The organism is Micromonospora sp. LZ34 (assembly GCF_052981855.1).
In genome coordinates this window covers 57672-166784 of the sequence record NZ_JBRIQN010000014.1, presented here as the reverse complement: position 1 = coordinate 166784, position 109113 = coordinate 57672, and the positions used below count along the sequence as shown (strand labels likewise).

Annotated in this window: 85 protein-coding genes and 1 pseudogene (1 of these 86 cut by a window edge); 39 read left to right on the top strand and 47 right to left on the bottom strand. The window is 73.5% G+C overall.

The genetic code is table 11. The features are described from left to right. Window positions 1–401 precede the first annotated feature (401 nt). Window positions 402–737, bottom strand: coding sequence for a hypothetical protein (locus tag ACVCAH_RS17570; RefSeq protein WP_447137226.1), 336 nt, complete (start codon window positions 735–737; stop codon window positions 402–404). Window positions 738–987: 250 nt separating this feature from the next. Between ACVCAH_RS17570 and ACVCAH_RS17565 the strand changes: the two genes are divergently transcribed. Then, window positions 988–1731, top strand: a complete 744-nt coding sequence (locus ACVCAH_RS17565) for an N-acetyltransferase (RefSeq protein ID WP_447137225.1) — start codon at window positions 988–990, stop codon at window positions 1729–1731. A 33-nt stretch (window positions 1732–1764) separates the two neighbouring features. On the opposite strand, the gene ACVCAH_RS17560 is transcribed toward ACVCAH_RS17565, so the two are convergent. Then, window positions 1765–3267, bottom strand: a complete 1503-nt coding sequence (locus tag ACVCAH_RS17560) for a pyridoxal phosphate-dependent decarboxylase family protein (protein ID WP_447137224.1) — start codon at window positions 3265–3267, stop codon at window positions 1765–1767. 67 nt (window positions 3268–3334) lie between these two features. Between ACVCAH_RS17560 and ACVCAH_RS17555 the strand changes: the two genes are divergently transcribed. Further along, complete coding sequence (locus ACVCAH_RS17555) at window positions 3335–3712, top strand: nucleotide pyrophosphohydrolase (protein WP_447137223.1); 378 nt, start codon at window positions 3335–3337, stop codon at window positions 3710–3712. A gap of 52 nt (window positions 3713–3764) precedes the next feature. On the opposite strand, the gene ACVCAH_RS17550 is transcribed toward ACVCAH_RS17555, so the two are convergent. Next, complete coding sequence (locus ACVCAH_RS17550; protein WP_447137222.1) at window positions 3765–4097, bottom strand: nuclear transport factor 2 family protein; 333 nt, start codon at window positions 4095–4097, stop codon at window positions 3765–3767. Between the two features lie 216 nt (window positions 4098–4313). Here ACVCAH_RS17550 and ACVCAH_RS17545 point away from each other — a divergent pair, with 216 nt between their 5' ends. Next, on the top strand, window positions 4314–5048 hold the full coding sequence (locus ACVCAH_RS17545; protein ID WP_447137221.1) for a hypothetical protein: 735 nt from the start codon (window positions 4314–4316) through the stop codon (window positions 5046–5048). A gap of 45 nt (window positions 5049–5093) precedes the next feature. Here the strand turns inward: ACVCAH_RS17545 and ACVCAH_RS17540 are convergent, their stop codons facing one another. The 3 genes from ACVCAH_RS17540 to ACVCAH_RS17530 form a co-directional block, all read right to left on the bottom strand. Next, the gene (locus tag ACVCAH_RS17540; protein ID WP_447137220.1) at window positions 5094–5714 is read right to left on the bottom strand and encodes an L-threonylcarbamoyladenylate synthase; all 621 of its coding nucleotides are present in this window, start codon (window positions 5712–5714) and stop codon (window positions 5094–5096) included. 62 nt (window positions 5715–5776) lie between these two features. Next, entirely contained in the window at window positions 5777–7117 is a 1341-nt protein-coding gene (locus ACVCAH_RS17535; protein WP_447137219.1) for a nicotinate phosphoribosyltransferase, read from the bottom strand. Window positions 7118–7202: 85 nt separating this feature from the next. After that, window positions 7203–7916, bottom strand: coding sequence for an alpha/beta fold hydrolase (locus ACVCAH_RS17530; protein ID WP_447137218.1), 714 nt, complete (start codon window positions 7914–7916; stop codon window positions 7203–7205). Window positions 7917–7998: 82 nt separating this feature from the next. Here ACVCAH_RS17530 and ACVCAH_RS17525 point away from each other — a divergent pair, with 82 nt between their 5' ends. Both ACVCAH_RS17525 and ACVCAH_RS17520 read left to right on the top strand, forming a co-directional pair. Further along, window positions 7999–8550, top strand: a complete 552-nt coding sequence (locus tag ACVCAH_RS17525) for a TetR/AcrR family transcriptional regulator (protein ID WP_447137217.1) — start codon at window positions 7999–8001, stop codon at window positions 8548–8550. Between the two features lie 134 nt (window positions 8551–8684). Further along, the gene (locus tag ACVCAH_RS17520) at window positions 8685–10346 is read left to right on the top strand and encodes a hypothetical protein (protein ID WP_447137216.1); all 1662 of its coding nucleotides are present in this window, start codon (window positions 8685–8687) and stop codon (window positions 10344–10346) included. Window positions 10347–10395: 49 nt separating this feature from the next. Here the strand turns inward: ACVCAH_RS17520 and ACVCAH_RS17515 are convergent, their stop codons facing one another. Both ACVCAH_RS17515 and folE read right to left on the bottom strand, forming a co-directional pair. Continuing rightward, window positions 10396–11631, bottom strand: coding sequence for an NAD(P)/FAD-dependent oxidoreductase (locus tag ACVCAH_RS17515; protein WP_447137215.1), 1236 nt, complete (start codon window positions 11629–11631; stop codon window positions 10396–10398). Window positions 11632–11646: 15 nt separating this feature from the next. After that, complete coding sequence (gene folE, locus ACVCAH_RS17510) at window positions 11647–12306, bottom strand: GTP cyclohydrolase I FolE (RefSeq protein ID WP_447137214.1); 660 nt, start codon at window positions 12304–12306, stop codon at window positions 11647–11649. A gap of 101 nt (window positions 12307–12407) precedes the next feature. Between folE and ACVCAH_RS17505 the strand changes: the two genes are divergently transcribed. Beyond that, complete coding sequence (locus ACVCAH_RS17505; protein WP_447137213.1) at window positions 12408–13070, top strand: helix-turn-helix transcriptional regulator; 663 nt, start codon at window positions 12408–12410, stop codon at window positions 13068–13070. Here the strand turns inward: ACVCAH_RS17505 and ACVCAH_RS17500 are convergent. The 5 genes from ACVCAH_RS17500 to ACVCAH_RS17480 all read right to left on the bottom strand — a co-directional run bounded on the left by ACVCAH_RS17500 (window position 13056) and on the right by ACVCAH_RS17480 (window position 20190). Continuing rightward, window positions 13056–14660, bottom strand: a complete 1605-nt coding sequence (locus tag ACVCAH_RS17500; protein ID WP_447137212.1) for a Na+/H+ antiporter — start codon at window positions 14658–14660, stop codon at window positions 13056–13058. The two genes, ACVCAH_RS17505 and ACVCAH_RS17500, sit on opposite strands and share 15 nt — an antisense overlap. Before the next feature lie 286 nt (window positions 14661–14946). After that, window positions 14947–16278: a protein kinase domain-containing protein gene (locus tag ACVCAH_RS17495; protein ID WP_447137211.1), complete on the bottom strand. Its 1332-nt coding sequence runs from the start codon at window positions 16276–16278 to the stop codon at window positions 14947–14949. 78 nt (window positions 16279–16356) lie between these two features. Continuing rightward, the gene (locus ACVCAH_RS17490; protein ID WP_447137210.1) at window positions 16357–16821 is read right to left on the bottom strand and encodes a hypothetical protein; all 465 of its coding nucleotides are present in this window, start codon (window positions 16819–16821) and stop codon (window positions 16357–16359) included. Window positions 16822–16887: 66 nt separating this feature from the next. Continuing rightward, complete coding sequence (locus tag ACVCAH_RS17485; RefSeq protein WP_447137209.1) at window positions 16888–17367, bottom strand: hypothetical protein; 480 nt, start codon at window positions 17365–17367, stop codon at window positions 16888–16890. A gap of 135 nt (window positions 17368–17502) precedes the next feature. Then, window positions 17503–20190, bottom strand: a complete 2688-nt coding sequence (locus ACVCAH_RS17480) for an AAA family ATPase (RefSeq protein ID WP_447137208.1) — start codon at window positions 20188–20190, stop codon at window positions 17503–17505. Between the two features lie 99 nt (window positions 20191–20289). Here ACVCAH_RS17480 and ACVCAH_RS17475 point away from each other — a divergent pair, with 99 nt between their 5' ends. Beyond that, the gene (locus ACVCAH_RS17475) at window positions 20290–20700 is read left to right on the top strand and encodes a hypothetical protein (RefSeq protein WP_447137207.1); all 411 of its coding nucleotides are present in this window, start codon (window positions 20290–20292) and stop codon (window positions 20698–20700) included. Window positions 20701–20755: 55 nt separating this feature from the next. Here the strand turns inward: ACVCAH_RS17475 and ACVCAH_RS17470 are convergent, their stop codons facing one another. The 6 genes from ACVCAH_RS17470 to ACVCAH_RS17445 all read right to left on the bottom strand — a co-directional run bounded on the left by ACVCAH_RS17470 (window position 20756) and on the right by ACVCAH_RS17445 (window position 29531). Beyond that, window positions 20756–22390, bottom strand: coding sequence for a BCCT family transporter (locus tag ACVCAH_RS17470; RefSeq protein ID WP_447137206.1), 1635 nt, complete (start codon window positions 22388–22390; stop codon window positions 20756–20758). A gap of 265 nt (window positions 22391–22655) precedes the next feature. Continuing rightward, on the bottom strand, window positions 22656–23513 hold the full coding sequence (locus ACVCAH_RS17465) for an SMP-30/gluconolactonase/LRE family protein (protein WP_447137205.1): 858 nt from the start codon (window positions 23511–23513) through the stop codon (window positions 22656–22658). Then, window positions 23504–24226 carry an SDR family NAD(P)-dependent oxidoreductase gene (locus ACVCAH_RS17460; protein ID WP_447137204.1) on the bottom strand — a complete coding sequence of 241 codons (723 nt, stop codon included), beginning with the start codon at window positions 24224–24226 and terminating at the stop codon, window positions 23504–23506. Before ACVCAH_RS17460 ends, ACVCAH_RS17465 begins: the two co-directional genes overlap by 10 nt. Further along, entirely contained in the window at window positions 24223–25119 is an 897-nt protein-coding gene (locus tag ACVCAH_RS17455; RefSeq protein WP_447137203.1) for a dihydrodipicolinate synthase family protein, read from the bottom strand. Before ACVCAH_RS17455 ends, ACVCAH_RS17460 begins: the two co-directional genes overlap by 4 nt. Continuing rightward, entirely contained in the window at window positions 25120–26280 is a 1161-nt protein-coding gene (locus ACVCAH_RS17450) for a mandelate racemase/muconate lactonizing enzyme family protein (RefSeq protein ID WP_447137202.1), read from the bottom strand. It abuts the gene before it with no gap. Then, a complete protein-coding gene (locus ACVCAH_RS17445; protein WP_447137201.1) occupies window positions 26280–29531 on the bottom strand; it encodes a hypothetical protein in 3252 nt (1083 codons plus the stop codon). Before ACVCAH_RS17445 ends, ACVCAH_RS17450 begins: the two co-directional genes overlap by 1 nt. A 113-nt stretch (window positions 29532–29644) precedes the next feature. On the opposite strand from ACVCAH_RS17445, the gene ACVCAH_RS17440 reads away from it, so the two are divergent. From ACVCAH_RS17440 to ACVCAH_RS17410, 7 genes are all read left to right on the top strand, one after another. Continuing rightward, entirely contained in the window at window positions 29645–30451 is an 807-nt protein-coding gene (locus ACVCAH_RS17440; RefSeq protein ID WP_447137200.1) for an IclR family transcriptional regulator, read from the top strand. Further along, complete coding sequence (locus ACVCAH_RS17435) at window positions 30448–31392, top strand: carbohydrate ABC transporter permease (protein WP_447137199.1); 945 nt, start codon at window positions 30448–30450, stop codon at window positions 31390–31392. Before ACVCAH_RS17440 ends, ACVCAH_RS17435 begins: the two co-directional genes overlap by 4 nt. Next, window positions 31389–32234, top strand: a complete 846-nt coding sequence (locus tag ACVCAH_RS17430; RefSeq protein WP_447137198.1) for a carbohydrate ABC transporter permease — start codon at window positions 31389–31391, stop codon at window positions 32232–32234. Before ACVCAH_RS17435 ends, ACVCAH_RS17430 begins: the two co-directional genes overlap by 4 nt. Window positions 32235–32261: 27 nt before the next feature. Next, complete coding sequence (locus tag ACVCAH_RS17425) at window positions 32262–33545, top strand: extracellular solute-binding protein (protein WP_447137197.1); 1284 nt, start codon at window positions 32262–32264, stop codon at window positions 33543–33545. Then, window positions 33542–34507 (top strand): glycoside hydrolase family 88 protein, encoded by a 966-nt coding sequence (locus tag ACVCAH_RS17420; RefSeq protein WP_447137196.1) that lies wholly within the window; start codon window positions 33542–33544, stop codon window positions 34505–34507. Before ACVCAH_RS17425 ends, ACVCAH_RS17420 begins: the two co-directional genes overlap by 4 nt. Then, on the top strand, window positions 34504–35697 hold the full coding sequence (locus tag ACVCAH_RS17415) for a mandelate racemase/muconate lactonizing enzyme family protein (RefSeq protein ID WP_447137195.1): 1194 nt from the start codon (window positions 34504–34506) through the stop codon (window positions 35695–35697). The genes ACVCAH_RS17420 and ACVCAH_RS17415 overlap by 4 nt, the downstream gene beginning before the upstream one ends. 257 nt (window positions 35698–35954) lie before the next feature. Continuing rightward, the gene (locus tag ACVCAH_RS17410; RefSeq protein ID WP_447137194.1) at window positions 35955–36884 is read left to right on the top strand and encodes a 2-dehydropantoate 2-reductase; all 930 of its coding nucleotides are present in this window, start codon (window positions 35955–35957) and stop codon (window positions 36882–36884) included. A 60-nt stretch (window positions 36885–36944) separates the two neighbouring features. On the opposite strand, the gene ACVCAH_RS17405 is transcribed toward ACVCAH_RS17410, so the two are convergent. Next, window positions 36945–37793: an alpha/beta fold hydrolase gene (locus ACVCAH_RS17405; protein WP_447137193.1), complete on the bottom strand. Its 849-nt coding sequence runs from the start codon at window positions 37791–37793 to the stop codon at window positions 36945–36947. 130 nt (window positions 37794–37923) lie between these two features. On the opposite strand from ACVCAH_RS17405, the gene ACVCAH_RS17400 reads away from it, so the two are divergent. Beyond that, complete coding sequence (locus ACVCAH_RS17400) at window positions 37924–38760, top strand: S1 family peptidase (protein ID WP_447137192.1); 837 nt, start codon at window positions 37924–37926, stop codon at window positions 38758–38760. A gap of 22 nt (window positions 38761–38782) precedes the next feature. Here the strand turns inward: ACVCAH_RS17400 and ACVCAH_RS17395 are convergent, their stop codons facing one another. The 4 genes from ACVCAH_RS17395 to ACVCAH_RS17380 all read right to left on the bottom strand — a co-directional run bounded on the left by ACVCAH_RS17395 (window position 38783) and on the right by ACVCAH_RS17380 (window position 45617). Continuing rightward, window positions 38783–39595, bottom strand: coding sequence for an IclR family transcriptional regulator (locus tag ACVCAH_RS17395; protein ID WP_447137191.1), 813 nt, complete (start codon window positions 39593–39595; stop codon window positions 38783–38785). Between the two features lie 150 nt (window positions 39596–39745). Further along, on the bottom strand, window positions 39746–42841 hold the full coding sequence (locus tag ACVCAH_RS17390) for a TIM-barrel domain-containing protein (protein ID WP_447137190.1): 3096 nt from the start codon (window positions 42839–42841) through the stop codon (window positions 39746–39748). Between the two features lie 285 nt (window positions 42842–43126). Then, window positions 43127–43984 carry a discoidin domain-containing protein gene (locus ACVCAH_RS17385; protein ID WP_447137189.1) on the bottom strand — a complete coding sequence of 286 codons (858 nt, stop codon included), beginning with the start codon at window positions 43982–43984 and terminating at the stop codon, window positions 43127–43129. Between the two features lie 10 nt (window positions 43985–43994). Next, window positions 43995–45617, bottom strand: a complete 1623-nt coding sequence (locus ACVCAH_RS17380) for an alkaline phosphatase D family protein (RefSeq protein ID WP_447137188.1) — start codon at window positions 45615–45617, stop codon at window positions 43995–43997. Window positions 45618–46053: 436 nt separating this feature from the next. Here ACVCAH_RS17380 and ACVCAH_RS17375 point away from each other — a divergent pair. From ACVCAH_RS17375 to ACVCAH_RS17360, 4 genes and pseudogenes are all read left to right on the top strand, one after another. Further along, window positions 46054–46355: pseudogene (locus tag ACVCAH_RS17375) on the top strand (S1 family peptidase); the annotation flags it as partial. 126 nt (window positions 46356–46481) lie between these two features. Then, window positions 46482–47366 carry an ATP-binding cassette domain-containing protein gene (locus tag ACVCAH_RS17370; RefSeq protein WP_447137187.1) on the top strand — a complete coding sequence of 295 codons (885 nt, stop codon included), beginning with the start codon at window positions 46482–46484 and terminating at the stop codon, window positions 47364–47366. Next, complete coding sequence (locus ACVCAH_RS17365) at window positions 47363–48982, top strand: hypothetical protein (RefSeq protein ID WP_447137186.1); 1620 nt, start codon at window positions 47363–47365, stop codon at window positions 48980–48982. Before ACVCAH_RS17370 ends, ACVCAH_RS17365 begins: the two co-directional genes overlap by 4 nt. A 327-nt stretch (window positions 48983–49309) precedes the next feature. After that, a complete protein-coding gene (locus tag ACVCAH_RS17360; RefSeq protein WP_447137185.1) occupies window positions 49310–49612 on the top strand; it encodes a DUF3592 domain-containing protein in 303 nt (100 codons plus the stop codon). A 39-nt stretch (window positions 49613–49651) separates the two neighbouring features. On the opposite strand, the gene nhaA is transcribed toward ACVCAH_RS17360, so the two are convergent. Next, window positions 49652–50971 (bottom strand): Na+/H+ antiporter NhaA, encoded by a 1320-nt coding sequence (gene nhaA, locus ACVCAH_RS17355; protein WP_447137184.1) that lies wholly within the window; start codon window positions 50969–50971, stop codon window positions 49652–49654. 118 nt (window positions 50972–51089) lie between these two features. Then, the gene (locus ACVCAH_RS17350; RefSeq protein ID WP_447137183.1) at window positions 51090–52157 is read right to left on the bottom strand and encodes an FUSC family protein; all 1068 of its coding nucleotides are present in this window, start codon (window positions 52155–52157) and stop codon (window positions 51090–51092) included. Window positions 52158–52485: 328 nt separating this feature from the next. On the opposite strand from ACVCAH_RS17350, the gene ACVCAH_RS17345 reads away from it, so the two are divergent. Next, on the top strand, window positions 52486–53112 hold the full coding sequence (locus tag ACVCAH_RS17345; protein WP_447137182.1) for a universal stress protein: 627 nt from the start codon (window positions 52486–52488) through the stop codon (window positions 53110–53112). A gap of 264 nt (window positions 53113–53376) precedes the next feature. On the opposite strand, the gene ACVCAH_RS17340 is transcribed toward ACVCAH_RS17345, so the two are convergent. From ACVCAH_RS17340 to ACVCAH_RS17315, 6 genes are all read right to left on the bottom strand, one after another. Next, window positions 53377–54624, bottom strand: coding sequence for a low temperature requirement protein A (locus ACVCAH_RS17340; protein WP_447137181.1), 1248 nt, complete (start codon window positions 54622–54624; stop codon window positions 53377–53379). Between the two features lie 151 nt (window positions 54625–54775). Further along, window positions 54776–57670, bottom strand: a complete 2895-nt coding sequence (locus ACVCAH_RS17335; protein ID WP_447137180.1) for a hypothetical protein — start codon at window positions 57668–57670, stop codon at window positions 54776–54778. Window positions 57671–57990: 320 nt separating this feature from the next. Continuing rightward, the gene (locus tag ACVCAH_RS17330; RefSeq protein ID WP_447137179.1) at window positions 57991–60417 is read right to left on the bottom strand and encodes a M14 family metallopeptidase; all 2427 of its coding nucleotides are present in this window, start codon (window positions 60415–60417) and stop codon (window positions 57991–57993) included. A 291-nt stretch (window positions 60418–60708) separates the two neighbouring features. Continuing rightward, window positions 60709–61350 (bottom strand): LysE family translocator, encoded by a 642-nt coding sequence (locus ACVCAH_RS17325; protein WP_447137178.1) that lies wholly within the window; start codon window positions 61348–61350, stop codon window positions 60709–60711. Window positions 61351–61353: 3 nt separating this feature from the next. Further along, window positions 61354–61620: a hypothetical protein gene (locus tag ACVCAH_RS17320; protein WP_447137177.1), complete on the bottom strand. Its 267-nt coding sequence runs from the start codon at window positions 61618–61620 to the stop codon at window positions 61354–61356. Continuing rightward, window positions 61523–62095: a metallophosphoesterase gene (locus ACVCAH_RS17315; protein WP_447137176.1), complete on the bottom strand. Its 573-nt coding sequence runs from the start codon at window positions 62093–62095 to the stop codon at window positions 61523–61525. The genes ACVCAH_RS17320 and ACVCAH_RS17315 overlap by 98 nt, the downstream gene beginning before the upstream one ends. A 94-nt stretch (window positions 62096–62189) precedes the next feature. On the opposite strand from ACVCAH_RS17315, the gene ACVCAH_RS17310 reads away from it, so the two are divergent. Then, window positions 62190–62795, top strand: coding sequence for a CGNR zinc finger domain-containing protein (locus ACVCAH_RS17310; protein ID WP_447137175.1), 606 nt, complete (start codon window positions 62190–62192; stop codon window positions 62793–62795). Window positions 62796–62802: 7 nt separating this feature from the next. On the opposite strand, the gene ACVCAH_RS17305 is transcribed toward ACVCAH_RS17310, so the two are convergent. The 3 genes from ACVCAH_RS17305 to ACVCAH_RS17295 form a co-directional block, all read right to left on the bottom strand. Continuing rightward, window positions 62803–63984, bottom strand: coding sequence for an NAD(P)/FAD-dependent oxidoreductase (locus tag ACVCAH_RS17305; RefSeq protein WP_447137174.1), 1182 nt, complete (start codon window positions 63982–63984; stop codon window positions 62803–62805). Between the two features lie 49 nt (window positions 63985–64033). Further along, window positions 64034–64894, bottom strand: coding sequence for an RNA polymerase sigma factor SigJ (sigJ, locus tag ACVCAH_RS17300; RefSeq protein ID WP_447137173.1), 861 nt, complete (start codon window positions 64892–64894; stop codon window positions 64034–64036). A 226-nt stretch (window positions 64895–65120) separates the two neighbouring features. Further along, window positions 65121–65273, bottom strand: a complete 153-nt coding sequence (locus ACVCAH_RS17295; RefSeq protein WP_447137172.1) for a hypothetical protein — start codon at window positions 65271–65273, stop codon at window positions 65121–65123. A 237-nt stretch (window positions 65274–65510) separates the two neighbouring features. On the opposite strand from ACVCAH_RS17295, the gene ACVCAH_RS17290 reads away from it, so the two are divergent. Continuing rightward, a complete protein-coding gene (locus tag ACVCAH_RS17290; protein ID WP_447137171.1) occupies window positions 65511–66074 on the top strand; it encodes a dihydrofolate reductase family protein in 564 nt (187 codons plus the stop codon). A gap of 223 nt (window positions 66075–66297) precedes the next feature. Continuing rightward, window positions 66298–66501, top strand: a complete 204-nt coding sequence (locus ACVCAH_RS17285) for a hypothetical protein (RefSeq protein ID WP_447137170.1) — start codon at window positions 66298–66300, stop codon at window positions 66499–66501. Window positions 66502–66509: 8 nt separating this feature from the next. Here the strand turns inward: ACVCAH_RS17285 and ACVCAH_RS17280 are convergent, their stop codons facing one another. Beyond that, on the bottom strand, window positions 66510–67481 hold the full coding sequence (locus tag ACVCAH_RS17280) for an SDR family oxidoreductase (RefSeq protein ID WP_447137169.1): 972 nt from the start codon (window positions 67479–67481) through the stop codon (window positions 66510–66512). Between the two features lie 108 nt (window positions 67482–67589). Then, window positions 67590–68327: an alpha/beta fold hydrolase gene (locus tag ACVCAH_RS17275; protein ID WP_447137168.1), complete on the bottom strand. Its 738-nt coding sequence runs from the start codon at window positions 68325–68327 to the stop codon at window positions 67590–67592. A 123-nt stretch (window positions 68328–68450) separates the two neighbouring features. On the opposite strand from ACVCAH_RS17275, the gene ACVCAH_RS17270 reads away from it, so the two are divergent. Beyond that, complete coding sequence (locus ACVCAH_RS17270; protein ID WP_447137167.1) at window positions 68451–69848, top strand: hypothetical protein; 1398 nt, start codon at window positions 68451–68453, stop codon at window positions 69846–69848. Window positions 69849–69875: 27 nt separating this feature from the next. Here the strand turns inward: ACVCAH_RS17270 and ACVCAH_RS17265 are convergent, their stop codons facing one another. The 5 genes from ACVCAH_RS17265 to iolC form a co-directional block, all read right to left on the bottom strand. Then, window positions 69876–70235, bottom strand: a complete 360-nt coding sequence (locus ACVCAH_RS17265; RefSeq protein WP_447137166.1) for a VOC family protein — start codon at window positions 70233–70235, stop codon at window positions 69876–69878. Between the two features lie 146 nt (window positions 70236–70381). After that, a complete protein-coding gene (iolD, locus tag ACVCAH_RS17260; RefSeq protein WP_447137165.1) occupies window positions 70382–72226 on the bottom strand; it encodes a 3D-(3,5/4)-trihydroxycyclohexane-1,2-dione acylhydrolase (decyclizing) in 1845 nt (614 codons plus the stop codon). Further along, window positions 72226–73122 (bottom strand): 5-deoxy-glucuronate isomerase, encoded by an 897-nt coding sequence (gene iolB / locus ACVCAH_RS17255; protein ID WP_447137164.1) that lies wholly within the window; start codon window positions 73120–73122, stop codon window positions 72226–72228. Before iolB ends, iolD begins: the two co-directional genes overlap by 1 nt. After that, entirely contained in the window at window positions 73119–74006 is an 888-nt protein-coding gene (locus ACVCAH_RS17250) for a Cgl0159 family (beta/alpha)8-fold protein (protein ID WP_447137163.1), read from the bottom strand. Before ACVCAH_RS17250 ends, iolB begins: the two co-directional genes overlap by 4 nt. Beyond that, window positions 74003–74986 (bottom strand): 5-dehydro-2-deoxygluconokinase, encoded by a 984-nt coding sequence (iolC, locus tag ACVCAH_RS17245; protein WP_447137162.1) that lies wholly within the window; start codon window positions 74984–74986, stop codon window positions 74003–74005. Before iolC ends, ACVCAH_RS17250 begins: the two co-directional genes overlap by 4 nt. A gap of 190 nt (window positions 74987–75176) precedes the next feature. Between iolC and ACVCAH_RS17240 the strand changes: the two genes are divergently transcribed. From ACVCAH_RS17240 to ACVCAH_RS17185, 12 genes are all read left to right on the top strand, one after another. Next, window positions 75177–75914, top strand: a complete 738-nt coding sequence (locus ACVCAH_RS17240; RefSeq protein WP_447137161.1) for a GntR family transcriptional regulator — start codon at window positions 75177–75179, stop codon at window positions 75912–75914. Window positions 75915–76066: 152 nt separating this feature from the next. Further along, window positions 76067–77464, top strand: a complete 1398-nt coding sequence (locus ACVCAH_RS17235; protein ID WP_447137160.1) for an extracellular solute-binding protein — start codon at window positions 76067–76069, stop codon at window positions 77462–77464. Then, the gene (locus ACVCAH_RS17230; RefSeq protein ID WP_447137159.1) at window positions 77439–78386 is read left to right on the top strand and encodes a carbohydrate ABC transporter permease; all 948 of its coding nucleotides are present in this window, start codon (window positions 77439–77441) and stop codon (window positions 78384–78386) included. Before ACVCAH_RS17235 ends, ACVCAH_RS17230 begins: the two co-directional genes overlap by 26 nt. Continuing rightward, window positions 78383–79264 (top strand): carbohydrate ABC transporter permease, encoded by an 882-nt coding sequence (locus ACVCAH_RS17225; protein WP_447137158.1) that lies wholly within the window; start codon window positions 78383–78385, stop codon window positions 79262–79264. Before ACVCAH_RS17230 ends, ACVCAH_RS17225 begins: the two co-directional genes overlap by 4 nt. Further along, complete coding sequence (locus tag ACVCAH_RS17220) at window positions 79264–80442, top strand: ABC transporter ATP-binding protein (RefSeq protein ID WP_447137157.1); 1179 nt, start codon at window positions 79264–79266, stop codon at window positions 80440–80442. Before ACVCAH_RS17225 ends, ACVCAH_RS17220 begins: the two co-directional genes overlap by 1 nt. A gap of 2 nt (window positions 80443–80444) precedes the next feature. Next, the gene (locus tag ACVCAH_RS17215) at window positions 80445–81653 is read left to right on the top strand and encodes a CehA/McbA family metallohydrolase (RefSeq protein ID WP_447137156.1); all 1209 of its coding nucleotides are present in this window, start codon (window positions 80445–80447) and stop codon (window positions 81651–81653) included. Further along, window positions 81644–82555 carry a sugar phosphate isomerase/epimerase family protein gene (locus ACVCAH_RS17210; RefSeq protein WP_447137155.1) on the top strand — a complete coding sequence of 304 codons (912 nt, stop codon included), beginning with the start codon at window positions 81644–81646 and terminating at the stop codon, window positions 82553–82555. Before ACVCAH_RS17215 ends, ACVCAH_RS17210 begins: the two co-directional genes overlap by 10 nt. After that, complete coding sequence (locus ACVCAH_RS17205) at window positions 82552–83700, top strand: Gfo/Idh/MocA family protein (protein WP_447137154.1); 1149 nt, start codon at window positions 82552–82554, stop codon at window positions 83698–83700. The genes ACVCAH_RS17210 and ACVCAH_RS17205 overlap by 4 nt, the downstream gene beginning before the upstream one ends. Beyond that, the gene (locus tag ACVCAH_RS17200) at window positions 83697–86444 is read left to right on the top strand and encodes a glycoside hydrolase family 38 N-terminal domain-containing protein (protein WP_447137153.1); all 2748 of its coding nucleotides are present in this window, start codon (window positions 83697–83699) and stop codon (window positions 86442–86444) included. The genes ACVCAH_RS17205 and ACVCAH_RS17200 overlap by 4 nt, the downstream gene beginning before the upstream one ends. Window positions 86445–86752: 308 nt before the next feature. Continuing rightward, window positions 86753–87070, top strand: coding sequence for a hypothetical protein (locus ACVCAH_RS17195; RefSeq protein ID WP_447137152.1), 318 nt, complete (start codon window positions 86753–86755; stop codon window positions 87068–87070). Window positions 87071–87192: 122 nt separating this feature from the next. Next, window positions 87193–87696, top strand: a complete 504-nt coding sequence (locus tag ACVCAH_RS17190; protein WP_447137151.1) for a winged helix-turn-helix transcriptional regulator — start codon at window positions 87193–87195, stop codon at window positions 87694–87696. Between the two features lie 54 nt (window positions 87697–87750). Next, a complete protein-coding gene (locus ACVCAH_RS17185) occupies window positions 87751–88449 on the top strand; it encodes an SDR family oxidoreductase (protein ID WP_447137150.1) in 699 nt (232 codons plus the stop codon). Window positions 88450–88494: 45 nt separating this feature from the next. On the opposite strand, the gene ACVCAH_RS17180 is transcribed toward ACVCAH_RS17185, so the two are convergent. From ACVCAH_RS17180 to ACVCAH_RS17160, 5 genes are all read right to left on the bottom strand, one after another. After that, the gene (locus tag ACVCAH_RS17180) at window positions 88495–91914 is read right to left on the bottom strand and encodes a DUF3892 domain-containing protein (RefSeq protein WP_447137149.1); all 3420 of its coding nucleotides are present in this window, start codon (window positions 91912–91914) and stop codon (window positions 88495–88497) included. A gap of 67 nt (window positions 91915–91981) precedes the next feature. Next, window positions 91982–93019, bottom strand: coding sequence for a hypothetical protein (locus ACVCAH_RS17175; protein ID WP_447137148.1), 1038 nt, complete (start codon window positions 93017–93019; stop codon window positions 91982–91984). After that, window positions 93016–94356 carry a hypothetical protein gene (locus ACVCAH_RS17170; protein ID WP_447137147.1) on the bottom strand — a complete coding sequence of 447 codons (1341 nt, stop codon included), beginning with the start codon at window positions 94354–94356 and terminating at the stop codon, window positions 93016–93018. The genes ACVCAH_RS17175 and ACVCAH_RS17170 overlap by 4 nt, the downstream gene beginning before the upstream one ends. Beyond that, window positions 94356–103943 (bottom strand): DUF6603 domain-containing protein, encoded by a 9588-nt coding sequence (locus ACVCAH_RS17165; protein WP_447137146.1) that lies wholly within the window; start codon window positions 103941–103943, stop codon window positions 94356–94358. The genes ACVCAH_RS17170 and ACVCAH_RS17165 overlap by 1 nt, the downstream gene beginning before the upstream one ends. After that, a complete protein-coding gene (locus tag ACVCAH_RS17160; RefSeq protein WP_447137145.1) occupies window positions 103940–106114 on the bottom strand; it encodes a hypothetical protein in 2175 nt (724 codons plus the stop codon). The genes ACVCAH_RS17165 and ACVCAH_RS17160 overlap by 4 nt, the downstream gene beginning before the upstream one ends. Window positions 106115–106644: 530 nt before the next feature. On the opposite strand from ACVCAH_RS17160, the gene ACVCAH_RS17155 reads away from it, so the two are divergent. From ACVCAH_RS17155 to ACVCAH_RS17145, 3 genes are all read left to right on the top strand, one after another. After that, window positions 106645–106770 (top strand): hypothetical protein, encoded by a 126-nt coding sequence (locus ACVCAH_RS17155; RefSeq protein ID WP_447137144.1) that lies wholly within the window; start codon window positions 106645–106647, stop codon window positions 106768–106770. Window positions 106771–106772: 2 nt separating this feature from the next. Next, window positions 106773–107636, top strand: a complete 864-nt coding sequence (locus ACVCAH_RS17150) for a peptidoglycan-binding domain-containing protein (protein ID WP_447137143.1) — start codon at window positions 106773–106775, stop codon at window positions 107634–107636. Between the two features lie 134 nt (window positions 107637–107770). Continuing rightward, window positions 107771–109113 carry the beginning of a hypothetical protein gene (locus ACVCAH_RS17145; RefSeq protein WP_447137142.1) on the top strand. The gene runs 1894 nt beyond the window's last position, so 1343 of the gene's 3237 nt are visible here — the first part of the coding sequence; the start codon lies at window positions 107771–107773; its stop codon lies off the right edge, out of view.

The following is a 109113-nucleotide window of genomic DNA, read 5'->3' as shown; positions in this document are numbered from 1 at the left end:
ATGATCACCGATGAGCTGCGAGCCCTTCACGCTCGGGTCGGCTCCAACCACGTAACCCCGCTCAACTTCGAAGAGCCCCCGTAGCTGCCTGGTCTTTGCCTTCGGCGGGCTTCCGTCCGGCGGCCGCCTCACGACCCCGACCGCCCGATCCCTTGGAAGTTGATCGTTTAACTCCCCCGGCCGCTGTCATCCCGTTCGCCCCTCGACCCGCCGAACGGGGTGCAGACCCGCTTGTTGCGGCGGATCTCCTCGTCGGTCAGTCGGAGACCGGCCAGCATTCCTGGGCTGGAGGATTGGTAGCCCTTGGATGCGGACCACCCACCTGTCGGGCACCATCGTCAGCCGACGGGTTGCCTACGTAGTCGCCCGGGGATGCCGGTAGGGCGGAAGAGCTGGCGGGCTCACTGCGCCGATACCGGCGACGGCGTGCCGTTCACGCAGCTCTCGATGAACAACCCCTCGCCTTCTTTCAGCAAGTCGGCTCTTTCTTCGTCGTTCTCGACGTGGGGCGCGTCGTGGCCGTGGGGTCCATCGTAGAGATGCTCGTAGGCGGCATCGCACTCTTCCCGGTCGCCAGCGGATCCCTGGCTCTTCTTCACGGCATGCAGTTCGGCCCCGCGCTGAGCCATCGTGCGCAGGTACTCCATCTGCTCTTCATGCGTCGCACTGCTGGTACACGCGGTGAGAAGTGCCGCAAGGGACAGGGACAGGGCCACTGCCGCGTAGCGCTTCTCCATGGGCGCGAAGCGTATCAACCGCCCTTGATACCCGAAGGGAAGCACCTGTGTTCGCGGCGCGGATGCGGACTATTTGGGGACCCCGCCCTGAAGCTGCGCGTCGCCACCGAGATGCTGTCCCGCGAGCGGGCCACCGGTGGGACCAGGTCACGCCGCTGGGGCTGGCGGCGAGGCTGAGTGGAGCTGCCGCGCGCCGACCGCACCGGGTAATTGACGTGCGCGTGCCGGCCCGGCGCTCTACGGTTCGGCCGTGGCTTTGGAGATCGCGACCCTGGCGGACCGCCCGGACCTGGCACCGCTGCTCGACGAGGACTTCGAGGGGGCGTGGCCGCCGTTCATGCTCTGGGATCCGATGGGCCCGGTGTACTACGGCGTCGCCCACGACCTGTACCCGGGGTTCGTGTTCGCCGCCGTCGACCCCGCCGAGCCCGGCCGGGCCGTCGCCAAGGCGTACGCCGTGCCGCTGCGCTGGACGGAGCCGGAACTGCCCGACGGCGGCTGGGACCGGGTGATCCAGCGGGCCGCCATCAACCGCCTGGCCGGCGCCACCCCCAACATCGTCTCGGCGCTGGAGATCTGCATCCGCCCCGACCGGCGCGGCGCCGGTCTGTCCGCGCTGATGCTCGGCGCCATGCGGCAGACCGTGGCGAAACTGGGCTACGACACGCTGGTCGCGCCGGTGCGGCCCAACGGCAAGCACACCCGGCCCGACCTGCCGATGACCGAGTACGCGGCACAGGTGCGGGAGGACGGCCTGCCGGTCGACCCGTGGCTGCGGGTGCACGTGCGCGCGGGCGGGCGCATCGAACGCGTCGCGCCCCGGTCGATGATGATCAGCGGGACGCTCGCCGACTGGCGCCGCTGGACCGGCCTGCCGTTCGACACCAGCGGGCCGGTGCACGTGCCGGGCGCCCTGGTGCCCGTGCACTGCGACGTGACGCACGACCACGCCGTGTACGTCGAGCCCAACGTCTGGGTCCGCCACCAGCTCTGAAGTCTCCCCGCCCGGCAGGACGGCCGTCTTCGCCTACTCGCCGCCCGACCCCTCAGCGGCGCGGCGGACGTCGTCGAGCAGGATCTCCATGTCGCGGCGGGTGGTGCGGTAGTTGAGCACGCAGCCGCGCAGCGCGAAGCGGCCGTCGACGGTCGCGTTCGACAGGTACGAACTGCCGGCCTGTTGCAGCGACACCATGATGCGCTCGTTGAGGCGGTCGAGCTTCTGCTCGTCGGCTTCGGATCGTGACCCCGTCCGGGCCGCCGGAGGCAGGTAGCGGAAGCAGAAGATGGAGAGCCCGACCGGGGCGAGCAGCTCGAAGTCGTCGCTGGCCTCGACGAGTTCCCCGAGGTAGCGGGCACAGTCGAGGTTGCCCTCGATCGCGTCGCCGATCGCCCGGGAACCGGCGTGCGCCAGCAGCATCCAGACCTTGAGCGCGCGAAAGCGCCGGGAGAGCTCCGGGCCGTGGTCCCAGAACGCGAACGCCTCGGCGGGCTCGGTCTGCGTGACCCGGGTGTAGTCGGCGTCCAGGCGGAAGGCGGCGCGCGCCGCGGCGGGGTCGCGGTAGATGAGACAGCCGCAGTCGGCGGGCAGGTAGAGCCACTTGTGCGGGTCGAGCGCGATCGAGTCAGCCTCCGCCAGGCCGTCGAAGAGCGGGCGGGCGGAGGGGGCCAGTCGGGCGAATCCGCCGTAACACGCGTCGACGTGCAGCCACAGCCCGTACCGGCGCGCGATCGCCGCGATCTCCGGCAGCGGGTCGACCGCGCCGGTGACCACCGTGCCCGCGCTCGCGACTACGCAGAACGGTTCCGCGCCCGCGGCCCGGTCCTGCTCGATGGCGCGGACGAGGTCGTCGACATCCATCCGGAAGCGGGCGTCGACCGCGACCTCACGGACGTTCGCGCGACCGATGCCGAGCAGCGCGGCGGCCTTGTGGATCGAGTGGTGGGCCTGGGTGGAGGTGTAGACGCGCAGCGGAGCGGGATGGGCGCTCGCGCCACGGGTGGCGACCGCGTCACCGCAGTGCCGGTGTCGGGCGGCGGCGAGCGCGGTGAGGTTGGCCATCGAACCGCCGCTGGTGAAGAGGCCGCCGGCGCTCGGGTCGCAGCCGAGCGCCTCCTTGATCCAGTCGATGGTGACGTGCTCCACCTCGGTGGGAGCGGGTGCCGACCGCCACGCGGGCAGGTTCGCGTTCAGCGTCGAGGCGAGCAGGTCCGCCACCGACGCGACCGCCGTGCCCGGCGCCGAGACGTACCCGAAGAAGCGCGGATGCCCGTTGTGCCGGCTGCCGGGCACGATCACGTCGCGGAAGACCGCGAGCAGGTCGGCGAAGTCGCGGCCCTCGACGGGCAGCGGCTCGGCGAGCAGTTCCTTCAGCGCGGCGGCGGTGGTGCGCGGCGCGATGGGCAGGTCGTGCAGCGAGTCGTGGTAGGCGGCGACCCACTCGACGGCCTGGCCGGCCATGTCGCGGATCGTCTCGGCCGAGGGGTCCAGCGCGGAGTCGACGCCGCGCCGACCGGGTGGGGTCGAAGTCATGGCGGGGAGAGTAGTTCGACCGGCCGACAGCCCGCCTCCGGTGGCCGGGCACGTATCCTCGGCGACCATGACGGCCGAACCCGCGGAACCCGGGCCTGGACGCTCCGGCCACCCGCTTCTGCGCCACCGTGTCCGGGCCTTCGCCGAGGAGCGCGACTGGCAGCCGTTCCACACGCCGAAGAACCTGGCCATGGCGCTCGCCGGTGAGGCCGGTGAACTGCTCGCCGAGTTCCAGTGGCTCACTCCCGAGCAGTCCGCCGAGGTGATGTCCGATCCGGCTGCCGGCGCCCGGGTCCGGGCCGAGGTCGGCGACGTGATGATCTACCTGACCCGCCTCGCCGACGTGCTCGACATCGACCTGGTCGAGGCCGCCCTGGCCAAGCTCGACGAGGCGGCCCGCCGCTACCCGGTCGAGCAGGCGAAGGGCTCCGCCGCCAAGCGGTGAGCGCGGTGTCGTGCGCTGAGCGGCGGCGCCGCCCAGGCAACCGCCGAGGGTGCTACTGCCGGATGTCCAGGGCGCCGATCAGACCGTCGCGCAGCGTGAAGCGGTGGCGCAGCCGGACCGGGCTGCCCGGGAAGGTACCCGAGACGAGGGCGGTCACCACCACGTTGCCGCCGGCCTCCTCCGCCACGGCCTCCGGCTCGGCCGTGTGGTCGTACTCGGTCTTGGTCCGCTCGTACCAGGCCCGGATCGCCGCCGGGCCCTCGTGGGTCCGGTTCTCGTCGGCGACGATGGCGTTGTCGGTGAAGCACGCGACGAGCGCGCCGGCGTCGCGTCCGTTGCTGGCCCGGTAGTAACGGGAGATCACGTCAGGGACGGTGACTGTCACGGGTGCGCTCCTCCATGTCCCAGTCGTGGCCGTTGGCGCGTGCGCCCGCACTCGCGGTCCCGCCGCTCGTCCGCAGCCTATCGGCGGCCCGACCGGGGCAGGAGGCCTTTGGGTTGATTGGCCCGTTGCCCGCTGACCTGCCGCAGCCGCATTGACACGCAACGTCGTGCGGCTTCAACTGGTGGTGCCGACCCCGACCACACCCGGGAGGGACCCATGGACTCCTCGCCCGTCAAGCCGCCGCAGGACGCCCAGACGGTACGCCGGCTGCGCCTCGGCATCGGGGTGGTCGGGATGGCGCTGCCGTTCGTGCTGACCGTCGGCCACGCGCTGGTCACCGGCACGCTGACCCTGCTGCACTCGATCAGTGCCTTCTACTACACCGAGATGCGGGACGTCTTCGTCGGCAGCATGTGTGCGATCGGTGTCTTCCTCATTTCCTACCGCCAGCGCAGGGTCGACGACCTGCTCGGCACGATCGCCGGTGTGCTGGCGATCGCGGTCGCGCTGTTCCCGGCAGCGACGCACGATCCGGGCGGCACGATCACGTCCGCCGACGTCACGGTCGGGCGGGTGCACCAGATCTCGGCCGCCGCGCTGTTCGTGATCCTCGCGGTCTTCTGCATCGTCCTGTTTCCCCGGGCCGATCCCCGCATCCGTGAGTCGCGAACCCGGGTCCGCAACGGCCTCTACCACGCCTGTGGCGGCATCATCCTCGCCGCCATCGCCCTCGCGGTGGCGAGCAACGCGCTTCCGGAGTCCACCCGGGACACGCTCAAGCCGTTGTTCTGGTGCGAGGCGGTCGCGGTGCTCGCCTTCGGTGTGGCGTGGTTCGCCAAGGGCGAAGCGATGTTCCGGCATTCGCAGGAGTCCGGCCGGCCGGAGCGCGACGGCCCGGTCCGGGCCCCGGACCCGGGTTCGTCGTCGAGCCCGACGCCCATCGGGCCGTAGCGACGCTCGACATCCCAGGCGCCGGCCGCGGTGACGCGCTCGCCGTCACTCGAAGCGGGACGGGTCGCCGGCGCCCCGGCGCAGGATCTCCGGCTCGGATTGCGACAGGTCGACCACGGTCGTCGGCTCCTTCCCGCAGTCGCCGGCGTCGATCACGGCGTCGAGGAGATGGTCGAGCCGTTCCTTGATCTCCCAGCCCTGGGTCATCGGCTCGTCCTCGCCGGGCAGGACCAGGGTGCTCGACAGCAACGGCTCACCGAGCTCGGCCAGCAGCGCCTGGGCCACCGTATGGTCGGGCACCCGCACGCCGACGGTGCGCTTCTTCGGGTGCAGCAGCCGCCGCGGCACCTCCCGGGTGGCCGGCAGGATGAAGGTGTAGCTGCCCGGGGTGGACGCCTTCACCAGCCGGAAGACCGCGTTGCTGACCTTGACGAACTGGCCGAGCTGGGCGAAGTCCCGGCACACCAGGGTGAAGTGGTGCCGCTCGTCCAGGTGCCGGATCGCCCGAATCCGGTCCAGCCCGTCACGGTTGCCGAGCTGGCACCCCAACGCGTAGCAGGAGTCCGTGGGGTAGGCGACCAGCCCGCCGTCCCGGATCAGGTCGACGACCTGCCGCAGGGCCCGGGGCTGCGGGTTGTCCGGGTGCACGTCGTAGTACCTCGCCATCCACCGAGCCTAGGCGCTCCCCGGTCAGGTCGGCACCAGCGGGGCCGTGGTCGGGCCGACCGTCAGTACCGGCCACCGCGGCCGAACTGCCCGGCCACCCGGTCGTGCAGCGCGGTGAGCGCGGGGCTGACCGAGGCGGTGAGCGGCGTCGGGTCCGCCAGCCGCCGCGCCGCCTCCGGCAGCCAGGCGAGGTCCGCGTCGAACCGGCCGCGGGCCGCGCGTACCTCGCCGGCCGGGTCGGCCGGGTAGAGGCGGCGGCCGTCGCGCATCACCGGGACGAGCAGCGGCTCACGGTTGCCCGGCGGCGGCTCGTCGCGCAGCCCGACGACGTCGCCGGTGTCGCCGGTGGGATCGCGGAAGACCTGCTTGGGGCTGGGCAGGGTGGCCTTGCCCGGGGAGAGCTTGAGCACCGGCCGGTCGCCGACGGCGACCAGCTTGTACGCGCTGTCCAGCGACGGCGCGTCGTAGGAGACGCCCATCCGGGTGCCGACACCGTACGCGTCGATCGGCGCGCCGGTGGCGACCAGCGCGGCGATGAGGTCCTCATCGAGGCTGCCGCTGGCCACGATCTGCGCCCGGGTGAGCCCGGCGCCGTCGAGGATCGCGCGGGTCTGCCCGGCCAGCGCGGCCAGGTCGCCGGAGTCCAGCCGGACGCCGAGCGGTCCGGTCAGGCCGAGTTCGGCGATGACGTCGACGGCGGCCCGCACTCCGGCCGGGGTGTCGTAGGTGTCGACAAGGAAGATCGGGTTCGTGGGGAAGTCTGTGGCGAACGCCCGGAACGCGGCCCGCTCGTCGGGGAACGCCTCGACGTACGAGTGGGCCATCGTGCCGGAGGGCTTGAGTCCGTAGCGCTTGGCGGCCTCGACGTGGCTGGTCGCGGCGAAGCCGGCGATGGCCGACGCGCGGGCCACCCCCGCGCCGGCGTCGATTCCGTGCGTACGCCGGAACGCGAAGTCGATCAACTGGGCGCCGCCGGCGGCGAGCCGGCAGCGGGCGGCCTTGGTGGCGATCGTGGTCTGGAAGGTGATCAGGTTCAGCAGGCCGGTCTCCACCAGCTGCGCCTCGGCGAGCGGCGCGGTGACCTCCAGCAGCGGTTCGTCGGCGAAGACCACCCGCCCCTCGGGTACCGCCCAGACGTCGCCGGTGAACCGGATCCCGGCCAGCGCGGCCAGGGTCTGCTGGTCGAATCCGCCGACGTCGCGCAGGTAGCCGAGGTCGTCGTCGTCGAACGCGAAGCCCTCCAGGAAGGCCAGCGCCTCGGCCAGGCCGGCGGCCACCAGGAAGCCGCGCCGCGGGGGCAGGCGGCGGGCGAACAGGCTGAACGTGGCGGGTTCGACCATGCCGCGGCGCAGGTAGCTGGCCGCCATCCGCAGCTCGTACAGGTCGGTCCGCAATCCGGTCATGCCGCCTCCTCGACCACGCCACCACTGTGGTCGAGGAGGTGGCGGCATGTACGGCGAACGGGAGAACGGGCGGGCCGGGTCGGACTCAGCACTGGGCGGGACGGCGCTGCTCGACCTGGGACGCCGCGTCGTCGAGCAGCCTCGCGAGCCGGACCGGGTCGGCCAGGGTGGTCACGTGGCCGGTGCGGGGCAGCCGGATCAGGTGGCCGTCGCGGCAGGCGTCGAGGAACGCTCGTTCGTCGCCGCGGAACGGGTCACGGTCGCCGTTGACGAGCCAGACCGGGCCGGGGTAGGCGGCCAGGGCGGCGAGGTGGTTATGCGCGGTGAGCGCCGCGACGACCGCCGGCAGCGCCTCGCAGGAGAAGCCGCCCGCGACCACGGCGTCCGCCGCCGGCCGGGGCAGGGCGCGGCGGAACGCGTACGCGCTGAACCGGTTGGCCTGCTCGGGAAAGCGGGCGGCGAGGGCGGCGGCCGTACGGTAGAGCCGGGCGAGGTGCGTCGACCGCGAGGTGCAGCCCATCGCGACCAGCCCCGCCACCCGGTCGGGGAAGCGGGCGGCGGCGGTGATGCCGACGTAGCCGCCGAGTGACAGGCCGGCGAGCAGCGCCCGCCCGCCGACGCGGTCGACGGCCGCGGCGACGGTCTGGGTCGCGGCGGCCAGGGTGAACGCGTCGCCGCGGCGCGTGCCGTGGCCGGGCAGGTCGACCGCGAGCGCGGGCCGGTCGAGTGCGGTGACGACCGGGTCCCACATGGTGCGGCTGACGCGGATGCCGTGGACGAGGACGACGGGCAGGGTCATGCGTTCTCCCTCGATCGCAACGCAACGGTGCGTTGTGTTTTAGTAGAACACAACGCACCGTTGCGTTGCTATCCTCCTCGGTGTGGCACCCCGCAGACAGCAGGAGATCTTCGAGAGCACGCTGACCCTCCTGGCCGAGAAGGGCTACGACCGCCTCACCATCGAGGCGGTGGCCGAGCGCGCCGGCGTGAACAAGACGACGATCTACCGGTGGTGGCCGTCCAAGGCCGCGCTGCTGGCCGATGCGCTCGTCGAAGCGCCGATGCTCGACCTGCCCACCCCGGACACCGGAAGCCTGCGGGGCGACCTGGAGGTGGTGGCGGGCGGCATCGTCGCGCTCCTCACCACGCCGCCCGCGGCCGACGTGGCCGTCGCCGCGCTCGCCGCCTCCGCCCACCGGGCCGAGCTGGCGGCGAGCACGCAGCGGTTCTTCGCCGACCGGCTGACCCGGGAGCGCCCGATCTTCGAGCGGGCCGTCCGCCGGGGTGAACTGGCCGCCGATGCGGACCCCATGACGATCATGGACGCGCTCGCCGGAGCGATCTGGTTCCGCGCGGTCTTCCGGGGGCGGCCCGTCGACGACGCCTTCGTCGGCCAGACCGTCTCGATGGTCCTGCACGGCGTGACCGGCTGACCCGGGCGGCCGTGCCACGGCAGCCACCTGGGCAGATCTGGCAGATGGCGCAGCAAGAAGGCCGGTAACCGGGGTAAGCAGCCCCGCGCGGGATCCCGCGACGCGAGACCGGTTGCCGGTAGGAGCTGCTTGACGTGCGCCATGACGAGTCAGAAGGAGCCGCCGGGGCTCCGCCGCGCCGGAGAACCGTCGCGCTGCTCACGCTGGCCGCCGTCCCGCCGGCGGTGGAAGCCGCCGTGTTGGCCGTCTTCAGCTTCTACTCCGCCCGGGGGCTGGCGCCCCAGGCCAGCGCCGTCTGGCCGTACGACTCCTACCACGACCTGCGGTGGCTGCTGGTCTACCACGACTCCTGGTCGGCGTTCCTGCTCGGCCTGCTCGCCGTGACCGCGGTCCGCGGTCTGCTCTCGGCGGGACTCACCGGCCTGGCGTGGCCCGCGCACACCCCACGCCCGTCGTACCGCTGGCTGATCCGGCGCAACATCGAGGTGGCGGCCCTCGCCACGGTGATCATCTCGCCCTGGGCCGCGCTCGCCGTGGCCTACTCGGCGGTGGCGCTGTCGTGGTACCTGCTGGCGTCGCTGCTGCCCATGCTCGTGCTGGCGCCGTTCCTGGTGCGCGGCGGCGTCGTCGGCAAGTGGTGGCGGGGCCTGCCCTCGGCGGCCCTGTTCGGCTGGTCGCTGCTCACCTTCGTCGTCCTCACCGTCGCCGGTGCGCTCATCTCGGTCGTACCGCTGTGGTGGGGCGTCCCGGTCGCCGCCGTCGCCGGGGTGGCGAACGGGCTGCTCTGGCGGCGGACCGTCACCGCCGCGGCGCTGCCCCCACCGGTGCGGCTGCGACGGGTGCCGGTGGCGCCGCTGGCGATCGTCGTCATCATGGCCTCGGCGGTGTTCGCCGAGGCCGGGCTCGGGATCATGGCCGGCGGGCAGGGCGACTGGCGCGTTCCGGTGCTCTCGGAGCGCCTGCCGGAGCGGGTCCCGTACGCCGTGATCGCCATCGCCGGGCACGACTCCAGCTACGACGGCCGGCCCGCGGTGGACCCCCGGGTGGAGCGGTTCTCCTACCGAGGGCTCGATGAACAAAAGCGCCCGCTGCCGTACCAACCGCTGGACACGCACCGATCGGTAGGCTCCAGCGCCGCGCTGCTCTCCGAGCACGTCGACGCCCTGCGACAGCGGACCGGCCGTCCCGTGGCGCTGCTCGGCGAGAGCGAGGGCGCCATGGTGGCCCGGATGTACCTGGAACGGTGGCCGCAGTCGCCGGTGGAGGCGGTCCTCATGTTCAGCCCGCTGAGCCGCCCGGGTCGGGTCTACTACCCACCCGAGGGTTACTCCGGCTGGGGCTTGGTCGCGGGGTGGGAACTGCGCCAGATCGCGCGGCTGTCCAACCTCACGAAGGAGATCGACAGCGACCCCGATGAGCCGTTCGTCCGGTCCGTGATCGCAGATGCGGCATTCTTCCGCAACCGCACGCTCTGCCCGGTCGCCGGAGTGCGGATGATCGCCTTCCTGCCGACCGTCTCCGCCGTGGAGGCACCACCGGGCGAGTACTCCCGGATCCCCACCGTCGAGGTGCCCGGACTGCACGCGTTCCCGCTCGACCAGGAGCTGGTGCGGCGGGCGGTGACGGAGTTCCTCGCCAACGAGCCGGTCCAGCAGATCCGGCCGGAGTACCAGCTCATCCAGCAGCTGGGCGCGGCCTGGCAGGCGCCGCCCCTCGCCCTGGGGCTCAACCCGATCTGGTCGGCCAGCAGGGAGGCCGACCCGGCGTTCAGCGGTCGCATCTGCGAAGCCCGGTGACGCGGCACCGGCCCGGAGCCAGGGGTGACCGGGCCGGTGGCTGCGCAGATTAGCGAGTCTTCAACAGATCGTCGAGGGCGACGTCGGCATCGGCCAGCCGGTCGAGGTCGACCGGCTGGCGGGAGCGGATCAGCTCCTTGATCGGGTCGGTCACGTCCCAGACGTTGACGTTCATTCCCGCCAGCACCCGCCCCCGCAGGGTCCAGAACGCGATGAACGCACCGCCGGCCAGGTCGCCACGGACGACGACCCGGTCGTACGAGCCGGGCGGGGCGTGCCCGGTGTACTCCATGCCCAGCTCGTACTGGTCGGTGTAGAAGTAGGGCAGCCGGTCGTAGCTGACCGGGCGGCCGAGCATGCCGCGGGCGGCGGCCGGCCCGGAGTGCAGCGCGTTCGCCCAGTGCTCGACCCGCACCCGGGTGCCCAGCAGCGGGTGCTGGGCGTTGGCCAGGTCGCCGGCGGCCCAGACGTGCGGGTCGCTGGTCTGCAGGGTGTGGTCGACGAGGACGCCGTCGTCGACGGCGAGGCCGGCCTGCTCGGCGAGGTCGGTGTCGGGCTGAACGCCGACCCCGACGACGACGAGGTCGGCGGGCAGGACCGTGCCGTCGGCCAGCAGGACGCCGCTGACCTGGCCGGTCCCCTGGAACTCCTGGACCTGGGCGCCGAAGCGGAAGCTCACCCCGTGGGCGCGGTGCAGGTCGGCGAAGACGGTGGCGAGCCGGTCGCCGAGCACCCGCTGCAGGGGCAGGTCGGCGACCTCCACGACGGTGACGCTGGCGCCCCGGCTACGCGCCGCGGCCGCCACCTCCAGGCCGATCCAACCGGCGCCGACGACGACCACGTCCGCCCCGTCGACGAGGGCGTCGGAGATCCGGTCGCTGTCGGCGAGGGTACGCAGCCGCAGCACACCGTCGAGGTCCGCGCCCGGGACCGGCAGGGTCCGGGCCCGCGCCCCGGTCGCCAGCAGCAGCCGGTCGTACCGGAAGCGCTCCCCGTCCGCCGTGGTGGCCTGCCGGGACTGCCGGTCGAGGCTGGTGACCCGGGCGCCGGTCCGCAGGTCGACGTCGTGGGCCTGGTACCAGCCGGCGTCGTGCACGTAGACGCTGTCCCGCTCGCTGGTGCCCAGCAGCAGGCCCTTGGAGAGCGCCGGCCGCTCGTACGGGCGCTCCGCTTCCGCGCCGAGCAGGACGAGTTCGCCGTCGAACCCCTCCTCGCGCAGGGTCTGCGCGGCTCTGGCCCCGGCCAGGCCGGCCCCGACGATCACGAACGGGCGTTGCTCGGTCACGGTGTCTCCTAGTGGTCAGGCGCGCGCGCCAACTCCGGTGAGGGTGAAGAACTCGGCGCGCGAGCGCGAGTCGTCGCGCAGCGTGCCGAGCAGCGTGGAGGTGATGGTGGTGGCGCCGACCGCCTGCACCCCGCGCAGGGTCATGCACAGGTGCTCCGCCTCGACGACCACCCCGACGCCCTTCGGACGCAGGTGGGCGGTGAGCCAGTCGCCGATCTGCTTGGTCAGCCGCTCCTGCACCTGCGGGCCGTGGGCGAAGAGTTCCACCACCCGGGCGAGCTTGGACAGCCCGAGGATCCGCTCGCCGGGCAGGTAGCCGACGTGGGCGACGCCGATGAACGGCAGGAAGTGGTGTTCGCACACCGAGTGGATCGGGATGGCCCGGGCGACGACGAGTTCGTCGTAGCCCTCGTCGTTGTCGAACGTGGTCAGCCGGAACTCGCGCGGGGTGAGCAGGTCGGCGTAGGCGCGGGCCATCCGGCCCGGCGTGTCGGCCAGCCCGTCGGCGTCGAGGTCCACGCCGAGTGCCGCCAGGAACGCGGCGGCGGCCTGCTCGGCGGCGGCCAGGTCCCGGCCGGGCCGGCGCCGCAGCACCTGCAGCGGGCCGCCGACCCCGGCCTCCTCCTCGGCGGAGGACGGACCGTCGGTCGTGGACGCTCTGGCCATCAGGTCCATGTCGACCACCCATCTGTTTTCACCAACCAGCGTTGTCGTTATTCATGCTGGACCCGGCGCGGCAGAATTTCAATAGCGGACGCTGGTGATAATCTCGTGACGTGCCGGACCGGTGGACAGCCGTGGCCGCGCTCGCCGACCCGTCCCGGCGGGCGCTGTACGACCACGTCCGTCACCAGGACCACCCGGTCACCCGCGAGGAGGCCGCCGACGCCACCGGGATCACCCGCGGCCTCGCCGCGTTCCACCTCGACAAGCTCGTCGACGCCGGCCTACTGCGCGCCCGCTACCAGGCTCCGCCCGAGCAGCCCCGCGGCCGGGGCCGCAGCCCCAAGGTGTACGAGCCGGCCGGCGACGGTCTCGCGGTCACCATCCCGGAACGCCGCTACGAACTGATCGCCGAGATCCTGGCCGACGCGGTGGCCGAGGATCCGGGCCACGCCGACGACGCCGCGCACCGCCTGGCCGGGCAGCGCGGCCGCGAGATCGGCGCCGGCCTGGCCGCGGACGGATGCGGGCTCCTGTCGGCGCTGGACGGCCTCGGATTCGAGCCGCGGGCCGACGCGCAGCGCCGGGTGCTGCTGCACAACTGCCCGTTCTACGCCCTGGCCGCCCGGCACACCGCCCTGGTCTGCGGCCTGAACCACGCCTTCCTCACCGGGCTGCTCGACGGGCTCGGCGCGGCCGACGTCGAGGCCCGGCTGGCGCCGCGCCCGGGTGCCTGCTGCGTGGAGGTGAATCCCCCGCACTCACGCCGGGGGTAGCGGCGGCAGGACGCTCTCCGCGTGGTCCAGCTCCCGTTCCAGGATCCGCATGTCGGCGTCGGCGAGGCGGCCCGCGTCCCGCCAGGCGAGCAGTTCCTCCCGCTCGGCCGCGATCATCTCCCGCCGGGCGTGCAGCGCCGCCAGGTACCGCTCGTCGGTCGGCAGCACCTGGTCCTCCACCGCGGACAGCAGCTCGACCCGGTCGAGGTAGCGCTGGTGGCGGGCCTCGGCGGCCCGGCGCAGCGGCACGACGGCCTCCCGGACGGCGGGGTCGGCCTCGGCGAGCGCCGCCAGCCGCTGCAGGGCGGCCTCCACCGCGGCGGCACGGGCCTGGTTGCGGGTCAGCGCCCGGCTGACGTCCGTGCCCGGCAGCCGCAGCCGCCGCAGCAGCGGGGCGAAGGTCAGCCCCTGGCCGATCAGGGTGACCAGCACCACCAGGTACGCGCAGAACAGCAGCAGGTCCCGGGCGGGGGTGCCGGCGGGCAGCGTGAACGCCGCCGCCAGGGTGATCACGCCGCGGGTCCCGGCCCAGCTCAGTGCGAGCAGTTCCCGCCCCGACAGCGGCGGGTTGTCCGGCCGCGGATCGCCACCGAGCCGGGCGTGCATCTTCGCCGGCAGGTGCGCCGCGACCAGCAGCCACAACGGGCGGACCAGCAGCACCGCGCCGACCGTGACGGCCGCCGCCGTGACCACCGTGCTGACGTCGTACGCGCGCAGGCCGCGCAGGACGGCGGGCAACTGCTGGCCGATGAGCACGAACACGTAGCCCTCGAGCAGGAACTCCACCAGGTGCCAGACCGCGCGGGTCTGCAGGCGCGCCCGGCTGGACTGCAGCGATGCGCTGCGGTGGCCGATCCACAGACCGGCCACGACCACGGCGAGGACCCCGGAGACGTGCAGCTTCTCGGCCACCAGGTAGGTGGCGAACGGGGTGCCCAGGGACAGGGCGCTGTCGATCAGCGGTTCGGCGACCCTTTTCCGGATCTGAGCGATGACCGCGGCCATGATCATGCCGACGGCCAGCCCGCCGGCCGCCACGACCAGGAACTCACCGACGGCGTGGCCGAAGGAGAACGCCCCGCCGACCGCCGCCGCCAGGGCGACCTGCAGGATCGTCAGGGCGGTCGCGTCGTTGAGCAGCCCCTCCCCCTCGACCAGCGTGATCAGGCGAGGAGGCAGCCCGGCGCGCCGGCCGATCGACAGCGCCGCCACCGGGTCCGGCGGCGAGACCGCCGCGCCCACCGCGATGGCGACGCTCAACGGAACGGCGGCCACGGCCGCGCTGAGCCCGAGCCCCACGGCGAGCGCGGTGATCAGCACCAGCACCACCGACAGGCCGACCACGGTACGGGCGTTGTTGCGCAGCGCGGTCAGGCTCGACTGCAACGCGGCGGCGTAGAGCAGCGGCGGGATGACCAGGTAGAGCACGACCTCGGGATCGAGGGTCAGGTTCGGACCGGGCAGGTAGCCGTAGCCGATGCCGGCGAGGACCAGCAGCACCGACGCCGGCAGGCCGCTGCGGTGGGCGACCGCGTTGGCGACCATGACCACGACCAGGCCGCCGAGGACCAGCGCCAACACCGCGATCATCCGAGCCGATCCCTCCTGTCGAGCCGCCCCCGGCGCTGTCTGTCAGCGGCCGGGCATTAGCCAACGCTCGCACGGGCGCGGGTCCGGGCCCGGCCGAAGGCCGTGACAGGTGCGCGGGCGGGGGCGAGGCCGATCGACGCCGATGAGGACGGGCTCCGCTCGGCAAACCGCACCCCGACGGTCACCAACCGTACATGATCATCGCTGATGCCGATCGGACTGCGAGGCGGAGGGGTCACTGCTGGGACGGTGCGACGGGGCGACCGTCGGGCGGGGTAGCGACAGGTCAGTTGGTTGCCTGCGGTAACGGTGGGGCGGACCGGGTAGGTGGTTCGTCGGTCGGCTCCACCGTGGGTTCGGCCGTCGACCCGCTGGACTCGTCGGGGGTGCCCGACGTCGTGGCGCGGGGGGCACCGGGGCCGGTGGTGCTCGGCCGTGCGGAGCCCGCGGGCACGGGTTCGGAGGCTCGGGTACCGGGCGTGGTGACGTCCGGGTCAGGCGCCCCGGTCCGGGATCCGCCCGGAGTGTACGCCGGATCGCCACCGACGGAATCCGGCTGTGACCGGCCGACGGAGGGCGATGGCACATCGGCGGGGCCGGGCGCCCAGCCGGTTCCGTCAGCGAGCACCACGGCGGCTGCCGCGGTGGCCAGGAACACGAGCACGGCAGCGGCGAGCGCACGTCGCCGGCCCCGGCCGGGCGGGCCGGCGGCGGCGGGTGCCGCCTGAGCTGCCGGAGCGGTGGCTCGCGGTGCGGCCGGAGCCACCGCCACGGGCGCGACGGCCGTTCCCGCGGCGGACGAGCCGGCGACGGCGTCCGCGGCGGCGGCCATGGCCGCGGCGGTCGGGAAGCGGTGATCAGGATTCCTGGCCATCGCGGTGGCGACCAGGTCGCGGGCCGCCGCCGGGACGTCGTCAGGCTGCGGGGGCGGTTCCTCGTCGAGGCGGCGCACCGCCACGGCGACGGGATTGTCACCGGGGTACGGCGGACGGCCGGCGAGGCAGTGGTACGCCACGGCACCCAGCGCGTAGACGTCCACGGCTGACGTGACTCCCGTTCGGGACAGCTGCTCCGGCGCCATGTAGAGGGCCGTGCCCACCACCTGGTTCGCCGCCGTCAACTCGGTCGCCTCCGAGGAGAGCGCGATACCGAAGTCGACGAGGACGACGTGCCCGTCCGGCTCGATGATCAGGTTGCCGGGCTTCACGTCCCGATGAACCAGGCCGACATCGTGCGCGGCCTGCAACGCGCGGGCGGTCTGCGCGACGATGGACATCGTCTCGGTGGTGCTCAGCCGACCAGTCTCCGCGATCCGCGCCGACAAGGGCTGACCCTGCACGTAGGCCATCACGATGTAGGCCAGACCGGACGGGCCGGGCTGCGACACCTCGCCGTAGTCGTAGACCTCCGCGACACCGGGATGCCGCAACGCGGCCATGGCCCGTGCCTCCCGCCGGAAACGCTCACCGGCGCTCGGCTCCACCACGAACCGGGTGTGCAGCACCTTGACGGCCACGGTCCGGTTCAGTGTCTCGTCGACAGCGCGCCACACCTCGCCCATGCCGCCGGCGGCGATCCGATCGGTCAGGCGATAACGGCCGCCGATGAGATCCCCCACGTCCTGCATCCGTCCCCCGTACCCCGGGTGCTTGTTTCCTACGCCCGTCGGCCATCAACCGACCGCCCGCTGACGAGGTCAGAGGTGGGCGACGACCTGGCGGACCGGGTGGCCGAGCAGTTCCGCCACCACCTGCTGTTCCGCCGGCGTGAACTCGTAGTGGGCACGGGTCGGGTTGAGCACGGCGATCTCGAAGCGCGCGAACCCGCACGGCCAGTGGTACCGCAGGGTGTCGAGGCCGATCACAGCGCCGCAGCAGGGAACGACGGTGTCCAGGCTGTCGAAGGCGCCCTCCGCCTCCTCCAGGAGGTCGCCGTACCAGTCGAGCGGCACGTCGCCGCCGCAGCGGGGGCACGCGATCCGTTCCAGGTTCTCGCCCGCGTCGATCGCGGTGATCTGATCGTGGAACTCCACCGACACCTCCAGCATGCCGTCGGGGTCGGCGAAGGCGCGCCGAACGAAGGCCGCCGCGTCGGCCGCCGCCGCGGTGTCCGGCTGCCAGCGCGGGTCGTTCGGAATCAGCGAGATGATGAAGTCACTCACGCGGGCATTCTGTCGCCGCCGCGGGCCGGTGCCCGTGGCCGCCCGCCGTCGCGGCCGGCTCCCCGCCTACTGGATGCCGTTGGTGTAGGTCAGCGGGACGTCGACCGTGGCGTCGCTGCCGACCGTCACCCGCCGCTCCGGGGTGAACCGGTAGCCCTCGATCGGCTCCCCCCGCACGAGGTACGTGTCGGCCGCCACCGGGACGGTGGCCCGACCGTCCGGGCCGGAGCGTCCCCTCGCCACGAAGTCCCTGGTCGTGGAGCGGATCTCGAAGCCGGTGCCGGATCGGGGTTCTGGGTCGCAGCGCGGGTCGGGGGTGGCCGGAATGTGCGGGCACTGCTCGCCGAGCTGAGTGGTGATCCGCACCTCCCCCTGGCCGGCCCGGCCGGGCGCCGCGGTGATCGTCGCGCCGCCGCCCGGGGCGGTGGTCGTCGCGCTGGCGCCAGGGGTGGTCGTCCCGTCCGGGGTGGCGTCATCCGGCGCGTCGCACCCCGCCGCCAGCACGACGGCGGCCACGGCGGCGATGACGCCCGGACGGATCGCCATACCGCGACTCTACCGGCCTCGATCGGTGCGGACAGCGCGAGTGCCCTGGCCGTGTCGTCGACAATGCGGATCGGGGGCGAATCGGCCGGCAGCCAACCGGACGGTGTCCCAACCGAACGCGCCGGGGGACACCGGTCAGCCGGGCACCGACGACGACCGGGCGATGGCGGCCAGTTGGGCTCGGGAGGTGATACCCAGCTTGGGAAACGCCTTGTAGAGGTGGTAGCCGACGGTCCGTGGGCTGAGGAAGAGCTGGGCGGCGATGTCGCGATTGGTGGCGCCCTCGGCCGCCAGCCGCACGACCTGGCGTTCCTGGGGGGTGAGCACGCTGAGCGGGTCGCCGGCCGTGCGCGGCGCGGCCGGCACGTCCCCGGTCGCGCGCAGCTCGACCCGGGCCCGCTCGGCCCACAGCTCCGACCCGAGCTCGTCGAATGTCGCCAGCGCACGGCGCAGTTGGGCCCGGGCGTCCGCCCGCCGCCGCGCCCGCCGCAGCCACTCGCCGTAGGCGAGCTGCGTCCTCGCCTGCTCGTACGGCTGGTCACTTTGCTCGTGCAGGCGTACCGCGTGCACGAAGTGCGCCTCGTCCTCCTCGACGAGGGCGCGGCAGCGCAGGGCGATCGCGTCCGACGACGGCTGCCGGACGTGCCCCGCCCAGTCCAGGTAGCGGGCGAGCGGCTCCCTGGCCCGCTCCGGCCGGCCGGCACGGACGGCTGCCTCGACCTGGTCCGCGGCGGAGAGGGCGGCGATGCCCGCGAGCGGGATGGCCGCCAGCTCCCGCAGCGCCGCGTCCGGCCGGCCCAGCCCGAGTTCCAGCAGGCCGAGCGCCCACCGCCCGACGGCCGCCGCCGGCGCCAGCCCTCGCTCGTCGGCTCGCGCCACGCCCTGTTCCGCCTTCGCCCGACACTCCTCCGGCTCCCCCTGGTGTGCGAGAAGCCAGGCGAGCGAGCACGTGAGGTGGCTGACCCGGTGCTCGTGACCCAGATCCATGGCCAGCCGCAGCCCCGCGTTCAAGCTCGCCCTGGCCTCGCCGTACCGGCAGAGCCATCCCTGCACGAGCCCATGGTCCTGCAGCGCGAAGGCGAGCCAGCCGATCATCCCGCTCTGCTGGCACTCCGTCACGACGGATGCGGTGATCTCCTCGGCGAGGTCGGCCCGGCCGAGCGGAAGACAGAGATCGGCGGCGAAGGTCCGTCCCGGCACTCCCAGCCCGGCGAGGGCCGGCGCGGTCACCGCCTCGCCCATGAGCCGGATCCCACCGGCGGTGTCACCGGTCAACAGGCGGGCCAACCCGAGCGCTCCGCTGACCAGGGGCGAGCCGACCACCGGGAGCGCGCGCAGGGCCGCGCCGGCCTGCTCCGCCAACCCCGGGTCACCGGCGTACCAGGCGCAGCGGATGGCCTCCACCAGCAGCCAGGTGGCCTGCTCGGCGGAGCGGGCGGCCACCCGGGGGACGTTGTCCATGATGATCCGGCCCGCGGCGAGCGGTGTGCCCAGCTCGAACTCGCGATGGGCGCGTACCTGGGTCAGCGCGGTGACCATGTCGGGATCGTCCACCTCGGGCGTGGCGCTGTCGGCGAGCGCGGCGGCCCGGCCCATCAGGCCGGCGTCACTGGCGGCCAGCGCGGCGGCGGCCAGCCGCCCGGATCGGTGTACCGGATCGGCGGTGAGCTCGGCGGCCCGCTCGTAGGCCGCCGCGATCGCGGCGTGACCGCCACGGGTCCGTGCCCGTTCCGCCGTCTCCTCCAACGCCTGTGCGACGTCCTCGTCGGGACCGAGCGCCGCGGCGGCCAGGTGCCAGGTCCTCCGGTCGGCCGCGTCCGCGGCCGCCGAGTGGGTGAGGGCGTCGGCAAGGGCCCGATGCACGGCGAGGCGTTGGCTGACCGGCGCGCTCTGGTAGGCGGCCGCCCTGATCAGGGGATGGCGGAAAGCGACCGTCGTTCCCCTGATCTCGATCAACCGGCGCCGCTCGGCCGCCTCCAGACCAGGCAGGGCGGCACCTGCGGCGACCAGCGTCTCCAGCTCACCGGAGCCGTCCGCCGCCGCGATCAGCAACGCGGCCTGCGCGGGCTCGGGAAGCGCGGCGATCTGTGCCTGGAACGCCTCCTGGACCCGATCCGCGACGGGCATGGCGCCCACCGGTGACAGTCGGCCCGCCCGCTGTTCGGCGCTGAGCGCGGCGGGCAGTTCGAGCAGCGCGAGGGGGTTGCCGTCCGACTCTGCGATGAGGCGCTCCCGTACCTGCGGTGGCAGGTCGGCGGGGAGCAGAGCCGCGGCGGCCGTACCGTCCAGGCCGCCCAGCCGGAGCTCGGGCAGCCCGGCGGGCGCGAAGCCGTCGCGTCCCGCGAAGATCATGACGACGCCGTCCGCTTCGAGCCGGCGGGCGGCGAACACCAGCGCGTCCAGGGACGCCTGGTCGAACCACTGTGCGTCGTCGATGAGGCAGAGCAGCCCGCCCTCGCCCGCCAGCTCGGAGAGGAGGCTCAACGTCGCCAAGCCGACCAGGAACCGGCTCTCCGGGACGATGTCGCCCAGCCCCAGGGCGCCGTTGAGCGCGGCGGCCTGCGCGTCGGGCAGCGCGTGGATCCGGTCGATCCCGGGGCGGAGAAGCAGGTGGAGCGCGGCGAAGGGCAACGTGGCCTCGGACTCGATACCGACTCCACGAACCACCCGCATGCCCGCGGCTCGCTCCGCGGCCTGGTCCAGCAGCGCCGACTTGCCGATCCCGGCCGGGCCTCGGATGACCAGGGCGCCGCTGCGACCGGCCCGGGCCTCCGCCAGGAGACGGTCGATCGCGGCCTGTTCCCGCGCGCGTCCGTGCAACACGGTCAGCAACCTACCGTCACGACGACTGATTCGACCTGGCGCGGATCTCCGTAGCTTCGTGATCACACGCACGTCAGCACGACGAAAGGACCTCCCGAGATGACCACCATCGCCAGCACCGTCCAGACCGCCGCCGACGCCCGGCTGCTCCGCTTCGCTCTCAAGCAGGACGCGATGGGCTCGGGCGCCAACGGAGTCGTCTACGTCGCCGTCGCGGCGATCTTCGGCGAGCTCTTCGGCCTTCCCGCCGCCTTCCTCTACCCGGTCGGTGTGTTCCTGGTCGCCTTCGCGGCCGGGCTCTTCCTCCTCGCGTCGCGGCCGAGGGTGAGCAGGGCCGCCGTGGGCGTCGTAATGGCGGTCAACGTCGCCTGGGTGGCCGCGAGCGTGGAGTTGCTCGTCGCCGGTTGGTTCCCGCTGACCGGCCTCGGTACCGCCCTGGTGATCGCGCAGGCGATTGTGGTCGCCGGCTTCACCGGTATGCAGTTCGCCGGTCTTCGCAAGGTTGCGTGAAACCGAGTGCGCCGCGGGCCGCCCCACAGGGGCCTGCCCGCGGCAGCACGCCGGGTCAGGACGCGTCGGCGTTCGCCGGTGCCGGCTCGGCGGCGACGGCCAGGGCACGGATTTCCGGGGCCATCGTCGCGCTGGCGGGTTCACGGCGCAGCTCGCGGAGCAGCCCGGCGACCATGCCGACCATCACGAACAGGAACGGCAGGGCGGCGAGGATGGTCAGCGACTGCAGGGCGGACAGCCCGCCGGCGAGCAGCAGCACGGCGGCCACCAAGCCAGTCAGCACGCCCCACATGGCGACCAGCCAGTTCCTCGGCTCGATGTCGCCACGGGAGGAGAGCGTGCCCATCACCACCGAGGCGGCGTCGGCTCCGCTGACGAAGAAGAGCGCCACCAGCACCATCACCAGGATCGCGGTGACGGTGAAGAAGGGGAACTCCTGAAGGACCGCGAAGAGGGCCGCTTCCGGGCTCTCCGACACGGCGGCCGACAGGTCGGTGCCGCCGAGTTGCAGGTCGATGGCGGTGCCGCCGAACACCGAGAACCAGACGACGCTGACCAGGCTCGGGATGGCCACCACACCGAGGACGAACTGGCGGATGGTGCGGCCCCTGGAGATCCGGGCGATGAAGGCGCCGACGAACGGCGTCCAGGAGATCCACCAGGCCCAGTAGAAGATCGTCCAGCCCGCCATCCACTGCTCGCCGCCGAAGGCGCCGGTGCGGAAGCTCATCGGGATGAGGTCATAGAGGTAGCCGCCGGTCGACGCGGTGAGCGTGTTGAGGATGAAGACCGTGGGCCCGACCACGAGCAGGAAGAACAACAGCGCCACCGCGAGCACCATGTTGGTGTTCGACAGGAACTGGATACCGCGCTTGACGCCGGTGACGGCGGACACCACGAACGCCACGGTGAGCACCGCGATGATGCCGATCGCCAACGGAGTGGACTTCGGCACGTCCCAGAGGTTCGTCAGGCCGCTGTTGATCTGAAGGGCGCCCAGACCGAGGGAGACCGCCGAGCCGAACAGCGTCGCGAGGATGGCGAAGACGTCGATGGCCTTGCCGGGGCCGCGGTCGGCGCGCTTCCCGATGAGCGGGAAGAAAGCGCTGCTGATCAGGCCACGCCGGCCCTTGCGGAAGGTGAAGTAGGCCAGCGACAGACCGACCACGGCGTAGATCGCCCACGGGTGCAGCGCCCAGTGGAAGAACGAGTACTCCATGGCCACCCGGGCGGCCTGCTGGGAGTTCGGTTCGGTGAGACCTCGCGGTGGGGTACCCAGGTGGGACAGCGGCTCGGCGGCACCCCAGAACATCAGGCCGATGCCCATGCCGGCGCTGAACATCATCGCCACCCAGGAGACGGTGGAGAATTCGGGCTGCTCGTCGTCGCGGCCGAGCTTGATCCGGCCGTACCGGCTCAGCGCCAGCCAGATCGACAGCACCACGAAGCCGGCGCTGGCCAGCACGAAGATCCAGCCGAACGCTGTGACCACCCAGTCGAGCGCCGCGCCGGTGACCGATGCCAGGTTGTCGGTCGCCGCGACGCCCCACAGGACGAAGAGCACGGACACCGCGGCGGCCACGCCCAGCACGGTGCGGTCGATGTCCCGTTTGCCGTGGTCCGTCCCGACGGGCGCGCCGCCCGGCAGATTGCTGTCCTCGGTTGCCGCCGGTGTGGCAGACACGGTCATGGTCTGTGGACCCTCCGTGGTCTCGCGGGACGCAGGCCACATCTGCGGGCGCGACGCGCCCGTTGCCCGCATCCCTGTGTTGGTCCCGACCGCCAGGGGCAGGCCCGGGAACTCGGAAGCTGTCGCACCCGAGGAGTTCGCTGAAGCGCGATTCCCCCGACATCGGCGACTGCCTGGCCACCACTTTCGAAGTCAATCTTGGAGGTGACCCTGCGGTTTCATGACAGTTGCGTGACAAGACCGGTGCGTGACTGTCACAGACGACTCAGGCTGGCCTTCCGTGGCCGATGCCGGCATGACGGGCGAACCGGGCCGGGGGAAGTCCGCGTCCGCCGACGTCGGCCGTGAACACCGCACCCGTCTGCGCCACGCCCGAGGTCCGGGCCGTCGTGACGAACATGGTGCGCAGGTCCGCCCCGCCGAACGCCACGTTGGTGACCAGTGGCGCCGGTACCCGCAGCACGCGATCCAGCACGAGGTCGGCGGTGTAACGGTGAACCAGGCCGGATCCCCACAGCGCCACCCACACCCCGCCCTCGGCGTCGACCACGACGCCGTCCGGCCGATCGACGCCGACGGAGGCCACCGGGCGCCGGTCCGGCCCGTACGCCGTGACGGTGCCGGCGAACGTGTCGGCGTGGTAGAGGATCGTGCCGTCCGGGCTGGTGTCCAGGCCGTTCGAGGCGCCCAGCCCGTCGGCCACGACCCGGTGACTCAGGTCCGCCCCGACCCCGTGGAGGGCGGCCCGGCCGGCGCGGCCCCGGTCGATCGACCCGACGTACAGCATCCCGTCGCGTCCGCACACCGCGTCGTTGAACGCCAGGTCGGCCGGCCCGGGCAGGCTGAGCATCGTCCGGAAGGTCCCGTCGTACGGGTCGACGGCGCCGAGGTCACGGCCGGAGACGCCCAGCCACCCGCCGCCGGCCGTGGGCACCAGGGCGGTAAGGCGCCGTGCGCAGGTCACACCGTGCGCCGCGCCGGTGCCGGCGTCGACGGTCCAGACCGTGTGGCTGGTGACGTCCACCAGGTGCAGCCGGCTGGCGTGCCAGACCGGGCTCTCCCCCAGCTCGCAGCGCAGTTCTCCCAGCACGGACCAGTCGACGTCCTCGCCGGTCACAACCATCGGGCGCGCAGGTCGGGTCGCAGCCACGCGGCGGGTGAGGCGATGGACAGGCCGCCGTCCACCGGGAGCACCGTGCCGGTGATGAAGTCCGCCGCCGGGGAGGCGAGGAACGCCACCGCGGCGGCGACGTCCTCGGGGCGGCCGACCTTGCGCAGCGGGTAGCCCTCGGTCACGGCCGGCAGCTCGGCGCTGCCGATCATGCCGGGCGCGACCGCGTTGACCCGGATCCCGGCCGGCCCGTACTCCAGGGCGAGCTGGCGGGCGAGTCCTTCGACGCCGGCCTTCGCGGCGGCGTAGCCGGGCAGGCCGGGAGCGGCGAGGGTGGCGTTGACGGAGCTGACCGCGACGATCGCGCCACCGCGCGGCAGCAGCGGCAGCGCGGCCCGCACGACATAGAACGTCGAGTCGAGGGTGGCCTCGAGCGCGATCCGCCACTGCGCGTCGGTGGTCTGCGCGGCCGGAGCGACCGGCATGACGGCGGCGGCGGGCACCACCACGTCGAGCCGGCCGAGCGTCTGGTGCGCCGTGGCGACTGCGCCGGCCGCGGCGTCCGGGTCGGCGCAGTCGGCGACCAGTTCGGCGGCGAACGCCGGGTCGGCGTGCTCGTCGAGGCTGACGCCGACGACGCGGTCCCCGGCGGCGGTGAACGCCCGGGCGATGGCGGTGCCGATCGGCGAGGACGCGCCGACGACGAGGACGCCGCGGCCGCTCACCGGTCCAGTCCCAGGTCGTCGAGGATGGTGGTCAGCGACGTCCGGCCGGCCGCGTCGAGCGGGCGGGCCGGGGAGCGCACGGTGGCGTCGGCGATCAGGCCGCGCCGCACGAGCACCTCCTTGTGTACCGCCCAGGCGATGCCCTGCTGCAGGCCGAACAGGATCAGCGGCAGCAGCCGGGTGAACCCGGCCCGCGCCTCGGCCCGCCGGCCGGCCTCCCAGTCGGCGAGGACCGGGCCGAGCAGGTCGGGGAACTCGCAGGCGGGCATGGTGCCGATCGCGCCGCGAGCGTACTCCTCCAGGCAGAACTGGGCGTTCTGGCCGCCGAGGACGGCGAAGCTGTCGTCGGCGCGGGCGGCGACCACGGCCGCGACCTTCGGCACGGTCGGCGGCGTCTCCACCTTCACCGAGGTGACGCCGTCGAGCTTGCCCAGTTCGGCGATGAGCGCGGGTGCCATGGTGACGCCGGTGGCGCCGGGCGCGTCCTGGACCATCACCTCGACGCCGGCGGCCGCCGCGACGTCGCCGTAGAAGGCGAGCAGCTGGTCGGGCGTGGGTTTGACCATGAACGGGGGCAGCACCATCAGCGCCGTGGCGCCGCCGGCCACCGCGGCGTCGGCCTGTTCGATCGCAGTGACCGTCGAGGTGCCGTTGACGCCGGCGACGACCGGGACGGCGCCGGCGACGACGTCGGTGACCGTGGCGAGGATGCGGACACGCTCCTCGGTGGTGAGGGCGAAACCCTCGCTGGCCATGCCGAACACCGCGACGCCGGCCACGCCGCTGTCGAGTTGGAACTCGGTGAGCCGGCGCAGGCTGGGCAGGTCCAGGGCGCCGTCGGGCCCGAACGGGGTGGCGAGGATCGGCACGAGGCCGTGAACGGTGTGGGGCACTCAGGACTCCTTGGCCAGGGCGCGAACCGTGTCGGCGTCGACGTCGACGCCGAGTCCGGGTCCCGCGGGCAGGTCGAACGCGGCCGGGTGCAGGGGCACCGGCCCGGTGAGGATGCGGGCGCCGACCTCGGTGGAGGTCGGTTGGTATTCGAACGCGGCGAGGTCGGCGACCGCCGCGGCGACGTGCAGCCCGGCGGCGAGCGAGACGCCCATGCCGACGGAGTGGTGCGGGGCGACGGGCACGTGCCGGGCGGCGCACAGCTCGGCGATCGCCATCGCCTCGGTGATCCCGGTGCGGGCCACGTCCGGCTGGGCGATGCGCAGGGCCCGGGCGTCGAGCCACTGGGCGAACTCGTACCGGTTGCGCAGCGCCTCGCCGACCGCGACCGGGACGGTCGAGCGGGCGGCGAGTTCGGCGTGCCCGGCGACGTCCTCCGGGGCCAGGGGTGCCTCCAGGAACCAGGCGCCCCGCTCGGCGAGGCCGCGGGCCAGCGCGACGGCCTCGTCCACCCCGTAGGCCCAGTGCCCGTCGACGGCGACCCGCAGGTCCGGGGCGGCCGCGCGGACCGCGTCGACGGTGGCGAGGTCGGCCGCGACGCCGTGCCCGAGGTGCAGCTTGACCGCGGTCGCGCCCCGGTCGGCCCAGTCCCGGGCCAGCTCGGCCCGTTCCGGGTCGGTGGGGCGGGGCAGCCCGGAGACGTATGTGGGCAGGCGGGTGCGGAACGCGCCGCCGAGCAGGTGGGCGACGCCGAGCCCGGTGAGCCGGCCGGCGAGGTCCCACAGCGCAATGTCGACGGCGGCGAGCGCGTCAGCCTGGTGGCCGACCAGGTGGCCGCGTTCCCGCATCAGGTCGCGCAGCCGGTACCAGGACGGGCGGGGGGCGGTGGCGTCCATGCCGACCAGCACCGGCGCGAGCAGCAGGTCGACGATCGCGGCGGGCACCTCGGGCGCCACCGGCGCGAGCGCCTCGCCCCAGCCGGTGGTGCCGTCGTCGGCGACCACCTCGACCAGCAGCGTCTCGTAGCGGGAGGAGTAGAGGCTGCGCCACGGCTCGCGCACCTCGTAGCCGCCGCCGATGCTGCTCCCGTCCCGCTTCGGCCCCAGGTACGCCTCCTCGGCGCGCACCTTGAGCACGTGGGTGTGCACCTCGCGGATCCGCATCACACCTCCTGCCCGCAGGCCAGCCGCACCGGCTCGGTGCGCCGGTCGCCGACCTGCACGATGTAGGTGAACGTGGCGGTCAGGTCGTCCACCGGCACGGTCCACTCGTTCGGATAGGTGTTCACCTGCCGCTGCTGCCAGCTGGCGCCGTCGTCGAGCGACCAGTGCAACGTGGCCGGTTCCCGGGCCGCGGCCTGCACGTAGGCGTGGTAGCGGCTGCCGTCCGGCTTGGGGATCAGGATGCCCCGCACCGCCCCCACCGGGCCGTCGTCGAACCGGTGCGCGCCGACCGGCGCGGCGTCCGCGCGGTGCAGCGGTACGTCGAGCGCGACGCCGTGCACGACGATCGCGGTGATGCCGTGCCCGGACACGTCGACGGTGAGCCGGTGATCGACGACTCGGGTCTCCTCCGGTTCGTCGCCGTCGCGGATCACGGTCGCCCGGTACGCCACGCCCGGCGTCATCGGCACCCGCGCCGGATCCAGCGTGACGGTCACCGTGGTGTCGGTGACGGCGGCGTTGGTGAGGCTGACGCAGAGCCGGTCCCCGCCCTCGGCGGCGATCCAGTTGACCTGATCGCTGTCCAGCCGAACCAGGCCCTTCGGCAGCCACAGCCACACCCCGTCCTCGCCGTGGAAGCGGCCGGGGGCGTGGCCGTGGACGCGGAAGGCGAACCACACGTAGTTCTGCTCGAACTCCCCCGGGAACGAGATCGCCCCGCCGGAGCGGGTCTCGTGCTCGGCGACCAGGTAGTCGACGGCCATGCCGAGCTGGGCGGGCGCGTGGTGGTGGTAGATGGTGGTGTTGCCGAACGGCCCGGTCCACGGGAAGTCGGGGCGCAGGTGGTGCACGGTCAGCTGCCGGTAGTAGTAGCCGGGGTAGTTGGTGAACCGGCCCACCAACGCGTTGTGCGCGACGTCGCGCAGCAGGTCGTCGCCGGTGTGCGCGGCGAGCCGCAGCAGGAACGGCGCCCAACCGGGGTTGAGGGTGAACCCGTTGAACCGGTAGGTGTTCAACGCCTCGATGCTCAACCCGGTGGGTGAGACCTGCCAGGCCGGCACCTGCTCGTCGGGCACGTCGGTGGCCGGGTAGTCGTACAGGTCGTCCGGGTTCCACCAGCCGGTGAGCTCGATCTGCCGGTCGACGAAGAGCGGCCGCTGCGGCACGGTCACCGTGGTGTCGGGCACCGGGCGGGCGAAGACCATGGTGACGAAGCGCTTCGCCTCGGCGTACGCGGCGTCGAGGTAGCGGCGCCGGCCGGTCTCGGCGTACATCTCCAGCAGCTCGATCCAGGCCCGGCAGTAGTAGATGGCGAAGTCGTGCGGATCGGCCTCGCCGCCGTACGGCTGGTCGAGTTCCTCGGCGACGTACCGCTCGGCGGCCTCCTCGGCCTGCCGCAGCAGCTTCGGGTCGCGGCTCATCCGGTACGCCGCCAGGGGCTCGCTCATCGGGGTGCGCTTGAGCCAGTAGTCCTGGGCGTCCAGGCAGGACAGGGCCAGCTCACGGGCGGCGGTGAGGGTGCCCCGGGTCAGCGTGTGCAGCGGGGCGAGCGCGGGCGCGCCGAACGGGGTGCCGCAAAGCGCGTTCTTCGTCGGGTCGCCGTAGACGGTGGCGTCCTCGCGCGGCGTCCAGCCGTAGCCGTTGCGGGACAGGTGGAACTCGATCGTGGGCAACGCCCGGGTCTCGTACAGCTCGTCGTCGCCGGTGAGCTGGTAGGCGCCGAGCAGCACCGACGTGGTGGTCGCCCGGACGGCCTGGTCGTTCTCGATGTCGATGAACCCCTTGGCCCGGCTCCACCAGCCGCTCGGCGAGCCCTGGTAGTCGACCTGGTCGTCGCTGCCCGGGCCGGCCTTCATCAGGTCGATCAGGTTGTGCACCGTGTCGGTCAGCGAGCAGCCGGCGACGTTGCGTCGGTAGGCGGTGTAGCCGTACTCGCCGCGCAGCAGGGCGCGGTAGGCGTGGTACAGCTCGGCGCGGCCGGCGTACACCCCGACGGTGAACCGGTACTCCTCGCCGGCCCGCAGGTCGGCGCGGCGGCCGTACTGCGGGGCGTAGAGGATGGGCCCCACCCGGCCGTCGGGCGTGCGCAGGCCCATGCCGAAGGGCTGGTCGTCGTCGCCGCGGGCCGACTCGTACTCGAACGGCAGCTCGCCGGCGGGGGCGAACAGGCCGGCGGTGACCGGCCCGCGTTGCACCAGGCACATCGGCGCGAACAGCTCGTCGCGGCCGACGGACGCCGGCCCGCCGACCATCCGGGCGTGCCGCAGCGGCCCGCACAGCACCTCGTCGACCTCGTCCACGGCAGCGGCGGCGAACGGCAGGTAGGCGACCACGAAGCGGCCGTCGACCCGCGGGGTGAGGGCGATGTCGACGTACGGGTGGTCCCCACCCAGCCGCCAGGTGACGGTGAGCGAGAACAGGTCCGGGTGGTCGCCGCGCAGCCGGACGGTGTCGGCGCCGCGCACCTCGACCTCGGCGAAGGTGACCGGGTGCCGGTCGAGGGTGCCCTGCGGGTCACGGCGGCTACCGGTTTCGCCGTGCAGCACCAGCCACCGCTCGCCGAACCGTTCCCCGCCCACCCGTTCCCAGCCGTCGCCGCAGCGCATGGACAGCTCGGCGGCGTACCCGGACCCACCGTCCCAGCGCAGCGCGGCGACGTCCAGCCGGTACCGGTCGCCCTCGGCCGCCGCCGCGGGCTCGACGGCCGCGGTGGCGAGGTCGGGGTCGGCGATCTGGGCGCGGGCGTTCGTCGTACGGGGGCCGAGGGCGACCACCTCGACCGGGGCGAAGCTCGCCGTGGTGGCGGTGGCGCCGAGCCCGACGCCGCCCCCGTCGAGCGGGTGGCGGTCGGTGACGCTCACCGCGGTCCCTCCGTCGACGGTGACGGTGATCCGGCCGTCGACGACGGTCACCTCGACGGGCAGCCACCGCCCGAAGTCGTAGGCCAGGATGTCGTCGGCGAGCAGCTCGGCGCGTCCCTCGGCGTGCCGGGTCACGGTCAGGTAGCGCACGCCGGTGCGCACCCGCAGCCCGACGGCGTACCACCGGTCGGCGCCGGCGTGGACGAGCAGCTCGGCGGTGCTGACACCGGTGCCGTGCCGCGGTTCCGGCACGCGTACGGCGGTACGGACGGCGACGTTGCCCGCCATCGCGGGCAGTGGCGCGCTGAGCACGCGCCGCCCGTCCGGCCCGGCGTGGCCGTCGATCTCGGTGGGCTGGTCGAAGGGCGGAACTTCACGCTCAGTTTTCACGGGAGCACCTCGAAACCGCATTTCTGCAACTCGTATGCAACCGGCGGTTGACACGATGCAACATGAGCGCCACTCTGACACAGCAATGGATGGGACGTCCAGAAGGAGACTTCGTGGCGAGTGATCAGGGCACCAACCAGAGCGTGGAGAAGGCGGCCGCCGTGCTGAACGCGTTCCTCGCCGGCCAGCCCGCGCTGCGCGTGTCCGACGTCGCCCGCCATGCCGGACTCGGGCAGTCGACCGCCTCCCGGCTACTGGCCACACTGGAGGCCTGCGACCTGGTGCGCCGCGACCAGGTCAGCGGCCTCTACCAACTCGGCCCCGCGCTGATCACCATGGCCGGCGTCGCCCTGAACAACCACCCGGTGCACCGCGAGGCCCGCCAGCGCGCCCAGAACCTCGCCGCGGAACTCGGTCTCGGCGCCAACGTCGCCGTCCGCACCGGCGCGTCGCTGTTCTACCTGTGCAACTTCGAGGGCACCCTCGCCCCGCGGTCGTTCGTGCTGATCGGCCAGCACAACCCGCTGCACGCCACCGGCATCGGCAAGTGCCTGCTGATCGGCACCGACGCCGAGCAGCGTCGGGCGTTGCTGCCCGACCTGCCGGCGTACACCCCGGCCACCATCACCGACCACGCCGCTCTCGACGCCGCCGTCGAGCAGGCGGCGCAGCGCCGCTACGCCACCGAGGTCGAGGAACTCGCCCGCGGGCGGGCCTGCGTCGCCTCCCCGATCCTCGACCACACCGGCGCCGTCTGCGCCGCCCTGTCGGTCTCCGGCCCGCTGTCCGCGATCGCCCTCGACACCCGGGAGGCGGAATTGTCCCGCATGGTCATCGAAGCCGCCGACGCGATCAGCACCGGCCTGGGTTACCTCGGCCCCGCCGACCGCATCCCCGCGCGCATGCAGGCCGCCCGATGAGCACCGACACCCGCCCCGACACCACCCGCGGCAAACCCACCCCGAAATCGGGCGGTGACCGTCCGCCCCGGGGGCTCGGCGACGGCGCGTTCGCCGCGCTGCTCATGCTGCCCGCCCTGGCGATGCTCGCCGCGATCGTCGTCTACCCGCTGGTCGCCTCCCTGGTCACCGCGTTCTTCGAGCAGAGCCTCGTCGAACCCGGGCGCACCTTCGTCGGGCTGGCCAACATCACCGACCTGCTCGGCGGGGACTTCTGGCGGCTGCTGCGCCAGACGCTGGTCTTCACCGTCGGCGCCACGGTCGCGCCGTTCCTGGTCGGCCTCGCGCTGGCGCTGGCGTTGAACACCCGCATCCGGGGCCGCGCCACCCTGCGCGGGTTGCTGCTCATCCCCTGGCTGGTGCCGAGCGTCGTGGTGTCGTTCCTCTGGATGTGGATCTTCAACGCCAACTACGGGCTGGCCAACGGCGCGCTGGAGGCCGTCGGGCTGATCGACGAACCGCAGGCCTGGCTGGCCGGCTCCGGCACCGCGATGACCGCCGTCATCGTCGCCAAGACCTGGGCCAGCTTCCCCTGGATCATGGTGATGCTCCTGGCCGGCCTGCAGACCGTTCCGGCCGAGTTGCACGAGGCGGCCGAGACCGACGGCGCCGGCCCGGTGCAGCGGTTCTTCGCCGTCACCCTGCCGCACCTGCGCGGCATCATCGGCATCGTCCTGCTGCTGGAACTGATCTGGAACTTCCAGCACTTCGACCTGATCTACGTGATGACCGGCGGCGGCCCGGCCGGCGCCACCGAGACGTTCGCCACCGCCGTCTACGAGACCGCCTTCCAGGGCTTCGACCTCGGCCGCGCCGGCGCCCTCGGCCTGCTGTGGATGCTGCTGCTGCTCGGCATGGTCGCCATCTACGTCCGCCGGTCCGAGCGGGAGGGACAACTGTGAGCAAGCGCTCCGCGAGGGACAGCCGCGGCTCCCGCGCCGCGGCCTGGATCGCCGTGGCGGTCCTCGGCGGGTTCGGGCTGCTGCCCGTCTACTGGATGCTCGTCACCGCGTTCACCCCGGCGCAGCACACCTTCCGCTACCCGCCGTCGTTCATCCCCGCCGAACTGACCCTGGACAACTTCGCCAACCTCGCCAACGAGCCCGCGCTCGCCCGCTACCTGGGCAACAGCCTCGTCGTCTCGGTCATCACCGCGGTGCTCAGCGTCATCGTCTCGGCCTACATGGGCTACGCCTTCTCCAAGTTCCGCTTCCGCGGCCGGCGCAGCCTGATGTACTTCGTGCTCTCGTCCCAGATGTTCCCGCAAGCGCTGCTGCTGGTCACCCTCTACGCCCTGTTCAGCGCCTACCAACTGCTCGACACCTACACCGCGCTGGTGCTGTCGTTCACCACCTTCACGCTGCCGCTCTGCGTCTGGATGCTCAAGGGCTTCTTCGACACCATCCCCGACTCCCTCGTCGAGGCCGCCCGCGTCGACGGCGCGTCCCGGCTGCGCACCATCCACTCGGTCATCCTGCCGCTGTCGGCGCCCGGCCTGATCGCCGCCGGACTGTTCGCGTTCGTCCGCGGCTGGAACGACTTCATCTTCGCCCTCACGCTCGCCGGACGCGAGAAGACCACCCTGCCCCCCGGCCTCGTCAACGCCTACCTCGGCGAGGCCACCGCGCAATGGGCCGAGCTGATGGCCGCGTCACTGCTGGCGTCCCTGCCGGTCGTGGTCGCGTTCATCGCGCTCCAACGATTCCTGGTCGGCGGCATCACCGCCGGCGCCATCAAGGGATAACACCACCCCCGTCCCGGAGGTCCAACCATGAGTAGCAACCTTTCGCGCAGGGACATGCTCCGCCTCGTCGGGCTCGGCGCCGGCGCCCTCGGGCTGGGCGGCATGGCCGCCTGCGCGCCGAGCGCCGACGGCCCCGAGGAGGACACCGCCAAGTCCGCCACCAACTTCTCCTTCGCCTCCTGGAGCCTGGCCGACAACGCCTCCAAGGCCAAGATCGAAGAACTGATGCGCGGCTACGGCAGCAAGGCCGGCATCACCGTCAACGGCGTGCCGCTGGCCTACAACAACTACCTCAACCAACTCACCCTGCAGGTGCGCGGCGGGCAGTTCACCGGCGCCGCGCAGATGGACATCGCCTGGCTCGCCGGCCTCGCCGCCCTCGGCAAGCTTCGCGACCTCGGCGACGTCGCCAAGGGCGCCGGATACACCGAGGCCGCGCTCAGCTCCGGCCAGGTCGACGGCAAGCAGGTCGGCCTGCCCTGGACCACCGCCGCGATCGGACTGATCGCCAACCGCGAACTGCTGCAGAAGGCGGGCGTCACCACAGCACCCGCCACCATCGCCGACTTCGAGTCCGCGCTGCGGGCGCTCAAGGGCACCGGCGTCATCCCGTACGCGGCCTCCACCAAGGTCGCCCAGCTCAAGGACATCCTCATCTGGATGCAGACCTTCGGCAGCCCACTGCTTGACGGCGACAAGGTCACCGTCGGCGACGACGCGAGCGTCGAGGCGGTCGCCTGGTACAAGAAGCTCTACGACGAGAAGCTCATCGCCCCCGACGTGGAACGGGTCGACGCCCGGACCCTGTTCGCCCAGGGCAAGGCCGCCATCTACGACGACGCCATCGTCGGGCGGGACTTCGTCGTCAAGGGCTCCCCCGACAAGTCCATCGCCGACAAGCTGGACCCGATCGCCCGCCCGGTCAAGAACTCCGGCGACAAGCCCCGGGCGGTGCAGTGGGGCCACGCCGTCGTGGTCGTCGAGGGCGAGGGCGCCAACACCGCCACCGACTTCGCCAAGTGGCTCACCAGCGACGAGCAGACCGTCCTCGGCTACTTCAAGGACCTGTCGCTGCCGCCCACCACCACCACGGCGCTCGCCTCGGAGCAGGTGAAGACCGACGCCTTCACCTCGCGGTTCAGTGAGCGGATCACCGCCACCGCCACCCCGAACCCGTTCTGGAAGTACCCGCAGTACGCCCAGATGGAGACGGCCATCTCAGAGCAGGTGCAGGCCGTACTCGTGGGCAAGGCCAGCCCCGCCGACGCGATGCGCGAGGCCGGCCGGGCGGTGCAGGCCCTGATCAAGTGACCGTGCTCGACACCCGGCTGGTGGCGGTGGTCGCCGAGGCGACCACCGCCACCACCCCGCGGATCTGGGGCTTCGGCGTCGGCGGCACGCTGACCGCGCTACTACGCGCCGGCGACGCACTGCGCCGCCCCGACCTGACCCAGCGGGTGGTCGACCTGGTGACGCCGTCGCTGACCGCCCCACCGGACCCCACCGACCACCTCATCGCCGTCGACGCGCTGCTCGCCCTTGCCGCCCGCCGGCCCGACGTCGACGTCACCGACGCCTGCCGGCGGTGGACCGCCGCCGTGCTCGACGCCCGGCCGACAACGCCGGGCGGGCCACGCCTGCACCGGCCCGACCTGGCGCCCTGGGCGTCGACCGTCTGGGTCGACTGCATGCACACCGACGGCCCCGGCCTGGCCGCGCTCGGCCACCTCGACGAGGCGGTCACCTACGCCCGCGAGTACGCCACCGCGCTGCAACTGCCCAACGGGCTGTTCCAGCACGGCTACGACACGACGACCCGACGCGGCAACGGCGTGGCCTGGGGCCGCGGGCAGGCCTGGGCACTGCTCGGCCTCACCGACACCCTCACCCGGGCCGCCGACGCGGGACTCGCCGCCCGGCTGACCCGCCTCGTCGACGCGCTCGCCACGTACGAACAGGACGGGCAGTGGCGCACCGTGGTCGACGACCCGCACGCCCCGATCGAGGCCAGCGTCGCCGCGTACCTCGCCTGGGCCGTGCCGCACGCGATCGACGCCGGTCTGGTCGACCCCGCCCACCGGGCGATGGCCGACCGGGCCTGGGCGGCGACCCTGCGCCGGCTCACCCCCGGCGGAGCGCTCGCCGTGTCCGAGGCGACCCCGATCGGCGCCGCTCACGACTACCACCACCGCGCGCTGGGCGTCTTCCCCTGGGGGCAGGCCCCCGTGCTGCACGCGGCCCTGGACCGCATCACCGGCAAGGAGAACCGATGAAGGTCGTCGACGTCCGCAGCTACGCGGTGCACGCCAAGCCGGCGGAGACCTACTGGGGCGCCCGGGCGTGGAGCGCCGACCACGGCAGCGCCCTGGTCGACTACCCGCCGATGGAACGCCGCCGCTACGTCTACAGCGACACCATCGACGCGGTCCTCGTCCGGGTGGAGACCGCCGACGGCGTGGTCGGCTGGGGCGAGGCCAAGGCACCCGTCGGGGCCCGCGCCACCGCCGCCATCCTCGACGACCTGATCGCTCCCCTCGCGATCGGCTCCCGCCTGGACGAGATCGGCCGCACCTGGGACCGCGTCTACACCGGCATGCGGGTCCGCGGCCACGACAGCGGGTTCTGGCTGGAGGCCCTCGCCGGCCTGGACATCGCCCTCTGGGACGCCTGGGCGCGCACCCTCGACCAACCCCTGCACGCCCTGCTCGGCGGCCGCTACCGGGACACCCTGCGGCTGTACGCCTCCGGCGTACCCGCCGCCCCCGCCGGGTCCGGCGCGCAGGGCCAGCAGGCGGTGCGCCGGGAGGCCGAACGGCTGCGTGACCTCGGCTACGACGCGGTGAAGGTGGCCATCGGCGCCCGACCCGAGGACGACATCGCCTCCGTGCAGACCGTCCGGGAGGTCTTCGGCGACCAGGCGTCCGTCTACGCCGACGCCGCCGGCCAGTACGATCTGCCGCAGGCGCTGCGGGTCGGCCGCGCCCTGCAGGAGGCCGGCGTCGGGTTCTTCGAGATGCCGCTGCCGCCGGAGGACCTCGACGGGTACGCCACCCTCGCCGCCCGCCTGGACATCCCGCTCGCCCTGGACTCGCTGGCCACCCGGCACCGGGCGCTGGAGTTCCTGCGCGCGGGCGCGCTGCGGGTGCTGCAACCCGACGTGTGCCGGGCCGGCGGGATCACCGAGACCATGCGCATCGCCGCGCTCGCCGACGCGTTCGGCGCGCAGGCCACCCCGCACGTCAGCATCGGCTCGGCCGTGCACTGGTACGCCAGCGTGCAGTGCGCCGCGGCGATGCCCAACTTCGCGGTGCTCGAACACTGGATCGGCACCAACCCGCTCACCGCGGTCGCCCCGGACGCGAGCGCCCCGGAAGGCGGTCGCTGCACGGTGCCGCGCGGCGCCGGCCTCGGCATCACCATCGACGAGCAGGTGGTACGGACGCTGGCGGGCGGCGAACGGTAGGGACCGACCACGGGCGTGACGCGGCCTCCTGGCGGCGGGGGTGAGCAGGTGGTGTGACGAACCGGGCACCCGCGCAGGGCAGCCGGCCGAGCGTCGCCTGCCTAGGGTCAAGGCATGCGGAATGTTGTTGAGGCGCGGGCATGGCTACGCCAGCACGACGCCAGGTCGATCGCGCACCCCGCCGGTTCCGACAGCGTCGACCGCACGCTGCTCGCCGGAACCAACCGCGCAAGGTCGGCCGGTCAGCGGGGTGCGTCATGAGAATCGCGGTTGTGGGTGCCGGCGGCATCGGCGGCTACTTCGGCGGGCGCCTGGCGGCAGCCGGTCACGACGTCGGTTTCCTGGCCCGCGGCCCGCATCTGGCGGCGCTGCGGGAACACGGCCTCAGGGTGCACAGCGTCATGGGCGACTTCGTGGTCTCCGACGTGCGGGCCTCCGACGACCCCGGCGCCCTCGGTGAGGCCGAGTTCGTACTCCTCGCCGTGAAGACGTGGCAGCTCGACGCTGTCGTCGACGCGCTTGGTCCGCTCATTGGCCCGCGCACGGCGATCGTGACCACGCAGAACGGCGTCGACGCGCCGGAGCGGGTCGCCGGGTCGTTCGGCCGGGGGGCGGTGTTGCCAGGGACCGCGAAGATCTTCGCGCACCTCGAGGCGCCGGGGCATCTGCGGCATGTCGGCGGGCCGGGCCTGTTGACGTACGGCGAGTGGGACAACCGGGTGACCCCGAGGGTCGAACGGCTGCGCCGCGCTCTCGACGAGGCGGGCGTGGCGAACACCGTGCCGGCGGACGTCTGGCTGGAGCTGTGGTCGAAGTTCCTGTTCGTGGCGCCGTTCGGGGGCCTCGGCGCGGCAACGGACGCCACGATCGGCGTCCTGCGTTCACGCCCCGGCACCCGGAACCTGCTCACCACGCTGATGCGGGAGATCCGTGACGTGGCGCTGGCCCGCGGGATCCGCCTGCCGGAAGACGTCGTGAAGACCACGTTGGCGTTCATCGACCAGCAGCCGGAGAGCGGCCGCTCGTCGCTGCAGCGCGACATCCTGTCCGGCCGCCCGTCCGAGCTTGAGGCGTGGACCGGGGCGGTGGTGCGGCTGGGCGTCGCCACCGGGACGCCGACCCCGGCGCACGACATCCTGTACGAGCTGCTGGCCGCACGGGTGGCGCAGTCGGTCGGTCCCACCTGATGTCGTTGCTCCCGGAATGCCGGCGTCGCCGGGTGCCGCCGCCCTGACGCTGGCCCGCGGTCAGGGCTCGTTCGCCAGGAACCCGACCATCGCCTGCACGAACCACTCGGGATCGTCGAGCCAGGAATAGTGCCCGCCGCCCGGCTGCACGGCCAACTCGGCTCGCGGAAACAGGCCGGCGTACTCGGCGACGCGCTTCGGGGGGAGCGAGACGTCGTACTCGCCGGCGATCAGCAGGACCGGGGCCTGGAGTCGGGCAAGGGCGGATCTGACCGCCTCCGGGTCGACGGCGCCGGGTGAGTAGTAGGCGGCCGCCGCCTCCGCGTTCCGCTGGCTCGCCTCATCGGCGACGTGCGCCTGGCTGGCCGCGTCCCACCGGCCCCAGAGGAACGGGGCGATGGCCGCCCAGTCAGCGGCCGTGGCCTGGCCCAACCAGATCCGCTCGAACGCGGCGAAGGCGGCCGGGAACCAGGGCTCCCCCCGGCGCAGTTCGGCGACCTGCCGGCGATCCAGGTCGGTGACCTCCAGGCCGACCGCCCGTGGGCTGGGAGTGACCAGCGCGAGGCGACCGACGCGGTCGGGATGCCGGGCCGCGTACAGCAGGGCGAGGGTGGCGCCCGCGGAGTGTGCGGCCAGGTCGAGCCGGTCCAGCCCGAGGTGTACGCGCAGTGCCTCGACGTCCGCGACCTGCCGGTCGCACCGGTAGCTCCCAGGGTCCGCCGGGACGGCGGATTCCCCGGTTCCGCGCAGGTCCAGCAGGACCAGCGAGCGGTGTGCGGACAGCCCGCCCAGATCACCGAGGTAGGCCGCGGCCTGCATGGGCCCGCCGGGAAGGCAGATCAGCGGGTGGCCCGCACCGGTGCGGTGGTAGGCGAGCCGCGTGCCGTCGGAGCTGTCGAAGGTGGCCATCGGGAGATCCTATGCGCCGAGATCGACTCCCGACCGCCTCAGCCTGCCGGTTGCCCGACAGCGCGGTTGAAAGTGCCACGCCGGCGCGGGATGCTGAGCGCATCCACGTCTACCTATACCGGAGGGTCGGATGCGCCGCCTGCCGATCGTCGCCCTCGTCCTGGCCACCCTGCTGCTCGGCGGGCAACCCGCCGCCCACGCCGCCCCCGCCGCCGCGGCGGCGCTGACCCAGATCCGCACCCCCGGCACCGCCTGGGGCGTCGACCCGGCCACCGGCCGGCCGACCGTCACCGTCGACGACACCGTCACCGGTGCCGACCTCGCGGCGGTGCGCGCGACCGCCGCCCGGGCCGGCGCCGCGCTGCGCCACCAGCCGGGTCAGCTGCGCATCCTGATCGCCGGCGGGCAGGCCATCTACGGCAGCGGTGGCGGTCGCTGCTCGCTCGGCGCTAACGTGCACAGCGGCAGCACCTACTACTTCGTCACCGCCGGGCACTGCACCGCGGCCGCCGCGACGTGGTACGCCGACAGCGCGCACACCACCACCATCGGCTCGCGCACCGGCAGCAGCTTCCCGACCAACGACTACGGCCTGGTTCGCTACACCGGCCGGATCGCCCACCCCAGCGCGGTCTACACCCATCCCGGCCTGCTCACCATCTACGGCGCCGGCACCGCGTACGTCGGTCAGGCGGTGTGCCGCAGCGGCGCCACCACCGGCGTGCGGTGCGGCCTGGTGACCGCCCTCAACCAGACCGTGAACTACGCCCAGGGCAGCGTGTCCGGGCTGATCCGCACCAACATCTGCGCCGAGCCCGGCGACAGCGGCGGTCCGCTGTACGTGGCAGCCACCGGCACGATCATCGGCATCCTCTCCGGCGGCAGCGGGAACTGCACCACCGGCGGCACCACCTACTACCAGCCGATCACCGAGGTCCTCGCCGCCTACGGCGTGACCATCCCCTGACCCGGCGTCGGCCGAGGGCTCGTCAGGCCACCACCTCGCCGACCGGCGGCGCGACGTGCGCCGGGCCGACGTAGCCCAGGCCGATGCTGATCGAGTCGGCCGCCTCGATCACCGCGCGGGCGAGTGCGTCCTCCCGGGCCGGCAGATCGATCGCGGACAGCGGCCCGGACACCGACAGCGCGGCGGCGACCGCGCCGGAGCCGTCCCGGATGGGCGCGGCGACGCAGGCCCGACCCAGGGCGAGTTCCTCGATCTCGGTGGCGTAGCCGCGGGCGAGGGTGCGGGCGATCTCCTCGTCGAGCCGGTCATGGTCGGTGACGGTGCGGTGGGTGTACGCGTGCAGCACGGCGGCGGGCAGCAGGTCGCGCCGCTCGTCGCCGGCCAGCCCGGACAGCAGCGCCTTACCCAGCCCGGTGGCGTGCAGCGGGTTGTACTGTCCGGCCAGGACGAACGGGCGGGGCGCCTGCCGGCCCTCGAAGTTGAGCAGGTAGAACAGCCGGTCGCCGCGGCGTACCGCCACGTTGACGCCGAGGCCCAGGTCGGCGGCGAGGTCCTGCGCGGTCTGTCGCGCCTCGCGGTGCACCGGATGGCTGTTGAGCACCGCCCCGCCGAAGGAGATCATGTCGAGGCCGAGCCGGTAGAGGCCGCTGACCGGGTCGCGGTCGACGAAGCCCATTCCCTCCAGGGTGGACAGCAACCGGGACGTAGTGGACAGACCGAGCCCGGTGGCCTTGGCCACGTCGGAGACCCGCAGTTCGGTCCGGCCGCCGGACAGCGCCCGCAGCACGGTCAGCGCCCGCTCCACACTCTGGTTACTGCCCGGCTCGGCACCCATCCCGTCCCTTTCTGGAAGTCGAAGCGGCATGTGACAACTATCCTGCACGGCGCACACGCCCGACATCAGTAGGGTGGGGCCGAGGCCGTGCCGGACGTCGCCGTCAGACCAACGGTCGCCATCAGGATCGACGCCGGAGCCGCTCGCGTGTCAGGTGACCTTCAGGTTGACATGCGCCAGCCGACGCCCGTCCGCCGCCTTCACCACGACGACGTAGGTTCCCGCGACGCCGGCCTGCGTCTTCAGAACGGCGTGGACCCGATTCTGGTCGTCGGTCTCGAACTCCAGTTGCCGTTCGGTGCCATCCGGTGCCGTCTGCACGACCTCGGTGACGAGGCGGCTGGCGGGGGAACCGGTCTGATCCACCAGTCCGAACTGCACGGGCAGCGCCCGGTCGGTAACAACCGGGCCGGCCGGCCGGATGTCGATGACCTTGAGGCCCCACTCGGGAGAATCAGCGTCCGAGACCACGTAGTCCAGCCCCGCCTCGACGGCGAACTCGATCGCCCCGGTGACCGGGTTCCTGTTGAAGGCGATGTCGGCGCCCGACGAGTCCCGGACAACGATGTCCTCTGCCGACCATGAGGTGTTCTTCGCGCTGATCCGGCTTCGGGCGTGTCCGTCGCTGCTGATGTAGGTGAAGGTGGCGCCGGGTGTGACGACGGGGTAGACGCTCGCCCGCACATCCCCGGCGGCGACGGCGTCGCCCGGATCTCGCGCCCCGGGGTCGTGGACGAGGATGCCGGTGCCGCCGACGAAGGCGGGAATCTTGCCGAACGGCTGCAGGTAGGCGGTGAGCGTGGTGGGGCCGGAAAACCGCTCACCAGTCTCGATGTCCATCCACTCGCCGGCCGGAAGATAGACGTCACGGGACATCGCCGTGTCGGTGTCGCCGCCGTACAGCGGTGCGACCAGCAGTGACGGCCCGAGCATCCACTCGTACTGTTTCTTGGCTGCGGACGCCAGATCGCGGACCTGGGGGTCGTCGGGGAACGCCACCGGAAGCGGTGTCGCCGTCGAGGGGAAGCCCGTGTCGTACGCGGTGACGGCCGCCGAGTAGATGTAGGGCTGATGTTCGGCGTGCCACTGTGCGGCCTTCCGGGTCGCCGCCACCAGGGCGGGATCGTTCATCCGCCATGGCTCGTTGCCGAAGGACATCGCCGGCGACATGGCGGCCATCATGGCGTTCCGGGTCAGGTACCGCTGCTTTGAGGTGTTGGTTTCCAGGTCGCCGATGATCCGTCCGCCGACGATGTCCGGATAGAAGTTGGGCTGACCGCTGGCCGCGTAGGCGAGCCCGTTGACGACCGTGCGGTCGCGGTCCCCCGGCCCGTGGTTGTAGTCGGTGTCGTTGATCCGCAGGATGGAGCCCGCCACCGAGAAGGCGCTGTTGCGCACCATCATGAGCTTGCCGTCGTCGTTGAGGCCCTCGTTGACCGGGTTCACCAGCGCGTTGTTGACGTACCGGTTCACGGTGCCGTCGAACATGTGGTCTTCCTTGTACCCGTCCGCTCCCCACTCCTGGCTACGGGCCACGAACCACCGGACAGCCTCCTCGTTGTCCGGATCGATCAGGTACATCGCGGTGTTGGGGAACGACACCGGCCTGAACACCCGTGGCTTACCGTTCGCGTCCTTGATGAAGTAGCCCCGTTCGATGCCCACGGCGGTGCCGTCACCGTCGAGAGCGGGATCGTACGTGCCGCCGTCGGCCGGCAGCGCCCGGAAGGACTGCCGAGCTCCGAGAAGCAGCTTGATCCCGTTGTCGTGCAGGAACTTCTTGTACCCGTCGGGATCCGGATACTTCGCGCCCCACAGGCCGAAGCTGGAGGTCGTGCCCTGGGCGCTCCCCGAACCGTACGGCCAGAACCCCGAGCCGGTCACCACCCAGCTGAGGGGGAATCCCTTGTCCAGGTACTTCGTCACCGAGTCGGTGATGGTCTGCTGGTTGGTGCTGTAGCCGAGCGCGCCGTAGGACTCGTAGCCGACGCCGAAGAGCGTGTAGTCCGGCTTCGCGTCGACGTAGCCCGCGCTCCGTCGGACCTCGGCGTAGCGCTGGTAGATCGTCGGCATGTCCCCGAAGAAGTAGTGCAGTCCGGACATCTGCGGGCCGTTGACACCGAGCAGGGTCGCGGCACTGTCGACCTGCACGGCCAGGCTCTCGTTCGAGAGCACGACCTGGGCGAGCTTCCGGCCGGGGAAGACGGTGAACGTCGAGACGAAGCGTTGGTTCGTCGTGCCAGCGCTGTTCTGGGCGTAGTAGTCGAGGTTGCGGATGCCGTAGACGTTCAGGTCGGTCCGGAATCCGCCCAGGTCACCAAGCCCGTACGCGGGGTTCATGCCCCCGGCGACCTGCGCCCGCACGGTGCCGGTGTTCGAGTCGGCGGCCGCGATCCGCAGATTCATGGAATGCTCCGCGGGCACGAGGGTGACATCCGCCCGGCGGCCGTTGGAGAAGGTTACGGAGAACCGCGCGCTCGACGCGTCCGCCGCGGTGAGCCTCGCGGCGACGGCGTCGCACGGCGCATGATCCGGGACGGCCAGTTGCAACCCGGCTGTCGGGTGGGGCGCTGCGGCTGGCGCGCCGTCGACCTCGAGTCCGTAACGGAAGCCTCGACGATCGATTGACATGGTCCAGCCGTCGCCGGCCAGCGAGACCATGGTGCCGTGCTGCGACAGCCGGTAGGAGGGAAAGCGCTGTTCCGGCGCGTCGACGATCGGTGCCGCCGTGTCGTCCGTACCGCAGTCGGCGACCGGCTCGTCGTCACCGGCCACCTCGAGCAACCGCACCGCGTTGGCCCGGGTGATGACGTTCAGGCTGGGAGTGGTCACCGCCGGACCCGCGGTGGCGGTGACCGTCAGGGTGAAGGTTTGCCCCTTGTCCAGGTAGGTGGAGCCAATCTGGCGCCAGGCGTTGCCGCCGACGGCCTGGTTGACCACCGTCGGGGTGTCCGGCCCTCCGGTCCAGGCGTACCCCACCTTCGCGTTGTCGACACTCGCCGTGTAGTAGACGGCAAGGTCATACCTGGCGGAGGCGGGTGCCACGACGGTCCAGGTGGCCGTGGAACCGGGGGCCCGGCTGTACCGCGAGGGAGAGCCGTCGAAACCGGGGTCCCGGGCGTTCGCCCAGGTTCCGGTCTCGGTGTAGGCGCCGGGAGTGGAGGGAGTGATGACCATTGTCTCGGCGGCCGCCGCCGGGGAGGACGGGACAGCGACTGCGAACGGCACCAGAAGCGCCGTGATCATCGCGAGAAGGACGCGAAGTGGTGGACGACCGGACATCTGCTTACTCCATCCTCGGGCGATGGGCTGCTGCCAGGCGCGCCGCTGCCATCTCAGGGCGACAATGAGACCGACTTGCGCGATACGAAAAGGTATCCCGTATGTTGCATGTGGTCAATCAAACTGGAGGGTCATCAGCGCTGCGAGCGCTGACGCCCTGCGTGCCCTGAGTCGAGGAGCGCTCGTCGCCCCGACCCATGGTGCTGGCCCCGAGCGGGTTCGAGCTCGGGGCCAGCATTCAGGTGGGCATCAGTCGAGGAACGCCTCCACTTCGGCTATTCGGGCATAGTCGGCGTTGTTGGAAGCCAGGACGGCGATGCGGACACCGGTGGTCCGGACCGGGAGGAAGCTGGACGTACTCTTCACCACCGTGTTGCCGCGGACCTGCGCCACCGTCTGCCACTCGCCACCGGCGCCCAGAACCTGTACGTCGTAGTCCCGCACGCCGTGGGTGTGCGGCTTGGCCGCGGCGGAGTTCGCCGTGTAGAGGTCGATCCGAGTCATCGTCTCCGGCTCGGGCAGGGTGATGGTGTAGTAGACCGGGAACTGGCCACTGCCGGCGGATTGCCATCCGGTCGACTGGGTCCAACGACGGTCGCCGTCGCTGCCGCCACACGGGTTGAACTCCGTCGAAGAGGTTACGTAGGTCGAGGTGCCGTTGGCCTCAGCTCCGCGCAACAGGTTGTCTCCTGGTTGCCGGGGTGGCGGCGCCGACACGTGCACCGGCACGCTGAGCCGGTGTCGGCCCGACGTCAGGCCGAGAGTGTATTCGCCGGGAGCTGTCCCATGCGGAGCGCGGACCACGAGTGGCGCCGTCACCGTCTGCCCGCCAGGCAGGTAGCTGGAGAACATTCCACGGGAGAGGGTGAGCCGAGCATCTGCCGTCAGCCTGGTGTCGCCGAAGATGGGTTCGGCAACGGTGTTCGTCATGCCGAGTGTGAGCTTCGGCGCGGGCAGGCAGGGCAGGCCGGCGACGATGTCCAGCCGCTGCGGGCTGACCGAGAGGGCGACCAGGGCGGTGGGACGACCGTCGTCGGTGGTAGCGGAGACCGCCGGCGGAACGGCCAGTGCCCCTCCGAGCGCCGCAACCATGACGACGCGACGCATCCTCGATCCCTTACGCGAACTCGACACCGGGCACTCCATCCTGCGCGACGAGTCTGGTCCGGGTTGTCGTGGTGCCCCCCGGGCGGGTGATGAAGTCGACCACCCGGTAGTCGGTCTCCCACAAATCGTGGGTGAGCGTGCAGCGCTGGTAGCCACGCTGGACGTTGACGAACTTGACGTGACTGTTCTCGGCGAGCGTGACGCGGGCGGCAGCGTCGATGTCCACGCCGTCACCGCCGGACGCGATCGAGGTGCCGCCGAACTCCACCCCGACTGTCGGCGAGGATGGATTTTCGAAGTCGAGCTTCAGGTCGGACACGATGCTGCGATGCACGTCGCCACCGATCGAGACGAGGTTGCGCACACCGCGCTCGTACGCGCCGGTGAGGATCCGATCCCGAGAGGCAGGATATCCGTCCCACCGGTCCATCCCGTACCGCTCGCCGGTCCCGGCCAGGCTGTCGAGCCTGGACATGGTGTTCTGCTGGGCGATGATGTTCCATCGCCGGGTTGTGCTGGCCATGCCGTCGAGCAGCCAGGCCTCCTGCCCGGAACCCAGGATGGTGCGGTTGGCGTCACGCCATGTCGGGTCGTCCTGCGCGACGCGGGCCGACCGGTACTGCCGGCTGTCCAGGATGTTGAACTCGGCCAGGTTGCCGTACGAGTAGCGACGATAGATCTGCATGTCGGGGCCGCTCGGCATCATCGGCCGGCGCACCGGCATGTGCTCCCAGTGGGCGCGGAACGCGTTGGCCCGGCGGACGAGGAACACCTCCTCCCACGGGTCGTCGTTCTCCGACACCTGCCCCGCCCAGTCGTTCTCGACCTCGTGATCGTCGATGGTGACGATCCACGGCGCGGCGGCATGAGCGGCCTGCAGGTCGGGATCGGCCTTGAACAACGCGTACTGGTCGCGGTACTGGTCCAGGGTCACGGTCTCGGACAGCCCCGGATACATGAGGTGCGGCGGCAACGGGCTCTGCCGCGCCACCTCGGGCCGGGCACCGTACTCGTAGATGTAGTCACCCAGGTGCACCACCACGTCGTGATGCCGGCTCGCCATATCGGCGTAGGCGGTGTAGTAGCCGGACGTCCAGGATTGGCAGGATGCGAAGGCAAAGACCATGCCGTTCACGGAGGCGCCAGGTGACGGAGCGGTCTTGGTGCGGCCGATCGGGCTGAGGTACGGGCCGGCGCGGAACCGGTAGAAATACTCCCGCCACGGCTGGAGGCCACGCACGTCCACGTGCACGGCGTGCGCCGATTCCGGTCTGGCCACGACCGCGCCGGCGCGAACGACGGTGCTGAACCGTTCGTCGGTGGCGACCTGCCACTCGACCGGGAACCGCTGGTACTCCATCCCACCGAAAGACGCGAGCGGGTCGATGACCAGGCGGGTCCAGATAATGACGGAGTCCGGCAACGGGTCACCGGAGGCGATGCCCAGCCGGAACGGGTACTCGCGTAACCGCGGTGGGGCTGAACTCGCCGGTTGGCTCGCCGTGATGCCGAGCAGTCCGGCACTGAGCGCCACCGCACCAGCCGCGCCACCAGCGGTCAGGAACCGCCTCCTGGTCGCGGCGAGCGCCAGCAGCCGACGCTGGTCGAGAGCGCCGGACGGGTTGGTTGCCATGCTTGCGTTGCCCTCCTGATGATCAGAGACGTGCAGGACGGTTGCATGAGCTGTGCGCATACCGCAACGCACATGCATGTTTACGGCGGTGGCGCAGGTATTCCGCAGCGACCTTGCCATAGAGAGCGATAGGAATCCAGATGTTGCAATATGTAAGTACGGCTGGGGTCCGCCCTACACCCGCCCACGAGCGGCCCGCTCGGGCTCGACGCCTGCGAGCTCGCCACACTGCTGCTGCGCCGGTCACCGGGTCGCGCTCGACGCAGCAGCGTCGGTGGCGAGAGCGGATGAAGCTCGTCGACGTCCTCAGCCATGCAGTCCACGCTGCTCGAGCGGGGAAGGTCCACCGTGAGTCGCGGGCCACCGCCCGGGAGCAGGTCTGGCGTCCTGGTCGGATCCCCGCCGGGGAGCCGGCCATCCCCGCCTGCTCACCATCCAGGGCGCCGGCACCGCGTACGCGGTCAGGCGGTGTGCCGCAGCGGCGCCACCACCGTCCGGTGCGGCCTGGTGACCGGCCTCAACCAGACCGTGAACTACGCCCAGGGCAGCGTGTCCGGGCTGATCCGCACCAACATCTGCGCCGAGCACGGCGACAGCGGCGGTCCGCTGTACGTGGCCGCCACCGCCACGATCATCGGCATCCTCTCCAGCGGCAGCGGGAACTGCACCACCGGCGGCACCACCTACTACCAGTCGATCACCGAGGTCCTCGCCGCCTACGGCCTGACCATTCCCTGAGGCTCGCGGCCCCTACGCCGTCCCCAATCGGCTCTTCCCCGGCGTGACGGCGGGTAGTACGGTGGCCCGTGGTGCGCCGGGAAGCCTGGTCGGCAGTCGTGACACGTCGTCGACCGGAGGCGCCACATGGCCACACCCGCCGTCCGCACCGAACACCTGACCAAGCGCTACGGCTCGCTGCTCGCCCTCGACGGGCTGGACCTCACCGTGCCGGCCGGCGAGGTGTTCGGCTTCCTCGGTCCGAACGGCGCCGGGAAATCCACCACCATCCGGTTGCTGCTCGGACTGGCCCGGCCCACCGCTGGCCGGGCATGGATCTTCGACACCGATGCCGCGAACGTCGCCGCCCACCGCATGCTGGCCTACGTGCCCGCCGACGTCGCGCTGTGGCCGCAGCTCACCGGTGCGGAAACCCTCGAGCTCCTCGCCGCCACCGGTCCCGGTCTCGACCGCGCCTACCGCGACGAACTGGTCGACCGGTTCGCCCTCGACCTGTCCAAACCCGGCCGGGCATACTCCACCGGCAACCGGCAGAAGGTCGCCCTGGTCGCCGCGTTCGCCACCCGGGCGCCGCTGCTGGTCCTGGATGAACCGACCAGCGGCCTCGACCCACTGATGGAGCGGGAGTTCCGCCGAGCCGTCGCCCACGCCCGCGACCGCGGGCAGACCGTCTTCCTCTGCTCCCACCAGCTCGCCGAAGTCGAAGCGGTCTGCGACCGGGTCGCCATCCTGCGCGCCGGCCGGCTGGTCGACGTCGCCAGCGTTCCCGAGCTGCGCCGGCTGCACCGCACCGAGGTGACCGCCCGCTTCACCGGCACCGCCCCCGACGTGCGCGGCCTGGCCGGCGTCGACGTCCTCGCCCAGGACTCCGACCTGCTGCGACTCACCCTGACCGGTTCGCCCGCACCGGCCCTGCGCGCCCTCGCGGCTGCCGAGGTCACCGCGCTCACGGTTCGGGAGCCGAGCCTGGAGGAGATCTTCCTCGACTACTACGGCGAGGCGGACCGGTGACCGCCACCGCGCACCCCGGCACGGCGCGTACCGCGGCCAGCCGCGCCGCCGCCCGACTCGCCGTACGCCAGATCCGCCGGGCTGCGTTCGTGGTGCTGGCCGTAACGGTGGGCATGTCCACGCTGGTTGCCGCCACCTACGCCAGCACGGTCGGCGACGGGCTCGACGCCGGTGCGCTCGCCGCGCTGGCCCGCAACCCCGCGATCCGCACGCTGTTCGGCGAACCCGTCGCCCTCGACACCGCCGGCGGCTTCACCGTCTGGCGCACCGGCACCGTGCTCGCCGTCCTGGTGTCGGTGTGGGGGCTGCTCGCCACCACCCGGATCACCCGCGGCGAGGAGGAGGCCGGCCGCTGGGACCTCCTCCTCGCCGGCCGGTTGACCCCGGCGGCGGTGCTCGGCCGGCACCTCGCGGTGCTGACGGCCGCGATGACCCTGGCCGGGATCGCGCTCGCCGCGGCGCTGACCGCCGTCGGCACGCCGGCCGGCGGTGCGGTCCTGCACGCCGCCGGGCTGGCGCTGGTCGGCATGTACGCCGTCGCGGCGGCGGCCCTCGCCGCCCAGGTCTTCCCCACCCGGGCCGGAGCCACCGCAGGCACCCTGGCACTGCTGGGCGTTGCCCTGCTGGCGCGGATGGTCGGCGACGGCGTCGCCGCGCTCGGCTGGCTACGCTGGCTGCCCCCGTACGGGCCGCTGGCCCTCAGCCGCCCCTACCACGACGACCGTTGGGCGCCCCTGGTCGTGGTCGCCGGCACCACCATCGCGCTGGCCGCCGCCGCCCTGTCCCTCGCGGGACGACGGGACGTCCGCGACGGACTGCTCCGCGTCGCGGCGGGTCGACCGCCCCGCCGGTGGCTGCTGGGCTCGGTCGAGGCCTTCGCCGTCCGGCGGGTGTTGCGGCCGCTGGCCGGCTGGTCGGCGGGGATCGGCGCGTACTTCCTGCTGATCGGGCTGCTCGCCGACTCGATGACCGCCTTCCTCGCCGAGAACCCCCGCTTCGCGGACCTGGCCGCCCAGGCGGGCTTCGCCGGCCTGGGCACCGTCCGCGGGTACGCCGCCACCCTGTTCGCCCTGCTCGCCGTTCCCGTCGGCGCCTTCGCCGCGGTCCGGCTCGCCGCGTTCGCCGCCGCGGAGACCGGCGGACGGCTGACCCTGCTGCAGGCCGGGCCGACCACCCGGGCCCGGCTGCTCGCCGCCGAGGTGGTGACCACGACCGCCGGGGTGCTCGTCCTCGTCACCGTCGCGGCGGTGGCGACCTGGCTCGGCGCCGCCACAGTCGGCGCGGACCTGCCGCTGTCCGCGGCGCTCGCCGGCACGTGGAACGTCATCCCGGTGGCGCTGCTCAGTCTCGGGGCGGCGACCCTCACCCTCGGCGGGACGCCGTATGCGGTGACGGGCCTGGGCATGGTGCCGACAGCCGGCGGGTTCCTGCTCAAGGTCATCGCGGACAGCGTGGAGGCGCCGGGCTGGGTGGGCCGGCTGTCACCGTACGCCCATCTCACGGCCGTGCCGGACACGGCGCCGAACTGGCCGGCGGTGGCCGTCATGTTCATCCTGACCGGCGCGGCCCTGGTGGCCGGCGCCTGGGGCTACCGCCGCCGTGACCTGCGTCCGTAGCGCCGTGACCACGAACGTCCGCCCGTTCCGGGTGGCCGGGCTCGATGGACGGATCGGGGGGTGGGTGTTCTCGAGATCGATCCGCATACTGAGGCCGTAGCAGGTCGGCGGGAGCGGCGTCGGCGCCGGTGGGCGTCCGGGAGGCAGCTGGAGATTCTCAGCCGGCCAGCGCTGCGCGGGCCGAAGCCGGGACGCCGGACGCGGGGCCCCGGCTTCGGCCGGCCGAGCTGGATCGCGGTCCTGGTCGGGGTTGCCCTGGGCGGTGCGCTGCTCGCCATCGGCATCGATGCCTGGCGCGATCACCATGTGTTGCAGGTCCGCGGTGTCGTGACGAGCGGTCAGATCGTGGAGGTCCGCGGCGGTAGGACCACGCACCTGACGGTGCGCTTCACGACGGCTACCGGCGAGGAGGTCACGGCCGAGGTCAGTGACCCCTCCACGAGGACGAAGCAGCAGGTGGGCGCGCCGATCACGTTGCGCTACGACCCGGGCGATCCGGCCGGACGGGTGGCCGACGCCAACGACGAGACGGCCGTCGTCACGCGATGGCTGCTCGTGGTCGGCGGTGGGGCGATGCTGACGGCGATCGGGTGGGTGATGTGGCGACGTCCATTGCGCCCGGGTCGGTGAGGGGTTCGCGCGTGCCGCGGCGGCCTGGCAGTCCTCAACTCAGCGGATGTCGGGCCGGTCGGGTTCCGGGTCATAGACGTCCGGCACCCCGTCCTGGTCGCGGTCGACGGCCTCGGCCTCGCACACCTGGCGGTGCACGCGGCTGCGGACGCGCAGGACCACCGAGGCGAGCAGCGCCGAGAGTAGAGAGCCGGTGAGCACGCCGACCTTCACGTGGTCGTCCCGCTCGCTGCCCAGGCCGAAGGCCAACTCGCCGACGAGCAGGGAGACGGTGAAGCCGATGCCACCGAGCAGCGCGAGACCGAACGCGTCGAGCCAGTTCAGGCCCTCCTCGGGGTTGGCGCGGGTGAGCCGGGAGACCAGCCAGGTCGCGCCCAGGATGCCGATCGGCTTGCCGACGACCAGCCCGACGACGATGCCGATCGCGACGCGGTCGGTCACTGCGGTGGTCAGGCCGGTCAGGCCGCCCACCGCGACCCCGGCGGAGAAGAAGGCGAAGATCGGCACCGCAACGCCGGCGGAGATCGGCCGGAACCGGTGCTCGAAGTGCTCGGCCAGCCCCGGGCCGGCACCCGGTCCCCCGGCGGCCTCGCTGCGCACGACCGGGACGGTGAAGGCCAGCAGCACGCCCGCCACGGTGGCGTGCACCCCGGACTCGTGCATCAGCACCCAGGTCACGCCGGCCAGCGGCAGCAGCAGCCACCAGGACCGGACCCGGCGCTGCACCAGCAGGCCGAAGATCGCCAGTGGGACCAGGGCGCCGAACAGGGGCAGGACCGACAGGTCGGTGGTGTAGAAGACGGCGATGATCACGATGGCGATCAGGTCGTCGACGACCGCGAGGGTGAGCAGGAAGGTCCGCAGCGCCGGCGGCAGGAACCGGCCGACCACGGCGAGTACCGCCAGGGCGAAGGCGATGTCGGTCGCCGTCGGGATCGCCCAGCCCCTGGCCGCGTCGCCGCCGGCGATCAGGTAGTAGAGCAGGGCCGGCACCAGCACCCCGCCGAACGCCGCCGCCACCGGCACCGCCGCGCGGCGCGGATCCCGCAGGTCACCGGCGACGAACTCGCGCTTGAGTTCCAGTCCGGCGACGAAGAAGAAGATCGCCAGCAGACCGTCGGCCGCCCAGGCGGCCAGGCTGAGGTCGAGGTGCAGGGCGGCCGGGCCGACCCGGAAGTCCCGGACTGCCTCGTAGTGGTCCGTCCAGGGCGAGTTCGACCAGATGAGGGCCAGCAGCGCCCCGACCAGCAGCAGCGCTCCGCCCACCGTCTCCCGCCGAAGGATCTCGGCGATGCGGCTGGTCTCGGTCCATGAGCGGCGGGCGAACAGGCTGCTACGGCGCCGGGTGGCGTCGGTCACGGAATCTCCTCGTCGGCAGGGGTCGCTTCATCCATCGCCGACCAGACTTCCCGGCACACCGGAGCCAACGTTATCCGCCACCGCGACGAACCGCCTGTCCGGGCGACGCCGAACACGCCTAGTACCCGGCGGCGGCCCGCCGGACCAGCCGCCGGGCCTCGTCCGGTGGCACGCCGGTGGCACGCAGCATGTCGGTGGCGACGGTACGTAGCTGCGACACGACGATAGTGCCGGAGAAGCCCATCTCCTGCCGGCACGCCTCGCCGACCTCCCGCACCGCGTGCAGCACCCGCTCCCGGGTCCGCGCGGGTTCCCGGGCGGTGAGGAACTCGCGGTGCAGCATCCGTGCGGCCTCGCCGACCCGTTCGACGGCGGCGGGCAGAGCGGCCGGTACCGGTTCCGCGTCACGCAGGGTGGTGCCGATGCGCCGCACCATGGCCCGGCTGTTGCGGAACGCCCGGTCCATGTGCTCGACGCCCCGCCCGTACGCGGCCAGCGTCCGTCGGCGGTGCCACCGCAGCGGGGACAACCGGACGACCTCCTCGGCGGCGGTCACCGCCTCGGCGAGCTGCTTCAGTTGCGGCTCGGCAGCGCGCATCCGGTCCAGGACACCGTCGGCGGCGCGGGCGTCGGTACGGGCCAGGGCTTCCGCCGAGGCGGTCAGCTGACGGGCGAAGGTGTCCAGCGCGGGATCCGCGACCCGGCGGACGGTGCGCAGTGGATTGAGCGGGGCGAGCACGAGCGCCACCAGCAGGCCTATCACTCCCCCGACCAGCGCGTTGACGGTCCGGGGCATTTCCAGATCCGGCGAGGTGGGGGTGAGCGTGGCGATCAGCACGGCGGTACCGCCGGCCTGGGTCATCAACGCGCCGGTGCCCCTGACCAACGCGGCCGCCGAGATGGCCAGGAAGACGATGGCCCCGGTCTGCCACGGCCCGGTGCCGAACAGCCGGATCAGCAGGTCGCCCACGGTGATGCCGAGCACCACGCCGATGATCAGCTCCCCGGTGCGGCGGGCCCGGTTGCCCAGGGCGGCGACGATCACAGCGACCGCCGCCGCCGGGGCGAAGGTCGGATCCGGGTTGCGCAGCACCTCACGCGCCACCAGCCAGGCCAGTGCCGCGGCGAGCCCGGCCAGCACCGCGAGGATGAGGTACGTCCGCAGCCGTCGGCAGCTCGACCGCACGGCGTCACCGAGTCGACTGCGCAGCGCCGTCCCTGCCCCTCCGTCCGCCGTCAAGCGCATCACCGGGCATACCCGGCCGCTCGGGGGCGGAACCTGCCGGCCGTCAGCCGGGGTGCGCCACCGAGCCGGTCAGTGCGGGGAATCGGCCCGCCGGATTGGATCCTGCACCCGCCGCGCAGTCCAGGCCGGTTCCTCGGACGCCCAGTCGGTCTGGTTCATCACCGGGACCTGCGTCTGGTCACTGCGCGGGCGTTGGCTTACCCGCCGCCACCCGGGGTAGTCACCGGTATGACCGGCCCGCCCGCACCGCCCGCGCCGCGGAGCCGCCGTGGCTGAGCTGGGTTGGGGCCTCCTGGCGATCGCAGTCTGGCTGGCGGCCGGGCTCGTCACCGCGGCGCTCTTCGTCACCCGCGGCGGGCACCGCAATCTGCTGTGGTACCTCGTCGGCGGGCTGCTCGGCCCGCTGTTCATCCCGATCGCCGTCGAGCGTGGCCGGGCCGCCCCACAGCGGATCGACGTCCGCTCCCGCGCACCGGCCCCGACCGGCGCCGGCCTGCGCGTGCTGGTCGGTCTGGACGGCTCACCCGACTCCGACCGGGCGCTGCGCGCCGTCGCCCACGCGCTGACCGGCACCACCAGCGAGCTGGTCCTCGTCACGGTGACCGACCCGGACCTGGCCGACCTCGATGCGGACGCCGAGCACCGGCGGGCGCGGCGGATGTTGGACGAGATCGCACGCACGCTGCCGGACGAGCTGCCCGCGGCGAGCACCGAGATCGTGGCCGGTCACCCGGCCGACGCCATCCTGGCCGTCGCCGACGCCCGCGACGTGGACCTGTTGGTGGTCGGGCGGCGCGGGCACGGGCTCGACGAGAAGTTGCTCGGCAATGTCGCGGAGGACCTGGCGCACCGCAGTACCCGCGCGGTGCTGCTCGGCAGCCTGCCCGGTCGCTGATCGCGCCATTTCCTCGTCCTGAGCCCGGGTAAGCCCGGTCACCGCACCGGCGGCGTGCGGCGGGAAACCACCTGGCGGCCATCGGCTTCCACGCCTCGCACGAACAGTTCCCGCCGAGCGCCCTGCCTCGCGGCCGGTAACCGGGACGCGCTGCACGCGATGCTGACCGAGTCGGCCGCCTCGATCACCGCGCGGGCAAGCCCGGTCTCCCGGGCCGGCAGGTCGATCGGGCGCCAGGCGGGTGACGGAGGACCGCGCGGGGCGTCAGCGGCCTGCCGCGGCCTGCCGCGCCGCCCGGTGGGCATCCGCACGGGTCACCACCTCGACCGCGACCAGCCCCACCGTAAGCGCCGTGACGACGGCGAGGCCTGCCAGCGCGGACAGCAGGCCGGCCACCGGGATCGTCACCGCGATCAGCACCGCCGTCGCGAGCCGCGACCAGCCGATGGTGCGTACCGACCGCCACTGGAACGCGGCGATGGCCAGCAGGTAGACGATCACGCCGAGACACAGCACGTACCAGCTCAGGCCGTGCCAGTGGCCAGCCACGCCCTCCGTGCCGGCGACCTCGAGCACCTCTTCCAGGCCGGCGGCGATCAGGATGATGCCGACGACCATCGGCAGGTGCAGGTACGTGTAGAGCCGCAGGGCGAGCACCACCCGTTCCGCTTCGGCGGCGCGGCGCAGCCGCTGTTCGGCGACGATCGAGGTGATGTCGAAGTAGATCCACCACAGCGCGGCGGTGACCAGCACACCCAGCGCGGCGCCCGTGACGACCGGCCAGGAGATCGGGTGGTCGGCCGCGCCGACGCCGAGCGCGACGAGCGATTCCCCCAACGCCACGATGATGATCAGCCGGTGTCGCTCGGCCCAGTACTCGGCCGAGAACAGCTGCCAGCCGCCAACTCCGGCGAGGAGCACCCCGCCGTATTCCGCCAGGAACGCTATCGCCCACAGCCCGGTGCGGGCGGCGATGACGTCGCCGGGATCGTCGAAGATCCGCTGGGGTACCAGCGCCGCGGTGAAGAGAAGGAACACACCGACGAACAGCGCCGCACCGAACCGGCGCTGCTGGTGGCGCCGCTCGACGTTCCCCGCGGCGAGGTGCAGGGACGCCACCAGGTGGGCCGCCCGTACCGCCGAATAGCAGGCCGCGAAGACGACCGGGCCCGACAGTCCGCCCGACAGGTCCACGAACGCCTCGGGAATGGTCAACGCCAGAACGAACATCACCGCGCTGACGGTGAGCAGCACCGTGCGCGTGAATCTCTCGTCGGACCGGCTCGCATTGCCCAGCCAGGTGTACGGAGCCCAGCACCACCAGAGCACGGCGAGCACAAGCAGGCCACGAAGCAGTCCCGGCCAGCTGAGGTCCTGCGTGATCAGGTCGGCGGCCTGGATGAAGGCGAACACGAAGACCAGGTCGAAGAAGAGCTCCGACGCAGTCACCCGGGCCCCGGCGACGCTCCCCTGCGGGCTCGGCGCTCCGGACGACCCGCCGCTGATCGCCATCCGGCCAGTTTGGCAGCCGTCGACCGGCCAGGTGGGTCAAACACCGTCCCCTGGGGACGACCTCGCACCGGGCCGGTGCCAGGACGACTGTCGCGAAATCCCGAGAGGTAGGGGCGCGGTGCCGGGCAGGATGGGCCCGGCACCGCCCGCCTCACGCCTGTGGGCCGGCCTGGTCGACCAGGTCTTCACCGCCGCCGCCGACAATCACGTCGGTGTCGGTGCCGCCGTCGATCCGGTCGACGCCCGGGCCGCCGGCAACGACGTCCGGGCCCGGGCCACCGAGCAGCACGTCGTCGCCGGGCCCCCCGACCAGCCGGTCCGCGCCGTCGCCGCCGCAGACCACGTCGTTGCCGCCGCGCCCGACCAGCACGTCCGCGCCGCCCCGGCCGGCGATGACGTCGTCGCCGGCCGTGCCGACCAGCCGGTCGGCGGCGTCGGTGCCGACGATCGTCGCCGGCCGGCCGTGGCACAGCGGCGCGCTGACGGTCACCGTGGTCTCGTGGGCGAAGTAGCCGAGGCCGTACGAGACGGTGACCGTGTCGCCCAGGGTCGCGCCGAGGGCGGCCAGGTCCAGCTCGACGGTGTACGTGGTGGCGTTCGGCCCGTCCTGCACCGCGACCAGGCGCTGCGGGGCGGCGTCGCCGATGCGGACCTGCACGTCGGCCCGGTCCAGCGCGGCGGCGTCGAGGTTGAGCGGCGCGGTCAGTCGTACGGCCGCCCGGCCGCCCTCGGGCACCCGGTCCACCGCGGTGCCGGCGGCGTCGACGACCCGCACGTCGGTGGCGTCGACCGCCCGCCAGGCCAGCGCCTCGTTCCACGCCGTGTTGAAGGTGACCCAGCCCTCGGAGTGGCCGATGTTGCCCACCGCCGGCGCGTACGGGTAGTGCGCGTTCTTCGGGCTGCCGTCGAGCACCCCGCGGGCGCCCTGGAGGCGACCGGCACCGCCCTGGAACTCGGAGTACCAGCCGCGTTCCACGCCCTCGAAGCCCCACTGCCCGGTCGGGCCACGGTATGAGGCGTGCCGGCCGGTGGGGTTGCGGCCGAAAATGTTGTCCACGTGCGCCACCGCGATCTGCCGCAGCCGGGCCGCGAGGGGGTCGTCGCCGAGCACCCGCGCGGCGGCCAGCGCCGGGGCGGCGAAGCCGGCGACGTTGCCGGTCTCGTTCGGGTCGCTGGCCGACCCGCCGCCGGTGAACGGCGGGATGGTCCACCGGTCCGCGGAGTACTTCCGGAAGTCCCACAGGTTCGCCGAGCGCTGCGCTGCCACCTCGGCCCAGGCGCGGATGAACTCCCGGGTGCCGGCCGGCGTGGCGTCGGGGCGCCGTTCCAGCAGCCGGGCGAGGCCGGTGACCAGGTGGTACTCCCCCTGCCGCTGCCCCTTGGTGACGGTCGGGTCGGCGACGTCGAGGTGGTCGACCAGCCAGGCGGCCTGGGCCCGGGCGGCGGCCAGGTAGCGGCCGGCGTCGGCGCGCCCCTCCCGCACGGCCACCTCGTGCATCATCACGTTGGGCCAGACCGAGTGGCCCGGCGGCAGCTCGCCCTTGCCGGAGCCGACCTGGGTGTAGACCTGCAACAGGTTCGCGGTGTGCGGGGTGGTGTCGTACCAGGCGAACCGGTCCTTCGCCGGGTCGTCCCAGATCGGGAAGAGATAGTCGCGGGCCCGCTCGTAGACCTGGCGGGGGATGTACTCGGCCAGGTACGGATAGGCGTAGAGGAAGGCGGCGAGCTGCTCCTTGAGCAGGGTGTGGTTGACCCGCCCGCCGAGGTACACCTCGACCGCCCAGTGGATCAGCCGGACGATCTCCGGGGTGTCCGCCGGCAGTTGCACCGGCAGCCCGACGTACCGCGCCTCGGGGTCGGTGATCCGGGCGAACGCCGACGGGTTGGCCAGGTACATGTCGATCAGCGAGGGCAGCTCGAAGGACATCTGGTGCGAGTCGCGCCAGCCGACGCCGAGGTAGCAGTTCTGCGGGTCGGTGCCGCCGTAGGTCATCCGGCTGAAGTCGCCGTAGTAGCAGCGGACATCGGTCATGAACTGCACCGCCCGCCGGTACGACACCCGCTCGATCCAGTCCGCGCCGATGCCGAACGGCACGGACTCGCCGGTGCCGGCCGCGCCCTCGACCACCACCGTGTACGGCCCGGCGTCGGCCGGATCGAAGCCGGTGAAGTCACCCACCTGTCCCTGGACGGTGCCCTGGTGCCGGACGACCCCGGCGGCGTCCACGACCCGGAACGGGTCGCCGTTGACGGCCCGCGGGGCGGTGAACCTCTTGGCCTGGCCGAGGTTGTAGCCGCTCTGGTTGACCAGCACCGGCTGGTCGGCGTCCGGCTCGCCGGGCCCGGTCCAGGAGCAGCCGGCGGGAGTGGTCGGATGGCCGGCGGGCGGAGCGGTGAGGGCGGTGACCGCGACGGCGGCGAAGGACGCCTTGGCGTGGTAGACACCGAGGCCGATGGTGCCGCCGGCGGTGGGCGAGGCGACGACCGCGACCCGCTGCGCGTCGATCTCCACCACCGAGATGTCGTTGGCCCGGCGGATGACCAGGTCGTGCCACTCCCCCTGGCGCAGCGGGGCGGCGCCGCGGCAGACGTTCTGCGTCAGCGGGCGGGCGATCTGCACGCCGGACCAGCCGGTGAGCTGCGCGGCCAGGTTGTTCTGGGTGACACCGTACGGCTCGCGGAAGTCGGTCAGCACGGACACGGTGGGCGAGTCGCTGGTGGCCTCGACCCGGACGCGGGTGCGCAACTCGTACGCCGCCGGCAGGCCGACCGGTGTGGTCGGGGTGAGGTAGCGGCCGGAGGACTGGGTGCGGGTGTCGACCGAGACGTAGCCGAACTCGGCGGTGCCGGCCGTCCACTCGGCCAGCGATCCGGTCAGCGCACGCCACCGGGTGAGTCCGGTGGTGAAGTCGTCGGCGAAGAGTGGCGCTCCGGCGGCGGCCGGCGCGGCGACCGCGGCCGGGGACAGGGCCACGGTCGCCGTCAGGATCGACGCCAGGACGGCGGTGATCCGTCGGCGCCGGCGGGTGGTGGGTCGAGCAGCCATCTCAGCTCCTTCGCGGCGGCATCCCTCCGGCAGGTTGCCGCCCCGACAACCAGATTGTGAGGCGCGCGCTGCACGTTGGAGCCAATGCCAGACGGATATCGGAAGATGCTTGCGACATGTGCGACCGTAATGCGCCTGCTGCACGACGTCAATCAATCTGAAGCATCAGAGTCGGGTGTGGACTCCGCACCCGAGCGACGTCGGTCTCGGCCAGGGGCGGGAGCGCAGTCAGGGGCTCCCAGCGGCCGAACCCGATGAAACGGCAGGGTGCGCCGGGGCGGAAGCCCTGGCGCACCCCTCGCGGTGTCCGACTGTCAGCCCTACGGCAGGGCCGCGATGCCCTTGCGGTAGTTGTTGCCGTTGCCGTCCGGGAGGTAGTTGTTCTCGACGTTGCCCGCCGAGTCCACCGAGAACCAGTGCACCCGGGTGCCGGCCGGGACGGTCAACGTCTCCCCGCCCTCCCGGATGCCGGCGGAGCCGTACAGCGTGGAGCTGTACGTCGGCGCGGCGCTGTCGAGGGTGTAGAAGACCGCGGCCGCTTCGCTGGTCTCGAACGTCACGTTCAGCATGCCCGGCGTCGAGCTCGGCGCGACCTTCAGGGTGCTTTCCGGCCGCTGCTTGTCCTTGGCGAAGTCACGGGCCACCCGCATCATCTCGACCAGCCCGTTGGCGAACTCCATCGCCTCGGCGTGCGCCTCCTCCCACTCGGGTTGGAACGAGGTGCCGACCTCGAAGTTCCAGGCGTAGATGCCGTACTTGTACCAAAGCATGTCCCCGGAGTTGCCCGCCGCCGAGTAGAGCACGTCGGAGATCGGGCCGGTGCGCGCCGGGGTGACCGCCATGTTCCGGTGCCGCTTGATGGCGGTCAGAATCCGCGACGAGGCGCCCCAGAACGCCGACTCCTCGGCCAACGTCGGCCGCGGCGCCGAGACCCGGTCCGGCAGGGCGTACGCGCCGGGCGACCACATGAAGTAGTTGCCCGAGGAGTGCAGGTTCATCGAGAACCTGATGTTCGGGCGCGCGGCCAGCCAGTCCAGGTTCCGGTTCTCCGGCTCGGACAGCTCGCTCGGGCCGGCGTAGGTGCCGCTGGTGCAGCTCGACGACGCACCCGAGTAGCCGTCGAAGAGGCTGTACTCGGTGTAGTTGCGGTTGTTGTCCACACCCCACGAGTTGCGGGCCAGGAAGTCGGCCGACCCGGTCAGCGGGCAGTGGTTGGTCATGTTCTTGCGCTGCGAGTTGAAGTCGTAGAACGAGTAGTGCCCGCCGTCCGGGTTGACCGACGGGGCGATCCAGATGTCGAGGTTGTTCAACAGCTGCTTGGTCTGCCCGTCGTGGGCGTAGTTGCGCAGCAGCCGCTCGGCGGTCTCGACGGTGACCAGCGGCGGCACCCACTCCCGGGCGTGCTCCTGGGCGTAGGCGAGCACGCCGAGCTTCGAACCGTCGCGGTGCTTGCCGATCCGGATCGCGTACACCGGGTGCGGCTCGCGGGAGACGCTGGCCGGCGCGCTCAGCCCGTCGGTGAGCTGGGTCCGCGCGGCCGGCGCGACCACGCCGGTGCCCGGGCTGCCCCGATAGGTGTACGCCCGCAGCAGCGATCCGGCGCCGGCGTTGAGCGCCGCGACGACCTGGGCGGCGGTGCTGGTGACCGTGCCCGCGCCGTCGGTGCCCAGGGTGACGCGCACCGCGTTACCGGTGACGGCCACCGACAGCGGCGTGTTCGCCGCACCCGGGTCGACCAGCTCCACGGAGAGGTCGTTGCCGCCCTGGTGCCCCCAGGCCAGCGAGTCGACCGCGACCCGGCTGGCGGTGGCGGTGCCGAGCACCGCCTGCGCGTGCCGCCGGTAGCCGTTGGTCTTGTACGGCAGTTCGACGATCTCGGCCAGGTCCGGGAACTCCGCGGCCAGCTGGTGGATCCGCGCGTACAGCTCGGTGGGCGTCAGGTAGCTGGTGACGAAGTCCTTCTGGTAGCCCGGGCCCTCCGGGCCGGTGCCCGGGGTCGGCAGCCACTCCTGCACCTTGGCGATCGCCACGTCACCGGTCGGGCTGGTGATCCGGATGCGGTCGGGGCGGCTGGTCACCGTCGCGGCGCCGCGGTGGTAGAGGTAGACGCCGGCGTCGACGAAGCGCGAGATGGTCTGCGTGCCGCCGGAGCCGAACTCGGTGCCCGGGCCGCTGTCCCGCTCGACGGTCAGCGCGTTCGTGGCCGTCTGTCCCTGCGCCCACTTCGCCTCCACGGACAGGATCTGGCTGGTCCCGGAGGTGTAGTAGTCCGCGCGGATGATCTTCACGTCGGAGACGTCCGGCGCGGTCGGGTCGGCCGCCGCGGCGGCGAACTGCCGGTTCTCGGCGGTGTGCTCGGCGATCGTCGCCTCGCGTTCCGCCACCCGCTCCCGCGCGTCAGCGGGCCGGTGCACCACCTTGCCGAGCCGGAAGCCGGCCGCGGTCAGCGCCGCGCCCTCGCTGGCCGTGATGACCGCGTGCGCGACGACGCCGTCCTCGGTGTGGGCGACGTGGTGGTCGAGGTCGACGCCGGTGGCGACGAGGGCGTCCAGTTGGGCGGTGTCGGCGAGCAGCACCTCGACGACGTTCGCCTCCTCGTCGCCGACCCGGACCAGGTCGACGGAGGGCGGGGCGGCCGGCGCGGTGGCCGAGGCCGGGCTGACCAGCAGCACCACGGCCATCGCCCCGGCCAGCGCGGCGGGCAGGGGAAGGCGGCGTCGCCACAGGGGAGCTAGGGGATCACGCATCTGTCGACCCTTCTGTTTCTCGGCATGGGTCACCGAATGAGATGGCCGAGGGGCCCGCCCGGGGTACGCGGCTCCGCCCCGCTGATCGCGCGCCTGCGGCGCCACGACACAAAGGAAGGTGGTGGTGTCCGGTTGCGGCGGACCGGCGCTGCCCGCATCGCCGAGTTGCGGAGGCGTCGTCGAACTGGTGGACGAATGGCTGTTCCGGTGGCGGTCGGTGGACTGAGGCAATCCTCAGTGTCGACAAAGTGGTCTGTCAATCCCCCGGTAAGGCCCGGTCTGGGGTACCGGTCAGTTCAGCGCGGACCGGAAGCCCAGGCCGACGAGGACGGCGCCGGTGAGACGGTCCAGCGCGCGGCGCACCCTCGCCGTGCGGAACAGCCGGGCGGCCGCGCCGGTGACCGCGGTCCAGCCGGCCAGCCATCCGGTGTGCAGCAGGGCGTGCGCGGTGGCCAGCAGCAGCATGGGGACGAGCACCGGCTTCGCCGGATCGAGGAACTGCGGGGCCAGGGTCAGGTAGATGGCGGCCGCCTTGGGGTTCAACACGTTCCCGAGCAGCCCCTGCAGGTACGGATGCCGGGCGCGCCCCGGCGGCCGACGCCATCCGGCCCGCGCGGTCGTCGCCTCATGCCCGGCGGACGGCGGGCGGGCGGCGGAGAACAGCAGCCAGAGACCCAGCCCGACGAGATAGCCGGCGCCGGCCAGCTTGACGATCCAGAACGCCTGCGACGAGCGCAGCACCAGCGCCGCCAGGCCGACCGCTGCCAGCACCGCGTGCACGTACAGCCCGGTCACCGTACCGAGGATCACCCACCAGCCCTGCCGACGGCCGCCGGCGCCCACCCGCGAGACGACCAGCGCGAAGCTGGTGCCGGGCGTGAGCGTGATCGGCGCGACGGCGAGCGCGAAGCCCAGCACACCCACCCCGGTCACGGGTCAGACCACCACCCGGTAGTGGGTGGTCAGCAGCCCGGTGTCGTCGTACACGTGGAAGGCGACGCCGGGTGGTTGCCGCTGGTCGGTCAGCGGTCCCTCGCCCTCCCACGGCATCCGCAGGGTGGAGACCACGCCCGGCGCGATGCGCAGCGGGCGGCCGGCGAAGGTGCTAGCCGCGGCGGTGTGGAAGTGCCCGGTCAGGACGGCGACGACCTGCGGATGGGCGGCGACCAGGTCGGCGAGCGGGTCGACGGACAGCAGCCGCATGTCGTCGATGACGGTGCAGCGCGACCGGCGGGTGGTGGAAGGCGATGAAGACCGGGACGTCGGCCGCCAGCGAGGCGAGCTGCTCGCGCAGCCATCCCATGGTCTGCTCGTCCAGGTGGCCGTCGTCGCGTCCCGGAATGCTGGAGTCGGCGAGCAGGAAGGTGGCACCGGCGACGTCGTGCCGGCTGTTGATCGGCTCGTCACCGCCGTTCGCCTCGCCCAGCAGCCCCGCGCGGTAGGCCTCGCGCACGTCGTGGTTGCCCGGGCAGACCAGCACCGGGTACGGCGACGCGAAAAGCTTCGCGGCCAGGTCGTACTCGGACACCAACCCGTGGTCGGCGATGTCCCCGGTGATCAGGATGGCGTCGACCGGGCGGGCCAGGTTGTGCAGGTAGTCCATGACCCGGGCGGTCCGCTCGGCCGAGCGCGGGTGGTCGTCGAGGTGGGTGTCGCTGAGGTGCGCGATGGTCAGCACGATGCCCCCTAATGGGTCTCGGCGCTTTTAGCGTTAGGGACGCTACACTGGCGTCCTGGAGATCCACAAGACGGCGGCGACGCCGGGAGGCTCGATGTCTGTGCAGCTCACGCTCGCCCTGGCCGGCACCATCCGGCACGACGGCAACGGCGGCGTGACCGACGACCTCGCCGACATCGCCGGGCTCGCCCGTTGGCTGCGCGAGCAGGCCGAACCGCTGCGGCACTACGACGACGACCTCACACCGCCGGCCGAGCCGCCCGACGAGCAGACCCGGCTCGACGTGGTCGCGCTTCGCCGTGCCGTCCGCACGCTGCTCGCCCGCGCGGTCGCGCCGGCTGCGCCCAGCCGGGCCGACCAGTCGTCACTGCTCACCCCGGCGGACGCGGTGCGCCACCTCAACGACGCCGCCGGACGGCTGCCCACCAGGCCGCGGCTGCACTGGCCGGACGAGGCGGCGCCGACGCTGACCCGGCACGCGGGCCCGGCGGAGCTGCGGGTACGGCTCACCGCGGCGCTGGCCCGCGGCGCCGTCGACTTCCTCGCCAGCCCGGCGCGGGAACAGCTTCGCGCCTGCCCGGCGCCGCGCTGCGTACGGTACTTCGTCAAGGAGCACGCACGTCAGCAGTGGTGCAAGCCGTCCTGCGGCAACCGCGCCCGGGTGGCACGCCACTACCAGCGGAGCCACCCGGAGCGGTAGCCGCGCGCTAGGCGGTCAACGGCCGGTTGCGCCGGCCGCCGGTGGTGCTCAGCATGCGGGCCGAGATGGCGATCCGCTTCGCCAGCCCGTAGGTCTTGATCGGGCTGCTGCTGACGGTCTCCTTGTAGAGCACGGCTGCCCGGCCGGTGAGCATCCAGCGCCGCGGAGTGTCGTCGCCGTACGTGAACTGGATGACCGCGTCCCTGCGCCCGAGGCTGACCGGCTGGTGGATGTAGCCGAACCGGAACGGCTTGAGCCCCTTGCCGCGCACCTGGCGGGCGACGTTCTCGGCGACGTGGGCGGCGGTCGGCAGGCCGCTCTGGCACGTGCCGTGGATGACGCCGTAGGCCTGCCGGACCGCGGCGGCATCCCCGACGGCGTAGATCTCCGGGTGCGACACGGAGCGCAGGGTGGCGTCGGTGACGATCCGGCCGGTCTCGTCGGTGGCGATCCCGGCCTCGGCTGCCAGCGGCGCCACGCGCACCCCGGTGGTCCACAGGGTCCCGTCGCCCGGCACGACCTCGCCTCCGGCCAGTTCGACACCCTCCGGCAGCACCTTGGTGACCTCGACGCCGGCGCGGACGGTCACGCCCAACCGGTCGAGCGACGCCCGCAGATAGGCCCGGGCCCTGGCGCCCATCATGGCGCCCGGCTCGCCCCGGCTCAGCAGCGTCACGGTGACGTGCGGGTAGCACTCGGCGATCTCGGCCGCCGCCTCGATCCCGGTCAGCCCACCCCCGCACACCAGGAAGGTTCCCCGGTCCGCGGTCTTGAGGTGCTCGGCCATGCGCTGCGCGCGCTGAGGGCTGTTGAGGGTGTAGGCGTGAGCGTCGGCTCCCGGAACGCGGGCGGTGTCGGTGGTGCTGCCGATCGCGTAGACCAGCGTGTCGTAGTCCACGGCGATCCGATCATCCACAGTGACCGTACGCGCGGCGGTGTCGATGCCGGTTGCCCAGCCCTGGACGAAGGCGATCCCGGTGCCGCTCAACAGTTCCGGGATGCGGTGCTCGGCGAGCTGCTGTCCGGTCGCGATCTGGTGCATCCGCAGCCGCTCGGTGAACCGCTCCCACGGGTTGATCAGTGTCACGTGCACCCGACCCCCGCCCCGGCGCGCCGCCCCGAGAGCCGCCAGCATGCCGGCGTACCCGGCGCCGACAACAACGATTCGCGTCCGCTCTGTGTTCGTCATGCCCCACGGACGGGAACGCCGCGCGGCGTGTGAGCTGCTGTGACCGGCGTCACATCCCGGCGACGGCGGTGAGCTTCTCCGGGTTGCTGATCAGATGGATCTCCCGGGCGCGCCCGTCGACGAGGTGCAGCACGACGACCGCCACCGGGGTCTCGGCCGAGTAGATGACGACGCCGGGGCCACCGTTGACCTCGGCGATGACCACGCGCGGCGACTCCGGCATGCGCCCGGCGAACGTGACCAGCGCCCGCGCCACCAAGTCGATGCCGTCGATCGCCTTGCGGGGCGCGGGTGCCAGGCCGCCGCCGTCGCAGACCAACCTGACGTCGGGCGCGAGCACCTCCATCAGGGCGGCCAGGTCACCGCCCGCACTGGCCGACATGAACGACTCGGTGACCTTGCGCCGCGTCCCATGGTCGGTGTCATAGCGTCGGCGGCGTCTGCTCACGTGCTCGCGCGCCCGCACCGCCGTCTGGCGTACCGACTCCGGGGTCCGGTCGACGATGTCGGCGATCTCGTTGTGGGAGTAGCCGAACGCCTCGTGCAGCACGAAAACCGCCCGCTCCAGCGGCGACAACGACTCCAGGATGAGCAGCATGGCCAGCGACACCGACTCGGACCTGGCCACGTCGTCGGCGACATCGGGCGTGGTGAGAATCGGCTCGGGCAGCCACGGTCCGACATACGACTCGCGCCGGGCCGCCGCGCTGCGCAACCGGTCGATGGCCAGCCGGGTGGTCACCCGGACCAGATAGCCCTCCGGGTTCTCGACCTGTGCGGTGTCGACAGCACTCCACCGCAGCCAGGCGTCCTGCACCACGTCCTCGGCATCGCTGAAGCGACCCAGCACCCGGTAGGCGACGGCCACCAGGAGTGAGCGATGTTCGGCGAAGGCCTTGTCGTGTCGCATCCGCCCAGCATCGCCGAAGCCCGTCGCCCGCTCAACGCCCTAGATCTTGGCCGAGCGACCATCCGCGCCGCTCGGCCTGCTGGTCGCGGGCCCGGGTATCGCCAACCAGATCCCTGCCCAGGCCCGCGACTACCTCATCCGCTACGGCCAGCTACGCGACCGGTATCGACCTGGCGCGGGCAGCCTCCTGACTGCAACGCGGCTCGTTGCTTTCGCTTGGCGGCGCTCACTGAACCTTTCCGGGTGAGTAGCCCAGGTCGGCCAGGGCGGACAGCTCGGCGACCACGCCGGCGAGGGTGGCCAGCATGTCGTGGCGGCGCCGTTGGGGCCGCCACGTCCAGTCGGTCGATGCGTACCACTGTGCCGTCGACGATGACATCGCTGTAGCCGGCGGCCAGGGCCGCGATCAGCGCGCCGCGCAGGGGCGGCGGCGCGCCAGCACGAACAGCCCTTCATGCAGTACACGGTCTCGCAGAGGCACGGGAGTACCGCCTGGTATGTCACAGTGTTGTCCACGTGAAGCCCCAGGAAGAAGGAAGGAGAGCCCGATGTCAAGCTCAACGGTGAACTTCATCGCGTTCATCGTCCGTCGCTCCGGTGGGATGAGTGTGAAGCCATGCTGATCTGCTCGATGAGCGTCTCGGTGGACGGCTTTATCACCGACCGCGAGGGCGGGTTCGGGTGGACGGCCCCTAGCGAGGAGCTGTTCCGTTTCCACCTCGCGCAGGTACGCGAGCTCGGCGGCTATCTGTTGGGTCGCAGGCTTTACGAGACCATGCTGGTGTGGGAGACGGATCCGTCGATGCGCGACAACGAGCTCGGGGCCGCGTTCGCCGACGTCTGGTGCGCTATCCCGAAGGTCGTCTTCAGCCGCACGCTCGACAGCGTTCAGGGCAACGCCCGGCTCGCCGAGGGGTCGGTGACCGAGGAGGTCGCTGCCGCGCTCGACGCGACCGACAAGGACGTCTCGATCGGCGGCGCCGGCCTGGCCGCGGCAGCGATCGAGCTCGGCCTCGTCGACGAGCTGCGCATGTTCCGCTATCCGGTCGTCGTCGGTGGCGGCACGCCCTTGCTGCCGCCGGTCACCGAAGACGTTCGGCTAGACCTGCTCGAGACCAGGACGTTCGGCTCGCGCGTGATCTACGAACGCTACGGCCGCGCCCGCGATGAGTCGGACTGACACCGCCGTCCGAGTCATCAGCGCCTCGCCGGACCGGGCATTCGCCGCGCTGGGGGCACCGCGACGCACCTTCCCGCTGTGCTGCTACTGCCGTTCATGCTCAGCAAGATCGCGGTGTGGATGCTGCCGGTTGCCGGCCCGCCCGCGGCGGCAGCCCGGGCGATCCGCCGGCTGCTGGCCGGCCGGGTTGCATGGCCGGCACGGGCGTGGGTAGCCGGCAGACATGACTGGTTCGGTTGCGCATCTGCACGGCGGGCCGCTCGACGGGATGGACCGGCAACTCGCCGGAGCCGCCGACGAACTCGTGGAGTTCACCCATGAGACCCGCGACGGCACCTGGTACGTGGAGTACCGCAGGGATCGCCGCGCCGATGACGGGTGGCACTACGAAGCGACCGGCGGAATGGACAAACAGGACGAAGAGTAGACGGCAGCTCATCGCCGCCATCGGCGAAGCGCGGCTGCGGCCGTCCCGACCAGAAGTGTCCCGACAGTCGCCGCAATCCGTCGGGCTCTCACTTGCCGGCCGCTCCAGCCACCCAGGGTTGCCTCGGACTCGAGGGCCGGCCGGTACAGGTTCCCGACGTTGGCCGGCTCAGGCCGCCGCATGAGGTGCTTCCGGTCGACCTGAATGGCCATCATCCGCTCGACCAGGCCGGGAGCCAGCCGGGACTGCAGGAGCAACGCGTGGGCCATGGTCCCGACGGCCACCTCGCGCCGGGGCAGCCGCACCAGGTTCACGATGGTCCGCGCGACCCGCTCCGGCGGGTACACCGGGGGCATGGCGCGCACCGCCCGTCCGGTGTAGTTGGCGGCGTGCTGGAAGATCGGTGTGTCGATCGTCGCCGGCAGAACGGTGCAGACGTGGATTCCGGAGGCGCCCTCCAACTGCAGTTCCTGCCGCAGGCTGCCGCTCAGCGCCCGGATCGCGAACTTCGCCATCGTGTACGCGTGGGTGTACGGCTGCGTGACCACTCCGACCACCGATGACACGTTGACCAGCACGCCGTGACCCTGGTTCCGCATCACGGGCAGTGCCGCTCGGGCTCCGTACACGTAGCCCATCACGTTGACGTCGAGAACCCGCCGGAAGTCCTCCTCGGGAACGTCCTGAAACCGCCCGAAGGCGCTCACCGCGGCGTTGTTGACCCAGACGTCGATTCGCCCGTACCGCTGGAGGGTTCGCTCGGCCAACTCCCGCACCGCCTGCGGGTCGCTGACGTCGGTCGGCACCGCGATCGCCTGCCCGCCGCGCCCCACGCACTCCTGGACGACGTCGTCCAGGGCGGCGTCTCCCCGCGCCGCCAGGGCGAGGGCGTTGCCCTGATCGGCGAAGGCATGGGCGGTGGCCCGGCCGATGCCGCTGGACGCCCCGGTGACGACGACGACGAGATCCCGTGTCCGCATGGGCGCCGGATACCCACCCCCGCCGGGTCAACCCCTATCGGCAGCCGGCCGATGAGCTGTCCGGCCGAACACGGCGGGGCGCGCTTCCCGTCACCGGTTGGCTGACGGTCAACAAACCCTTGTCGCGAAGCGGCGTATCGGCTCCGACCACGCGGTCGGGTCCCGCCACGGGAAGGTGTGGGCGCCGGCGACTTCGACGTACTCGCCCGTCGGCGACATGGCAGCCAGCCGGCGGCCCCACCGGGAAGTACTGATCATGTCGTCCCGGCCCCGGATGACCAGCAACGGAACCCGGAGACGGCTCACCGGTTCCTCGATCGGGTGGTCGAGGTGCACGCGTGCCAGGTGCAGCATGCGGCGAAGCCCTGCCCGCTTCCATTCGGGGCGGTGCGACTCGGTCAGCCCCGGTGGCTCGCGGCGTCCGTCCAGACGCCACCGGATGAGCAGCCGCAGCGGGCTGCGAGCGACGGGATCTATCGTGGGGCTGGCCAGGACGACACCACGCACGTCGGGGTGGTCGACCGCGGCCTGCGCGGCAATCTGGGTGCCGCTGGAATGGCCGGCGAGTACGACCGGGCCGAGGCGGCGGGCGGTGAGCCACTCGGCGACGGCACGACCGAACTCCGCCACGATGAGTTCGTGCGGCGGCTCGCCACTACCGGCGAAGCCGGGTAGTTCGACCAGATGCGCCCGGGTCCACTCGCCGAGAGCGCCGAGGCCCGGCATCAGGTAGTCGGCCACTCCCATGCCCTGGACGAGCACCACCTCCGGCACATCGGATCGCGGCTCGCCGACCGCCCGGCTGCGCATCCGACCCAGCGAGCCGTCGTGGTACGACGTCGCCACGTCCGTCGGGAACGGTGGGGCGTATGGCTGAGGCTTGCTCCGCATACCCGGGGTTACCCGACAGCTGCGGACGGAATCGGGCGTACCGGGCGACTTTCGGGGTAACCGCCCGCGGGAGGTGAGATGAAACTACCCCGTGAGGTGGCCGCCTTCGACTCCGCTTCCGCGATGGTCATGTCAACTGCCCGCTTCCTGCGTGACCGCGACACGCCACCGATGGGCAGGCCGGCGGGCCGCCTCCTGCGTCCGGTGGCCGCCGCCGCGACCCGGCTCCCGGTCCGGCTGCGGGAGACGATCTACAGCCTGGCCAGCGGTGCCGAGGGGCGGCCGGCGGCGCGGATGGCGACCCTCGACATCGAGGACGTCGCCGCCCGGATCGTCGACCTCTACCCCCGGCGCCGGTATCCGGCGGTGGTCGTCGGCTCGTCCAACGGGGCGCTCGTCCATCTCTGCGCGGCCCTCGGTATCGCGTGGCTGCCCCAGACGGTTCTGCTGCCGCTACGTCAGCGGCAGGTGGCGCCGGACGATCCGATGCGCGCCGTGCACGCCTTCGACACCACCGCCCAGGCGCTGCTGGCCCGCAACCCCGACTTCGTCCTGCACCACCTGCACGATCCGAACCAGGATCGGTTGACGTCGCGGCGGATGGCCTACTTCCGGGTGAAACGCACCCGGCTCGGACCCGTGTACGAGCGGTTCCTGAACCGGACGCTCGAGGCCGGCGGCGTGCTCGTGCTCGCCGAGTGCACCCGGCGATGGCCGACGACCCGCGTCGGCGAGCGGCATGTCTTCCAGTTCGGTGCCGTCGGCGGCCTGGAGCCCTCGCAGTACCGCGAGGGCGACCCACGAACAGCCGCGTACCTGCGCCGCTACGGAGTTGCGCGGACCCGGTGGGAGGCGCCGACGCCGGACGGCCAGAGCCCTGAGGCGGAGTGGGGGTTCGAACCGGCACTCCGGGACGACGCGATCGCGTTCGCCCGCCGGCACGGCTACCAGGTGCGGCGACTGGTCTTCGACGACCCCGAGGACCTCAGCCCGCTCGTCGCCGACCTGTACCGCTGGTGGTACCGGGAGCGGGGCCTGCCAGCCGATCGACTGCTGGTGGAATCGTTCATCCTCATCGACCCCTGGTGGGCGCTGCGGACGGGTTGCGTGCCCTACTGGAGCACCTTCCCCGTCCAGTCCTCCGTCGACGCCCTGGCCCGCTATCTCGACCAGTCGGACACCTACGACCACCTCCACCTCGCGCTGTTCTGCCACGGTGTGGAATCGGTGGGACTGGCATCGGTCGACCAGTGGCACCGGCTGCTGCGACGCGCGGGGGTGGCGGGATCGTTCGCCGGCGTGGACCCTCGTCGCTACCCGAGTGACCTGTCCACCTTCTTCCGTTTCCAGTCGGCCCTGCGGGCCGTACCCGCCCGGTACCCGATGCCTGAGCCGCTCGCGCTGCGGGAGTTCGACGCATTCGTCGCGCAGCACGGCCATCGCTACCCAGCCGTGACGCTGAAGGCTGTCGAGTGAGGGTGCCGGCGTATCCCGATTAGGTGCTCAGAGGACCTGGGTCAGGTTGACCATGTTGCCGTCCGGATCGTGCACGTGCGCCACCCGCTGCCCCCACGGCATGTCGTTCGGCGGGCCGAGCACCCGCCCACCGGCGGCCACCACGTCGTCCAGCAGGCCGTCCACGTCGTCGACCTCGACGCTGAGCAGGATCCGTGCCGGGGTGGACAGGTCGGTCTCCGGCTGGTCGACCAGCCCGAGTTCCGAGTCGCCCAGCCGGAGACCCACGAAGAAGGGCGGTCCGTCAGCCGGGAACCGTCGGATCTCCACGGCGCCGAACAGACGCTGGTAGAACGCCTGCAGGCGGGCCAGGCCGGGCGTACTGATGATGGGTTGGACCGTCGTCATGCCTGCTCCTCCGGTTGGGTCAGTTCCGTTCACCAGGGCATACGTTCCGGCGCCCGGAAACTCATCGGTGCGCGACCCGGCGGCGGAGGGTATGCCGCGGGACCAGGCCCGTGGCCCCTACCAGGGGGCGCGGGAAGCGACGGGGGTCAGGCGGGCCGCAGGTGGGTGCGCCGGCTCTTGCGGCCCGCCTCGTACGCGGCCCGGGCGGCCCGCCCCTGGTCGGTCGTGGACACCTCGGCGACCGGCACGTCCCACCAGGCGCCGCCGTCCGGGCCGGCCTCGAACCGGTCGGTGACCACGTGCACCACGGTCGTCCGGGTCGCCGCCCTCGCCGTGTCCAGCGCCGCGCGCAACTCCTGCATGGTCGACACCCGGATCAGGTCGGCGCCGAGGCTGGCCGCGTTGGCGCCCAGGTCGACCGGCAGCGGCGCCCCGGCCCGGTCGACGTAGGCGGTGCCGAGCCGCTGCGCGCCGACGCTCTCCGACAGCCGGCCGATCGAGGCGAAGCCGGAGTTGTCGACCAGCACCACGACCAGCTTGACGCCCTCGGCGACCGCGGTGGCCAGCTCGCTCGGCAGCATCAGGTAGGACCCGTCGCCGACCAGCACGAAGACCTCGCGCTCCGGCGCGGCCAGCTTCACCCCGATCCCGCCGGCGATCTCGTAGCCCATGCACGAGTAGCCGTACTCGACGTGGTAGCTCTTCGGGTCACCGCTGCGCCACAGCCGGTGCAGGTCGCCGGGCATCGAACCGGCCGCGCAGACCACCACGCCGCGGTCGCCGGCGGCGTCGTTGACCGCGCCGATCACCGCGGTCTGGGTGGGGCGCGCCTCCGGAGCGGCGTGCCGGGCGGCGTCCGCCACGGTCGCCCACCGCTCGCGCAGCCGCGTCACCGACTCCCGGTAGGCCGGCTCGGTGGTCCAGCCGGCGCAGGCCGCGTCGAGGGCGGCGAGGCTCTCCCGGGCGTCGCCGACGACCTGCGTACCGGAGAGCTTCGCCGCGTCGAAGCGGGTGACGTTCAGGTTCACGAATCGCACGTCCGGACCGAAGAGGGTGCCGGAGGCGGTGGTGAAGTCGCTGTAGCGGGTGCCCACCCCGATCACCACGTCCGCGCCGGCCGCGATCTCGTTGGCCGCGGTGGTCCCGGTGACACCGACCGCGCCGAGGGCGAGCGGATGGTCGTAGGGAATCGCCCCGGTGCCAGCCTGGGTCTCCGCCACCGGCACCCCGTACTCCTCGGCGAACTGGCGCAGCGCCTCGGTGGCCCCGCTGTAGATCACGCCACCGCCGGCCACCACCAGCGGCCGGCGGGCCGTCCGCACGATCCCGGCGGCCCGGGCCAGCGCCGCGATGTCCGGCAGCGGTCGCGGCACGTGCCAGACCCGTTCGGCGAACAGTTCATCGGGCCAGTCGTACGCCTCGGCCTGCACGTCCTGCGGCAGGGCGAGGGTGACCGCGCCGGTCTCCGCCGGGTCGGTGAGCACCCGCATGGCGGCCAGCAGCGCCGCCGGCAGCTGCTCGGGCCGGTTGATCCGGTCCCAGTAGCGGGAGACCGGCCGCAGCGCGTCGGTGACGCTGACGTCGTAGGAGCGCGGATCCTCCAGCTCCTGGAGCACCGGATTGGCCACCCGGGTGGCGAAGATGTCGCCGGGCAGCAGCAGCACCGGCAGCCGGTTGATGGTGGCGCCGGCGGCGCCGGTGACCAGGTTGGTCGCGCCGGGGCCGATCGAGGTGGTGCAGGCCAGGGTGCTGAGCCGGTCGGTCATCCGGGCGTACGCCGCCGCGGTGTGCACCATGCCCTGCTCGGTACGGCACAGGTGGTAGGGCAGGTCGGCGCCGGCGGTGGCGAGCGCCTCGCCGAGGCCGGCGACGTTGCCGTGGCCGAAGATGCCGAAGCAGGCCGGGATCAGCCGTTGCCGCCGCCCGTCGCGTTCGGACCACTGCCGGGCCAGGAAGGCCACGACCGCCTGCGCCACCGTCAACCTTGGCATCACGCCTCTTTCGTTCCGGGCCGGGTCAGCGGCAGCCGCGGGTCGACCGGCTGGTCGGCCCAGCTGCCCCGGATCCAGCCGTGCCGGGGATCGTCCACGCAGGCCATGGTCCGGTTCGCGGCGGGCCCGGCCAGCACGTTGAGGTAGTACAGGTCGTAGCCGGGCGCGGCCATCGACGGCCCGTGGTAGCCGTACGGGACGAGCACCACGTCGCCGGTGCGCACCTCGGCCAGCACGTCGATCGGCCGGTCGGCGGCGCCGTAGACCCGCTGGTAGCCCGCCGGACCGGCGCCGGGCGCGCCGCCGGCCACCTCGAAGTAGTAGATCTCCTCCAGCGCCGCCTCCACCCGCCCGTCGTCGTGGACGCGGTCCTCCTCGTGCTTGTGCGGCGGGTAGGACGACCAGTTACCGCCGGGGGTGAGCACCTCCACGGCGACCAACCGGTCGCAGTCGAAGGCGTCCGGCGCGCAGAAGTTGTTGACCTGCCGGCTGGCCGGCCCGGCGCCGCGCAGTTCCACCGGCACGTCCCGGGTCGCGCCGTAGCGGGGCGAGAGCCGGCGGGCGGCCCGCGACGACGGCAGCGCGAAGCGGCCCTCGCCGCGGATCGTCGCGGTGGCGTCCCGGGGCAGGTAGGCGAAGTCGGTGACCGCGGCGAACACCGACTCGCGCCCGGTCAGGGTGAGCCGCAGCCCGTCGCAGTGCACGGTGGCGGCGCCGGCCAGCGGCAGGACCAGCATCTCCTCGTCACCGGTGGCGAAGCTGACCTCACCGCCGGCGGGCAGGGTGAGCACCCGCAGCCCGGCGTACCGCCAGCCGGCCCGCTCCGGGGTGACCTCCAGCGCCCACGGCTCGCGGGCGGTGCCGCCCCACGGCAGGTACGCCTCGCCCGTCCTCATGCGTCCTGCCCGGTGGGCAGCAGCGACCCGGCGACGTCCACCGCGGCGGCCACGTCGTCGTCCGGCGGGTAGAGCAGGGCCCGGCCGACCACCAGGCCGCGCACGCCGGGCAGCCGCAGCGCCCGCTGCCACCGCGCGTACACCACGTCCGGCGCCTCCACCGGGTCGCCGCCGAGCAGCAGGACCGGCAGCGTGGTCGCCGCCATCACCCGCTCCATCTCGTCGATGGCCGGCAGCTTCAACCAGGTGTACGCGCTGGTCGAGCCGAGCGCCTGGCCGACGCTGACGCCCTTGATGACCGCCTCCGGGTGCAGGTCGGCGGCGACCCGGCCGCCGGTGCGGGCCACCCAGAGCGGCTCGACCAGGGCCACGGTGCGGTGCGCCGCGAGGGCGGTGACCGCCTGGGCGCAGGCCTGCAGGGTGGAGGCGGTGCCCGGGTCGTCCGGGTCGATCCGGCAGAGCATCTTGCCGCCGTCGTAGCGCATCGCGGCGATGCTGTCGGCGTCGTAGGCGGTGAACCGGTCGTCGAGTTCGAAGGTGGCGCCGGAGAGGCCGCCGCGGTTCATCGACCCGATGGCCAGGCGGTTCTCCAGCGCCCCGAGCAGCAGCAGGTCCTCCAGGATGTCCGGGGTGCCGAGCACGCCGTCGACGCCCGGCCGGGACAGCGCCACGCGCAGCCGGTCGAGCAGGTCCACCCGCCCGGCCATGGCCATCGGCCGGTCCCGCACCCCGAGAGCGCCGCGGGCCGGGTGGTCGGCGGCGATGACGAACAGCGGCCGCCCGGGCTCGGGCCAGGGCCGGCGGGTACGGCGGGCGGCGGCCTCGGCGATCGCCTGCGGCCGGTGCGCGCGGGTGTGGGTCAGCGCGTCGTACTCGGTGCTCACCGGTCTTCTCCTGTCAGGACGGCGGTCGACGACGCCGCACGCGGCGCGGGGTCCCCGGCCAGCGCCGCGGTCTCGGCGTAGTCGGGCATGGCGGCGGAGCAGGCCAGGCGGGAGGCGACGATCGCGCCGGCGGCGTTGGCGAAGCGCAGCGTCCGCTCCAGCGGCCAGCCGCGCAGCAGGCCCAGGCAGAACGCGCCGCCGAACGCGTCGCCGGCGCCGAGCCCGTTGACCACGTCCACCGGCACCGGCGGCACCCGTACGCTCTGCGTCGCGGTGCGGGCCAGCACGCCCGCCGGGCCGAGCTTGACCACGGCGAGCCGGGGCCCGCGGTCGAGCAGCAGGTCCGCGGCCCGGTCCGGGTCGCGGGTGCCGACCGCGACCTCCACCTCGTCGATGTTGCCGACGGCGACGGTGACGCGGGGCAGCGCCTCGGCGACCGCCGCGGTCGCGGCGGCCGGGTCGGGCCAGAACATCGGCCGGTAGTCCAGGTCCAGCACGGTGTGCTCTCGGCCGTCCCGGGCGGCCAGCGCGGCGGTGTGCGCGTCCCGGCTGGGCTGCTGGCACAGGCCGGTGCCAGTGAGCCAGAAGACCCGGGCCGCCGCGATCGCGTCGAGGTTCAGCTCCTCGGGGCGGATCTGCAGGTCCGGCGCGGTGGGGGTGCGGTAGAACCAGAGCGGGAAGTGGTCCGGCGGGAAGATCTCGCAGAAGGTGATCGGGGTGGGCAGCCCGTCGACCGGGCGGACCTGGCTGTCGTCCACACCGAACTCGCGCAGCGCCCGGTGCACGTAGTCGGCGAACGCGTCGGCACCGGTGCGGGTGATAACCCCGGCGCGCAACCCCTGCCGGCTGGCCGCGACCGCCACGTTGGTGGGGCTGCCGCCGAGGAACCTGCCGAACGTCTCCACCTCGGCCAGCGGCGTGGCGACCTGCAACGGGTAGATGTCCACCCCGACCCGGCCGATGGTGAGCACATCGAGCATGCGGCGCCCTCCGTCCCGGCCGGCGTCGGCGTGCCCGCCAGCTCGATTCCGTCCCTGATTGGTAACAGTGCTCTGCGAGTTGTGTCAATGTGTTGTCATGACATCCGTGCTCTGCGCTCGGTGACCGCTTCGGTACAGTGGCGCCCATCATCACGCCCCGATCCCGCGCAGCCGAAGCGAGGAGGCTTCCGTGACCGGCCCCGAGATCGCCGTCGACCGCAGCAGCCCGGTCCCGCTCTACTTCCAGGTCGCCGAGCAGTTCGCCGCGGCGATCCAGCGCGGCGACCTGGCCCCGGGTGACCGACTGGACAGCGAGTTGCAACTGGCCGACCGGCTCGGGCTGTCCCGGCCCACCGTGCGGCAGGCCATCCAGCACCTGGTCGACAAGGGGCTGATCGTCCGCCGGCGCGGTGTGGGCACCCAGGTGGTCCGGGGCGAGGTCCGCCGGGCCGTCGAGCTGACCAGCCTGCACGACGACCTGGTCCGGGCCGGCCAGCGACCGTCCACGTCGGTGCTGGAGCTGGCCACCGTGGCCTGCCCGGCGGCGGTCGCCGCCGCGCTCGGCCTGCCGCCCGGCAGCGAGGTGCAGCACCTGCGCCGGCTGCGGTTCTCCGACGGCGAACCCCTCGCGGTGATGGAGAACTGGCTCCCGGTCGACCTGCCGCGGCTCACCATGGAGGCGTTGCAGGCCGACGGCCTCTACGCGATCCTGCGCGCCGGCGGACGGCGGATCCGCGGCGCCCACCAGCGGATCGGGGCGCGGGCCGCCACCGCCGCGGAGGCGCAGATGCTCGGCGAACGGCGCGGCGCGCCGCTGCTCACCATGACCCGCACCGCGTACGACGACCAGGGCCGCTACGTCGAGCACGGCGCGCACATCTACCGGGCCAGCCGCTACTCCCTCGAGGTGACCGTCGCCGAGCGGTGACGGTGGATGTTTCGCGCTCATTTCAGTGACAGGTATTTACGTCGTCAAGCTGTCATGACATTGTGGCCGCAAGCACCGCCGGCGGCGGACGTGCGGCCGGTGGTGACCCCGCGAGTCTCTTCGAAGTCTCTCCTTGCGAAGGGAAACAGCCCATGTCAGCCAAGCCGAGACACGCAGCAGGCGTGCTCGCCGCGCTCACCGCCGTCGCTCTCACCGCCACGGCCTGCGGCGGCTCGGACGAGCCCGCCGGCAAGGACGCCAAGAACATCACCCTCACCATCTCCGCCAACGCGATCGCCGGCGGCAAGAACTCCGCGGGTGCGGAGTGGATCGAGAACTGGGTCATCCCGAAGTTCGTCGAGGCGCAGAAGGCCAAGGGCGTCACGGCCAAGGTGACGTTCGTGCCCAGCGGCGTCGACGACGAGCAGTACAAGACCAAGCTGGCCCTGGACCTGCGTTCCAAGGGCGGCGCCGACGTGATCGCCGTGGACGGCATCTGGGTCGGCGAGTTCGTCCAGGCCGGCTACCTCAAGCCGCTGTCCGAGGTGGCCGGCGACCAGGTCGACTCCTGGGAGGGCTGGTCGCAGATCCCGGACACCGTGCAGGGCCTCGGCTCGTTCGAGGACAAGCGCTACGGCATCCCGCTCGGCACCGACGGCCGGGTCCTCTACTACAACAAGAAGCTCTTCGCCCAGGCCGGCCTGCCCGCCGACTGGCAGCCCAAGAGCTGGCAGGAGATCCTCGACGCCGGCGCCAAGCTCAAGGCGCTGCCCGGGGTGACCCCGATCCAGATCAACGCCGGCACCGCGATGGGCGAGGCCACCTCGATGCAGGGCGCGCTGCCGCTGCTGGTCGGCGCCGGCGGCGAGATCTACAAGGACAACAAGTGGGCCGGCGCCAGCCAGCCGGTCAAGGACATGCTCGACTTCTACACCAAGGTCTACGGTGGCGGGTTGGGCGACCCGAAGCTGCAGCAGGAGGCGAAGGGGCGCGACAAGTCCTTCGCGGAGTTCGCCGCCGGCAAGATCGGCATCCTGGCCGAGGGCGACTACTTCTGGCGCAGCGTGGTGAACCCCAAGGACGGCATCGCCAAGATGGCCGACCGGGACACCACCGTCGGCTACGCGATGATCCCGGCCAAGCAGCCCGGCGCGGGCATCCGCGGGCAGGACTTCGTCAGCATGTCCGGCGGCGGCGTGCGGGTGCTCAACCCCAACTCCAAGTTCCCGTCCCAGGCGTGGGAGCTGCTGTCGTTCATGCACTCGGCGGAGGCGGTCAAGGCCGAACTGGCCGGGGCCACCCGGATCACCGCCCGCACCGACGTGAACAAGGAGGTCCTCGCGGCCGACCCGATGCTCAACTTCGTCGCCGAGAAGGTGCTGCCGATCACCGCGTACCGGCCGCCGCTGGCGGTCTACCCGCAGGTGTCGGTGGCGCTGCAGGAGGCCACCGCCGACGCGACGGCGGGCAAGAGCGTGGACGAGGCGGCCGCGGCGTACCAGAAGAAGGTCGAAGGGTTCGTCGGTGGTCCAGGTAACGTCACCTCCTGACGAGGTGGTCGAGGGAGCGCGCCCGGTCACGGGCGCCTCCCCGGCCCCCGACGCCGCCGGGCTCGGCCGGGCCCGGGCCACCGGGTTCCTCGTCCCCGCCATGGTGCTGATCCTGGTCTTCCTGGTGGTGCCGGCCGCGTGGACGATCTACCTCGGCATCACCAACTACCGGCTGACCGGCCTGGCCGCCGCCAACCCGGAGATCGTCGGCCTGGACAACTACACCCAGGCGCTGGGCGACGAGCGGTTCCGCACCTCGCTGCTGCTGACCCTCCAGTTCGTCCTCGGCTCGGCGGTCATCGGCCAAGCCGGGCTCGGCTTCGCCATCGCCTTCGCGCTGCGCGACCGCCGCGGCCCGCTGCGCCGGGTGGTCGAGGGGTTCGTCCTGCTCTCCTGGATCCTGCCCAGTTCGGTGGTCGCCTTCCTGTGGATCGCCCTTTTGGACCGGGACGCCGGCACGCTCAACGCGCTGCTCGGCATCCCCGGGATGGCCTGGCTGCTCGACTACCCGATGCTGTCGATCATCATCTTCAACACCTGGCGCGGCACCGCGTTCTCGATGATGCTCTACGCCGCCGCGCTGGAGAACGTCCCCCGCTCGCACCTGGAGACCGCCCGGCTGGCCGGCGCGTCGACCTGGCAGCAGCTGCGCGACGTGGTCTTCCCCCGCATCCGCGGGCACGTGCTGACCAACCTGCTGCTGATCAGCCTCTGGACGTTCAACGACTTCGCGCCGTTCCTGATCACCGCCGGTGGCCCCGAGCAGCGCTCGGAGATCCTGCCGGTCTACGTCTACAAGGTGGCGCTCTCCGGCGGCGAACTCGGCTTCGGCGCCGCGATCTCGTTCATCATGCTGCTGATCAACCTGGTCATCGCGCTGGTCTACCTGCGCATGCTGGGGCGGCGGAAGGAGCCGGCGTGACCGTCACCACCGCGACGCCCGCACCCACCACCGAGCCGACCGGCGAGCGGCCCACCGTCGCGGTACGCCACCTGCTCGCCCAGATCGGCCGCTACACGTTCCTCTGCGCCGTCCTCGGGTTCTTCGCGCTGCCGCTGCTCTGGCTGGCCACCGCCCCGTTCGACGACACCCCGACCATCACCGCCTCGCTGCCGCAGTTCACCCTGGACAACTTCCGCGCCCTGCTGGACAACCCGTACGCGGTGAGCTCGCTGCTCAACTCCGTCTACCTGGCCGGCGGCACCGCGGCGCTGGTGGTGACGTTCGCCGCGCTCGCCGCGTACGCGCTGAGCCGGGTCCGGGTGCCCGGCCGCGACGCCCTGCTCTACGGGCTGCTGCTGCTGTCGTCGATCGTCACCGGCACCGCCACCATGGTGCCGCTGTTCGAGCTGGCCTTCCGGCTCAACCTGATCGACTCCCGGCTCGGCGTGATCCTGATCCTCAGCGGCGGGCTGCTGCCCGCGGCCATCTTCATCCTCAAGGACTTCATGGACTCCACCCCGACGTCCTACGAGGAGTCGGCCCGGGTCTTCGGCGCCAGCCCGTTGCAGATCATGCGGCACATCGTGGTGCCGGTGGTCCGCCCCGGCCTGGCCACCGTCGGGGTGTGGGCGGTCGCCAACGTCTGGGGCAACTTCCTGGTGCCGTTCCTGCTGCTGCGCGGGCCCGACAAGGCCCCCGCCGCAGTGATCATGTACACCCTCTACACCGAGGGCGGCCAGGCCGACCTGCGGCTGCTCTCCACCTTCTCGCTGCTCTACTCGCTGCCGGTGGCGCTCATGTTCGTCTTCGTCAGCAGCCGGTACGGATTCCGCTTCCACGGAGGGATCAAGCGCTGATGTCCGCCATCACCATGCGCGAGCTGACCAAGGTCTACCCCAACGGGGTACGCGCCCTGGACGCCCTCGATCTGGAGATCGCCGACGGCGAGTTCTTCGCCCTGCTCGGCCCGTCCGGCTGCGGCAAGACCACGCTGCTGCGCACCATCGCCGGGCTGGAGGTCGCCTCCGGCGGCAGCGTGCACATCGGCGACCGCAACGTCACCAACCTGCCGCCGGGCAAGCGGGACGTGGCCATGGTATTCCAGGACTACGCGCTCTTCCCGCACATGACCGTGCAGGACAACATCGCCTACCCGCTGCGGATCAAGAAGGTCGACCGGCGCGCGCGGGCCGGCAAGGCCGCCGAGACCGCCGACGAACTCGGCCTCTCCGCGCTGCTGCAACGCCGTCCGGGGCAGCTCTCCGGCGGCCAGCAGCAGCGGGTGGCGCTCGCCCGGGCGATGGCCTGCCACCCGCAGGTGTTCCTGCTCGACGAGCCGCTGTCCAACCTCGACGCCCGGCTCCGGCTGGAGGCGCGGACCTTCCTCAAGCGGCTGCAACGGGAACTCGGCGTCACCACCGTCTTCGTCACCCACGACCAGGCCGAGGCGCTCGCCCTCGCCGACCGGATCGCGGTCATGGAAGGCGGCCGGATCCGCCAGGTCGGCACCCCGACCGAGGTGTTCCGCCGCCCCGCCAACACCTTCGTCGCCGGGTTCATCGGCTCCACCCCGATGAACCTCGTCGACGCCCGGGTGGCCGGCGACGAATTGGCCGTGGGACGGGCCCGGCTGCCGCTGCCCGAGGACGCCCACGGCCAGGTCACCGACGGCGAGCCGCTGGTCTACGGGGTGCGCCCGGAATACCTCGACTACTCCCCCACCCCGGTCCCCGGCGCGCTGACCGGGCAGGTCGTGGTGGTGGAGAACCTGGGCAGCGTCTCCCTGGTCTCCCTCGACGTACCCGCCGGCGACACCGGCGACCCGGCGGGCGCGGACGGCGACGCGGGTGCCACCGGCCCCGCGACCAGCGTGCAGGTCGTCGTCGCGGAGGGCAGCGAACCCGAACCGGGAGACACCGGCTGGGTGGTACCCCGGCCCGGGCGGTCCCTGCTCTACCGCGACGGCAACCTGGTCACCGTCGCCGAAACGGCGAGCGTCCCGGCCCCCCGCGCGGGCGCCGCCGTCCAGGGCTGACCATGGCCGCGCACCGGGGCAGGTGGACCCTGCAAGACCGCGCCGACGACGTGATGCAGGCCCTGCCGGTCACCGTCGCGCCCGGCACCGCCGCGCTCACCGTCCGGCTGGACTACCCGCGCCAGGCCGGGGTGCTCGACCTCGGCTGCGTCGGCCCGGCCGGCTTCCGCGGCTGGTCCGGCGGCGCCCGCGACGGCTACACCATCGCCGCCGACTGGGCCACCCCCGGCTACCTGCCCGGCGAGCTCGAACCCGGCGAGTGGCAGGTGCTGCTGCGGCTGCACCGCATCCCACCCGACGGGCTGGACTACGAGGTCACCGCCACCACCAGCAGCACCGCGCCGCCCGTACCCGAGGCGCCGGCCGCGCCACCGCGCCCGGACCGGCCGCCCCGCCGGGACCTGCCCGACGTCGACGGCCGGCGCTGGCTCGCCGGCGACCTGCACGCGCACACCGTGCACAGCGACGGCGCGCAGACCATCGACGAACTCGCCGCGCTCGCCGCCGCCCGCGGCCTGGACTTCCTCGCCGTCACCGACCACAACACCGTCAGCCACCACCCGTGGCTGCCAGCCGCCTCCGCCCGCTACGGCATCACCCTGCTGCCCGGCCAGGAGGTGACCACCGACCGGGGGCACGCCAACGTCTTCGGCCCGGTGGGCTGGGTCGACTTCCGCCGGCCGCCCGACGAGTGGCTCGCCGCCGCGCGGCGCGACGGCGGGCTGATGTCGGTCAACCACCCGCTCGGCGGGGACTGCGCCTGGCGGCAGCCGCTGGCCGACCGCACCCCGCTGGTCGAGGTGTGGCACTCCGGCTGGTGGGACCGCACCTGGGGCGCCCCGCTGGCCTGGGCGCGGGCGTGGCGAGCGGATGTCGTACCGGTCGGGGGCAGCGACTTCCACCGCCCCGGCGCCGACGCGCTGCCCGGCTCCCCCACCACCTGGGTGCTGGCCGACCGCGACACCGCACCCGGGGACGCGGTGCTGGACGCGCTGCGCGGCGGCCGTACCGCCATCTCCGCCGACCCCGACGGGCCGCTGCTGCTGCGCCTCGGCGACGAGTTGCTGGCGCTCGACGCCGACGGCGCGCTGCTGGCCTACCCGGACGGGCGGCACCGGCTGGTCCGCGGCGACCGGTGCCTGCTACCGGCCGGCCACGGGCTGCACGTCCTGGAGTCCCACCGCATGGAGGTGATCGCACTGTGCAGCTGACCGGACGCACACGGGTGGCCGGCGCCCCCGTCAACTACGGCATCTACCAGAGCACCGACGCACCCGTCGGCCCCGAGGACCTGCTCGCGGCGCTGGCCGACGACGGCTACACCGGGGTGGACTCCGGTCCGATCGGCTACCTCGGCACCGGCGAGACCCTCGCGCGCCGGCTGGACGCGGCCGGCATCGCGCTCGCCGGCGGCTGGGTCGACCTGCGCTTCGCCGACCCGGCCGGCTTCGCCGAGGACCTGGCCCAGCTCGACGCCGCGCTCGACGTGTTCACCGCCGCGCCGGCCGACGACCCCCGGTTCGCACCCCGGCCGACCCTGGCCTGCCCGGGCAACCCGGCCCGGATGGCCCGCCCGGGCACCCCGACCGACCTGGCGTCGGCGCTGCCCGGCGCCGCCTGGCCGGACTTCGCCGCCCGGGTGCAGCAGGCCGCCGACCGGTGCCGTGACCGCGGCCTGGAGCCGGTGTTCCACTACCACCTCGGCACCGACGTGGAGACCGAGGCCGAGGCCGACCGGCTGCTGGAACTCACCGACATCAACATCTGCCTGGACACCGGGCACCTGCTGCTGGCCGGCGGCGACCCGGTGGCCGCGGTACGCCGCTGGGCCGGGCGGATCGGCCAGGTGCACGTGAAGGACGCCGACCTCGCCGCCCACGCCCGGGTCCGGGCGGCCGGCGGTGGGCTGATGGACATGGTCGCCGCTGGGGGCTTCTGCGCCCTGGGCCGCGGCGACGTCGACCTCGCCGGGGTGCTCGCCGGCCTGGACGCCACCGGCTACACCGGCTGGCTGGTGATCGAGCAGGACGCCCCCGAGGACGGCCGGGACCTCGACCGGATCCGCGCCGACCAGCACGCCAACCTCCGCCGGCTCGAGGAGGCCCTGCGATGACCGAGCCGGGCAAGCGGATCCGGATCGCGGTGGCCGGGCTGGGCATCATCGCCCGCACCGTGCACCTGCCGCTGCTGCAACGCCGGGCCGATCTGTTCGAGATCGTCGCGCTGGCCGACCTGTCCCCGTCGCGGGTGACCGAACTGGGCGAGCGGTACGGCGTCGAGCCGGCCCGCCGCTACACCGACGCGGCCCGGATGGTGACCGACGGCGGCTGCGACGCGGTGCTGCTGGCCACCTCCGGCTCGCACGGCGAACTGGCCGCGCTGGCGCTGCGCGCCGGACTGCCGGTGCTCTGCGAGAAGCCGCTGGCCTACACGCTCGCCGAGACGGCCCGGCTGGCCGAGCTGGGAGCCGGCGGCGCGGCGCTGATGGTCGGCTACATGAAGCAGTACGACCCCGCGGTGGCCGAGGCCGCGCGGCTGCTGGCGGAACTCGGCGGCGCGGAGCGCGTGCACGCGGTCGAGGTGACCGTGCTGCACGCCGGCGGCGACCGGCAGCTGCGCTTCGCCAACCTGCCCCCGGCCCCCGGCGACGTGCCGGCCGAGGAGGCGGCCCGGCTCTCCGCCGCCGACCGCGGGCTGCTCGACGCCGCCGTCGGCGCCGACCCGGGCGCCCGCGCCCTCTACCAGATCCTGATCAACAGCATCTCGCACGACCTGTCCCTGCTGCGGCTGTTCACCGGCGCCCCGGCCACCGTGGAGCACGTAGCCACCTGGCCGCTGCGCCCCGACGGCCCGGTCGAGCCGTCGGTCGAGGTCAGCGGGCGGCTGCCGGGCGGCGCCCGCTACGGGATCCGGTGGCTCAACCTGCCGGACTACCCCGCCTACCGCGAGACGGTCACCCTGCACCACGCCCGCGGCTCGCTGGAGCTGGTGTTCCCGTCGCCGTACCTGCTCAACGCGCCCACCACGCTGACCGTGGTGGACGGCCACGGCGGCGGCGAGCGGCGGGCCGCGTTCCGGTCGGTGACTGAGGCGTTCGAGCAGGAACTGGTCGCGTTCCACGCGATGGTCACCGCGGGCGTCGCGCCGCTGACCGGCATCGCCGAGGGCGCGGCCGACGTACGGACCAGCCTGCAGGTGGTACGCCGCTACGGTGCGCTGACCGGGGTGGCGATCAGCGGAGAGGCGGCGAGCCGATGACGCGACCGACCGACATCATCGTGGTGCCACACACCCACTGGGACCGCGAGTGGTACGAGCCGTTCCAGCGGTTCCGGCTGCGGCTGGTGGCGCTGCTCGACGAGGTGTTCGACCGGATGGAACGCGACCCGCGGCAGCGGTTCACCCTGGACGGGCAACTCGCCGCGGTCGACGACTACCTCGAGGTCCGCCCGGAACGGCGCGAGCAGGTCATCGCCCTGGTGCGCGCCGGGCGGCTGGCGGTGGGCCCGTGGCAGATCCTGCTCGACGAGTTTCTCTGCTCCGGGGAGAACATCGTCCGCAACCTGGAACGCGGACTGGCCCGCAGCGCCGAGCTGGGCGGAGCCATGCCGGTCGGCTACCTGCCCGACATGTTCGGCCACATCGCCCAGATGCCGCAGATCCTGGCCGGCGCCGGGCTGACCCACGCCTGCGTGTTCCGCGGCGTACCCGAGCGGATGCGCCGCCACGCCTTCGCCTGGCAGGCGCCCGACGGCACCACCATCCGCACCGAGTACCTGCCCGGCGGCTATGGCAACGCCGCCGGCCTGATGGACGATGCCGCGCAGGTCAACCGCCGCGCCGGCGACCTCGCCACCAAACTGGCCGGGTGGCGGTTCGACGGGGAGGACGGCCCGGCGCTGGCCATGTACGGCACCGACCATGCCGCCCCGGCGCCGGACGCCCCCGACCTGCTGGCCGCCGCCGACCTCGCCGACACCCGGCTGCGGTTGGGCACCCTGGCCGAGTACTTCGCCACCCAACCGGCCACCGTCGACGGCCTGCCGGTCATCCGCGGCGAGCTGCGCTCGCACGCGCGGGCCAACATCCTGCCCGGCGTGATCTCCGTCCGCGGCCAGCTCAAGCGGGCGATGAACCGCGCCGAGCGGCGCGTCGAACGGTACGCCGAACCGCTCGCCGCGCTGACCCACGACGCGTCCGTGCAGCGCTTCCTCGACATGGCCTGGACCCGGCTGATCGACGCCAGCTGCCACGACTCGGTGACCGGCTGCGGCTGCGACGAGACCGCCGAGCAGGTCGCCGCCCGCCTCGCCGAGGCCGACCAGCTCGGCCGGGCGGTCTGCGACCTGGTCGGCGCGCGGCTGGCCGCCGCCGTGCCCCGGGACGGCTACCTGCTGTTCAACCCCGCCCCGGCGGCCCGCACCGCGCTGGTCCGCCTGGACGTGGAGGCGCCCGCCGACGGCACCGTGGCGCTGGTCGACGCCGCCGGCCGCAGCGTCGCCGCCCAGGTCCTCGACCGGGGCCGCACGCTGCTCGCCGACGACGTGGTGGCGGCGGCCGACCTGCCGGCCGTGCTCACCCGGGTGCACGGCCGGGAACTCTACGGCCAGGAGGTCACCGCCTGGTCGGTGTCGCCCGACGACGCCACTCTCACCTTCCAGGTGGCCCGGCACGGCGACCCCGCCTTCGACGTGGAGGACGTCCGGCTGGCGCTCGCCGCCGCCGGGCCGGCCGACCGGTGGCGGGTGCGAATCCTCGCCGCTCCCCGGGCCACCGTCGCCGCCCTGGTCGAGGTGCCGCCGCTCGGGCGCGCCGCGGTCCGGCCGGTGCCCCTGCCGGCGACCGCGACGCCCGGATCCGCGCCGGTGACCGTGGCCGGCCGCGTCCTCGACAACGGTCTGCTGCGCGTCGACGTCGCCGAGGACGGCACGCTGGCGCTGACCACGCCGGACGGCGTGACGGTGGACGGGGTCGGCCGCGTCGTCGACGGCGGCGACGTGGGCGACAGCTACAACTACGCCCCACCGGCCGCCGACGAGCTGGTGGACAAGCCGCGGGCGGTGCGCACCGTGGTGCGCCACGACGGGCCGCTGGTGGCCGTCCTGGACGTGGTGCGGGAGTACCGCTGGCCGGTGGCGGCGGACGTCGACGCGGGTTCCCGCGCGGTGGACCGCGAGCCGATCACCGTCACCACCCGGGTCGAGCTGCGCTGCGGCGAGCCGTTCGTCCGGCTGCGTGTCGAGTTCGACAACCGCTGCGACGACCACCGGGTCCGGCTGCACCTGCCGCTGCCGTCGCCGGCCGACGCGTCGTACGCCGAGGGGCAGTTCGCCGTCGTCGAGCGGGGCCTGACCGCGGAGGGCGGCGGCGGTGAGGTGCCGCTGCCCACCTTCCCGGCGAACGGGTTCGTCGCCGCCGGCGGGACGGACGGCGCCCTCGCCCTGCTGTTGACCCAGCCCACCGAGTACGAGCTGACCGACTCCGGCCGGGAACTGGCGGTCACCCTGCTGCGGTCGATCGGGATGCTGTCGCGCAACCGGCACGCCCTGCGCGACGAGCCCGCCGGCCCGCAGCTGCCGACGCCCGAGGCGCAGTGCCGCGGCACCCGCACGGTCGAGCTGGCGGTGCTGCCCTACCGGGGCGCCTGGCACGAGGCCGGGGTGCTGGCCGCGGCCGAGGTGTACCGGCACGAGCTGTTGGCCTTCCCCGGCACCGCCGACCCGGCCACCGCGCTGCCCGCGCCGACGGGCGGGCTCGCCGTCGACGGCTCCGGCGTCGCGCTGACCAGCGTGCGGGACCGCGCCGGCCGCACCGAGGTACGGCTGGTGGCGCAGACCCCGGCGGACACCGTCGCCGTGCTCGGCGGGGCGACCATCCGGGGGGCGTGGCGGGCCGACCTGCTCGGCCGGCCCGGGGAGCCGCTGGCCGTCGACGGTGACGGGTGCGTCCGGCTTCCGCTGCGGGCCTGGGAGATCGCCACGGTGCAACTCGACCTGAGCTGACCGTCAGCGAGATCGACCGCGACCGGGCCGGCGCGCCGGTCGGTGGCGTCCGGCGGGGGCGGGTCCCGCCGGCGCCGCACCGGCACTGCGGACGGCGCGACGACCGGTCGACGTGTGGTCCGGCTGGCCGGTTGCGCCCGGCCGGACGGGCACGGGCGCACGGCCATCCGTCCCATCTCACCTCCGGACAGTGGGATTTTCGGGCGAAAACACCCTCATAACCGGCGCGGCGTAACGCTACGAGGTTTCGCGCGCGCTCAAACTGGTGAAGGTGGGCCCAGCACCTGCGCCCAGGGGGGGGATCTTTCGTGTCCGACACCAGCCTCGACCGGTCCGACCACCAGGTTGACCGTCCAGAAGAGGTGACCGACCCGCTGCTGTGGAAGCTGGCTCTGGAGGTGGCCGACGCCCACGAGCCGGGCGACGACGGCGGCTGCCGCAACCTGCTCTGCACCGGTCAGCCCTGGCCCTGCGAGGCCTGGAACAACGCCCAGCGCGCGCTGAGCGTGGCACGGACCGACGCCTCAACGGGGGCGCCTGCCGACGCCGACGCCCGGGAGCCGCGCGCCGCCTGGTCCACCGCCGCGCCGGCACAGCGCCAGCCGGCGTCCCGGGTTGCCGCGTAACACGACCATCAGACGGATGCCGACCGCCCGACGGGTGGTCGGCATCGTCGTATCCGGGCCCGGCCGGTCTGTGACGTAGCTGACTTTGGGGAAGCTAAGTCAGCAGGGGTAGCGTCACCGGCATGACCGACGACCTGCTCGCCGACCGGGACTCCTGGCTGGCCAGCACCTGCTCGATCGCCAGCGCCCTCGACGTGGTCGGCAACCGCACGACCCTCCTGCTGCTGCGGGAGGCGTCGCTGGGCACCCGCCGTTTCGACGCGTTCGCCCGCCGGGCCGGCGTCAGCGAACCGGTCGCCGCCGCCCGGCTCAAGCAGCTCGTCACCGACGGGCTGCTCGAGCGGCACCCCTACCGGGAGCCCGGCCAGCGCACCCGCGACGAGTACCACCTCACCCGCAAGGGCGCCGAGCTGCTGCCGGTGCTCACCGCGCTGCGCCAGTGGGGCGACGCCTGGGCCGCCGACGAGGCCGGGCCGTCCATCCGCCTCGAGCACCACGACTGCGGCGCCGCCGTGCACGCGCGACTGCGCTGCGACGCCGGCCACGACGTGGCCGCCGACGAGATCGCCGTACGCCCGGGGCCCGGCCTGCGCCGCGCCGACCGCGACGCGCCGACGGCGTCCTGAACCCACCCGCCGGCGCGTGACCGTCACCCGCCGAACCCACCCAGGAGTACGCACATGAAGATCGCCGGAACCACCGCCCTCGTCACCGGCGCCAACCGGGGCTTCGGCCGGCACCTCGCCGCCGAACTGACCGGCCGGGGCGCCACCGTGTACGCCGGCGCGCGCAACCCCGACCAGGTCGACCTGCCCGGCGTCACGCCGGTCCGGCTGGACATCACCGACCCCGCCTCGGTGGCCGCCGCGGCCGACCTCGCCCGGGACGTCACGCTCCTGGTCAACAACGCCGGCTCGGCCACCGGCGCGGACCTGCTGGACGCCGACCTCGACCGCATCCGGCTGGAGATGGACACCCACTTCTTCGGCACCCTGTCCATGGTGCGCGCGTTCACCCCGGTCATCGCCGGCAACGGCGGCGGGTCGATCCTCAACGTGCTGTCCGTGCTGTCCTGGGTGAGCTTCCCGCACCTCGGCGCGTACAGCGCGGCGAAGTCCGCCGAGTGGTCGATGACCAACGCGCTGCGCGCGCAGCTCGCCGACCGGGGCATCCGGGTCGCCGGCCTGCACGTCGGGTACATGGACACCGACATGGCCGCCGGGGTCACCTCGCCGAAGTCCGACCCGGCCGACATCGCCCGGATCGTGGTGGACGCCATCGAGGCCGACTCGTACGAGATCCTCGCCGACGAGGTCAGCCGGCAGGTGCGGGCCGGGTTCGCCGGTGGGGTCGCCGCGCTCTACCCGCAACTGCCCTGACGACGCGGAGGTGGTGGCACCGACCTGGTGCCACCACCTTCGCGTTCACCGGACGTGGTCGCACTCCGGCAGGCTGTCGAGGTTGTTCGGGGAGGCGTCGTCGGCCACCGTCCGCAGGTACGGCCGGCCCAGCCTCGGCCGGACCACCCGGATGGCGGTCCGCGCCGTGCCCGGCTCCTGCACGAAGAACGCGAACCGCCCGCTGCCGATCAGCTCGATCGCCTCCGGCACCGGGATCAGGAAGTGACTGCCGTCGCCGTTCTGCCCGCCCAGCCCGATCGTCGTCCCGTTCAACGTCCGCACGCAGCTCACCCGCACCGGCACCGCGGCGTCGTGGTACTCGGTGTCGGCGACCAGCGCCACCTGCAGCCAGCCCTCGCTGGCCACCGACGGCTCGTTCGGCAGCAACGCGTCCGGGGTGCTCGGCACCACCGTGTCGCTGGTCCACTCCCCGGGCCGGGGCCGCCGGTGCCAGTGCCACGAGCCACGCACGTCCTGCGGCAACGGCAGCCGCGTGGTCTCCAGGTCGCGCAGCACCGGGCCGTGGCGCAGCGCCGGCGACAGCCGGGACAGGGCCGGCGCCGTCCACTCCCGCAGCAGCCCCACCGACTTCTGCGGTACCAGCCCGGCGGTGACGTGCACGTCCGATCCGGGCACCATCAGCAGGGTCAGCGGCACCGGCACCCCCGGGTTCACCGTGAACACCCCGGAGGTGTCCACGTACGGGGAGGTGATCGGGTCCGCGCCCGGCAGCGCGGCCACCCCGCTCCCGTCCGGCAGCCCGGGCGCGAGCAGCGCCACCGCCGGGTCGACGATGTGCAGCCGGTCCATGTCGTCACCGACGCAGTACGCCAGCAGCCCGTCCTGCGCCCGCGACAACGTGCCCAACCGCACCGGTACACCGGTCCGCGCGTTCTCCGGAGGCTGCCGCGGATCCTCCACCTCCACCTTCAGGTACGCCCGCACCACCGCGACCGGCCGGCCGAGCAACAGCGCCAGATGCTCGTCGCCGGCCCGGCCGGTCACGTCCACCGTCCACCGGGTGGTGTCGAGCACCCGCAGCAGCGACTCCAGCGCGCTCTGCGCCCCACCGGCCGGATGGCCGTCCGCCCGGGCGGTGGCCAGCGCGTTGTCGGCGGCCAGCATGCGGTCGGCGAACCGCGCGAGCAGCGGATTCGGCAGGAACCGGCTCGGCGGCGCGCCCAGCGTCGCCGGTCGACCCGGATCCTCCTCCCAGGCGGTCACCGTCTCCGGGTCCGGCCGCAGCCGCCCGTAGCCGCTGCCCTTGTCGTCGAAGAACTCCAGCGTCCGGTCCACCAGCGACGGCACCAGGTATCCGCAGACCGGGCTGACCCCGGCGTCGGCATCGCGAGGTGAACCGGAGGCGTCGGCGAAGCGCAGCAGCACCCGGGCCGGGGCGGTGAACCGGGGCCGCAGCGCGGCCAGATCCGGGTGCCCCGGCACGGCCAGCGTCACCCCGTGCGTCACCGGTGCCGGCGTCGCCACGTCGGGGCCGAGCACCTCCAGGAACCGGCCGAAGCCGTCCACCAGGCGGGCCCGGTCCACGCGCAGGTATCCGGCGCGCAGGGCGACGAAGTCCGGCGCGCGCGGCGGCTGCGGCGGCTGCGCCGAGTCGGTGGCGTTCGGCGCGTCCACCACCAGGCCGGTGGCGTCGCGGCGCAACTGCTCGGCGATCCCCACGAGCTCGCCGGAGAGCAGGTCGCGTTCGGCGTCCTGCGCGTCGATCGTGCCGTCGAGCAGCGCGGCCGCCGACGCGGACAGCATCACCCGCCCGCGCAGCGTGCGGCCGGTCTCGGCAACCGGTTCGGTCACCGCGGCCGGCAGGTCGTAGTCGACCTCGCCCAGCGGCCAGTCGTGTGCACCGCCCGGGGACGGCAGGTAGCGGGCCGTCCACTCCAGCAGCAACGGGTTCCACGGCCGGCTCGGCGGGGTCACCCCCACCGGGCTGGGCAGCTGCCCCTCCACCACGGCCCCGGGCGGCGCTGTCGTCGGATCACCCACGCCCGGGTCGAACGACGCCCACCAGGCGGCCCGTGCGGCGGCCACCGGGGACGGCTCGGTGGCGGTGGACCGGGCCAGGTCGGGCGCGGAGCCCGGGTCGAGGCTGGCCAGCTCGACGAGCAGGTCGGTGGCGACCGCCGGCACCCCGTACTGCGGCAACAGCCCGGCCAGCGAGGTGGGCGGCAGCACCGCCGCGCCCCGGCCGGAGTCACCGCCGGCGACACCGAACCCGCGTACCGTCTGCCCGTCCACCCGGCACAGCAGGTTGCCCAGCTCGGAGTAGCGGCCGTCCGCGCCGTGCTTCGGGCTGCGCCCGCCGCCGGCCACCACCAGCGCCGGCTCCAACGCGTGCCACACCCGCGGCCGGGTCCGCTCCACCTGCACGAACGACCCGCCACCGGCGGCGCCGCCCGAGCCGGTCGCCGGCTGCCAGATGTACTCGTTGCCGGCCGCCGCCGGGGTCGAGCCGAACCGGCTCTGGTGCAGCGAGGCATCCAGCTGGGCGGGACCGTCGGCGGCGGTGACGTCGGCCAGCGCGCCCTGCAGCAGCGCCTCGACCATCCGGGCCGCGTCACTCGGGTCGTCCGGCTCCGCGGCGACCGACGCGAGCGCCTCGGCCAGGGTCTCCCCCAGGGCCAGCGCCACCTGGTCCGGTGCGGGACGGTAGTCGGCCTCCCGGCCGAGCAGCCCGCCGTCACCCGGCCAGTTCGGCGCCGGCCAGCCGATGGACACCGCCGCCGCGTGGTAGACCGACCGGTCCGGCACCGGCTGGTCCTCGTCTCCGTCGCCGTCCTCGTCGAGCGGCGGGTGGACCTGCCAGCCGAGGTCCTCCATCCGCTCGGCGTGTGCCGTCTCCCCGGTCACCTGCAGCGGGTCCCGGGACAGGTCGGTGTACCAGCCCACCACCAGGTACGCCACCGGCCCGGTCACCCCGGTCAGCTCGTCGTGCAGCGCGAACCGGTGGGTCACGTTGTCGTAGTAGCCGGCCCAGCCGAGGTCGCCGTGACCCAGCGCGGTCAGCGGGGACTTCGGTGCGGCACCGGGGGCGGGCAGGGTCGGGCCGGTCAACGCGCGGTCCACCCGCACCGGCTCGATCGCGCCCGCGTACGGCAGCAGCCACGCCTCCACCGCCCGCGGACCGGGCGTCGCCGCGCCGGAGAGCCGCACCACCAGCCACCGGTCGGGCACCGGGGGGAAGGTGGTGGCGCCGGTGTCGTCGGCGACGCCCCGGGTCAGCCCGTCGGGGAGCCCCCAGTGCAGGTGCGCGCCCGGCGGCCGGGCGGTGGACCGGGCGCTGAACGGCTCGGGCAGCAGGTCCTGCTGCACCCGGCCGCTGGCGGGCGGGGTGGGCCGGGTCAGCGCGGTGTTCGCCCAGTCGGACGCGGCACCGGGCTCCCGGACGACCAGGACGTCGAGCGCGACCGGGACGAGGAGAGTTGTCACGGAAGGGGCTCCCTTGTTCGGGGCGGGCCGGTGTCGGGCCCGGCGGTGGGTCGGCGGGGCCGCGGGATCAGGACGGTGGGGTGGAGGAGCCGAACCGCTGCCGGGACGGCGCCTGCAGCAGGGACAGCGCCAGGGCGGCGCCGCCGCGCGGCCGGGGCAGGCGGCGGGCCTGGTCCAGAGCGGCGGCCAGACCCTTGACGTCCACCACGCCGGGCACCGGGCCCGGGCGCATCGGCACCACGACGGTGCCCAGGTCGGGTCCCGCCCCGTCGCGGATCGGCGCCCGCCAGCCCGTCCCGTCGGCTTCCAGGCCGAACTGCACGCTCTGCGGCGGCTCCTCCAGCCAGACCAGGCGGGGGGCGCCGCGGAACAACGCCACCAGCACCGACGGCGACAGCCGCTCCAGCCGCAGCAGCTCCACCACCAGGTCGGGTCGGGCGCGGGCCAGCTCGTCCGGGTCCACGCCCGGTCGCACGTCGGCCGGGTCGTCGCTGGTCCAGGCCCGCACCTCCATCCCGGGCCAGCCGCTGACCAGCGAGGAGCGCAGCAGGAACCCGGTGACCGGGACCTCCCCGGCCGCCGCGGTGAGCTCCCCGGTGGCCCGGGCCTCGGCGAGCAGGTCCGCGGCGACCGGGATCGACATGCGGGTGCGCTGCACCTCCCGTACCAGCGGCAGCTGCTCGGTGACAGCGGCGGTGACCCGCGGCAGCAGCGTCCGGGTGCCGGCGCGTTCCCGGCTGCCGTCGCCGCCGACGGCGAGCGCCCCCGCCCGCAGCTGCTCCAGCCAGCCGGTGTCCAGCCGGAAGAACCGGATGGACTCCGGCGGCAGCAGCCGGGCGTCGGGCACCAGGTAGCGGAACGGCAGGTCGTGCAGCAGGCTCCAGCGGGCCAGCAGGTGCTCGACGTACGGCGGCAGCGGCGGCGCGTCGACGGCCGCCGTCGCGGTCGGCTCGGCGACCGCGACCGCGGTGCGCGCCGGGGACCGCTCGGCGACCAGGGCGCGCACCCGCGGTTCGGGCTGCCCGGCGGTGTCGGCCAGCGGGCCGACCAGCGCCCCGAGCCGCTCGGCGAGCAGCCGCCCGCCGGTGGACAGGTGGGTGGTCACGAAGGTTCTCCTTCCGGGCGCAGCTGGCGCGGGATGACACTGTCGCCACCCGGGTGCGCCTGCCACAGGTCGGCGCGGGTGGTGCGGGACAGCAGCCGCTGCGCGAACGTCGCGCCGAGGTCGGCGAGCGGGTCGGCGCTCTCGGCGGCTGCCGGGGCAGCGCGCAGGTCCGCCCCTGCGGCGGCGGGGCCGTCGGCGGGTACCGCGGCGGCGGTGCGACGCAGGGCGGGGCCGGCGGCGGTGTAGGCGCGGGCGCTGTCCGCGCGGAGGTTCGCCGCGCTGCCGGCGCGGGCGGCGTCGTCGGCGGCGCGGTGCCAGCCCACCACCTCGCGGATGAACCGTCCGTCGGCGGCGGCGAGCAACCGGCCCAGCTCGAACGCGGCGTCGCCGGTCACGTCGTCCGGCCCGGCGGGCAGCGGGTCGGGGGCCGCGCCGAGCAGCGGCGAGCGGTAGCCCATGGTGGCCGGGGTGCCGTCGCGGCGGGTGCCGGCCAGCGCGAGCGCCCCGTCCGCGTCCACCAGCGGGGGCTGCCCGGCCGGCGGGGCGCCGAACGCGCCGAGGTCGAGGTGCGCGGCGACGTGTTCGAAGGTGCCGCCGGCGGAGCTGGTCACGAACGGCCAGGATGCCAGGACGATCAACGTGGGTGTGCTGGTCAGGTTGGTCGCCCAGACGTCGTCGCGGGCCTCCAGCGAGATCAGGCAGGCCGTGTACCTGACGGGCGTGGCCCCGCCCAGCGGCAGCCGGTTGGCGGTGACCACGGCGAACCAGCCGTCGTCGTCGCTGCCGGCCAGCGCGGTGTCGGCGACGTTGACCTGGCGGACGTGGGTGAGCAGCCCGACGTCGGCGCGGTTGGGCAGCAGCGCCCGGAAGGTGGCCAGGTCCTTGGCGCGCAGCCCGACGACCGCCCGGTTGGGGTCGACCGGTTCGATGCTGTTGAGCCGGTTGAACGCCGTCTCGCCGATGATCGTCCGCAGTGGGCCGGTCACCAGGCTCGCCTCCTCCGTCCGGACGACCAGCAGCGCCAGCCAGGGCGTGCCGTCGGTGAACCGCCGCTCCCACGGCAGGGTCCGCCGGCCCAGTACGACGTGCGGCAGCCGGTCGCCGAACGCGCCCACCGCGTCCCGGGGCGGGTGGTGCCCGGTGACCTCGCTGGTGTCGAGGGCGAGCCGGGGCGCGCCGACCTGCACGTGGGTGCGGTGCTCGGGCGGGGAGCCGTCCTCCGTTCCCCGCCCGGTCAGCTCCAGCTTGCTGGTGAACCGGTAGATGCCGGCGGTGAGCGACGGCGTCACCTTGTCGTGCAGCCGGATCGAACCCGGCGCCACGGGGGTCTCCGTCATCACGCCTCCGTTTCCTCGTGGTCGAAGGCGACGAGCGCCGCCGCTGGTGCCGGGGCCGCCGGCTCGGAGAGCGCCGCCGCCGGGGCGACCGCGGTACGCGCCACCGACCGGGCGGCGACACCCGGCCGCTCGGGCACCCTCGCGGGTCTGGTGACCCGGGCCAGTTCCCGCCGGGCGGCGGCCAGCCGGGTGTCGACGGCGTAGTCCGGGGTGCCGATCACCCCCGAGACCCGCCAGCCCTCCCCCGCGACGACCTGCACCGAGATCGTGTCCGCGCCCCGTTCCGCGTCGACGGTCAGCAGGATGCGGTGCGGCTGGTCGGCGTCGGGGGCGTCCTCCCGGCTGCTCACCCGCACCCCGCCCAGTTCGATGCGGACGTCGTCGAGGCGGGCGTCGGCGGACACCGGCTCCAGCGACACCACGACCGCGCGGGTCGTGCTGGGCAGGTTGGTGACCAGGCCGTCGACGGCGGCGGAGAGCAGCGCCGCGGGCACCGGAACGTGCTCGCCGGCCTGCCGGTAGCGGACCGGCGGATGCCACGGGTGCGGCAACAGCACGGTGGCGCCCGGCGCGACCAGCACGCCGTCGGTGACCGGGACCAGCGGCGTGTCGGCGGCCCAGCCGGCGGCGGCGCCGGCCGCCGGGGTCACCACCGCGCGGGCGGCGTCGGCGGGCACCCGGGCGCCGGGCCGGGCCGGGCCGTCACTGAGCGGCGCGCCGGTGCCGGTGAAGGTGACCAGTCGCAGCGGCGTCGGCCCCTCGTCGAGGCGCAGCCGCAGCCCGCCGGTGTGGGTGGTGTCCCAGACCTGGGTGCTGCCCACCGGCAGGGCCGTCCCGGCGTCCCGCCCGGCCCGGGCGGCGACCCGGCGGGCGGCCCGGGCGGCACCCCGGTGCTGGTCGGCCGAGACGGTCGCCCGCAGCCGCGGCCCGACCGCCGTCGCCGCGGCCCGACGGTCCGTGGCGACGGCGGAGTCGGGCGCGGTGGTGTCGGCGGTACGCCGCAGCCGCAGCACCGACGGTGCCGGCGCCACCGAGCCGGGAACCGACAGCGGCAGGTGCCGCTGCGTCTCCTCCTCGATCATCGTGGCCAGGGCCACGTCCGGCAGCACGCCGGTCGCCTCGGAGACGGTGATCGGAGCGGCGAGGTCCACCGAGGACAGCGCGCGGACCATGGTGGACGTCGAGCCGCCGTTCGCCGCACCGGCGAGGGCGGCGTCCCACAGCGCGGCCGGGAAGCCGGTGCCGGCCGTGGCCAGCCGCAGCTGCTGGATCTGCGCGGTGGGCACCGCGATCCAGGTGCTGCCGCTGCGCTGTTCGACAGTGACGACCATGGTCGCGCGGGTCCTGGCCATGTTCGAGCCGGCCGGGACCACGTCGACCTCCCGCCCGCCGGTGAGGTCGTCGGCGCGGCCGCTGCCGGTCAGCCGCCAGCCGTACAGCGGCATCAGCGACTCGACCCGGACCGCGAATTCCGGCGCCACCGTCCACGGGCGCTCCGCCGTGCCGTCCGGACGGCTGCCCACCACCGGCGGCAGCGTGCCCGCGGTGACCGTGCCGCTGGTCGCCGGCCTCGCCGGGTCGCCGCCGCCGAGGTACTTGGTCCGGACCTCCTTCCAGCTGAGGTACGGCTGCGGCTGCGCCTTGCCGAACCGGACGGTGACCGAGGCGATGGCCAGGTCGACGGTGACCGTGCCGTGCAGCGGCGGGCCCTGGATGCGCACCCTGGCGCCGAGGGAGACGCTGACGTTGATCCGCGCGCAGGCGAAGAAGCACACCTTGATGGTGAAGCGGGCGCCGACGCTGACGCTGGCGGTGATGTCGTACGTCAGCGGGTCCCACCGCAGGTACACGTCGAGGGCGGCGATGAACCAGACCCGCACCGGTGAGCGGTCGTACGAGGCCTCCAGGCGACCGCCGAGCATCACCGTCGACGGGGTGAGGGTGAAGTAGGCCTGGCCCTTGACCACCACACCGCCGCCGACCGACCAGTGGAACCCCACCCGGGGCACGTCCGGGTAGTGCGCGGGCTTGTTGAACCGGGGGTGGTAGCCGCCGATGGACAGCAGCACCTCCGGCCGGTCGAACCACACCACGAAGGCGAACCCGCCGGTGACCTGGCAGTCGCGGCTGAGCAGCCACGAGTTGCGGGTCAGCGCCGCCCGGACGGAGAGCACCTTGTCCACCGTGCTGTACCGGGCGGCCAGCGCGAGTTCGAGGTTCACCAGCGCCGACTGCGAGTCGGGCAGCGCCATCCGCATCAGGCCGAGCAGGCCGACCTCGAGTCCCCGGTCGGCGGAGACGTAGGCCAGCGCCGTGGTGTGCAGCAGCTGGAAGGTGGAGAACTTCACCCCGGCGGCGAGCCAGAACGCGCCCCGGGCCGGCGGGATGTCCTTCGACATCCGGGCCAGCGCCCCCATCGGTCCGCCGGAGCCGCCGAACCCGCCGTCGTCGATCGCCTTCACCAGCGGGAACGCCGGCACGCCCTGCGGGTCGCGGGGCACCATCAGCCGGCGGTTGTACCCGGCGCCGCCGGCCAGGCCGAGGACGTACAGGTACGGCGGGCCGCCGAGCGGGAACCCGGCGGAGAGGAACACGAAGAGCGAGGTGTACTCGCCGAGGTCGTCGCGGGGCCGGGCGTACGAGCCGACGGCGGTCAGGCCGCGGCCGGCCAGGTCGACCGAGAGCATGCCGTCGTACTGGACGCCGTTGGCGCCGGTGACCTTGACGAGCCCGCCCGCGACCGACACCCCCGGCGAGCTGAACGACACCGACAGGCCGGCCAGGTCGACCTCCCAGGCGCTGAGGTCGGCCGGGTTGCGCAGTGGCACCAGCAGCGACAGGTCGTCGACGTCGACGGTGAGCCCGGCGACGGCCACGCCGCCGTCGACGGCCACCCCGACCTTGCCCGGTCCGGACGTGGCCGCCTTGTACAGCAGCGCCAGCTCGGCGATGTGCAGCGGACCGAAGCTCCGGTTGATCTCGAACCGGGCCTCGGCCTTCCCGCCGAAGAGCACCAGCCACCTGCCGCCGCCCCGGGCGACCAGCACGTCCAGCGGCGGATTGGCCGGGGCCGCGTCGCCGCCCCCACCGGTCTGCAGCAGCGACGCCGCGACCGGGTTGGCGCCGCCCCCGCCGGGGGCCATCGGGAAGCCCAGCCCGTCGAGCATGACCGCGCCGTCCACCACGGTCGGTCGCTTCAGCGCCGCCGTGCCGGTCAGCGCCAGGTCGGCGCGGACGTGGGCGCTGGCCGCGCCGAGGCGGAACCCGCCGGTCTCGACCAGCGCCTTGCCGGACGCGGCCGACGCGACCCGGATGCCCAGCCCGCCGAGCCGCAGCACCGGCCGCAACTGCGGCGCGGCCGAGTCGGTGAGGTCCAGCAACAGCAGGCCGACCCCCCGACCGGCCGGGCCCCAGCCGGGATCGACGGTGTCCGGGAGGCCGAAGCGCAGCTGCACCGCGGTGTCGCCGGCGGGCAGGGTCAGCGCGCCCGTCAGCACGATGCCGTAGCGGGCGCCGTCGGCGGCCACGGAGAGGGCCAACCCACCCGGCACCGGCACGTCGACCCCGGCGACCGCGTCGAGAGCCCCGCGCAGCACCCCGATCGGGGTGGGCAGGACGGCCGCCATCCGCATCCCGTCCGGGGTGTCGACGGCCACGTCCGCGCCGATGAGGATCTGCGCCGCGGTACGCCCGCCGGACCACAGCGGCTTGCGCAGCCACGGCTCGGCGGCACGCAGCGCCAGGGTGCCGGCCATCGGCACCACCAGCCGCTGGGCGAGCTGCGCCAGCTCGGCCGGCCCGGGCAGCTGCACCACCGGCGCGAGCTGGACGCCCAGTTCCCCGGTGCCGGCGTCGTCGCTGCCCAGCAGGCCGAGCCGCACGGCCAGCCCGGCGGCGGTGGCCTGCGCGGACAGCCGGGCCCGCAGGGTCACCCCGAGGCCGGTGTCGACGTCCGCGCGGGCGGTCAGCTGGGCGGTCACGTTCGGGTGGGCGTAGCCGACCACCACGTCGGCGGTGACCGCGCCGGCGGTGACGTCCCGTACCGACAGCCGCAGCGCCGGCGGCGACGCGGCCAGGTCGGTGCGCAGCTCGACGGTGCCGCCGAGCACACCGACCTGCACCACCACCTCCCCCGGCGTGGCCGGCTGCGGCACCTGCGCCGCGCCCAGCACGCGGCGCAGCAGCGCGACGACCGCGGGCGCGGCGACCCGGCCGGCGTCGGCGAGGGTCCCGGCGGCCAGGTCCTGCACCAGGTCGGCGAGCGCTCCGGTGCGGGCGGCGAAGCCGTGCGGCGCGGCGGCCGGGTCGTAGACGCCGAGTGCCGCGGCGACGGTGAGCGCGTCGTCGAGCACGGCGGGACGCGGGGTACGCGCGCCGACGCCCTCGACCAGCCGGTCGAGGACCTCCGGCAGCAGTCGCGCCCCGGCGGCCTCCACCAGGGCGTCCAGGCCGCTCACCGCCGGCAGCAGGGTGACCGTGGCGCCCAGCGCGGCCGGGGTGACGGCCACGGACAGGCCGCCGGCGTCGGCGCCCAGCCGCAGGTCGAGCGCGCCCCAGTCGCCGGGCAGCGGCAGATGCAGGGTCAGCTCACCGCCCGGCTGGACCTGCCGGGCGGCGTCGACGTCCAGCCGCAGCGCGAGGTCCAGGGTGGCCGGACCGGCGTCGTCCTCCCAGAGCACGATCGGGGCGTCGGTGCCGACCAGCAACCGCAGCGCCCGGGCCTCGGCGGTGCCCACGTCCAGCAGGTCGACGGCGACGCCGCCGGGCAGGGTGAGGGCGTGCGCCGGATCGGCGGCCAGGCCCAGCGGGGCCGCGGCCAGCCGCAGCAGGTCGGCCAACGGCGCGGCCTGCGGCGGCGCGCCGGGCGTGCCGGCGAAGGTGCGTCGCAGCCAGCCGGCCGGATCGGTCAGCAATCCGTCGAGGGAAGCCACCCGGACGTCCTCGCCGGTCAGCTGTTCGAGCAGGACGCCGAGCGCGCCGCCGACGAGCAGCCGGGGCAGCAGCGGGGCGAGCCGGGCGGCCAGATCGGGGGCGGCCGGCCACAGCCCGACCGGCTCGGGCAGCCACGATGCGGCGAGCGACACCCCGCCGGCGGTCCGGGTGAGGGTGACGCCGCCGACCGCGAGTGCCGCCCGTACCTGCGGCGTGGGGTCGGCCAGCCGGACGGTGGTGGCGCCGGTCAGCGTCACCCCGTGGCCGAGCCGCAGGCCGGCGCCGGTGGTGCGGGCGGTCAGCCGCCACGGCTGGGCCTCCAGCACCAGCTCCACCGGCAGGCCGGTGAGGGGACGTCGCCAGGGGCCGCCGCCGGCGGCCGCGCCGGGGTCGCGGAGCAGGCCGAGCAGCCCGGCGGTCCGGTCGACCAGCGCCGGCAGCCGTGGCGCCAGCCACCCGGTGGCGTCGGTACGCAGCGCGCCGACCGCGTCGGCGAGCAGCCCGGCCGGCCGGCCGGGCGCGGCGCGGTGCAGGACGCCGAGGGCGGCGAGTTCGGTCAGCAGCCGGGCCAGCCGGCCGTCGGCGGCGGCTACCCGGTCGAGTTCCCGCACCAGGGCGTCGAGCAGTTCCGGCGCCCGCGGGTCGGCCAGGTCGACGGCGGTGGCCGCCTCGCCGCGCAGCGCGGCGTCGTGCAGCAGCACGTCGACCTCGGTGACCGGGGCGGCGACGCCGGCCCGCACCGTGGCGCGGACGGTGAGGGCGCGCACCCGGGCGGGCAGCGGACTGCCCGTGCCGGGCCCACCGAGCAGCCACCCGTCGGGACGGGCGACCCGGATGCGGACCTGGGCGGACGGGAGCTCGTCCGGCGCCGCCGGGTCCAGCGCCACCGCGCCGAGTCCGAGGCGTACGTCGACGTCGACCTCGGGATCCCCGGCCGCGGGGCTGCCCAGGTCGAGCGCGAGCCGGAGCGCGGCGACCGCGTGGCTGGGCGGTGCGACCGGCCCGGCCTCCTCGACGGTGTGGGTGGTCAGCGCGGCGAGCAGCACCGCCCGCAGATCACCGCTGCCGTCGACGTCGCCGAGGCTGCCGTGCAGCGCGAGCGCGGGTACGCCCGCCAGGTCCACCGGCGTGCCGAGCCAACGGGTGAACGCGGCGGCGGGCAGCGGGCCGGGACGGGCCTGCACGCCGGGCTCCGCGGCGGCGTACCCGTCGAGCAGCCGGCGCTGCAGGCTCAGCGCGCCGTCCAGCAGCGGCGCGGCCGGCAGGCCGGCGGGCGCCAGTACGGCGGCCAGCCGCACCCCGTCGGCCACCGCGGGCGCGTCCAGCGGCAGCAGCGTGCCGTCGAACGCGGTGCCCACCGTGACCAGACCGAGCAGCTGCGCGGGGACGGCCGCGGCGAGCTGCCGGGCGACCAGACCGAGGTACGAGTGCCCGACGAGCACCGTCCGCACGCCGGGTCGGACCGCCCGCACCGCGTCCTGCACGTGCCGCAGCGCGGCGAGCGCGGTGGCGGCGGGAAGGGTGCCGTCGTCGGCGAGGTCCACCACGTACCAGTGGGCGGCCGGCAGCGTGCCGAGGTCGACCAGGTGGGGCGGGGTGCCCGGCACCCGCAGGTCCACGGTGGCGACCTGGTCGGGGGCGACCTCGCCGAGCAGCTCGGCCCACGGCCGCGACCCGGCCAGCGGCGGCGCGAGCAGCAGCACCGCCCAGCCGTCGCCGGCGGCCGCGGTGCGGGCGGTGATCTCGTCGCGGATCTGGGTGACAGCCGCGGGCGCGCCGGTGAGGGTGTCGTGCGTGGCCGTGATCGGGGTGCCGGCGCGCCAGCCGGGCTCGGGCGGCAGCGCGGCGCCGGCGGGCACCAGCCCGTCGCCCTCCGCGAGCACACCGGCCAGCGCGCCGAGCGCCGCCGCGGCGTGGGCGGCGTCCATGCCGTCGAGCACGTCGCCGAGCTCCGGCCGGTACGCCCCGGCGACCTCGGCCACCGCGAGCACGTCGGCGCCGGTGACCGTGATCGCGTCGGTCGCCGCCGGATCGTCGGAGTCGGCTTCGGCGCCGGCGAACCGGTCGGCCAGCGGGGCGATCGCCCACTGCGCGGGCGGGCCCTGCGGTTCCAGCCAGGCGAGCACCTCGACCGCGTCCTCACCGGCGTGGTGGATCGGCACCCGCCAGGGTGCCGTCGCGGTGCCGCCGCCGGCGACCGGCAGGTCGACCTGTGGCAGGTCCTGCCCGGGCAGGGCGGGCAGCCGGTCGGTCAGCGCGGCCTGCAGCAGGCGCAGCAGCGCGACCAGGTACGGCGTCCCGTCGTCGGTGCGGGCCTCCTCGTCGCGGGCCAGGTCGGCCAGCCACCGGCGCACCGCGGCGGCGGGGTCGGCCAGCAGCGACGACAGGTCGGCGGGATCGGGCGGCAGCAGCGGCGGCAGGCCGGCCAGCGGGCCGGTGGTGCCCGGTCCGGCGATGCCGACCAGGGCCAGCAGGTCGCGGGCGGTCGGGCCGGCCCAGGACTCGGCGACCCGGGCGAGCAGGCCGCGGGCGGCGCCCCACAGCGCGGTGGGGTCCATGCCGAGGCCGAGGTCGGGCAGGGTCGGGTCGATCGGGCCGGCCGGCGGCAGGGTGAGGTCGCCCAGCAGGTGGGCCACCCCGTCGACGGTGACGGCGAGGTCGTCGACGGCCGCGGCGACGTGCACCGGCGACCCGAGCGACCAGGTGACGTGGACCCGGATGCCGTCGGTGGAGACCCGCACCGGCGCGCCGACGGCCAGGGCCGGCGGCTCGAAGGCGGCGGTCGCGGTGACCCCGCCGAGCCAGGCCGGACCGGTCGCCCCGTCGAGCGGGATGCGGGCCAGCGCGGCGCGGACGTCCACCCGCCACGGCAGGGTCGCGTCGAGGTGGGCGCCGCCGCGCACGGAGAGGCCGAGTTCGACGACCGGCGCGGCGGCGGTGCCCGAGTCCCACAGGACCAGGTCCAGGGCAACGGGTGCGCCGGCCGGAGCCGCGAGCGCGTCCACCGGGACCCGCCACGGGTCGGCCGGGGTGCCGGCGCCGGTCACCACCGCGGTGGCGGTGCCCGCGAGCCGGGCCACCTCGCGCAGCACGCCGGGCCAGCCGTCGGGTTCCTGGCGCAACTGCCGGTAGTAGGCCGCCAGCGCGCGGGTCGGCGCGGTGGTCAGCAGCCCGAGGTCGACGCCGGGGGTGGTGCCCAGCCCGAGCAGGTGTCGCAGCGCGGCGACCGGGCCGGCGGCCGGGCCGAGCCCCGCCTCGATCGCCTCCTCCAGCAGCGACTGCGCGGCCGAGGTCAGCGACCGGGCGTCGGTCAGGTCGACCAGGTCCAGGTGGTGCGGGTCGTCGCCGATGGCGACGGTGACGTCACGCAGTTCCAGCACCGGCGTGATCGCGCCGGTGGCCGCGAGGTAGCGCAGTCCGGCACGCAGCCCGCCAACCTGCACGGCGCCCGCCGGCTCGCCGGCGGCCGGGTAGAGCCGACCGCCGTTGGCGGGCGCGGCGACCAGCACGTCGAGGCGTTCGAAGAGGGTGACCGGCGCCGACCCGCTCAGCGGCACCACCAGCAGCACGGCGTCGCCCCGGACGGCCGCGTCGAGCACTGCGCCGCCGTGGTAGGTGACCCGGGCGCCGAGCACCAGGGCGTTCGCACCGGTGGCCGGGTCGGTGCGGACGGCCACGGTGAGGTCGACCGACGGCGGGCCGGCGACCACCGGGATGACCAGCGGATCGGCGTCGGTGGGCAGGTCGGTGCGCTTGGACGGGTCGGCGCCGAGCAGGCCGGCGATCGAGTCCAGCCAGCCGACCAGGCCGGGCGCGCCGTCGGGGGTGCGGGCGGTGACCAGCGCGGCCAGCCAGGACCGGAACGCGGCGGGGTCGGCGGCCAGGTCGCCCAGCGGCAGTGGCACCAGCCCGGGGGTCAGCCCCAGCAGGCCGGGCAGGTTCGCCGCGACCAGGTGCACCGGGCCGGGCACGCCGTCGCCCACTTCGGCCAGCACGTACCGCAGCAGCGCGGTGACCAGCAGGGCGAGCTGGGAGCTGTCGGCGGCCGGGTCCAGCACCAGCGGCTCGGTGGTGCCGGGCAGGCCGCGGACGGTGACGGTGACCCGGCTCAGCCCCTCGTCCGGCGGGGCGACCAGCAGGACGGCGGCCTCCACGCTGGCCCCGGTGTCGCCGAGCGGCGCCCGGGCCCGCAGCCGGATCGGGTGGTTCCGGCTGGCCGCGACCGCGGTGACCGCGCCGCCGGTGGCCACCAGCAGGTCCAGCCGCGCGGTGACGGCGGGGCCGCCGTCGACCGGGCCGGCCTCGGCCGCGATCGCCAGGGTCAACGGGGCGGACGCGGCCACCCCGGTGCGTTCGACGACCAGGTAGACCTGCCCCTTGCCGCCCTCCTCCAGCAGCGGCACGTGCCGGGCGACCCGGCCAAGCTGGCCGGCCGGGTCGGTCGGGAAGCGCGGCTGCGCCGCGGGCAGCAGGCCCTCGATGGCGCGTACCAGCGCGGCGCGCTGCACGTCGTTGGCGACCAGCCTGCCGACCCGGGTCCACGGGTCGGCGAAGAACTCCTCGACCAGCCGGACGCCGCCGCCGGACGGCGCCAGCAGGCCCAGTGCGATGCCGAGGTCCTCGACCTCGGCGGGAATGCCGTCAACGTTGATCATGGCCCCACCCACCCCGCGAAGCTCCCAGGCTCGGGATCGAGCCCGACCCAGCTGTTGGTCTCGGTGTCGAACTGGTCGCGCAGGCGCAGGATCCGGAGGTCCCGGACGTCCTTGCCGTTGAGCTTTCGCTCATTGAGGTAGTTGATCTGGAAGAGGCGCAGCCACGGGGCGCGCAACGGGCCGGAGGTGCCCTCGTCGAAGGGCCGCAGCTCGGTCCGCATCGGCTCGGCCATCCGCGCGATCGCCTTCTCGGTACGGGCGACCGCCCGGTCGATCGCCGCGGTCACCGCGTACGGCTCGTTGATGTGCTGGTCGAGCATCAGAGCCGCGGCGAACTCGGAGGTGACGAAGTCCCGGATCCGCAACGCCTGCCCGCGCACGGTCAGCGTGGCGCCATCCTTCGGCTGGCGGGCCAGCCGCTCGAAGCGCCACACCGCCGTCCACACCTGCACCAGGTCGTACGGCACCGAACACAACGCGGCGAGCCGGACCCGACCGCACCATTCCGGCGCGATGGTGAAAACCTTGCCCTGCCCCGTGGCGCCGAAGAAGGCGTGCCGGGGCAGGACCGCCCCGGGCGATTGGGGCGGCTCGGGCAGGCGGCGGCGACCGCCGCCGGGTGGGACGTCAAACAAGGTCGCGTACCGCGGCGCGTAGTCCTTGCCCTGGTGCGGCGTCCCGTCCGCGGCGAACGCCTCCGGGTTGGCGGCCCGCACCTGTGCCGGGTCGGCGACCTCGGCCCCGGCCTCCTTCTCGTCGGCTCCCCGCCATGACAGTTCGACCTGGAGTCCGTACATGCCGAAGAAGAGGTCGTAGTGGTCGGGTGCGGCCCACTTGAACCGGGCCAGCAGCACCGGCAGCTCCTGGTTGGCGTGCGCCGACCACTGCTGGATGCCGGTGGAGAGAGTGGCATTGTCGGCGCCCCGGGACCCGTCGAGCCGGCCCTCGTTCGGGGCGATCAGCTCGACGATCCGCAGCCGGGCCTGCTCGTGCGGCGCGTCGAGGCCGATCGTGGCGGCCTGCGCCCGGATGAACGCGCCCGGGTCCAGCCGACCCGCGTAGGCCGGGCCGGTCCACACCGTCTTGTTCTTCTGGACGTGGCTGTCGGTGACGCCGACGCAGAGGTCCCGGCCGAGGACCATGGTGTGCCGGCCGCCGGGGTTCTCGGTGGGCTCCTTCCAGGGCGACCGCAGACCCTGCGGTGCCGGCTTCTTCCCCTTCACCGGCGGCGCCGGCGGGACCGGCGGCAGCTCGTCGGGGACCACCGTCGGGCCGATCACGTCCGGCGGCTGCCACTGCCCCGAGCCGGTGCGGGTCAGGCCGAGCGCCGGCCCGAGGGCGTCCCGGGCGTCCTCGGCGTCGCCGTCGTCGGCGGGGCCGACGATCGCCCACAGTCGCCGCAGCAGGGCGTGCCCGGCGGTCACTCCGGCCAGGGTCGCCAGCTCCCAGCCGGCCAGCCGGCCGACGAGGGTGGCGGCCAGTTCCACGGCGTCGTCCGGATCGTCGGCCCGCACCTGGCGCAGGACCTCGACGATCCGGAACACCGCCTCGAACGGGTTGCCGATCAGGTCCCGCTCGACGTCGTCGGCCACCTCGTCGAGGTCCCGGCCGGCCAGCCCGGCGGCCACCGCTCGGCTCAGCGCGGCCGGGTCGGGCAGCGGCAGGTGCTGGGCGGGCTCGTCCAGCGAGATGCCGAGGCCGACCGAGAGGCCGTCGGCCCAGCCGGCGACGGTGTCCCAGTCGGTCACCCACTGCGCGCCGCCGCCCGCTATCTCCACCGGCACCGGCAGCCACAGCCCGGTACGCCAGGCCGCCGGGCCGCCGAGCGTGGCCAGGTAGTCCCGGTTCCACGCCCACAGCGCCCGGGCCACCCGCATCTCGTCGTACGGCGTGGCATCCGGGGCACCGGCCGGCTTGATGGTCTTGAGCAGCCAGTACGCGGTGCCACGCAACGTCGCTCCCGGCCCCAGGAACAGCGACAGCGTGGGACGCTGCGCGGGTGTGCGCCGGCCGCCGACGGCGTTCTGCAGGGTGCCGGCCACGGTGGTCGATGCGCCGGCGACCGAACCGGCAGGCACCCGCAACAGCACGTTGTAGGTCATGGGTGGTGTGGCACCGGGATGGTCGGTCACCAGGCCGGCGGCGGCCACCGCCTCCGCGACGGCGGTCACGACTCGTCCACCCGGCGGCCAGCCCGCCGTACACGCGAATCCATTGTCCCCCCTCGGTTCCCGCCCTCACCGACAGGTTCGGCGCGGGAGTTGCCGGGAGGCTACGGATGGTCGACCGCGAAACTCTGTCGCCCTTCGGACGCTACGGTCCGTGCCGGCGGGGGAACGAACCGAAGCGACAGCCGCCCTCCACCGTTGAGCCGCTCCGGCCGCCCGACTGGTTGACCCGGTCAATCAGTCACGGTGGACAACCGTTGACTGTGCACTCAATCGAACGCCGGACCGCATCGATGGAACGCCTGCCGCGGTGGACACCTTCGACCGGGACGGCCGTCGATCGGCGACCGGCGGACGCCGGTCGGGCAGTCGTGCTGCGGAAAGGCGACTCATCCCTTGCCGGTGTGCCGCCGCGATCCCGAAGGTTTGCCCCACGACGCCAGTCACCCGACGGCGATCTCCCGTGCCCGCGGCCGCGGCCGGCCCACGGGCGCCGCGGGCCGGCCGGCGACGACCGGAAGGGGGGACCACTGATGGACACCGCCAGCATCGACACCGAGTACCTGGTGGCCACGTTCGAGGAGGACGACGACCCGGAGGCCCTGATCGGCGACGCCGTCGACGTCGACCTCCTGGCCGCGTTGGAAGAGGAGGAGTGAGGATGGGCACCCACCTGGCCCCGACGCTCCACGTCCTGCGGGAGGAGATCAACACCCGCTGGCCGCACCGCGACAAGGCCTCCGACGGGTGGATCGGCGACGCGGCCCACCAGGCCCGCCGGTCCGACCACAACCCGGACAGCGACGACCGCTCGGTCAACGCGGCCGACTTCGACATCGACGGGATCGACCCGCTGCTGGTCGTCCGGCAGTGCATCGAACACCCGTCAACCCAGTACGTCATCTTCAACCGGACGATCTGGAGCCGCACCCGCGACTTCCGGGCCGCCCGCTACACCGGGTCGAACCCGCACACCAAGCACCTGCACGTCAGCGTCAGCCACTCCCGCGCGCTGGAGGACAGCCTCCGGCCGTGGGGCATCGCCACCGCCCGCGCCGCCAAGCTCGGTGACCGGGTCCTGAAGGCCGGCTGCAAGGGCAGCGACGTGCGGGAGCTGCAGACGCTGGCCAACCGGCTGGGCGCCGGGCTCACCGTCGACGGCGCGTTCGGTCCCCGGACCACCGCCTGGGTCCGGTCCTTCCAGAAGTCGCGCAAGCTCGCCGTCGACGCGCTCGTCGGGCCGAAGACCCTCGCCGCGCTGCGCGCCGCCACCAAACCGCCGGCCCCCAAGCCGGGGCCCGGCCGGACACCCGGATCCCGCACCGTCCGCACCGGCAGCACCGGCGAGGACGTCGCGTACGTCAAGCGGTTCATCGGCGCCCGCCGCTGCGGCCCGCCCGGCGACCGGTTCGACGCCGCGACCGAATCCGGGGTCCGCTGGTACCAGCGGATGCGGGGGCTGACCGACGACGGCATCGTCGGCCGGCTCACCTGGGCCGAGATGGGCGTCCGGGTCACCTACTGAACCAGGCGGGCGGGTGACCGGTCACCCGCCCGCGCCAACCCGGCCGCCGGGACGCCCGACGACCGCCAGGAACACACCGAACGATCGGACATGTCCGGACGCGGCATTGCCGCGACGGGCGGGGCGGGGAGCTGATGACCCAGACCGTGAGCGAACCGGGCGTGCGGGAAGCCGTCCTCGACAGCGTGGGGACGCAACGGCCGGAGCAGGTGGCGGTCACCCGACACCCGACCACCCGGGTGCCGCACCACCTGCTCCTCACCGGGCTGTACGAAGCCGTGGACGAGCTCGTCCCGTACGCGCTGGAGCTGCGGCCGGTGCGCGGGCGCCTGTACGCCTGGGCGAACCCGCCCGCCGATGCGCCGGCGCCGTCGGCCGCCACCATGACACGGCGGGTACGTGGCGTCGATCTGGCCTGGGTGATGGTGGTGACGCTCGGGCCGACCCTGCGCCAGCTGGCCGACCTCGCCCGGCCCGGCCGCTACCTGCCCCCTTTCCAGCTGCAGCTGTGCAACCTGCTCAACCAGGCCCGGCGGGCGTACTGCGCCGCGATCGCCGCGGCCCTCGACGCCGCACCAGCGCATCGGATCGAGGCCCTGCAGAACGAGGGCGACCGGCTCGTGCACGACTTCTCGACCAGGATGCCGCTGCTCTACCTGCACGACAGCAAGGGCCTGGCCGGCACGGTCCGGGAGCTGGCCGACCAGGTCGCCGAGCTGGTCGCGCTGCGGGCCGAGCGGGAATCCGACGCGCTGCCCGAGCGCGCCGCGGACGCCGAGACCGGCGTCGGCATGACCGACCCGGGCCAGGAGTGGTTCCTGCGGCGCCGGCTGCTGGCCGACCTGCAGAGCGTGCGCGACTACCCGTTCCACGACTACATGCAGCCGTACCTGCGGTTCAGCCAGCGGCTGAGCGGGATCAGCCTCGCGGTGCAGATCCTGTTCGTACGCGAGCAGCTGTCCTGGCTCGCCGACCAGCCGCTGCTGCCCAGCGACGCCGCCGACCGGGCGGACGGCTACGTGGTCGAGCTCGCCTCGGCCCTCACCCACGTCGAGCAGAGCATCCTCCTGCACAAGCAGGGCAGATACGTCGAGGCGGCGGACGCGGAGCGGCTGGCCCGCGCCGTGCTGGCCACCGTCACCGGGCGGCCGCAGTACCGGGAGGATTTCCAGGACCTCACCGACACCGTCGAGCTGCACCGGACGGCCAAGGCGGTCGCCGCCGCCGTGGCGATCGGCGTCGCCACCGCCATCACGGCCGGCGCCGTGGGCGCCGCCGCCGGCGTGGCGCTGGCCGCCGTCGTCGACACCACCACCGTGTTCGGCGCCCTCGTCGTCTCGGCGGGCGTGGTCACCACCCGCCTGATGTGGGAGACGCTCGTCGCCCGCAGCGGATCGGAGCTGCTGCTCGGGCCGCAGTCGATCACCTCGTCGTCGTTCCAGGAGGACCTCGCCTGGCAGGCACTGCAGACCGCGGT

Bases quoted from the DNA above. Each gene is read 5' to 3' on its own strand.
- ACVCAH_RS17295 (WP_447137172.1), bottom strand. From the start codon at position 65,273: ATGTCATCGTCGACGGCACAGTGGTACGCATCGACCGACTGGACGTGG.
- ACVCAH_RS17425 (WP_447137197.1), top strand. From the start codon at position 32,262: ATGAGTAGCAACCTTTCGCGCAGGGACATGCTCCGCCTCGTCGGGCTC.
- ACVCAH_RS17330 (WP_447137179.1), bottom strand. From the start codon at position 60,417: ATGCGTGATCCCCTAGCTCCCCTGTGGCGACGCCGCCTTCCCCTGCCC.
- ACVCAH_RS17190 (WP_447137151.1), top strand. From the start codon at position 87,193: ATGACCGACGACCTGCTCGCCGACCGGGACTCCTGGCTGGCCAGCACC.
- ACVCAH_RS17465 (WP_447137205.1), bottom strand. From the start codon at position 23,513: ATGGTTGTGACCGGCGAGGACGTCGACTGGTCCGTGCTGGGAGAACTG.
- ACVCAH_RS17435 (WP_447137199.1), top strand. From the start codon at position 30,448: ATGAGCACCGACACCCGCCCCGACACCACCCGCGGCAAACCCACCCCG.
- ACVCAH_RS17220 (WP_447137157.1), top strand. From the start codon at position 79,264: ATGTCCGCCATCACCATGCGCGAGCTGACCAAGGTCTACCCCAACGGG.
- ACVCAH_RS17215 (WP_447137156.1), top strand. From the start codon at position 80,445: ATGGCCGCGCACCGGGGCAGGTGGACCCTGCAAGACCGCGCCGACGAC.
- ACVCAH_RS17150 (WP_447137143.1), top strand. From the start codon at position 106,773: ATGGGCACCCACCTGGCCCCGACGCTCCACGTCCTGCGGGAGGAGATC.
- ACVCAH_RS17320 (WP_447137177.1), bottom strand. From the start codon at position 61,620: ATGCGGCTGCTGTCCGTCGACCCGCTCGCCGACCTGGTCGCCGCCCAT.
- ACVCAH_RS17340 (WP_447137181.1), bottom strand. From the start codon at position 54,624: ATGGCGATCAGCGGCGGGTCGTCCGGAGCGCCGAGCCCGCAGGGGAGC.
- ACVCAH_RS17560 (WP_447137224.1), bottom strand. From the start codon at position 3,267: ATGACTTCGACCCCACCCGGTCGGCGCGGCGTCGACTCCGCGCTGGAC.
- ACVCAH_RS17200 (WP_447137153.1), top strand. From the start codon at position 83,697: ATGACGCGACCGACCGACATCATCGTGGTGCCACACACCCACTGGGAC.
- ACVCAH_RS17305 (WP_447137174.1), bottom strand. From the start codon at position 63,984: ATGACGAACACAGAGCGGACGCGAATCGTTGTTGTCGGCGCCGGGTAC.
- ACVCAH_RS17165 (WP_447137146.1), bottom strand. From the start codon at position 103,943: ATGATCAACGTTGACGGCATTCCCGCCGAGGTCGAGGACCTCGGCATC.
- ACVCAH_RS17485 (WP_447137209.1), bottom strand. From the start codon at position 17,367: ATGGCGATCCGTCCGGGCGTCATCGCCGCCGTGGCCGCCGTCGTGCTG.
- folE (WP_447137214.1), bottom strand. From the start codon at position 12,306: ATGGACCTGATGGCCAGAGCGTCCACGACCGACGGTCCGTCCTCCGCC.
- ACVCAH_RS17385 (WP_447137189.1), bottom strand. From the start codon at position 43,984: ATGCGTCGCGTCGTCATGGTTGCGGCGCTCGGAGGGGCACTGGCCGTT.
- ACVCAH_RS17555 (WP_447137223.1), top strand. From the start codon at position 3,335: ATGACGGCCGAACCCGCGGAACCCGGGCCTGGACGCTCCGGCCACCCG.
- iolB (WP_447137164.1), bottom strand. From the start codon at position 73,122: ATGAGGACGGGCGAGGCGTACCTGCCGTGGGGCGGCACCGCCCGCGAG.
- ACVCAH_RS17415 (WP_447137195.1), top strand. From the start codon at position 34,504: ATGAAGGTCGTCGACGTCCGCAGCTACGCGGTGCACGCCAAGCCGGCG.
- ACVCAH_RS17410 (WP_447137194.1), top strand. From the start codon at position 35,955: ATGAGAATCGCGGTTGTGGGTGCCGGCGGCATCGGCGGCTACTTCGGC.
- iolC (WP_447137162.1), bottom strand. From the start codon at position 74,986: ATGCTCGATGTGCTCACCATCGGCCGGGTCGGGGTGGACATCTACCCG.
- ACVCAH_RS17285 (WP_447137170.1), top strand. From the start codon at position 66,298: ATGACTGGTTCGGTTGCGCATCTGCACGGCGGGCCGCTCGACGGGATG.
- ACVCAH_RS17500 (WP_447137212.1), bottom strand. From the start codon at position 14,660: ATGATCGCGGTGTTGGCGCTGGTCCTCGGCGGCCTGGTCGTGGTCATG.
- ACVCAH_RS17235 (WP_447137160.1), top strand. From the start codon at position 76,067: ATGTCAGCCAAGCCGAGACACGCAGCAGGCGTGCTCGCCGCGCTCACC.
- ACVCAH_RS17400 (WP_447137192.1), top strand. From the start codon at position 37,924: ATGCGCCGCCTGCCGATCGTCGCCCTCGTCCTGGCCACCCTGCTGCTC.
- ACVCAH_RS17155 (WP_447137144.1), top strand. From the start codon at position 106,645: ATGGACACCGCCAGCATCGACACCGAGTACCTGGTGGCCACGTTCGAG.
- ACVCAH_RS17535 (WP_447137219.1), bottom strand. From the start codon at position 7,117: ATGACCGGATTGCGGACCGACCTGTACGAGCTGCGGATGGCGGCCAGC.
- ACVCAH_RS17335 (WP_447137180.1), bottom strand. From the start codon at position 57,670: ATGGCTGCTCGACCCACCACCCGCCGGCGCCGACGGATCACCGCCGTC.
- ACVCAH_RS17540 (WP_447137220.1), bottom strand. From the start codon at position 5,714: ATGGCGAGGTACTACGACGTGCACCCGGACAACCCGCAGCCCCGGGCC.
- ACVCAH_RS17450 (WP_447137202.1), bottom strand. From the start codon at position 26,280: ATGCGGATCCGCGAGGTGCACACCCACGTGCTCAAGGTGCGCGCCGAG.
- ACVCAH_RS17390 (WP_447137190.1), bottom strand. From the start codon at position 42,841: ATGATCACGGCGCTTCTGGTGCCGTTCGCAGTCGCTGTCCCGTCCTCC.
- ACVCAH_RS17395 (WP_447137191.1), bottom strand. From the start codon at position 39,595: ATGGGTGCCGAGCCGGGCAGTAACCAGAGTGTGGAGCGGGCGCTGACC.
- ACVCAH_RS17570 (WP_447137226.1), bottom strand. From the start codon at position 737: ATGGAGAAGCGCTACGCGGCAGTGGCCCTGTCCCTGTCCCTTGCGGCA.
- iolD (WP_447137165.1), bottom strand. From the start codon at position 72,226: ATGCCAAGGTTGACGGTGGCGCAGGCGGTCGTGGCCTTCCTGGCCCGG.
- ACVCAH_RS17470 (WP_447137206.1), bottom strand. From the start codon at position 22,390: ATGACCGTGTCTGCCACACCGGCGGCAACCGAGGACAGCAATCTGCCG.
- ACVCAH_RS17380 (WP_447137188.1), bottom strand. From the start codon at position 45,617: ATGGCAACCAACCCGTCCGGCGCTCTCGACCAGCGTCGGCTGCTGGCG.
- ACVCAH_RS17545 (WP_447137221.1), top strand. From the start codon at position 4,314: ATGGACTCCTCGCCCGTCAAGCCGCCGCAGGACGCCCAGACGGTACGC.
- ACVCAH_RS17270 (WP_447137167.1), top strand. From the start codon at position 68,451: ATGAAACTACCCCGTGAGGTGGCCGCCTTCGACTCCGCTTCCGCGATG.
- ACVCAH_RS17530 (WP_447137218.1), bottom strand. From the start codon at position 7,916: ATGACCCTGCCCGTCGTCCTCGTCCACGGCATCCGCGTCAGCCGCACC.
- ACVCAH_RS17265 (WP_447137166.1), bottom strand. From the start codon at position 70,235: ATGACGACGGTCCAACCCATCATCAGTACGCCCGGCCTGGCCCGCCTG.
- sigJ (WP_447137173.1), bottom strand. From the start codon at position 64,894: ATGCGACACGACAAGGCCTTCGCCGAACATCGCTCACTCCTGGTGGCC.
- ACVCAH_RS17170 (WP_447137147.1), bottom strand. From the start codon at position 94,356: ATGACGGAGACCCCCGTGGCGCCGGGTTCGATCCGGCTGCACGACAAG.
- ACVCAH_RS17185 (WP_447137150.1), top strand. From the start codon at position 87,751: ATGAAGATCGCCGGAACCACCGCCCTCGTCACCGGCGCCAACCGGGGC.
- ACVCAH_RS17405 (WP_447137193.1), bottom strand. From the start codon at position 37,793: ATGGCCACCTTCGACAGCTCCGACGGCACGCGGCTCGCCTACCACCGC.
- ACVCAH_RS17205 (WP_447137154.1), top strand. From the start codon at position 82,552: ATGACCGAGCCGGGCAAGCGGATCCGGATCGCGGTGGCCGGGCTGGGC.
- ACVCAH_RS17310 (WP_447137175.1), top strand. From the start codon at position 62,190: ATGTCTGTGCAGCTCACGCTCGCCCTGGCCGGCACCATCCGGCACGAC.
- ACVCAH_RS17280 (WP_447137169.1), bottom strand. From the start codon at position 67,481: ATGCGGACACGGGATCTCGTCGTCGTCGTCACCGGGGCGTCCAGCGGC.
- ACVCAH_RS17475 (WP_447137207.1), top strand. From the start codon at position 20,290: ATGACCACCATCGCCAGCACCGTCCAGACCGCCGCCGACGCCCGGCTG.
- ACVCAH_RS17370 (WP_447137187.1), top strand. From the start codon at position 46,482: ATGGCCACACCCGCCGTCCGCACCGAACACCTGACCAAGCGCTACGGC.
- ACVCAH_RS17290 (WP_447137171.1), top strand. From the start codon at position 65,511: ATGCTGATCTGCTCGATGAGCGTCTCGGTGGACGGCTTTATCACCGAC.